Annotated in this window: 79 protein-coding genes and 1 pseudogene (1 of these 80 running past the window's edge); 26 read left to right on the top strand and 54 right to left on the bottom strand. The window is 71.9% G+C overall.

The window, feature by feature from the left end; genetic code table 11:
- Window positions 1–101 precede the first annotated feature (101 nt).
- The 3 genes from AC27IY_RS40835 to AC27IY_RS40825 all read left to right on the top strand — a co-directional run bounded on the left by AC27IY_RS40835 (window position 102) and on the right by AC27IY_RS40825 (window position 4,829).
- Window positions 102–1,202, top strand: coding sequence for a PP2C family protein-serine/threonine phosphatase (locus AC27IY_RS40835; protein ID WP_487181218.1), 1,101 nt, complete (start codon window positions 102–104; stop codon window positions 1,200–1,202).
- Between the two features lie 62 nt (window positions 1,203–1,264).
- Window positions 1,265–2,428: a pyridoxal phosphate-dependent aminotransferase gene (locus AC27IY_RS40830; RefSeq protein WP_423448900.1), complete on the top strand. Its 1,164-nt coding sequence runs from the start codon at window positions 1,265–1,267 to the stop codon at window positions 2,426–2,428.
- A gap of 118 nt (window positions 2,429–2,546) precedes the next feature.
- Entirely contained in the window at window positions 2,547–4,829 is a 2,283-nt protein-coding gene (locus AC27IY_RS40825; RefSeq protein ID WP_371246971.1) for an ATP-binding cassette domain-containing protein, read from the top strand.
- 4 nt (window positions 4,830–4,833) lie between these two features.
- Here AC27IY_RS40825 and AC27IY_RS40820 read toward each other — a convergent pair whose 3' ends face one another.
- Window positions 4,834–5,703 carry a hypothetical protein gene (locus AC27IY_RS40820; RefSeq protein WP_344215694.1) on the bottom strand — a complete coding sequence of 290 codons (870 nt, stop codon included), beginning with the start codon at window positions 5,701–5,703 and terminating at the stop codon, window positions 4,834–4,836.
- 33 nt (window positions 5,704–5,736) lie between these two features.
- The gene (locus AC27IY_RS40815; protein WP_487181217.1) at window positions 5,737–6,645 is read right to left on the bottom strand and encodes a S66 peptidase family protein; all 909 of its coding nucleotides are present in this window, start codon (window positions 6,643–6,645) and stop codon (window positions 5,737–5,739) included.
- 76 nt (window positions 6,646–6,721) lie between these two features.
- On the opposite strand from AC27IY_RS40815, the gene AC27IY_RS40810 reads away from it, so the two are divergent.
- On the top strand, window positions 6,722–7,603 hold the full coding sequence (locus AC27IY_RS40810; protein ID WP_487181216.1) for a sulfotransferase: 882 nt from the start codon (window positions 6,722–6,724) through the stop codon (window positions 7,601–7,603).
- On the opposite strand, the gene AC27IY_RS40805 is transcribed toward AC27IY_RS40810, so the two are convergent.
- The 12 genes from AC27IY_RS40805 to AC27IY_RS40750 all read right to left on the bottom strand — a co-directional run bounded on the left by AC27IY_RS40805 (window position 7,575) and on the right by AC27IY_RS40750 (window position 21,959).
- Entirely contained in the window at window positions 7,575–9,461 is a 1,887-nt protein-coding gene (locus AC27IY_RS40805; RefSeq protein ID WP_344215700.1) for an ABC transporter ATP-binding protein, read from the bottom strand. The genes AC27IY_RS40810 and AC27IY_RS40805 overlap by 29 nt on opposite strands.
- Window positions 9,462–9,589: 128 nt before the next feature.
- A complete protein-coding gene (locus tag AC27IY_RS40800; protein ID WP_487181215.1) occupies window positions 9,590–10,426 on the bottom strand; it encodes an enoyl-CoA hydratase/isomerase family protein in 837 nt (278 codons plus the stop codon).
- Between the two features lie 125 nt (window positions 10,427–10,551).
- Complete coding sequence (locus tag AC27IY_RS40795; protein ID WP_020547488.1) at window positions 10,552–10,767, bottom strand: helix-turn-helix domain-containing protein; 216 nt, start codon at window positions 10,765–10,767, stop codon at window positions 10,552–10,554.
- A 113-nt stretch (window positions 10,768–10,880) separates the two neighbouring features.
- The gene (locus AC27IY_RS40790; protein ID WP_344215703.1) at window positions 10,881–12,479 is read right to left on the bottom strand and encodes an ABC-F family ATP-binding cassette domain-containing protein; all 1,599 of its coding nucleotides are present in this window, start codon (window positions 12,477–12,479) and stop codon (window positions 10,881–10,883) included.
- Window positions 12,480–12,610: 131 nt separating this feature from the next.
- Window positions 12,611–15,223, bottom strand: a complete 2,613-nt coding sequence (locus AC27IY_RS40785) for an exo-rhamnogalacturonan lyase family protein (protein ID WP_487181214.1) — start codon at window positions 15,221–15,223, stop codon at window positions 12,611–12,613.
- Window positions 15,220–15,828: a rhamnogalacturonan acetylesterase gene (locus AC27IY_RS40780; RefSeq protein WP_487181213.1), complete on the bottom strand. Its 609-nt coding sequence runs from the start codon at window positions 15,826–15,828 to the stop codon at window positions 15,220–15,222. The genes AC27IY_RS40785 and AC27IY_RS40780 overlap by 4 nt, the downstream gene beginning before the upstream one ends.
- 8 nt (window positions 15,829–15,836) lie before the next feature.
- Complete coding sequence (locus AC27IY_RS40775) at window positions 15,837–16,748, bottom strand: carbohydrate ABC transporter permease (protein ID WP_423448913.1); 912 nt, start codon at window positions 16,746–16,748, stop codon at window positions 15,837–15,839.
- Window positions 16,749–16,758: 10 nt separating this feature from the next.
- Window positions 16,759–17,736: an ABC transporter permease gene (locus AC27IY_RS40770; protein WP_344215711.1), complete on the bottom strand. Its 978-nt coding sequence runs from the start codon at window positions 17,734–17,736 to the stop codon at window positions 16,759–16,761.
- 73 nt (window positions 17,737–17,809) lie between these two features.
- Complete coding sequence (locus AC27IY_RS40765) at window positions 17,810–19,243, bottom strand: extracellular solute-binding protein (protein WP_449951547.1); 1,434 nt, start codon at window positions 19,241–19,243, stop codon at window positions 17,810–17,812.
- Between the two features lie 119 nt (window positions 19,244–19,362).
- A complete protein-coding gene (locus tag AC27IY_RS40760) occupies window positions 19,363–19,977 on the bottom strand; it encodes a YesL family protein (RefSeq protein ID WP_364452992.1) in 615 nt (204 codons plus the stop codon).
- A gap of 251 nt (window positions 19,978–20,228) precedes the next feature.
- Window positions 20,229–21,248 carry a LacI family DNA-binding transcriptional regulator gene (locus AC27IY_RS40755; protein ID WP_423448918.1) on the bottom strand — a complete coding sequence of 340 codons (1,020 nt, stop codon included), beginning with the start codon at window positions 21,246–21,248 and terminating at the stop codon, window positions 20,229–20,231.
- A gap of 135 nt (window positions 21,249–21,383) precedes the next feature.
- Entirely contained in the window at window positions 21,384–21,959 is a 576-nt protein-coding gene (locus tag AC27IY_RS40750) for a TetR/AcrR family transcriptional regulator (RefSeq protein WP_371246963.1), read from the bottom strand.
- Window positions 21,960–22,049: 90 nt separating this feature from the next.
- Here AC27IY_RS40750 and AC27IY_RS40745 point away from each other — a divergent pair, with 90 nt between their 5' ends.
- The gene (locus tag AC27IY_RS40745; RefSeq protein WP_487181212.1) at window positions 22,050–22,871 is read left to right on the top strand and encodes an NAD(P)H-binding protein; all 822 of its coding nucleotides are present in this window, start codon (window positions 22,050–22,052) and stop codon (window positions 22,869–22,871) included.
- 119 nt (window positions 22,872–22,990) lie between these two features.
- Here the strand turns inward: AC27IY_RS40745 and AC27IY_RS40740 are convergent, their stop codons facing one another.
- Window positions 22,991–23,656 (bottom strand): acVLRF1 family peptidyl-tRNA hydrolase, encoded by a 666-nt coding sequence (locus AC27IY_RS40740; RefSeq protein WP_423470431.1) that lies wholly within the window; start codon window positions 23,654–23,656, stop codon window positions 22,991–22,993.
- Between the two features lie 127 nt (window positions 23,657–23,783).
- Between AC27IY_RS40740 and AC27IY_RS40735 the strand changes: the two genes are divergently transcribed.
- Window positions 23,784–24,812 (top strand): EAL domain-containing protein, encoded by a 1,029-nt coding sequence (locus AC27IY_RS40735; protein ID WP_487181211.1) that lies wholly within the window; start codon window positions 23,784–23,786, stop codon window positions 24,810–24,812.
- Here AC27IY_RS40735 and AC27IY_RS40730 read toward each other — a convergent pair.
- The 6 genes from AC27IY_RS40730 to AC27IY_RS40705 form a co-directional block, all read right to left on the bottom strand.
- Complete coding sequence (locus AC27IY_RS40730; RefSeq protein ID WP_344215732.1) at window positions 24,809–25,414, bottom strand: response regulator transcription factor; 606 nt, start codon at window positions 25,412–25,414, stop codon at window positions 24,809–24,811. The genes AC27IY_RS40735 and AC27IY_RS40730 overlap by 4 nt on opposite strands.
- Window positions 25,411–26,529, bottom strand: coding sequence for a sensor histidine kinase (locus AC27IY_RS40725; RefSeq protein WP_423448926.1), 1,119 nt, complete (start codon window positions 26,527–26,529; stop codon window positions 25,411–25,413). The genes AC27IY_RS40730 and AC27IY_RS40725 overlap by 4 nt, the downstream gene beginning before the upstream one ends.
- Window positions 26,526–27,260, bottom strand: a complete 735-nt coding sequence (locus tag AC27IY_RS40720; RefSeq protein WP_344215736.1) for an ABC transporter permease — start codon at window positions 27,258–27,260, stop codon at window positions 26,526–26,528. Before AC27IY_RS40720 ends, AC27IY_RS40725 begins: the two co-directional genes overlap by 4 nt.
- A complete protein-coding gene (locus AC27IY_RS40715) occupies window positions 27,260–28,144 on the bottom strand; it encodes an ABC transporter ATP-binding protein (RefSeq protein WP_423448930.1) in 885 nt (294 codons plus the stop codon). The genes AC27IY_RS40720 and AC27IY_RS40715 overlap by 1 nt, the downstream gene beginning before the upstream one ends.
- Window positions 28,145–28,267: 123 nt before the next feature.
- Complete coding sequence (gene hisG, locus AC27IY_RS40710) at window positions 28,268–29,113, bottom strand: ATP phosphoribosyltransferase (RefSeq protein ID WP_364453021.1); 846 nt, start codon at window positions 29,111–29,113, stop codon at window positions 28,268–28,270.
- Window positions 29,114–29,177: 64 nt separating this feature from the next.
- Window positions 29,178–29,441 carry a phosphoribosyl-ATP diphosphatase gene (locus tag AC27IY_RS40705; protein WP_020547470.1) on the bottom strand — a complete coding sequence of 88 codons (264 nt, stop codon included), beginning with the start codon at window positions 29,439–29,441 and terminating at the stop codon, window positions 29,178–29,180.
- Window positions 29,442–29,703: 262 nt separating this feature from the next.
- On the opposite strand from AC27IY_RS40705, the gene AC27IY_RS40700 reads away from it, so the two are divergent.
- The 4 genes from AC27IY_RS40700 to AC27IY_RS40685 all read left to right on the top strand — a co-directional run bounded on the left by AC27IY_RS40700 (window position 29,704) and on the right by AC27IY_RS40685 (window position 34,093).
- Entirely contained in the window at window positions 29,704–30,720 is a 1,017-nt protein-coding gene (locus tag AC27IY_RS40700) for a LacI family DNA-binding transcriptional regulator (RefSeq protein ID WP_487181210.1), read from the top strand.
- A 217-nt stretch (window positions 30,721–30,937) separates the two neighbouring features.
- On the top strand, window positions 30,938–32,197 hold the full coding sequence (locus AC27IY_RS40695) for an extracellular solute-binding protein (RefSeq protein WP_487181209.1): 1,260 nt from the start codon (window positions 30,938–30,940) through the stop codon (window positions 32,195–32,197).
- Between the two features lie 10 nt (window positions 32,198–32,207).
- Window positions 32,208–33,140, top strand: a complete 933-nt coding sequence (locus AC27IY_RS40690) for a carbohydrate ABC transporter permease (protein ID WP_364453031.1) — start codon at window positions 32,208–32,210, stop codon at window positions 33,138–33,140.
- The gene (locus tag AC27IY_RS40685; protein WP_344215750.1) at window positions 33,140–34,093 is read left to right on the top strand and encodes a carbohydrate ABC transporter permease; all 954 of its coding nucleotides are present in this window, start codon (window positions 33,140–33,142) and stop codon (window positions 34,091–34,093) included. The genes AC27IY_RS40690 and AC27IY_RS40685 overlap by 1 nt, the downstream gene beginning before the upstream one ends.
- A gap of 76 nt (window positions 34,094–34,169) precedes the next feature.
- Here AC27IY_RS40685 and AC27IY_RS40680 read toward each other — a convergent pair whose 3' ends face one another.
- The 10 genes from AC27IY_RS40680 to AC27IY_RS40635 form a co-directional block, all read right to left on the bottom strand.
- On the bottom strand, window positions 34,170–36,209 hold the full coding sequence (locus tag AC27IY_RS40680) for a DEAD/DEAH box helicase (protein WP_487181208.1): 2,040 nt from the start codon (window positions 36,207–36,209) through the stop codon (window positions 34,170–34,172).
- Window positions 36,210–36,492: 283 nt separating this feature from the next.
- Window positions 36,493–36,855, bottom strand: a complete 363-nt coding sequence (locus AC27IY_RS40675) for a metal-sulfur cluster assembly factor (protein ID WP_329575148.1) — start codon at window positions 36,853–36,855, stop codon at window positions 36,493–36,495.
- The gene (gene sufU / locus AC27IY_RS40670) at window positions 36,852–37,289 is read right to left on the bottom strand and encodes a Fe-S cluster assembly sulfur transfer protein SufU (RefSeq protein WP_329575147.1); all 438 of its coding nucleotides are present in this window, start codon (window positions 37,287–37,289) and stop codon (window positions 36,852–36,854) included. The genes AC27IY_RS40675 and sufU overlap by 4 nt, the downstream gene beginning before the upstream one ends.
- Window positions 37,290–37,291: 2 nt before the next feature.
- Window positions 37,292–38,545: a cysteine desulfurase gene (locus AC27IY_RS40665; protein WP_487181207.1), complete on the bottom strand. Its 1,254-nt coding sequence runs from the start codon at window positions 38,543–38,545 to the stop codon at window positions 37,292–37,294.
- The gene (gene sufC / locus AC27IY_RS40660) at window positions 38,542–39,288 is read right to left on the bottom strand and encodes a Fe-S cluster assembly ATPase SufC (protein ID WP_329575142.1); all 747 of its coding nucleotides are present in this window, start codon (window positions 39,286–39,288) and stop codon (window positions 38,542–38,544) included. The genes AC27IY_RS40665 and sufC overlap by 4 nt, the downstream gene beginning before the upstream one ends.
- Before the next feature lie 6 nt (window positions 39,289–39,294).
- Window positions 39,295–39,624 (bottom strand): non-heme iron oxygenase ferredoxin subunit, encoded by a 330-nt coding sequence (locus AC27IY_RS40655; RefSeq protein WP_344215758.1) that lies wholly within the window; start codon window positions 39,622–39,624, stop codon window positions 39,295–39,297.
- Window positions 39,621–40,742, bottom strand: a complete 1,122-nt coding sequence (gene sufD, locus AC27IY_RS40650) for a Fe-S cluster assembly protein SufD (RefSeq protein WP_487181206.1) — start codon at window positions 40,740–40,742, stop codon at window positions 39,621–39,623. The genes AC27IY_RS40655 and sufD overlap by 4 nt, the downstream gene beginning before the upstream one ends.
- Entirely contained in the window at window positions 40,742–42,154 is a 1,413-nt protein-coding gene (sufB, locus tag AC27IY_RS40645; protein WP_344215762.1) for a Fe-S cluster assembly protein SufB, read from the bottom strand. Before sufB ends, sufD begins: the two co-directional genes overlap by 1 nt.
- Window positions 42,151–42,864 carry a helix-turn-helix transcriptional regulator gene (locus AC27IY_RS40640; protein WP_364453052.1) on the bottom strand — a complete coding sequence of 238 codons (714 nt, stop codon included), beginning with the start codon at window positions 42,862–42,864 and terminating at the stop codon, window positions 42,151–42,153. Before AC27IY_RS40640 ends, sufB begins: the two co-directional genes overlap by 4 nt.
- Before the next feature lie 95 nt (window positions 42,865–42,959).
- Entirely contained in the window at window positions 42,960–44,207 is a 1,248-nt protein-coding gene (locus AC27IY_RS40635; RefSeq protein WP_487181205.1) for a multidrug effflux MFS transporter, read from the bottom strand.
- A 177-nt stretch (window positions 44,208–44,384) separates the two neighbouring features.
- On the opposite strand from AC27IY_RS40635, the gene AC27IY_RS40630 reads away from it, so the two are divergent.
- Window positions 44,385–45,293, top strand: coding sequence for an ABC transporter ATP-binding protein (locus AC27IY_RS40630; RefSeq protein ID WP_364453058.1), 909 nt, complete (start codon window positions 44,385–44,387; stop codon window positions 45,291–45,293).
- Window positions 45,290–46,078, top strand: coding sequence for an ABC transporter permease (locus AC27IY_RS40625; RefSeq protein WP_423470422.1), 789 nt, complete (start codon window positions 45,290–45,292; stop codon window positions 46,076–46,078). Before AC27IY_RS40630 ends, AC27IY_RS40625 begins: the two co-directional genes overlap by 4 nt.
- Window positions 46,079–46,082: 4 nt before the next feature.
- Here AC27IY_RS40625 and AC27IY_RS40620 read toward each other — a convergent pair whose 3' ends face one another.
- Complete coding sequence (locus tag AC27IY_RS40620) at window positions 46,083–47,264, bottom strand: MFS transporter (protein WP_364453061.1); 1,182 nt, start codon at window positions 47,262–47,264, stop codon at window positions 46,083–46,085.
- A 102-nt stretch (window positions 47,265–47,366) separates the two neighbouring features.
- Between AC27IY_RS40620 and AC27IY_RS40615 the strand changes: the two genes are divergently transcribed.
- Window positions 47,367–48,281, top strand: coding sequence for an EamA family transporter (locus tag AC27IY_RS40615; RefSeq protein ID WP_344215772.1), 915 nt, complete (start codon window positions 47,367–47,369; stop codon window positions 48,279–48,281).
- A gap of 302 nt (window positions 48,282–48,583) precedes the next feature.
- On the opposite strand, the gene AC27IY_RS40610 is transcribed toward AC27IY_RS40615, so the two are convergent.
- From AC27IY_RS40610 to AC27IY_RS40590, 5 genes are read right to left on the bottom strand one after another with little or no spacing between them, the layout of a single operon-like run.
- A complete protein-coding gene (locus AC27IY_RS40610; RefSeq protein ID WP_329575119.1) occupies window positions 48,584–49,261 on the bottom strand; it encodes a GntR family transcriptional regulator in 678 nt (225 codons plus the stop codon).
- Between the two features lie 13 nt (window positions 49,262–49,274).
- Window positions 49,275–50,234, bottom strand: coding sequence for an ornithine cyclodeaminase family protein (locus AC27IY_RS40605; RefSeq protein WP_423470421.1), 960 nt, complete (start codon window positions 50,232–50,234; stop codon window positions 49,275–49,277).
- Complete coding sequence (locus tag AC27IY_RS40600; RefSeq protein WP_487181204.1) at window positions 50,231–51,196, bottom strand: proline racemase family protein; 966 nt, start codon at window positions 51,194–51,196, stop codon at window positions 50,231–50,233. Before AC27IY_RS40600 ends, AC27IY_RS40605 begins: the two co-directional genes overlap by 4 nt.
- On the bottom strand, window positions 51,193–52,194 hold the full coding sequence (locus tag AC27IY_RS40595; protein WP_364453072.1) for a proline racemase family protein: 1,002 nt from the start codon (window positions 52,192–52,194) through the stop codon (window positions 51,193–51,195). Before AC27IY_RS40595 ends, AC27IY_RS40600 begins: the two co-directional genes overlap by 4 nt.
- A 10-nt stretch (window positions 52,195–52,204) precedes the next feature.
- Complete coding sequence (locus AC27IY_RS40590) at window positions 52,205–53,101, bottom strand: dihydrodipicolinate synthase family protein (protein WP_487181203.1); 897 nt, start codon at window positions 53,099–53,101, stop codon at window positions 52,205–52,207.
- A gap of 120 nt (window positions 53,102–53,221) precedes the next feature.
- Here AC27IY_RS40590 and AC27IY_RS40585 point away from each other — a divergent pair, with 120 nt between their 5' ends.
- A complete protein-coding gene (locus AC27IY_RS40585) occupies window positions 53,222–54,211 on the top strand; it encodes a COX15/CtaA family protein (RefSeq protein WP_449951493.1) in 990 nt (329 codons plus the stop codon).
- Window positions 54,212–54,273: 62 nt separating this feature from the next.
- On the top strand, window positions 54,274–54,972 hold the full coding sequence (locus tag AC27IY_RS40580) for a SanA/YdcF family protein (RefSeq protein ID WP_423470417.1): 699 nt from the start codon (window positions 54,274–54,276) through the stop codon (window positions 54,970–54,972).
- A gap of 6 nt (window positions 54,973–54,978) precedes the next feature.
- Here AC27IY_RS40580 and AC27IY_RS40575 read toward each other — a convergent pair whose 3' ends face one another.
- On the bottom strand, window positions 54,979–56,166 hold the full coding sequence (locus AC27IY_RS40575; protein ID WP_423470416.1) for a PrsW family intramembrane metalloprotease: 1,188 nt from the start codon (window positions 56,164–56,166) through the stop codon (window positions 54,979–54,981).
- 99 nt (window positions 56,167–56,265) lie between these two features.
- Window positions 56,266–57,210, bottom strand: coding sequence for a heme o synthase (locus tag AC27IY_RS40570; protein WP_371246947.1), 945 nt, complete (start codon window positions 57,208–57,210; stop codon window positions 56,266–56,268).
- A gap of 270 nt (window positions 57,211–57,480) precedes the next feature.
- Between AC27IY_RS40570 and tkt the strand changes: the two genes are divergently transcribed.
- Genes tkt through pgl form a run of 6 tightly spaced genes read left to right on the top strand, consistent with a single transcriptional unit; the run spans window position 57,481 to window position 65,594 of the window.
- Window positions 57,481–59,574 (top strand): transketolase, encoded by a 2,094-nt coding sequence (gene tkt, locus AC27IY_RS40565; RefSeq protein WP_423448961.1) that lies wholly within the window; start codon window positions 57,481–57,483, stop codon window positions 59,572–59,574.
- Window positions 59,575–59,583: 9 nt separating this feature from the next.
- Window positions 59,584–60,675, top strand: coding sequence for a transaldolase (gene tal / locus AC27IY_RS40560; RefSeq protein ID WP_344215793.1), 1,092 nt, complete (start codon window positions 59,584–59,586; stop codon window positions 60,673–60,675).
- Entirely contained in the window at window positions 60,675–62,270 is a 1,596-nt protein-coding gene (locus AC27IY_RS40555) for a glucose-6-phosphate isomerase (protein WP_487181230.1), read from the top strand. Before tal ends, AC27IY_RS40555 begins: the two co-directional genes overlap by 1 nt.
- Window positions 62,271–62,292: 22 nt before the next feature.
- The gene (gene zwf, locus AC27IY_RS40550; RefSeq protein ID WP_371247565.1) at window positions 62,293–63,873 is read left to right on the top strand and encodes a glucose-6-phosphate dehydrogenase; all 1,581 of its coding nucleotides are present in this window, start codon (window positions 62,293–62,295) and stop codon (window positions 63,871–63,873) included.
- Entirely contained in the window at window positions 63,874–64,788 is a 915-nt protein-coding gene (locus AC27IY_RS40545) for a glucose-6-phosphate dehydrogenase assembly protein OpcA (RefSeq protein ID WP_364453093.1), read from the top strand.
- Between the two features lie 32 nt (window positions 64,789–64,820).
- Window positions 64,821–65,594 carry a 6-phosphogluconolactonase gene (gene pgl, locus AC27IY_RS40540; RefSeq protein WP_423449027.1) on the top strand — a complete coding sequence of 258 codons (774 nt, stop codon included), beginning with the start codon at window positions 64,821–64,823 and terminating at the stop codon, window positions 65,592–65,594.
- Window positions 65,595–65,601: 7 nt separating this feature from the next.
- On the opposite strand, the gene add is transcribed toward pgl, so the two are convergent.
- A complete protein-coding gene (gene add / locus AC27IY_RS40535; RefSeq protein ID WP_487181200.1) occupies window positions 65,602–66,714 on the bottom strand; it encodes an adenosine deaminase in 1,113 nt (370 codons plus the stop codon).
- Between the two features lie 96 nt (window positions 66,715–66,810).
- Between add and AC27IY_RS40530 the strand changes: the two genes are divergently transcribed.
- Window positions 66,811–67,554 carry a class I SAM-dependent methyltransferase gene (locus tag AC27IY_RS40530; protein ID WP_487181199.1) on the top strand — a complete coding sequence of 248 codons (744 nt, stop codon included), beginning with the start codon at window positions 66,811–66,813 and terminating at the stop codon, window positions 67,552–67,554.
- Between the two features lie 80 nt (window positions 67,555–67,634).
- On the opposite strand, the gene AC27IY_RS40525 is transcribed toward AC27IY_RS40530, so the two are convergent.
- On the bottom strand, window positions 67,635–68,462 hold the full coding sequence (locus tag AC27IY_RS40525) for a hypothetical protein (protein ID WP_487181197.1): 828 nt from the start codon (window positions 68,460–68,462) through the stop codon (window positions 67,635–67,637).
- Between the two features lie 75 nt (window positions 68,463–68,537).
- Here AC27IY_RS40525 and AC27IY_RS40520 point away from each other — a divergent pair, with 75 nt between their 5' ends.
- Window positions 68,538–69,152 carry a Clp protease N-terminal domain-containing protein gene (locus tag AC27IY_RS40520; RefSeq protein ID WP_423448967.1) on the top strand — a complete coding sequence of 205 codons (615 nt, stop codon included), beginning with the start codon at window positions 68,538–68,540 and terminating at the stop codon, window positions 69,150–69,152.
- 19 nt (window positions 69,153–69,171) lie between these two features.
- Here the strand turns inward: AC27IY_RS40520 and AC27IY_RS40515 are convergent, their stop codons facing one another.
- Entirely contained in the window at window positions 69,172–70,194 is a 1,023-nt protein-coding gene (locus AC27IY_RS40515; protein ID WP_487181196.1) for a GNAT family N-acetyltransferase, read from the bottom strand.
- Window positions 70,195–70,532: 338 nt separating this feature from the next.
- Here AC27IY_RS40515 and AC27IY_RS40510 point away from each other — a divergent pair, with 338 nt between their 5' ends.
- Together AC27IY_RS40510 and AC27IY_RS40505 are read left to right on the top strand one after the other, a co-directional pair.
- Window positions 70,533–71,909 (top strand): NAD(P)/FAD-dependent oxidoreductase, encoded by a 1,377-nt coding sequence (locus tag AC27IY_RS40510; RefSeq protein ID WP_364453108.1) that lies wholly within the window; start codon window positions 70,533–70,535, stop codon window positions 71,907–71,909.
- 26 nt (window positions 71,910–71,935) lie between these two features.
- Complete coding sequence (locus tag AC27IY_RS40505) at window positions 71,936–73,537, top strand: amidohydrolase (RefSeq protein ID WP_487181195.1); 1,602 nt, start codon at window positions 71,936–71,938, stop codon at window positions 73,535–73,537.
- 60 nt (window positions 73,538–73,597) lie between these two features.
- Here the strand turns inward: AC27IY_RS40505 and AC27IY_RS40500 are convergent, their stop codons facing one another.
- The 5 genes from AC27IY_RS40500 to gap all read right to left on the bottom strand — a co-directional run bounded on the left by AC27IY_RS40500 (window position 73,598) and on the right by gap (window position 77,410).
- On the bottom strand, window positions 73,598–73,942 hold the full coding sequence (locus AC27IY_RS40500) for an RNA polymerase-binding protein RbpA (protein WP_084685755.1): 345 nt from the start codon (window positions 73,940–73,942) through the stop codon (window positions 73,598–73,600).
- A 74-nt stretch (window positions 73,943–74,016) separates the two neighbouring features.
- Entirely contained in the window at window positions 74,017–74,247 is a 231-nt protein-coding gene (gene secG, locus AC27IY_RS40495; protein ID WP_020544771.1) for a preprotein translocase subunit SecG, read from the bottom strand.
- 99 nt (window positions 74,248–74,346) lie between these two features.
- Complete coding sequence (gene tpiA / locus AC27IY_RS40490; RefSeq protein WP_091087234.1) at window positions 74,347–75,129, bottom strand: triose-phosphate isomerase; 783 nt, start codon at window positions 75,127–75,129, stop codon at window positions 74,347–74,349.
- Window positions 75,130–76,317, bottom strand: coding sequence for a phosphoglycerate kinase (locus tag AC27IY_RS40485; RefSeq protein WP_364453115.1), 1,188 nt, complete (start codon window positions 76,315–76,317; stop codon window positions 75,130–75,132).
- Window positions 76,318–76,405: 88 nt separating this feature from the next.
- The gene (gap, locus tag AC27IY_RS40480; RefSeq protein WP_344215818.1) at window positions 76,406–77,410 is read right to left on the bottom strand and encodes a type I glyceraldehyde-3-phosphate dehydrogenase; all 1,005 of its coding nucleotides are present in this window, start codon (window positions 77,408–77,410) and stop codon (window positions 76,406–76,408) included.
- 215 nt (window positions 77,411–77,625) lie between these two features.
- Between gap and AC27IY_RS40475 the strand changes: the two genes are divergently transcribed.
- Window positions 77,626–78,222, top strand: a complete 597-nt coding sequence (locus tag AC27IY_RS40475; RefSeq protein ID WP_487181193.1) for a hypothetical protein — start codon at window positions 77,626–77,628, stop codon at window positions 78,220–78,222.
- A gap of 452 nt (window positions 78,223–78,674) precedes the next feature.
- Here the strand turns inward: AC27IY_RS40475 and whiA are convergent, their stop codons facing one another.
- From whiA to AC27IY_RS40440, 7 genes and pseudogenes are all read right to left on the bottom strand, one after another.
- Window positions 78,675–79,655 carry a DNA-binding protein WhiA gene (whiA, locus tag AC27IY_RS40470; RefSeq protein WP_026214667.1) on the bottom strand — a complete coding sequence of 327 codons (981 nt, stop codon included), beginning with the start codon at window positions 79,653–79,655 and terminating at the stop codon, window positions 78,675–78,677.
- Between the two features lie 74 nt (window positions 79,656–79,729).
- Window positions 79,730–80,647 (bottom strand): gluconeogenesis factor YvcK family protein, encoded by a 918-nt coding sequence (locus AC27IY_RS40465; protein ID WP_487181228.1) that lies wholly within the window; start codon window positions 80,645–80,647, stop codon window positions 79,730–79,732.
- A gap of 74 nt (window positions 80,648–80,721) precedes the next feature.
- On the bottom strand, window positions 80,722–81,588 hold the full coding sequence (gene rapZ, locus AC27IY_RS40460; RefSeq protein WP_329575046.1) for an RNase adapter RapZ: 867 nt from the start codon (window positions 81,586–81,588) through the stop codon (window positions 80,722–80,724).
- Window positions 81,589–82,191: 603 nt separating this feature from the next.
- Window positions 82,192–84,105, bottom strand: a pseudogene (gene uvrC, locus AC27IY_RS40455) (excinuclease ABC subunit UvrC); the annotation flags it as partial.
- 233 nt (window positions 84,106–84,338) lie between these two features.
- A complete protein-coding gene (locus AC27IY_RS40450) occupies window positions 84,339–84,785 on the bottom strand; it encodes a Rieske (2Fe-2S) protein (RefSeq protein ID WP_344215824.1) in 447 nt (148 codons plus the stop codon).
- 97 nt (window positions 84,786–84,882) lie between these two features.
- Window positions 84,883–85,341, bottom strand: coding sequence for a Rieske (2Fe-2S) protein (locus AC27IY_RS40445; protein ID WP_344215826.1), 459 nt, complete (start codon window positions 85,339–85,341; stop codon window positions 84,883–84,885).
- Window positions 85,342–85,443: 102 nt separating this feature from the next.
- Window positions 85,444–85,907 carry the 3' portion of a Rieske (2Fe-2S) protein gene (locus AC27IY_RS40440; RefSeq protein ID WP_487181192.1) on the bottom strand. 37 nt of this gene lie beyond the right edge of the window, so 464 of the gene's 501 nt are visible here — the last part of the coding sequence; its start codon lies off the right edge, out of view — the gene reads right to left on this strand; its stop codon occupies window positions 85,444–85,446.

The raw sequence follows: 85,907 nt of genomic DNA, 5'->3' as shown, positions 1-85,907 counted from the left end.
GCGGTTGTTCCCTCCCGGCCCGCTCACGCTGTTTTCCGCACCCGCCGAGCTGGGCACGACCACCGGGACGGAGGAACGACGGCGCGGAATGAGGGACGGCCGTGGCGAATGGCGGTGAACGGCGGCGCGTGGGCCCCTCCCTGCCGATGCCGGTGTTCGTGGCGGTGCTCGTCTGCGTCACCGTGGCGCTGATCACCCTCGACTCGCTCACCAGCACGGCGGTGCGCCTGCTGCCCCTGCTGGTCTTCCTGCCCTCGATCGTGTCGGGGCTCGGCAACGTGCGCCAGACCGCGTTCGCGTCCGTGTGGGTGGTGCTGGTGATGGGCGGCACGCTCGCCTACCTCGGGGCCGACCTGGACGACAACCTGCTCGCCGCGGGGTTCGCGGCGCTGTTCGGCGTGGCGGCCGTGATCAGCTGCCGCTACCGGGTGCACCGCGAGGAGGAGGTCTACCGGCTGCGCTCGGCCGCGGCGGCGCTCCAGCGGCAGATCGTCCGCCCGCTCCCCCTGCGCAGCGGCGACGTCCTGGTGGACGGCCTCTACCAGCCGGTCGAGGAGGACGCGATGGTGGGCGGCGACATGTACGAGGTGGCCGCCTCCCCCCACGGCGCCCGCCTGCTCATCGCCGACGTGCAGGGCAAGGGCCTGCCCGCGATCGGCACCGCGCTCGCCGTGCTCGGCGCCTTCCGCGAGGCCGCCTACCGCGAGGCCACCCTGATCGGGGTGGTGGAGGCGATGGAGTCGGCGGTGACCCGGCACAACCTGGGCGCCGGCCGTGGTGGCGAGCCCGAGCGCCTGGTGACCGCCCTGGTGCTGGACATCCGCCGCGGCCCGGTGGTGGAGGCGGTCAACTGCGGGCACATCGCCCCGTACATCATCCACGACGGGCGGGCCTACCAGGCCGCACTCGGCGAGCCCGCGGTGCCGCTCGGCCTGGCCGGGCTGGCTCCCGGGCCGCGTGCCGTCGCCTGGTTCGCCTTCCCCACCGGGGCGACCATGCTGCTGTGCACCGACGGCGTCACCGAGGCCCGCGACAGCGCGGGCTCGTTCTACCCGCTGGCGGCGCGGCTGCGTACGTGGGCCAGGCATCCGCCCCGCCGCCTGGCCGAGACCGTCGGCGCGGACGTGCGCAGCTTCACCGGCGCGCCCCCGCGCGACGACGTCGCGATCCTGACCCTGACCAGGACCCGCGCGTTGTCATGAACCACTGCGGCAAGTAGCGCGTATCTCCACACATCGGACACGTGGTGTTCCATGGAGGTGTCGTGGAGCTCAGCCTGCTGCGTACACAGGCGCACAGCCCGTCATACTTCTCACTGCTGCGCGGCTCGGCCGGAGAGCGCGCACCGGTGGACTTCTGCATACCGTGCAACCCGTACTTCCCGACGCCCGAGATCTTCGAGCACCTCGGGAGGAATCTGGAGACGATACTCAAGTTCTATCCGAGCGACGCCGGCACGATCACCGCCGAGCTGTGCGCCACGCTGGGGCTGCACCCCCAGACGGTCGCCATGGGCAACGGCTCCACGGAGCTGATCACCTGGATCGACCACCTGCTGGTGCGAGAGAGCCTGGCGGTGCCGATCCCGACCTTCGGCCGGTGGACCGACCAGCCGCTGGAGACGGGCAAGCGGGTCGACATGTACCCGCTGCTGGAGAGCCGCAACTTCGCCCTCGACGTGGCCGACTACGTCTCGTTCGTCCGCACCCGCGGCTCGCGCGTGGCGGTCATCTGCAACCCGAACAACCCCGACGGCGGCTATCTGCCCAAGCACGAGGTCGTCCGGCTGATGGACGAGCTCATCGACCTCGACCTGGTGATCGTCGACGAGTCGTTCGGCGAGTTCGTGGACGCCGAGCCCTGTCCGGGCGTGGCGGCCGAGGCCGCGGTGCGGCCCAACGTGATCGTGCTGCGCAGCCTGGGCAAGAACTTCGGCCTGCACGGCGTCCGCTTCGGCTACATGGTCGCCAACCCGGCGCTGGCGGGGCGGGTGCGCGACGCGCTGCCCAAGTGGAACCTCAACTCCTTCGCCGAGGTCATGGTGTTCATGATGAAGCAGTTCGGCGCCGAGTACCAGGAGAGCCTGCGGCGGCTGTCGAGCGACCGGCGGGCCATGTTCCAGCAGCTCAGCACCATGCCGGGGCTGTCGGTGTACGCCTCGCAGGGCAACTTCCTGCTGGTCAAGCTGCCGCCGGGCCACGACGGGGTGCCGCTGCGCGACCACCTGCTGACCGAGCACGGCGTCTACGTCCGCGAGTGCGGCAACAAGCTCGGCACCACCAGCCAGTTCCTGCGCCTGGTGGTGCGCCCCCAGGAGGACGTGCGGCGGCTGCTCATCGGCATGACCCAGTTCCTGTACTCGGGCAGCCTGCACGAGATCCCGGTGATCGGCCTGCACCACCGGCACGCGAACCCCCTGTCCGCCTGAGCGCTTGGGGCGTACGGCGTACGGTACGCTGTACGCCGAACACGGAGCTCCCGGGACGATGTACGCTGTCCCGGCTAACTCCTTACGCCCTAAGCAATCTCGCCGACAAAGGGGTCCCGTGGTTCCCACGCACCGCCACGACCACACCGCCGCCGACGGCCACGACCTGATCCAGGTCCGTGGCGCCCGGGAGAACAACCTCAAGGACGTCTCCCTCGACATCCCCAAGCGCCGGCTCACCGTCTTCACCGGAGTGTCCGGCTCGGGCAAGTCCTCGCTCGTCTTCGACACCATCGCCGCCGAGTCGCGCCGGCTCATCGACGAGACCTACAGCGCGTTCGTGCAGGGCTTCATGCCGAGCCAGGCCCGCCCCGACGTGGACGCCCTGCACAACCTGAGCGCCGCCATCATCGTCGACCAGGAGCGCATGGGCGCCAACGCCCGCTCCACCGTGGGCACCGCCACCGACGCGCACACCATGCTGCGCATCATCTTCAGCCGCGTCGGCGTCCCCCACGTCGGCTCCGCCTCCGCCTTCAGCTTCAACCTGGCCGAGGGCATGTGCCCGGCCTGCGAGGGCCTCGGCAAGACCATGGAGATCGACGTGGACGCGCTGGTCGACAGGGAGCTGTCGCTGAACGAGGGCGCCGTCAAGGTCCCCGGCCACGCGGTGGACAGCTGGCTCTGGCAGGTCCTGGCCGGCTCCGGCCTCTACGACCCCGCCGTGAAGCTGAAGGACTTCACCCCGCAGCAGTGGGACGACCTGCTCCACAAGCCGCCCACCAAGATCAAGTACGGCTCCAACACCTTCACCTACGAAGGGCTCGCCGTCCGGGTCCGGCGCGGCTACCTGGGCAAGGACCGCGAGTCGATGCAGCCGGCCGCCCGCGCCTTCGCCGACCGGGCGCTCAAGCTGACCACCTGCCCCGACTGCGGCGGCTCCCGGCTCAACGAGGCGGCCCGCTCGGCCAGGATCGCCGGGCGCAACATCGCCGAGTGCTCGGCCATGCAGGTCGACGACCTCGCCGAGTTCGTCCGCGGCCTGTCCGCCGAGGCCGTCGGCCCGGTGCTCGACGGCCTGCTCGCCACGCTCGACTCGCTGACCGGCATCGGCCTCGGCTACCTCAGCCTGGACCGCGAGTCGGCCACCCTGTCGGGCGGCGAGGCGCAGCGGGTCAAGATGGTGCGCCACCTCAACTCCAGCCTCACCGACGTCACCTACGTCTTCGACGAGCCGACCGCCGGGCTGCACCCGCACGACGTCCAGCGGATGAACGAGCTGCTGCTGCGGCTGCGCGACAAGGGCAACACGGTGCTGGTCGTCGAGCACAAGCCGGAGACGATCGCCATCGCCGACCACGTGGTGGACCTCGGCCCGGCCGCGGGCAGCGGCGGCGGGCAGGTCTGCTACGCGGGCGACCTCGACGGGCTGCGCGCCTCCGGCACGCTCACCGGCCGCTACCTCGGCCACCGGGCCCGGCTGCGCGAGCGGCCCCGCACGCCCTCGGGACATCTGCGGATCGAGGGCGCGAATCTGCACAACCTGCGCGACGTCACGGTGGACGTGCCGCTCGGCGTGCTGACCGTGGTCACCGGCGTGGCCGGGTCGGGCAAGAGCTCGCTCATCCACGGCTACATCGCCGGCCGCGAGGGCGTGGTCGTGGCCGACCAGTCGCCGATCCGCGGCTCGCGCCGCAGCAACCCGGCCACCTACACCGGCCTGCTCGACCCGATCAGGGCCGCCTTCGCCAAGGCCAACGGGGTCAAGCCCGGCCTGTTCAGCGCCAACTCCGAGGGCGCCTGCCCGGCGTGCAAGGGCATCGGCCTCATCTACACCGACCTGCAGATGATGGCCGAGGTCGCGTCGGTGTGCGAGAAGTGCGAAGGGCGGCGCTTCACGCCGGAGGTGCTGACGTACACGCTGCGCGGCAAGAACATCAGCGACGTGCTCGGCATGTCCGTGGCCGAGGCCGCCGGGTTCTTCACCACCGGGCAGGCCAAGGGCATCCTGGAGCGGATGTCCGCCGTGGGCCTCGGCTACCTCGGGCTGGGGCAGCCGCTGACCACGCTGTCCGGCGGCGAGCGGCAGCGGCTCAAGCTGGCCATCCACATGGCGCGGGGCGGGACGACGTACGTGCTGGACGAGCCCACGACGGGCCTGCACCTGGCCGACGTGGACCAGCTGCTCGGGCTGCTGGACCGGCTGGTCGACGACGGCAACTCGGTGATCGTCATCGAGCACCACCAGGCCGTGATGGCGCACGCCGACCGGATCATCGACCTCGGTCCCGGCGCGGGTCACGACGGCGGCCGGGTGGTCTTCACCGGCACCCCGGCCGAGCTGGTCGCGCACGGCGACACGCTCACCGCCACCCACCTGCGGCAGTACGTGACCGGCTGAGCCTTCAGACCGCCAGCCGGGCGAGGACCCGCGCGAACTCCGGCGGCGGGGCCACCACCAGGCGGGTCTGGCCGCCCCTCATGACGATGTCGGCCTTGATGAGGGTCAGCCGCCCGCCGTGCCACCAGTGCACCTGCGGGCTCAGCCCGCCGGTGCGGGCGGCGTGCACGCGCAGCCGCTCGATGGCGCGCACCACGCCGATCCCGTCCACCGGGTGCACGAGCAGCGTGTACGGATCCGGCAGCACCACCAGCACGCCGTCCGCCGGCACCGGCAGGTAGTCGGCCAGCCACCGCAGGTGGGTGGCCGCCGACGGCGCCGTCCCGGTGAGCCGGAGCACCGGCGTGCCGGACAGCTCGATGGACTCCACCGGCAGCCGCTCCTCGCGGCGCACGTTCGCCACGGCCAGGTCGAGCGCCTGCGCCGTGGGCACGGGCCAGCACCCGGCCTCCTCGGGCCGCACCGGGCGGCCGTGGGCGGTCAGCAGCTCCACCAGGTCGGCGTTGAGGTGGCGGCCGACGATCCTGGCCGGGTCGGCCAGCTCGTCCACCGACTCCACGCGGGTGCGCAGCAGCGGGGCGGCCTGCTCCAGGTCGCACAGGTCCGCGGGCTCTCCCGCGGTGGCCACGGCGTGCGCCAGGTGCTCGCTGACCAGCACGGGCCAGTCCTCCCTGGCCCGCCGTCCCGCCTCACGGCGCAGCCCGGTGAGCCGGACGGTCAGGGTGGGCTCGCCGCGCAGCGTGAGCGAGCCGCCGTCGGCGGCGAACTCGCAGGTGAAGCCGCGGGACTCGGCGACCAGCGCGAGCAGCGAGTCGAGGTCGGCGTCCGCGTCGGGGCGGCGCGCGGGCTCTCGCTCTCGCTTGAAAAAGCTCACGCGCGCTGTCCCTTTCTTCCGGATTCGTCCCTCCTAGGTTGCCTGCTCCCCATCGCGCTCCGGACCAGACAGGGAGCACGATTCGGTATCGATAACTCCAAGTCTTCCCAGCCAGAGGCTCATTTGCGGTGACCCGTGACCCGCCGGAAGCCCGGCCAGGACGGGCACGCCGAGCGGCGCCAGCCGGTCCCGCAGCACCGGGTAGGGATCGCCGCACTCCACCCACGACCCGAGCGCGATCCCGCGCACCCCGTCGAACGCCCCGGCCTGCAGCAACTGGGTGAGCATCCGGTCGATCCGGTACGGCTCCTCCCCCACGTCCTCCAGGAAGGCGAGACGCCCCTCGAACGACGGCTGCCACCGGGTCCCGCACATGGACGCCAGCAGCGACACGTTGCCCCCTGACAGCTCGCCCTCGGCCCGGCCGGGCACCAGCACCCGATCGCCGTAGACGCTCTCCTGCGCGCCCGACAGGGCCGCCTGGAGGCTCGCCCAGGTGAGCGGCTCGGGACCGTTCTCCCCGCCCAGCAGCTCGCAGGCCGGCATCGGGCCGTGCAGGGTGGACACGCCCAGCTCGATCGCGAAGGCGTTGTGCAGCGCCGTGATGTCGCTGGAGCCGAGCAGCACCTTGGGCCCGGCGGCGCGCATGGCGTCCCAGTCGAGCAGGTCGAGCAGCCGCCCCGCGCCGTAGCCGCCCCGGCAGCAGAACACCGCCTTGACCGCCGGGTCGCACCAGGCGGACTGCAGGTCGGCGGCGCGATCGGCGTCCGCGCCCGCGAGGTAGTCGAGCTCCTGCCGGTCGAGCACGTGCGCGCCCACGACGACCTTCAGTCCGAGCCCTTCCAGCCGCGCCACGCCCTGCCTGAGCAGGGTCGCGTGGGGCGGGCCCGAGGGCGCGACGATCGCGACCGTGTCACCGGGCCGCAGGTCAGCTTGCTGCATCGATCAACTCCTGGACATGGGCCCGCGGCGCGGTTGGCTCGTTCACCAGGCAAACGGTGTCACACTTGTGTCGCGTATGCGACTTCCGCCCCACATCCTCGTCGTCAACGGCGTCAAGGTCCGCCGCCCGGTGTTCCTGCTGGGCGCACCGCACTCCGGCGCCGCACTGCTGGCCCGCGCCCTCAAGCGCTCCCCCGGCTTCCACATGACGATGGGCCGGGCGAGCGTGGCGCACGTGCTGTACGCCTTCGCCCGCAAGCCGTCCATCGCCCGCACCTCCGGGGCCGTGCGGGTGCTGCGGGACGCGCTCGCCGAGTCGTGGCAGGTGCTGCCCGGCTCGTGCGGGAAGTGCGCGGCGCCGTGCCGCGAGGCGGGCGGCGTCACCGGCACGGGGCCGTGCGTGGCCACCGGCGACATCGTGCGCTTCGGCGAGGGCGGCCCCGACCTCATCTACAGCGCGCCGGTGCTGCTGCAGGCCTTTCCCGACGCCCGGTTCGTGCAGCTCGTCCGCGACGGCCGCGACGTCGCCGCCGACATGCTCGCCGATCCCGACTGCCTGGCGTGGTTCCGTCCGGCGATGCTGAGCGGCGGCACCGAGTTCCCCAACGCCTTCCTCGGCGTCAGCAAGGACGAGCACCTCGAGCACTGGAAGGAGATGCCCGCGGCGGGCAAGTGCGCCCTGCGCTGGCGCAGCGCCGTGCGGCTGAGCGCCGAGCTGCGCCGCTCCCTACCCGCCGGTCAGCTCCTGACCCTGCGCTACGAGGACCTGGTGCGCGCCCCCGCGCAGGCGGCGGCCACGCTCGCCGAGCACCTGGAGACGCGGGTGCCGAAGGTCGCGTTGTACGGCCACGAGGCCGCGGCCGGCGCCTGGCGCTCCCGGCTCCGCCCCCAGGACGTGGAGCTGGTGGAGCGGGTGGCGCGCAAGGAGCTCACCCGGCTGGGCTACCTGACGAGCTGAACTGGGTGCGGTAGAGCTCGGCGTACAAGCCGCCGCGCGCCAGCAGCTCCTCGTGCCGGCCGCGCTCGGCGACCCGGCCCTCGTGCACGACGAGGATCTCGTCGGCCTCCCTGATGGTGGAGAGCCGGTGCGCGATCACCAGCGAGGTGCGGCCCTCCAGCGCGGTCTTCAGCGCCACCTGCACGGCCGCCTCGGACTCGGAGTCGAGGTGCGCGGTCGCCTCGTCGAGCACGACCACGCGGGGGGCCTTGAGCAGCAGCCGGGCCAGCGCGAGCCGCTGCTTCTCGCCGCCGGACAGCCGGTAGCCGCGGTCGCCCACCACGGTGTCGAGCCCCTCGGGCAGGGACTCGACGAGGTCGCCGATCTGCGCGGCCTTCAGCGCCGCCCAGATCTCCTCGTCGGTGGCCTCCGGCCTGGCGTAGCGCAGGTTGGCCCCGATCGTGTCGTGGTAGAGATGCGGGTCCTGCATGACCACGCCCACGGTGTCGCGGAGCGAGGCGAGGGTGGCCTCGCGCACGTCGAGGCCGTTGAGCCGGACGGCCCCCGCGTCCACGTCGTAGAGGCGCGAGACCAGCGAGGTGATCGTGGTCTTGCCCGCGCCCGAGTGGCCGACCAGGGCGATGAGCTGCCCGGGGCGGGCGGTGAACGACACGCCCTTGAGCACCGGGTGGGAGGGGCCGGTGTCCTGCCTGGCCACCGACTCCAGGCTGGCGAGCGAGACCTCCTCGGCGGCCGGGTAGCGGAAGCGCACGTCGTCGAACTCGATCGTCACCGGCCCCTCCGGCACCGGCACGGCGTCGCGGCGCTCGGCCACCATGGGCTTGAGGTCGAGGATCTCGAAGACGCGGTCGAAGCTGACCAGCGCGGTCATGACGTCCACGTGCACGTTGGACAGCGAGGTGAGCGGGCCGTAGAGGCGCATCAGGAGCGCGGCCAGGGCCACGAGCGTGCCCAGCTCGAAGTAGCCGGTGACCGACAGGACGCCGCCGATGCCGTAGACCAGGGCCGTGGCGAGCGCGGCGACCAGGCCGAGCGCGACGCGGAAGACGGTGCCGTACATGCCGACGCGGACGCCGACGTCACGCACCCGCGCGGCCCGCGCGCCGAACACCTCGGCGTCGTCCTCGGGGCGGCCGTACAGCTTGGCGACCATGGCGCCGGCGACGTTGAAGCGCTCGGTCGTGACCGAGCTCATCTCGGCGTCGAGCTGCATCTGCTCGCGGGTCAGCGCGGACATGCGGCGGCCCACGTATTTGGCGGGGATCACGAAGATCGGCAGCAGCACCAGGGCGACCAGCGTCACCTGCCACGACAGCGCCAGCATGGCGCCCAGCACCAGGACCAGGCTCACCACGTTGGACACGACCGACGACAGGGTGCTGGTGAGCGCGCGCTGCGCGCCGATCACGTCGGTGTTGAGCCTGCTGACCAGGGCGCCGGTCTGGGCACGCATGAAGAACGCGACCGGCATGCGCTGCACGTGGTCGAACACCTCGGTGCGCAGGTCGTAGATCAGCCCCTCGCCGATGCGCGCGGAGAACCAGCGCTGCACGAGCGTCAGCCCGGCGTCCACCAGCGCGAGCGCGCCGATGGCGACGGCCAGCCAGATCACCACGCCGGTGCGCTTGGGCAGGATGCCGTCGTCGATGATCGCCTTCATCAGCAGCGGGTTGGCGACCACGATCACCGCGCCCGCCACCACCAGCAGCAGGAACGCCGCGATCTGCCTGGTGTAGGGGCGCGCGTAACCGGCGATGCGCCGCGCGATCCCGGGGCGCAGGCGCTGCCTGACCACCGACTCGTCGCGGCGCAACGAGCTCCACACGTGAGGGCCGAAGCCCCCTCCCATCATCGCCATCCGGGGGATCCCCTCTCCTCCGCCGGACACAGCGCCCAGGTGGCGCCGCCGATTCCCGTCTCAGCTCAGCGCGAAATTGTGCCACGAGGGGACGAAGGGGACTTCGCGCCGAAGATCAGCCCCGAAGATCAGCCCCCGAAGAGCGTCTTGATGCGCATGGCCTGCTCCAGCCCTTCGGCGACGCCCTGCTCCTCCAGGGTGCGGGCCCGCGCCCCCTGGAGGAGTCGCTTGGTCGCGGCGGCCGCGTCCCGGTTGGTGGACAGCAGCTCCGCCGCCTTGTCGCGCACGGCCCGGTCGAGGTCGTCCCGCGCGACCACCTGCTCGGCGAGGCCGATGCGCATGGCCTCCTCCGCGTGCACCATCCTGGCGGTCAGGCAGATGTCGATCGCCTTGGCCAGGCCGACGAGCTCGACCAGGGGCTTGGTCCCCGTCAGGTCGGGCACCAGCCCGAGCGCCGGCTCCTTCATGCAGAACTTGACGTCGTCCGCGACGATCCGCAGGTCACAGGAGAGCGCGAGCTGGAACCCCGCGCCGATCGCGTGCCCGTGCACCGCGGCGATGGAAACGATCTCCGGCCTGCGCAGCCACAGGAACCCGGCTTGAGCCTTTCTGATGCTGTGCTCGAAATCCGTGTCACCGGACCTGGCCACCGAGCTGAACGAGCCCTGGCCCGGCACCCCCTCAGGAGTGAACATCCGCAGGTCGATGCCTGCCGAGAAGGACGGTCCCTCACCTTTCACGACGACGACGCGCACCTGCTCGGGCAGGTTGTCGCCGATGCCGGCCAGCGCGGACCAGGTGGCGAACGTCTGAGCGTTGCGCTTGTCCGGCCGGTCGAGCGTGATCGTCGCTATCTCACCGTCCACCTCGAAGCGGAGCCCGCTCTCCGCCAACCGCTCGGCAGAGACGTCCTCCGTGACGCTTTCCGTGTGCCCCCCGCGCTGTCGCGCCTCAGCTTCCGCCATCGCCCGCTCCTTCGGTCCGAAGTGCTGTCCGTCGCGCCCGAGCCTACAGAATATGATTCTGGCTCGGGCGCGACGGCTGGCTGACTAGGGACGGGCGGCTGCGGTCGCACGTTCCGAGGCGGCCGTCAGCGCTTGGACTTGCCTCGAGTCGCCCCGCCGCGCCCGCGCAGAGTCACACCGGACTCGCTCAGGATGCGGTGGATGAACCCGTAGGACCGACCGGTCGAAGCGGCCAGGGCGCGGATGCTCTCACCCGCGGCGTAGCGTTTCTTGAGATCGCCGGCCAGTTTCTCCCGGTCGGCCCCGGTGACCCGGGTGCCCTTCTTCAGTGTCTCGGCCACGAGTACCTCCTGTAGTGCCGGACTTCCGCAGCGTTACTCCGCCATGATCAGTCATTTCAGCGGGATCGGCTACCTACTCCACGGGAAAAGATCCGTACCCACTCAAATTAAGATCAGGCAAGTGCCACAAGATCGGAAAATTCGGCGCTCCACGCGTCTTCAGTTCCGTCCGGTAGCAAGATCACCCTATCCGGTGACAGGGCGTCAACGGCACCCTCGTCATGGGTCACAAGGACGATCGCTCCTGAATACGACCTCAGAGCGTTGAGAACCTGCTCGCGGGAGACGGGATCGAGGTTGTTCGTGGGCTCGTCGAGAAGGAGGACGTTGGCGCTGGAGAGCACCAGCATGGCCAGGGCCAGCCGGGTCTTCTCGCCTCCGGACAGGACGCCGGCCGGCTTGTCGACGTCGTCGCCGGTGAAGAGGAACGAGCCGAGCACCTTGCGCAGCTCGGTGTCGGTGAACTCGCCGCCGGCCGAGCGCATGTTCTCCAGCAGCGTGCGGTCGGCGTCGAGGGTCTCGTGCTCCTGGGCGTAGTAGCCGACCTTGAGGCCGTGGCCGGGCCGCAGCTCACCGGTGTCGGGCTTCTCCAGTCCGCCGAGCAGACGCAGCAGGGTGGTCTTGCCCGCGCCGTTGAGGCCGAGGATGACGACCCGGTGACCTCGGTCGATGGCCACGTCCACGTCGGTGAAGACCTCGAGCGAGCCGTAGGACTTCGACAGGCCCTGGGCCGTGAGCGGGGTGCGGCCGCACGGCTTGGGGTCGGGGAAGCGCAGCCGCGCCACCTTGTCGCTCTGGCGCTCCTCCTCGGTGCCGGCGAGCAGGCGGTGCGCCCGGCGCATCATGTCCTGGGCCGCCTTGGCCTTGGTGGCCTTGGCGCGCATCTTGTCGGCCTGCGCCAGCAGCGCGCCCGCCTGCTTCTCGGCGTTGGCGCGCTCGCGCTTCCTGCGCTTCTCGTCGGTCTCGCGCTGGGCGAGGTAGGCGGTCCAGCCGACGTTGTAGTGATCGATCACGGACCGGTTGGCGTCCAGGTGCAGGACCTTGTTGACCGTCGCTTCAAGAAGCCCGACGTCGTGGCTGATGATCACCAAGCCACCTTGATGGCTGCGCAAAAAATCGCGAAGCCAGCCGATTGAGTCCGCATCTAGGTGGTTTGTCGGCTCGTCCAGAAGGAGAGTTTCCGCTCCGCTGAAAAGAATTCGGGCCAATTCCACGCGCCTGCGCTGACCGCCAGAAAGCGTTTTCAGTGGCTGGGTGAGCACCCGGTCGGGCAGCCCGAGGCTGGAGGCGATCGAGGCGGCCTCCGACTCGGCGGCGTAGCCGCCGAGCACGTGCATCTGGTCCTCCAGGCGGCCGTAGCGGCGCACCGCGCGCTCACGGGTGCGCTCGTCGGCCGAGCTCATGCCGAGCTCGGCCTCGCGCAGCTCGCGCAGCACCTGGTCGAGGCCCCTGGCGGACAGGATGCGGTCGCGGGCGAGCACCTCCAGGTCGCCGGTGCGCGGGTCCTGCGGCAGGTAGCCGACCGAGCCGCTGGTGGTGACGGTGCCGGCGGCCGGCAGCGCCTCGCCGGCCAGCACCTTGGTCAGGGTCGTCTTGCCGGCGCCGTTGCGGCCGACCAGCCCGATCTTGTCGCCCGGGTTGACCCGGAAGGACGCTTTCTCGATGAGCAGGCGCGCGCCGGCGCGCAGCTCGATATCATTGGCGATGATCATGATGGCGGAACACTCCCGTGCTAGGAAACGAGGGTTTGGGCGTGCTACGCCTGATCAATCGGGAGTGTGCATACGATCAGTGTAGGGCTCCCCGCTGGAGCCCCACCTCTGGTTTGACGCTCCGCCGTTCCCTAACGCCCGGCGGGGCCCGCCTCTTCCCGCCCCTCCCCGCCGTCCAGGTGCTCCCCGATCAGGGCCAGGTTGTGGATGGCCGCCAGGGCGTACTGGGCCGCGCTGTTGGTGCTGACGAACGGGGCCTCCCGCACGGGGGCGAGCACCGACGGGCCGTCCACCGTCGTCAGCTCCCACTTCTCCTGCCGCTGCAACGGGTTGGTGTTGAGCTGGTCGCCCTCGTCGCGGCCGAACTTGCGCCACGCCCAGGCGGCCAGCCGGGCGTCCCCGGTGCGCGCCGCCGCGTACGCCGTCAGCCGGCTGTGCGCCTGGATCAGCGAGATCCCGCCGAGCCGCCGCCCGACCTCCGCCTCCTGCTCCTCCGGAGTGGCGAGGTAGAGCCGGCAGTACTCCAGCCAGGCGTCCTCGAAGCCGGGCACGTCCACCAGCGCGATGAGCTCGGCGCAGATCTCCGGCAGCCCGAACAGCGACGACAGGTGCGAGATCGAGATCTTGTCCACCGAGGTGTCGAAGCGGCCGGTGGCGAGGTCCATCCTGGCCTCGCCGGTCAGGAACCTGCGCGGCATCGCCGCGATGTCGGCCATCGTGCCGAGCAGCCGGTCCCTGGCCCGCTCGTCGCCGTGCCGCTCCCAGCGGGTCAGCCAGGCGGCGGCGAGCGAGCCCCAGTCGGTGCCGAGCCCGACCGACAGCGCCGACGGGTCGGGCGTGTAGACGTCCTCGCGGACCTTGCGCTGCGGATCGACGGCCGTGAACGTCTCCTCCGGCGCGCTCAGCTCGTCCATGAGGTCACCGGAGCGCTCGTCGGCGGTCAGGTAGTGGTGGAAGCGGCGGTAGGCGGCGTTGGAGATGCGCACCTGCTTGCAGCTGCACCCCCAGTGCTGCACGTTGTGCCGGCTGCCGAGGCCCTTCCAGCGGCCGAGGTGGTAGACGTCGACCTCGCCGGTGTGGCGGGTCATGGCCTCGGCGAAGCGGAAGACGTCGGCGCGGCCGGTGCGCAGGTACTGCAGCCACAGCCACAGGTCCGGCGACAGCTCGGAGTTGTCCCAGGCGTAGCCGCCCACGTCGTAGCGCCAGGTGTGGCGGTCGGGGTCGTAGGTGTGCATGACGTCGCCGTAGTCCCAGAAGCCGTACCAGCGGCGCTGCTCGCGTTCGCGGACGTACAGGTCGAACAGGAAGTCGAGGCGGTCCTCGATCTCGGCGCGGGCCGGCGTGGAGCGGTCGGGCAGCTCCCAGACGCCGAGGACGCCCGCCTCGCGCAGCCGCGCGGGCGTGGCGGTGAGCAGGGCGGGCTCGTTCATGGCGGCGGCGAAGGCGGCGAGGTCGGCGGCGGGCGGCGTGGCGGCGAGGGCGCGCAGGGTCAGCTCGTGCGTACGCGCGATGCCCCGCGGATCGCCGAAGCCCGGCTCGTAGTCCTCGTAGGTGATCTCCAGCCCTTCGAGCTGCTCCTCGAAGGTGTCCTGGCCCATGCCGTCGTGGTAGAAGCGCAGGTCCATGGCTGGGGCGGAGGGCGACCACAGCCAGACGGTCGCGGTGGCGAGGCCGGTGGCCGCGTTCCTGACGTCGAGCCGGGTGGGGTGCAGCCGCCAGAAGTCGCGCAGCCCGAAGCCGAGGCCGCCGCTCACGCCGCCGACGTAGCCGTAGCCCGCCGAGCGGGTGCCCGACGGGATCGTCACCCAGGAGTGTCCCTCGCCGGTGCGCTTGCGCAGCGTGAAGCCGTCGGCGGAGGACTGGTCGAGGGTGTAGTCGTTCCAGGCGGGGACGAGGTGCAGGCGGCTCGCGACCTCGGGGGCGATCTCGCCGCAGGGCAGCCCGGCGACCTGGTCGCGGCGGACCCGCTCGCCGGGGTCGAGGCGCAGGCCGGTCAGGCCGCGTACGGCCTCGGTGAGGAAGCCGTCGGGGCCGGCCAGGCGTACGTGCCGGTCGTGCGGCTCGTCGCGCATGACGACGTCGGCGCTCAGGCCGAGCCCGGCCAGGAAGTCCCGCTCCGGGTCGCCGTCCCAGACGAACGTGTGCGTGATCCGCACGTCCTCGGCCCCGGCGTGGAAGTACAGCCGGACCGTGAACGGCAGCCAGTCCCCGTGCCGCCCGTCCAGGCGGAGCACCGCCCGCACCGGGCCGTCCTGCTCGACCGTGACCCGTTCGACCAGGCCGGTGCGCCGCTCGCGGGGCGGCGCGGCGCCCTCGTCGGGGGTGGGGCCGGTCTGGCGCAGGCTGACCAGGCGGACGTCGCGGGCGATCTCGCGCCCGCCGCGGGCGATCGAGCGGGCGAGGGTGGCGCCGCTCTCCCCGAGCGTCCAGGTGACGACGCCGGTGGCGACGACCAGGGCGCCGGCCTCGCGGGTGACGGTGACGGGGGTGGGCGGCGCGGCGGGCTCGCGGCCGGGCTCCAGGCGGTACTCCCGGGCGGCGGGGCCGGCGCCCGCGGCGTGCGCGGACCACTTGACCGAGCCGTCCGGCCAGGTGGCGCTCACCCAGCTCTGCACGGGCACCTCGCGGCCGGCGTCGTCGCTCAGCGCGAACCGCGTCCCCGGCGCGACCGTTCCCCGCGGCCAGGGCACGCCCCAGGTCACCCCCTGGTCGCCCGGTCGGTCCAGCCAGCGCAGCGCGGTCATGCGATCTCCTTCAGTCGCTCGGCGACGATCGCGGCCACCTCGTCGGCGCCGCGGAAGCAGAAGTGGGTGTCGTCGGCGACGCCGCCCGGGTAGAGCGGGTGGACGCCGGGCGGGAAGTGCGTGAACAGGGCCTTCGAGCCCTCGGGGCCGTACCGCTCGTACAGGGCGGTGGTGGCCGTGGTCAGGTCGATGAGCGGCACGTCCTCGGCGGCGGCCAGCTCGCGGACCTGGTCCGGGTAGCCGCCGTGCGTGGGGACGAGCCGGCCGTCCGCCCAGCGGCGGCGCTGGACGGGCGTGCACAGCACGGGCCGCGCCCCGGCGGCGCGCGCCTCCGCGACGAAGCCGCGCAGGTTCTCCCGGTACGGCAGCTCCGGCTCCTTCTGGTCGTTGTGCCCGAACTGCAGGACGACCAGGTCACCGGGGACGACCTCGCGCAGCAGCGCCGCCCACAGCCCCTCGGCCCGGTGGCTCGCCGTGGTGGCGCCGCCCTTGGCGAAGTTGCGCACCGGCAGGCCGAGGCGGGCGCCGAGCTGGGCGCCCCACCCCGACATGGGCGCCTCGGCGGCCGGGCAGGAGGCGACCGTCGAGTCCCCTGCCAGCAGCACGGTGACGCTCACTCCTTGACGCCCCCCAGCAGCACGCCCTTGGCGAAGTGCTTCTGCAGGAACGGGTAGAACAGCAGGATCGGCAGCGTCGCGATCACCACGACGGCGAACTTCAGCCCCTGCTCGGGCGGCACCCACGTGCGGTCCATCTGGGCGAGCGCGTTGGCGGCGTCGGTGCTGGTGAGCTGGCGCACCAGGATCTGCAGCGTCCACTTGCTCGGGTCGTTGATGTAGAGCAGCGGCGACATGTAGTCGTTCCAGATCCCGACCGCGTAGAACAGCGAGAACGTGGCGATGATCGGCTTGGACAGCGGCAGGACGATCTTGAAGAAGACGCCCATCTCGTTGCAGCCGTCGATGCGCGCCGCCTCCTCCAGCGCCTGCGGCAGCTCCTGGAAGAAGCTCTTCACGATGATCAGGTAGAACGGGTTGATCGCCAGCGGCAGGATCAGCGCCCAGTAGCTGTCGAGCAGCCCGAGGTCGCGCACCACCAGGTAGGTGGGGATCATGCCGCCGGAGAAGACCATCGTGAAGATGACCAGGTTGAGCACCAGCGCCCGGCCCGGCAGATAGCGCTTGGCCAGCGGGTACGCCATCGTGAAGGTCAGCAGCAGCTGCACCACCGTGCCGACCGCCGTCACGACGACGGTGGTCAGCAGCGCCCGCAGGAAGGTGGGGGTGTCGAAGATGTACTCGTAGGACTCGGTGACGAACTTCTCCGGCCACAGGAAGAACGGCCGCGAGGAGATCTCCGCCTCGCCGGCGAACGAGCCGGCCAGCACGTACAACAACGGCAGCACCGTGATCGCCGCCAGGCCGACGAGCACGATCACGTTGAGCGTGTCGAACACCCGGCTGCCGAGCCCGGCCTCGTTCCCCGCGGGGAGGCCGGCTTTCTTGGTCTTGGTGATGGTGGCCATGCCGGGCTCCTCAGAACAGTCCACGCTGGCCGAGGCGCTTGGCCAGCCAGTTCGAGCCGAAGATCAGGATGACGCCGGCCACGCCCTTGAACAGGCCGACGGCGGTGGAGTAGCTGATCGCGCCCTGGGTGATGCCGGCGTAGTAGACGTAGGTGTCGAACACGTCGGCCACCGAGCGGTTCAGCGAGGTGGTCATCAGCCAGATCTGCTCGAAGCCCGAGTCGAGCAGGTTGCCGGAGGCGAGGATCGCCATGACCACGACCGTGGGGCGGATGGCGGGCAGCGTGACGTGCCAGAGCTGGCGGAAGCGGCCCGCGCCGTCCATGCGGGCGGCCTCGTACAGGTTGGGGTCCACGCCGGCCAGCGCGGCCAGGTAGATGATCGTGCCCCAGCCGGTCTGCTTCCACAGCTGCTGGAGGATGATCAGCGGCCGGAACCACTCCTCCTGCGCCATGTAGTCGATCTTGGAGGTGTCGCCCAGGATCTCGCGCATCCAGCCGGCGAGCACGCCGAAGTCCGCCGCGAACAGCACGTACGTCAGCGACGCGACGATCGTCCAGGACAGGAAGTGCGGGATGTAGATGAGCGACTGCACCGAGCGCTTGAGAAAGCCGACCCGCACCTCGTTGAGCAGCAGGGCGACGATGATCGGCGCGGGGAAGACGAACACGATGTGCAGCAGCGCCAGCAGGAGCGTGTTGAACATCAGCCGGCCGAAGTCGGGCCCGGCGAACAGCTCCTCGAAGTGCTTGAGCCCGACCCAGGGGCTGCCGGAGTAGCCGAGGAAGGGCAGGAAGTCCTGGAAGGCGATCGTCAGCCCGTACATCGGCAGGTACTTGAAGATCACGAAGTACGCGACGCCGGGGACGAGCATCAGGTAGAGCCAGCGGTAGCGGCCTACCGCCGTGCGGAGCGGCACCTTGGCGGCGCCTCTCCCGCTCTCCTTGGGCGCCGCCTTCTCGGGAGGCGCCGCCAGGTGGGTGGCCACGAGCGGCCTCCTTTCGTGGGAGAGCCCGGGGGGCGGCAGGTCCCCCGGGCTCTCGGGCGGGGTCGGGCGGCCGTTACTGGCCGAGCTTCTTGACGAGGTCGTTGATCTCGGCCGTCACCTGGGTGCCGCCGCTGTCGTACCAGCGCTTGATCTCGCCCTTGAGCTGGTCCTCGGTGATCGCGCCCGACAGGAACTTGATCCGCGCGTCGGGGACGATCGTGTCGATCTGCGGGCCGCGCGCGACGGCGGTGTCCGAGACCACGGGCAGCGCCACGTTGTGCACCGCCGTCTTGAGGTCCTCCTCCATGAGCTGCTTCTGCAGCGCGAGCATGTCCTGGTACGGCTTGCCCGACGGCACCCGCTGGTAGGCGATGCCGCCGATGTCGACCGTGCCCTTGGTGCCGAGCTGGATGAAGGCGTCGTCGGCGTTGTCCTGGATGACCTTGACGGCCGGGTCGTCCTCGTTGATGAGCGCGGCGGTGTCGCCGTTCTCGACCTTGTAGTTGCGGCCCTCGATGCCGTTGGTGACCAGGTTCTGGCCTTCCTTGGTGGCCAGCTTGTCCAGGGTCTTCAGCACGTTGTCGAGGTCCTGCTCGGTGCGCACGCTCTGCTTGGAGATCGCGAGCACGTCGGCGTAGCCGGTGAACGGGTAGGAGAACTTCTGGCCGTCGGAGCGCTTGAGGTTGCCGACCATGGCGACCTTGTCGCCGTAGTTCTCCTTGTCCTCCTGGTAGAACAGGTCGAGGACCTGGCGGGAGCGGATGTTGACGTCGATGATCATGCCGCCCTTGCCCTGGTGGAACGGCTCGTTCCACTTGGCGGTGTCGAGCGTGGCGAAGTCGGGGTTGATCATGCCCCCGTCCACCATCTTCTTCAGCCAGCGGTTGGCCTCGAGGAACTCGGGGGTGTCGAAGCCGGGCACGATCTTGCCGTCGCGCTCGCCCCAGCCGTTGGGGGCGCCGAACCAGGTCTCGATCACGTCGTACGGGCTGGCGCTGGCGTAGTTGCCGGGCCACTTCGGGATGATGAGGCCGTAGGTGTCGTTCTTGCCGTTGCCGTCGGGGTCCTTCTCGGTGAACGCCTTGGCGACGTCGTAGAGGTCGTCGACCGACTCGGGCAGCTTCAGTCCCAGCTTGTCCAGCCAGTCCTTGCGGATCACGATCGCCGAGCGCAGCAGGGGCCGCATCCGGTAGAGACCGAAGATCCGGCCGTTGATCGAGGAGTTGAGCGCGCTCCGCTCGTCGGCGGGCTTGAGGTTCGGGTACTTGTCGAGCTTGTCGGTCAGGTCCCAGAACGCCCCGGCCTGAGCGGACTTGACGAACGCCGGCAGGTGCGGGTCGACCACCATGACCTGCGGCAGGTTGTCCGAGGCCAGGGTGACGTTGAGCTTGTCGGTGTACTCGGCGTTGGGCACCCAGGTGATCTGCAGCTTCTTGCCGAGGAACTTCTCGACGGCCTGGTGCAGCTCGCCCTTCGGGTCGGGCGCGGTGCCGAACAGCTTCGACATGAACGTGATCGTGTTCGGGTCGGACTGGGGCGCCTCCCCGCCGCCTGAGCAGGCCGAAGCGGTGAGAGCAGCCGTTATCGCTAACACGCCGGCAAGGAGCCGCCGGCGGCGGGATGCGCTCATGAGTTCCCTTTCGAATGCAGGCGCGCCTCGTTCTCCTCGAAGAAGCGCAGGCAGAGCCACGTGTTGAGATGGATCCACGCGCCGAAGCTGATCACCGGGGCGAGGACGGGCGCCGCCGAGGTCGCGAAGGCGATGGCGGAGAGCACGAGCAGCAGCAGCACGGACGAGGCCGGGCGCATGAGCGCCAGGTGGACCGCCTTGGGCACGTACGCCCACAGCGGCAGGTCGTGATGCGCGTAGAGCGGGCCCACGTAGGCCCCCGCACCGGCCAGTGCGACGAGCGCCACGAGGGTCGCGATCCGCATCGTCCCCATGCCGGGGCCGAGCGCGGACAGGTACAGGTAGTTGCCGACGAGCAGGACGCCGGTCAGCACCAGGGGCAGGACCAGCAGCGAGGCCCGGACGAATTCCCGCCGGTAGACGGTCCAGAATTCGCGCCAAGCCTGAAACGTTTCATAACGGACGTGCCTCCGGGCCAGGGTGTAGGCGGCCACGGTGGCGGGCCCCAGCCCGAGAACCACGCCTCCGGCGAGGGTGAACACGAGCCACATCAGGTTGAGCTGAGCCGCCCAGATGGCCTCTGAGCAGGCAGCTTGGATCCTGAATGACATGGCGGGACGAGACATCCGGCACCACCTTCTCGTGGCATCCGCCCCGGACGGGGGTGGGCTGTTGCGCCGCCGTTCCTGCCCGGTTACACGGGAGTGAACGGCGGTTGGTGCGAAATTAGTGTTGAATCGACTCAAAGTCAATGACGAGATGCGCGGGAATTCGCGGACCCGCCGCGGGCGCCGGAGGCCGTCCGGGCATGCCTGAGCACGGCCCGCCGCCTCGTGCGGAGGGCCGTGCTCGGGGGCGGGCGTCAGGGGTCGCGGCGCAGCGCGCTCGACTCCCTGACCACCAGGTCCGGCTGGAAGATGACCTGCCTGTGCCGGTGCTGCTCGGGCTCGGCGACCTCTTCGAGCAGCAGGTCGACGGCGGTGCGGCCGAGCAGTTCGCGCGGCTGCCTGACCGACGACAGCGGCACGGCGGCCGCCGCGGCGAAGTCGATGTCGTCGTAGCCGATGATGGCGAGGTCCTCGGGCACGCGCAGCCCGTGCGCGGCCATCGCCTGCAGGAAGCCGAGTGCCATGATGTCGTTGGCGCAGAAGGCGGCGGTGGGCCGCTCGTCCGGCGGCAGCGCCGCCACCTGTTCGCCGATGGCCCGGCCGCCGGCCACGGTCAGCGCGGGCGCGGTGCAGGTCAGCAGCTCGACGGCGCCGCCGGTCGCCGCGATCGCCGCCTCGGCGCCCGCGTGCCGGTCGGCCACCTGTTTGACCGACATCGGGCCGCCGGCGAACAGCACGCGCCGGTGCCCGCGCTCGACGAGATGGGCGCCGGCGATCTGCCCGCCGAGCCGGTCGTCGACCGCCACCGAGCACTGCAGCCCGGTGGCCGGGCTGTCGACCAGCACGACCGGCGTGCCGCGCGCGGCCAGCTCCTCCAGCCAGGGGTTCTCCGCCTCGACCGGGGTGATGAGTATGCCCATCACCCGCTGCTGTTCGAGCTGGTCGAGGTGGCGGCGCTCGCGGCCGGGGTCGCCTGCGCTGTTGCACAGCACCACCATCGTGTCGTGGTCCTCGGCGACCGACTCGGCGCCCTGGGCCACGTCCACGAAGAAGGGGTTGGCCACGTCGAGCACGACGAGGCCGACCGTCCTGCTACGGCCCACCCGCAGGTGGCGGGCCACCTCGTTGCGGACGAACCCGAGTTTCTTGATCGCGTCGAAGACGCGTTCGCGGGTGGCCGGTGACACGATCTCCGGGCGGTTGAGCACGTTGCTCACCGTCCCCACGGAGACGCGCGCCAGCTGCGCGACCTCCTTGATGTTCCTGGTCGCCATCGATCCTCACGAGGCCGTGCTGCGGGTGCATGATTCGCCGCTCTGACGTGGTCCGCGTACGGAGCTCCACGATGAACTCGGCCCATCATAGCGGTGATCAAGATTCTTTTGAATCGTCTCAATACGTCGAAACGGTCACAGGGGCACGGTCGTCCCCTCCGCCCTCATGCCGTCGAGCATGAGCCGCAGGTAACGGCCGGGGTCGGCGGCGACGGGGGCGGGAAGCCGGTCGGGGTGACAGGTGAAGACGTTCAGCAGGTGGACCAGGTCCTCGACGCCGACGTCGCGGCGCATCGCGCCGTCCTCCTGCGCGCGGCCCACCAGCTCGCCGAACCGCTCCAGCCAGCCGTCCCGCGTCCGCGCGAACCCGTCCCTGCCGGTGTACGCCTCGTCGGGCAGCGCGGCCAGGGCGGTCGCGAGCGCGGCGCGGCCGGGGTCGGCCGCCCAGGAGACGAAGGCGCGGATCGCGCTCCAGGCGTCGGCCGCCTCATCCGCGGCCCGGTCGAGAGCCTCCGCCATGCTGTGCACGTAGTGGTCGCCGACGGCGGCGAGCAGGGCCTGGCGGTCGGGGAAGCGGCGGTAGAGCGTGCCGACGCCGACCCCCGCGCGCCGGGCGATGACCTCCATGGGCGCGTTGACGCCGCGCTCGGCCAGGACCTCGGCCGCCGCCTCAACGATCCTGCCGAGGTTCCGTCTCGCGTCCGCGCGCACCGGCGTCTCCTCCCCATCAAGTGGACGATCGGATTCCGGTTAGTGTACCGTGCGGCGAACCGGAATCCGATCGTCCGCTTAGGAGACCTCATGATCGTCATCACCGGGGCCACAGGCACCGTCGGGCGGGCGCTGGCCGGGCGGCTGCGCGGGCACGACGTGCTCGCCGCCGTCCGCCGGCCCGCCGACCTGCCGTGCCCGTACGCGCTCGCCGACCTCGAGCGGCCCGAGACGATCGGCGCGCTGCTGTCGCCCGGCGACCGGCTGTTCCTCAACAGCTCGCTCTGGCCCGGCTTCGCCGCGGCGCACCGGGCCGTGATCGACCTCGCGGCGCGGGCGGGGGTCGCCCAGGTGGTCACGGTCTCCGTCCGGGGCGCCCGTCCCGGCGGGCGGCTCGGCGGCGGCATGCACGGCGAGGTGGACGAGCGGCTGCGGGCGTCCGGCGTGCCGTACGCGATCCTGCAGCCGACCGGGTTCATGCAGAACCTGCCGGGCGAGGTGCGGGACGGGCGCATGTACGGCTCGTACGGGCCGGGACCGGTCAACTACATCGACGCCAGGGACATCGCCGACGTGGCCGCCGCGCTGCTCACCCGCCCGGCCGGGCCGGGGAGCGACCACGTGCTCACCGGGCCCGAGTCGCTGCCGCACGAGCGGATCGCCGAGCGCGTCGGCGCCGCCCTTGGCCGTCCCGTCCGGTACGTGGACCTCCCGGTGCCCGAGATGGCCGCCCACCTGGAGCGGCAGGGCATGCCGGCGCCGTTCGCCGCGGACCTGGCCGCGCTGATGGCCGAGACGGGCGACGGCCGCTGGGCGACGACCACGACCGAGGTCGAGGACATCACCGGCCGGCCACCGCGCACCCTGGACGACTTCCTCACCGACCACCTGACGACCTTCGCGACGGCCTGACGCACGCAGGCGGGCTGGGGGCGAGTGAACCGAACGGCCTGCCCAGGCTGAGCGGCTGACGAACGCGGGCGGGCTGGGGGCGAGTGAACCAAGCGGCCTGGCCAGGCCGGGCGACCGACTCAGGCGGGCGGGGAGTCGTGGTCCAGCACGCGGACGCGGACGGCGCGGAAGGTGGACGGGGTGTCGCGGAGCACGGTCAGGCGTGGGTCGGGCACCACGAGGAACGGCTCGGCCTCCAGCGCCAGCAGGGGCGCGAGCCGCCGGTCCCGGCGCAGCGCGTCCATGGCCCGCCGGTCGCCGCCGAGCACGACGGCCTCCAGCTCCCCCAGGTGCGGCGACAGCACCCGCACCGCCGTCTCCACGGCGTCGTCGTAGGCCCGGCTCGCCTGGTCGCGCCGCCGCCGGGCGAAGCGCTGCTGCGACCAGCCCCCGGCCGCCGTCCGCCCCTGCACCAGCCGCGAGCCGACCTTCGACGCCAGCAGCGCGTCGCCGTGGAAGACACCGGCCGCGTACCCGCCGAGCCGGACGAGGAACACCCCCACCCGGCGCTCGGCGCGTACGTGCGCGACCAGCCCGCTGACGTGCGGCGGCCCGGCGGCCATGGGCGGGAACGGCACGTGCAGCTCGGCCAGGGCGCCGTCGCGGGCCGACAGCCGGACCACCCGCCCGTCGCCGCTCGCCGTGAAGGGCCCGTGCCGCTCGGCGAACCCGTCGATCCACGGATGCACCCGCCCCGGCGGCACCACGACCCACCGGCCGCCACCCTTGGCCGGACGCCCGCTCATGCCTCGAAGGCTAGCCGAGTCGGGGGCGGGGCCGGCGAAGCGGCCCGGGACAACTCAAGGGGAAATGCCGGTTAAATCTGTTTCGTGGGCCTTATGTGGCACGCGGGTTCCGCCGGATCCTTTCCTCGTGGCGACCTCCCTGCTCACCAGCCCCCTCGTGGACCTCGACACCGGGGCGGTCATCGCCCACCCCGCGACCGTCGACCCCTCGGGCGAGCTCCGGGCGACCCCGCTGCCGATGATGCTGGACCTGCCGGTCCACGTCGTGCTGTCGGGCGCGGGCGCCCTGACCCCGCTGCACGAGGCGCTGCGCCGGGCGGGGCGGCATCCGCGCGAGGCGATCCTGCTGCTCACCGGGACCTGCCACGAGCATGACCTGCCGCTGCTCAAGGTCGCGCTCAACGGGCTGCTCACGATCGGCTATTTGCTCGGCCTCGCCGACGTGGGCTCGAACGGCTCCTCGCCGGAGCTGGCCGCGGACGTCTCGCCGTACCTGGTGGCGCTGGCCCCGGAGCTGGTCGCGCGCGTCCCCGGCGACCACCGCGCGACCGCCGTCACCCGGTCGGTGGTGACGCTCGCCCGCGGGATCGGCGCCCACGTCATGGCGCCGGGCGTGGAACGCGAGAGCCAGGCGGCCACCGTCCGCGGCCTCGGCGTACGCCTCGCGCACGGCCCCCTGCTGGCCCCAGGCCCCGACGGCAAGGTACGCGTCCCGCTCCCGGTCGCCGACCCCGCCCCCGGCGCCGCCCTGCTCGGCCCCCGCGTGCAGGAGCTGCTGATCCCCGCGGTGACGCTGCCCGCCGAGGCCAGGGCGGAGGAGGCCGTCGCGGCCTTCGGCCACGAGCCGACGATCACCAGCGTCATCCTGGTGGACGAGTACCAGCGTCCCCAGGGCAGCCTGGACCGCGGCCGCTTCCTGCTGTCGTTCGCCGCCCGCTTCGGCCACGCCCTGCACAGCCAGAAGCCTGCGCGGCGGCTGGCCGACCCGCCGCGCACGGTGCCGCGCACCACGCCGGCGATCGCCGCGGTCCAGGCGGCCAGCAGGGACGCCGGCCGCGTCTACGACGACCTGGTGGTGACCGACGAGATGAACCGCTGCCTCGGCATCGTCCGCGTCTCGGACCTCATCAGGGAGGTCACCAGCCAGGCCCGCTAGAGCCAGCCCTGCGTACGGGCCCGCTGCACGGCCTCGATCCGGTTGCGGGCATGGGTCTTCTGGATGGCCGAGGACAGGTAGTTGCGCACGGTGCCCTCCGACAGGTGCAGCCGCTCGGCGATGTCGCCGATGGTGGAGCCGTCCACCGAGGCGGACAGCACGTCGCGCTCGCGCGCCGACAGCGGGTTGGGCCCCGCGCTGAGCGCGGCCGCGGCCAGGCCGGGATCGATGACCCGCTCCCCCGCGTGCACCCGCCGGATCGCCGCCGCCAGCTCCCTGGCCGGGCTGTCCTTGACGAGGAAGGCGACCGCGCCCGCCTCCATCGCGGTGCGCAGATAGCCCGGACGCCCGAACGTGGTCAGGATCATCACCCGGCAGCCGGGCGTGCGCCGCCTGATCGCCGCGGCGGCGGCCAGGCCGTCGGTGCCGGGCATCTCGATGTCGAGCAGGACGATGTCGGGCAGGGCGCGGGCGACGACCTCGGCCGCCTCCGCGCCGTCGGCGGCCTCGCCCACCACCTCGATGTCGGGCTCCAGGTTGAGCAGGGACGCCAGCGCGCCCCGTACCATGCCCTGGTCCTCGGCCAGGACCACGCGGATCACGCCGGCACCTCCACCCGCAGCCGGAACCCGCGCGGGCCCGGGCCCGCCGCCATCGCGCCGCCCGCCGCGACGGCCCGCTCGCTCAGCCCCGACAGCCCGCTGCCCATCAGGATCGGCTCCCGGCCGCGCCCGTCGTCGGCGACCTCCAGGACGGCCAGCCCGTCCTCGTACGTCACCCTGATCTCGCAGCGGCCGGCCCGCGCGTGGCGCACGACGTTCGTGGTGCCCTCGCGCACCGCCCAGGCCAGCAGGCCCTCGACCGGCTCCGGCAGGGGCGTGCCCGACACCTGCACGCGGGCCCGCACGCCGGCCGCCGCCAGCACGGACCTGGCGTTGTCGAGCTCCTCGGCCAGGCCGCGCCGCCGGTAGCCGGTGACGGCCTCGCGCACCTCCGACAGGGCCTTCCTGGCGACCGACTCGATGTCCCTGACCTCCCGCTGCACCTCGGGCGTGCCCTCGGCGAGCCGCCCGGCCAGCTCGCTCTTGAGCGCGATCAGCGACAGGCTGTGGCCGAGCAGGTCGTGCAGGTCGCGGGCGATGCGCAGCCGCTCCTCGGTGGCCGCCAGCCGGGCCACCTCGCCCTGCGCCCGGTGCAGCTTGACGGTCAGCGCCCGGGTGTTGCGCACGCTGATGAACAGCACGCCGAGCGTCACCACCTGCAGCCCGAGGATGATGATGGTCTCGGGCGAGCTGTGGTGGATCAGGCCGCCGCCCACCAGCAGGCCCAGGTTGGCGAGCATGGCGACCAGCGCCGCCGCGGCCGGCAGCGTGAACCCGCACAGCACGACGCTGTAGACCGGCATGCTGAGGAAGGAGCCGCCGAAGACCAGCGCGCCGGTGACCCCCACCGAGGTGGTGAGCGCGAGCAGCGGGTACGTCCACCGCCCCCGTTCCAGGAAGCTCCTGGCGCTCACCACCGTCGCCAGGAACAGCACGATGAACGCGGCCAGCAACGCCCCCGCCCAGACCGCGCGCACACCGGTGATCGCTCCGGTCACGATCTCCGCGACGGGGAAGACCAGGTAGACCAGCCCGACGGACAGACCGAGCAGCCGCCGCCGGAGCGAGGGCCGGTCGTCCTCCCCGCCGAAGCTGATCCGCTCGGCGAAGCTCATGCCCGAACTGTAGCCCGGCGGTAGAGGAAGGCCGCGCCGAGGCCGAGCACCACTCCCCAGGCGGCGACGACCAGGACGTCGGCGAGCCCGAGCCCGTGGCCGCCCGCCACGCTCCAGCCGAGTGCCGCGTAGTGGTAGGACGGCGTGACCTCGGCGACGGCCTTCATCGTGGTGCCGAAGATCTCCGGAGGGAACCACAGCCCGCCCGCGATGGCCAGGGCGAACATGCAGATCATGGCGGCCGGCTGGGCGGCGTCGGGCGACAGCGCGGAGCCGATGGCCAGCCCGAGCGCGATGAACGGGATCGTGCCCAGCCACATCGCCAGCAGCAGCCCCGCCCACCGCGCGGGCGGCATCGACACGCCCTGCTGCACGATGGCGACGACGCTGACCAGCAGCAGCGACGGCAGCACGAGCAGCAGCGCGGTCGCCAGCTTGGTGACGATGATCGCCCAGCTGGGCAGCGGGGTGATCTGGAGCTGACGCAGCCAGCCCGACTGCCGCTCGGTGGCCCAGGGCACGGCCGAGCTCATCATGGACGATGCCAGGCCCCCGTAGGCCGCCATCGACACCATGAGGATCACCGCGTAGCTGACGCCGCCTGCGTCGGTCTGCTCGCCGTAGATGTTGGCGTTGATCAGGTAGAGGAGGACGGGGAAGATCACCACGAAGATGAGGTAGCGCCGGTTGCGCAGCATGCGCAGCGTCTCTGTCCTGGCGTAGTAGAGCATCAGGGCTCCCGGGTGAGGGCGAGGAAGGCGGCTTCGAGGTCGGCGCCGGACAGCCGGACCTGCCGTACGTCGAGCGTGGTGCCTCGGTACAGCCCGTCCAGGGTGGCGTCGGGATCGCCGGTGTGCAGGATGACCTCGCCGTCGGCGATCTCGACGGAGGTCACGCCGGGCAGCCGGTCGAGGCCGGCCGCGGGCTGCGAGCCGAGGGCGAAGCGGACGATCTGGCCGCCCGCCCCGGCCTTGATCTCGGCGGCGGTGCCGTCGGCGGCCAGCCGGCCGCGGGCGATGACGACCACCCGGTCGGCGTGGGCGTCGGCCTCCTCCAGGTAGTGGGTGGCGAACAGCACCGTGCGCCCGCCTGCGGCGTAGTCGTGCATGGCGGCCCAGAAGCGCAGCCGGGACTCCACGTCCATCGCCGCGGTCGGCTCGTCCAGCAAAAGGATCTTCGGCGCGCCGGCCACGGCCAGGGCGAAGCGCACGCGCTGGGACTGGCCGCCGGACAGCTTGTTCGCCCGGCGGCCGGCCAGCTCGGTCAGGTCGGCCAGGCGCAGGATCTCGTCGAGGGGCAGCGGGCGCGGGTAGAGCCGGCGGACGAGGTCCACCAGCTCCTTCACGGTCAGCTCGGGGATGAGCGTGCCGTGCTGGAGCATCGCGCCCATCTCGCCGTCCTTCACGGCCGCGTCCGGCGGGCGGCCGTGCACGGCGACCTGGCCGGAGCTCGGGCGCAGCAGGCCGAGCAGCAGGTTGATGGAGGTGGACTTGCCGGCGCCGTTGGGGCCGAGGAGGGCCACGGTCGAGCCGGGTTCGATGGCGAGGGAGAGGTCGTCGACAGCGAGCACGTCCCCGTAGCGCTTGCTGACGTGATCGAACGTGATGGCGTTCATGCGTCGAACGTAAGGTCACGGCCGGGACCCGGGCAGTGTGATCCTTCCGGGTTCGGCCGTGACATTTGTCAGACGCGGCCTCCGGGTGTCAGAGGCGGCCGCTTGTCGGAAACGCCGAGGACGTCAGAGGCGGCAGGCGTAGATGTCGGTGACCAGGATCGCCCGCGCGCCGATGTCCCAGAGCTGGTCCATCACCTGCTGGTGGCCCTTGCGGCGGACCATCGCGCGCACCGCCACCCAGCCCTCGCGGTGCAGCGGCGAGACGGTGGGGCCCTCCATGCCGGGCGTGAGGGCGATGGCCTCCTCGATGCGCTCGGCGCGGATGTCGTAGTCCATCATCACGAAGTCGCGGGCGTGCACGACGCCCTGGAAGCGGCGGACGAACTGGCCCACGCCGGGCGTCTCCGCCGCGCCCTGCCGCTTGATGAGCACCGCCTCGGAGCGCATGATCGGCTCGCCGAAGACCTCCAGGCCGACGTTGCGCAGCGTGGTGCCGGTCTCGACGACGTCGGCGATGGCGTCGGCCACGCCGAGCCTGATCGCGGTCTCCACCGCGCCGTCCAGCTTGATCACCCGGGCGTCCACGCCCTGGTCGGAGAGGTATTTCTCCAGCAGCCCCGCGTAGGAGGTGGCGATGCGCCTGCCCTGCAGGTCGTGCACCGAGGTCATCGCGCCGGCCGTGCCGGCCAGGCGGAAGGTGGAGCCGCCGAAGCCGAGCGGCATGATCTCCTCGACCGGTGCGCCGGAGTCGACGAGCATGTCGCGGCCGGTGATGCCGACGTCGAGGGTGCCCTCGCCGACGTAGACGGCGATGTCGCGGGGACGCAGGAAGAACAGCTCGCAGCCGTTGTCCTCGTCGACCACGACCAGCTCCTTGCTGTCCCTGCGGGAGCGGTAGCCGGCTTCCTTGAGCATGGCCTGGGCGGCCTCGCTGAGCGCGCCCTTGTTGGGTACTGCCAGACGCAGCATGTCAGGTCCTCGTTCGGTCTCTCGAATTCTCCAGGTCGGGTGCGGCGGCGGGCGCGGGCGCGCCCTAGAGATGCTTGTAGACCTGGTCGAGCCCGATGCCCTTGGCGATCATGAGCACCTGCACGTGGTAGAGGAGCTGGGAGATCTCCTCGGCCGCCCGGTCGTCCGACTCGTGCTCGGCCGCCATCCAGCTCTCGGCGGCCTCCTCGACGACCTTCTTGCCGATGGCATGGACGCCGGCGTCGAGCGCGGCCACGGTGCCGGACCCCGCGGGCCGGGTGCGGGCCTTCTCGGACAGCTCGGCGAACAGCTCTTCGAAGGTCTTCATGGTCTCTCTCGTCGTCGATGGCGTGCCTGACAAGCCTAGTCTGCGGGACGAGGTGACACCGCCCTCCGTCCGCCACGCGAGACGCCCTGATCGGCGCACGGCAGATCCGATGACTGCCCGGGAACCCGAAGGGCTGTACATGGACCCGTTTCCGGTTTATGAACCGGAAAAGCATTGTGCCCGGATCGGAGCGGAGATTATCAATCTCGCTGATACGGTTCAGCGGTTTATCGGGACCGCAGGGGCGCGGGAGGGAGCAGGCGTGAAGAGGCCGACGATCGCCGACATCGCGCGGCGGGCCGGCGTGTCCAAGGGGGCGGTGTCGTACGCGCTGAACGGCCGCGCCGGCGTCTCGGAGGAGACGCGGGCGCGCATCAGGGCCATCGCCCAGGAGGTCGGGTGGCGCCCCAACGTGGCCGCGCGCTCGCTGAGCGGCGCCCGCGCCGACGCGATCGGCCTGGTGCTCTCCCGGCCGGCCCGCTTCCTCGGGGTGGAGCCGTTCTTCATGGAGCTGGTCAGCGGCGTCGAGGACGAGCTGGCGGCCGGCTCGTGCGCGCTGATGCTGCAGGTGGTGCCGGACCATCAGGCCGAGATCGCGGTGTACCGGCGCTGGTGGGGCGAGGGCCGGGTGGACGGCGCGATCCTGGTGGACCTGTGCGCCGCCGACCCCCGCGTGGCGGAGGTGGAGCGGCTCGGGATGCCCGCCGTGGTGGCCGGGCATCCGTCGGGCGCGGGCCCGCTGCCCGCCGTGTGGTCGGACGAGGCCGCCGTGATGGGCGAGGTGATCGGCTACCTCGCGGCCCTCGGCCACCGTCGGCTGGCCAGGGTGGCGGGGCTGCCTGCGCTGCTGCACACCAGGATCAGGGACGAGGCGTTCGCGCGGGGCTGCGCGGCGGCCGGCCTCGGCGGGCATCCGGTCGCGCACACCGACTACACCGGCGAGGAGGGCGCGCGGGCGACGAGGCTGCTGCTCAGCGCGCGTCCCCGGCCCACGGCGATCGTCTACGACAACGACATCATGGCGGTGGCGGGCCTGTCGGTCGCCCAGGAGATGGGCCTGGCCGTCCCCGCCGGGCTGTCGATCGTGGCCTGGGACGACTCCCCGCTCGCGCAGGTGGTCCGGCCGCCGCTGACGGCCGTGACCCGGGACGTCCCCGCCTACGGCGCGCACGCCGCGCGCACCCTGCTCCGGGTGATCGCCGGCGAGCGGCCGGACGGCGCCCCGGAGCCGCCCGCGCGCCTGCTGCCGAGAGGGAGCACCGCTCCGTTTTCATCGTGACGGAAAATTTCCGCTGGAGCCGTAATCGAAGGTCATCGCCGTCACGAGAGCCGGGGAACGCGCTCTCTCGAAAAACTGCCTATTGTGGCTTACCCGCTTAAGTGGTGAAATCCGCTCCGCACCAGTAAGTGGGCGCCGGCCAAGGGACCCGCAGGCACATCCGCACGTCCGCCGGCGCAAGTCCGGCGCCCATCCGACGGAGAGATCGGATGGCCCCATGCGACGAACCATGGCAGCGTGCAGCACGATCCTCGTGGCCGCCCTGAGCACGGCCTGCGCCACGAGCGGTCAGACCCGGACGGAGCAGGCCGACCAGAACGCCCCCATGACCCTGTCCTTCTGGTCCACCGGAGGCGACGACGAGACGGCGACCTTCCAGAAGGCCGCCGACCTCTACCACCAGAAGCACCCGAACGTGACGGTCAAGGTGCAGACCCTGTCCTGGGACGACGCCTACGCCAAGCTCCTCGCCGCCGCGACCAGCCGCACCGGCCCCGACATCCTCTCGGGCGGCATGACCTGGACCATCCAGTTCGGCGCTCGCGGCGCCATGGTGGACCTGCGTAAGCACGGCATCGACGCGCTCAAGGGACAGGCGCAGCCCGCCCAGTGGGAGTCGGCCGTCTCCCCCGACGGCTCGGTGTACGGGGTGCCGCTCGACATGTCCACCCTGGCCCTCTACTACCGCACCGACCTGCTGGAGAAGGCCGGGATCGACGCCCCGCCCAAGACGTGGGAGGAGCTCGTCGAGGACATCGCCACGCTCAAGGCGTCGGGGGTGAAGAAGCCCTACAGCCAGGACTGGGGCAACCTCGACTGGATCGGCTACTTCAACTACCTCTACCAGGCCGGCGGCGCCTTCTACACCCCCGACTGCAAGCCCTCGCTCGACACCCCGCAGGCCGAGCGGGCGCTGACGTACTGGGTGGACCTCTACCGGAAGCACGGCGCGCCCACCGCCACCGTCGAGGGCTCCGACGCCCTCGACACCGGCACCGCGATGGTGGTGGCCGGCAACTGGATCGCCAAGGGCCTCGACACCAACAAGCCCAAGCTGAAGGGCAAGTGGGCGATGGCGCCGCTGCCCGCCGGGCCCGCCGGGCCGACCACGTTCATCGGCGGCCGGGCGATCGGCGTCACCTCCTTCAGCAAGTACGCCCAGACCGGCGCGGACTTCGTGAAGTTCATGTACACCGACGAGGCCATCGCCGCCGTCGCCGGCGAGGCCAGGAAGCGCAACATCTCCTACATCCCGCCGCGCCCCGACCAGATCGTGGGCGGCTCGACGTTCACGCCCGAGCAGGCGCAGGTCTTCGCGCAGGCGATCGGCACGGGCAAGGCGGCCCCCGGCTGTCCCGGCTGGGACGAGAGCGCCTCCGACGTGGCCAAGCAGCTCCAGTCGGCCATCCTCGGCAAGTCGGACGCGAAGACCGCGCTCGCCGAGGCGGCCAAGGTCATGGAGCGCAACGCCGGTTAGGAGGCCGACAATGGCGGGTCCCGTCCCCATCGGCGGCCGGCTGCGCCGCGTCCCCGTCGACCGGCTGCGCCGCTACGGCACCTCGTACGCGATGCTGCTGCCGTTCCTCGCGCTGTTCGCGGCGTTCCTGCTCTGGCCGCTGGCCAACTCGCTCTACCTCAGCTTCACCTCGTTCGACGGGGTCAACCCGGCCGTCTTCACCGGCCTGGACAACTTCGCCGAGCTCGCCGGCGACGCCCGCTTCCGGCACGCGCTCGGCAACACCGCGCTCTACGTGGTGGCCTCGGTCGTGCTCGGCACCCTGCTGTCGCTGGGGCTGGCGCTGGCCTTCAACGGCCCGAGCTGGCCGCACCGCGTCATGCGCACGCTGTTCTTCCTGCCGTCGGTGACCTCCTCCATCGCGCTCATGATCATGTGGAAGTGGGTGCTGTTCCCGAGCGAGGTCGGCCTGGCCAACACGGTCGTCCACTGGCTCGGCGGCTCGACCGTGCCCTGGCTGGCCACGCCGGGGCTCACCATCCCGATCCTGGTGCTGATGTCGGTGTGGGGCGGCATGGGCTACGGCATGGTGCTGTACGTCGCCGGCCTCGGCTCCATCCCCGAGGAGTACTACGAGGCGGCCAGGATCGACGGCGCCTCGACCTGGCAGCGCTTCCGCCACATCACGCTGCCGCTGCTGCGGCCGGTCACCACGTACGTGGTGGTGACCGGGCTGATCGGGGCGTTCCAGGTGTTCGAGGCGGTCTACATCGTCTTCCGCGGCACCAACAACATCGGCGGCGTGCTCGACTCGGCGCTGATGATCGTGCCCTACCTCTACGACCAGGGGTTCACCCACTTCAAGCTGGGCTACGCCTCGGCCGTCGCCTGGGTGCTGTTCCTGATCATCTTCGTGCTGAGCCTCGTCAACCTGCGCGTCGGGCGCGCGATGAAGGAGCTGTGATGGCCGTCGCCCCGATGGACCGGCTCGCCCCGGCGCGGCGGGCCCGGCACGAGCAGCCGCGCGCGGGCGGCCGGGCCCGGCTGAACGGGCACCTGCTGCGCCTGCCGTTCTACCTGCTGTCGCTGACGATGGTCGTGCCGTTCTACTGGCTGATCATCACGGTGCTGAAGCCGCCGACGGAGCTGTCCAGGATCCCGCCGTCGTTCGTGCCGCGCTCGCCGTCGACCGTGAACTTCTACGATCCCGAGTGGTCGGCGGAACGGGTCAATCCGGGGCATCTGCAGGGGGTGTTCCAGCGGTTCCAGGTGGAGTTCGGGTTCTGGCGGTTCCTGTTCAACAGCGTCGTCATCACCACGGCGATCACGGTGGGGGCGCTGCTGGTCTGCTCGCTGGCGGCGTACGTGATCGCCAAGCACCAGATCAGGGGCCGCAGGGTCATCTTCCTGATGATCATCGCGTCGATGATGGTGCCCTGGCAGACGACGCTCATCCCGAACTACGTCATCATGCGCAACCTGGGCTGGCTGGACACCTACACGGCGTACATCGTGCCGGGGCTGGCCAAGGCGTTCGTGCTGTTCTTCCTCGTGCAGTTCCTGCAGTCGGTGCCGAACGAGCTCATCCAGGCGGCCCGCGTGGACGGCGCCGGGGAGTGGCGGATCTGGTGGCAGATCGTGCTGCCGCTGCTGCGGCCGGCGCTCGCCGCGATGTCGATCTTCATCGTGCTGGCCGAATGGAACAACTTCCTGTGGCCGCTGGTGATCGTGCAGAGCGACGAGATGGCGAACCTGCCGGTCGCGCTGGCCCGGCTCAACTCGTACTTCGGGGCGCCGGACCACCAGGGCGCCATCATGGCGGGCGGGTTCATCGCCTCGGTCCCGACCATCGTGTTCTTCCTGATCTTCCAGAAGTACTTCACCCGGGGCATCGCCCTGAGCGGCCTGAAAGGCTGACCCGCCCCCGGAAACGCCGCCGCCCGCCACACCTCGGGGGTGTGGCGGGCGGTGGGGTTCGCTTCAGCGGAGCCGGTCAGCGCGCGTGACGGCGGTCCGAGGAGAACGGGCGGGGGCGCTGGCCGCGGTCGTCGGAGCCGCGCCAGTCGCCGCGCGATCCGCGGTCCTGGCCGGCGCGGCCGCCACGGTCGTCGCCGCGGTAGCCACGCTCGCCGCGGAAACCACCGCGCCGGTCGCCGCCCGAGAAACCGCGGTCGCCGCCCGAGAAGCCCCGGTCGTTCGAGAAGCCGCGGTCACCGGAGGAGCCCCGGTCGCCGTTGTAGCCACGGTCGTTCGAGAAGCCGCGGTCGTTCGAGAAGCCACGGTCGTTCGAGAAGCCACGGTCGTTCGAGAAGCCACGGTCGTCGCGGGATCCACGGTCGTTGGAGTAGCCGCGGTCACCGGAAGACCCACGGCCGCCGGAGAAGCCGCGCTCCCCCGAGGGGCCGCGGTCGCCGTTGTAGCCACGGTCACCGTTGTAGCCGCGGGCGCCGTTGGAGCCACGATCGTCGCGGGAGCCGCCGCGGTAGCCGTCACGGCCGCCCTCGCGGGCCGGACGCTCGCCCTCGCGGACGGGCCGGTCGCCCTCGCGGAAGCCGCGCCTCGGCTGGTAGCCGCGGTCGCGGCCCTCGCCCACGGTGCGCGACTCGTCGCCGTGCCGGCGCGGACGCCGGTCGCCCCCGAAGGGACGCTCGCCGTCCTCGTGGCGGCGCGGGCGGCGCTCGCCGTCGAAGTCGCGGCGCGGACGGCGGTTGCGGCGCTCGGAACCGCCGGCACCGCCGCCGTCGCGGCGCGGCCGCAGCGGCTTGCGCACGTCGGGCTCCCACACGGGGATGGCCTCGCCGCTCGGGATGCGGGCGCCGGTCACCTCGGCGACCCTCGGGTGCCCCGGGGTGGCCTTGAGTCGGAACGGGTGGATGCCGGCCCGGCGGGTGAGCGCGTCGGTGGAGCGCCGCTCGTTCGGCAGCACCAGCGTGACGACGGTGCCCTTCTCGCCGGCCCGCGCGGTACGCCCGCCGCGGTGCAGGTAGCTCTTGTGGTCCTGGGGCGGGTCGACGTGCAGCACCAGCGAGATGTTGTCCACGTGGATGCCGCGCGCCGCGACGTCGGTGCAGACCAGCACGTTGACCGAGCCCTCGCGGAACTCGGCGAGGATGCGGGTGCGCTGGTTCTGGCGCTTGCCGCCGTGCAGGCCGCCGGCCTTCACGCCGACGCGGGCGAGCTGCTTGCACAGCCGGTCCACGCCGTGCTGGGTGCGCACGAAGATGATGGTGCGGCCCTCGCGGTTGGCGATCTCGGCCGCCACGTCGAACTTGTCGTCGCGGGTGACCTGCATCACGTGGTGCTCCATGGTGTCGACCGGCGAGGTCGCGGGAGCCACGGAGTGCGTGATCGGGTTCTTGAGGAAGCGCTGCACCAGCTTGTCGACGTCGCCGTCGAGGGTGGCGGAGAACAGCAGCCGCTGCCCGTCGGCCGGGGTCTGCGCGAGCAGCTCGGTGACGACGGGGAAGAAGCCGAGGTCGCACATGTGGTCGGCCTCGTCGAGGACGCTCACCTCGACGTCGGCGAGCGAGCACTCGCCCTGCCGGATGAGGTCGCCGAGGCGGCCGGGGGTGGCGATGACGAGGTCGACGCCGCGCCGCAGCGCCTCGATCTGCTTGCCCATGGACATGCCGCCGACGACGACCTTCATGCGCAGCCCGAGGCCGCGGCCGAGAGGTTCGAGGGCGTCGTGGACCTGGAGGGCGAGCTCACGGGTCGGGACGAGGATCATCGCGCGGGGCCGCCCGGGAACGGGCCTGACCCCGGCGAGACGGGCCATGGTCGGCAGGCCGAAGGCGAGGGTCTTGCCGGAGCCGGTCTGGCCACGGCCGAGCACGTCGTTGCCGGCGAGCACGTCGGGGATGGTCGCGCTCTGGATCGGGAAGGGGCTCTCGATGCCCTGTCTGGCCAGTGCGGTGACGAGCGGCCTGGGCAGCCCCAGGAGCTCGAACTCGGACGGGCCCGCTTCCGGGGCGGCCGCGGAGGTCGCGCCGGAGATGCTCTCGTCGAGCGCGGGCATGACAGCGTCAAGCATGGTCACGAAAGTCGTGCCTTTCCGTCGAAGTGGCACGTCACTTCTGCGAAAGGACGAGCCAAGATGTACGGCGCAGGCCGTACCAGTCAGAAAAAGAGGGGGAGGATGCACCGGCGCACCGGCCGCAGGCGATGCTGAGACGCGCGATGAGGCGTCGGGGTGTGCATCTGATCCAACGCCGGGATGTTATCGGATATTTCCCGGCCGGGTTCGGACCTTCCGAAAACCCTGATGACACGCTGAAACGGCTGACGTCGGACGCCAGCCGTACAGCGAACAGAGGTCAGACGTTGAAGCCTAGCATACGAAGCTGCTCTCGGCCCTCGTCGGTGATCTTGTCCGGGCCCCACGGCGGCAGCCAGACCCAGTTGATCTTCACGTCGGAGACCATGCCGTCGAGCGCCGAGTGCGCCTGGTCCTCGATGACGTCGGTCAGCGGGCAGGCCGCGCTGGTCAGCGTCATGTCGATGGTGGCCACGGGCTTGCCGCCGCCGGCCGCGTCGAGGTTGAGGCCGTAGATCAGGCCCAGGTCGACGACGTTGATGCCCAGCTCGGGGTCCACGACGTCCTTGAGCGCCTCCATGACCTCGTCGACGGTGATCTCACCGTCGAACTCGGTCGTCGGGGTCTCGGTTGGCTTGCTCATTGCGCGGCACTCCTCACCACTGCGTCCTTGTAGGCCATCCAGGACAGCAACGCGCACTTCACACGAGCGGGGAACTTCGCCACGCCCGCGAAGGCGACCGCGTCGCCGAGCACGTCCTCGTCGGCCTCCACCTGGCCCCTGCCCTGCATGAGCCGGGTGAACTCGTCGACGACCGACAGCGACTCCGCGACCGACGAGCCGGTGGTCAGCTCGTGCAGCACCGAGGCGGCGGCCTGGCTGATCGAGCAGCCCTGCCCGTCGTAGGAGACGTCGAGCACCTGGTCGCCGTCCACCTTGACCCTGAGCGTGATCTCGTCGCCGCAGGTCGGGTTGACGTGGTGGACCTCGGCGTCGTACGGCTCGCGCAGCCCGCGCCCCTGCGGGTGCTTGTAGTGCTCCAGGATCAGCTCCTGGTACATCGACTCGCCGATCATGGCTATGCGAACACCTTCTGAACGTGATGCAGGCCGCGAACCAGGGCGTCGATCTCGCCCGTGGTGTTGTACAGGTAGAACGACGCCCGCGTGGTCGCGGGTATTCCGAACCGCAGGTGCAGCGGGCGGGCACAGTGGTGCCCGACGCGCACCGCGACGCCGAACTGGTCGTCGAGGATCTGCCCGACGTCGTGCGGGTGGATGCCCTCCAGCGTGAACGACACCGTGCCGCCCCGCGCCTCCAGCGTCCCGGGCCCGATGACGCGCAGCCTCGGCACCTCGCGCAGCGCCTCCAGCGCGTAGCGGGTCAGCTCGCGCTCGTGCGCCTCGATCGCCTCCAGGCCGACCCCGGTGAGGTAGTCGACGGCGGCGCCGAGACCGATGGCCTCGACGATCGGCGGTGTGCCGGCCTCGAACTTGTGCGGGGCCGGGGCGTAGGTCGAGCGGTCCATCCAGACCGCCTCGATCATCTCGCCGCCGCCGAGGAACGGGGGCATGGCGTCGAGCAGCTCGGCCCGCGCCCACAGCACGCCGATGCCGGAGGGGCCGACCATCTTGTGGCCGGTGAAGGCCACGAAGTCGGCGTCCAGCGCGGCGACGTCCACCGGGTGGTGCGGCACGGACTGGGAGGCGTCCAGCAGGATGAGCGCTCCCGCCTCGTGGGCCCGCCTGGCCAGCTCGACCACCGGGTTGACGGTGCCGAGCACGTTGGACTGGTGGGCCACCGAGACGATCTTCGTCCGCTCGGTGATGACGCCGTCGGCCAGGTCGAGCCGGCCCTCGTCGGTGACCCCGAACCACTTCAGCGTGGCGCCGGTGCGCTGCGCGAGCATCTGCCACGGCACGATGTTGGAATGGTGCTCCATCTCGGTGACGACGATCTCGTCGCCGGGCCCGAGGGTGAAGCGGGGGTCGGTGTTGGCGGGGTTGCCGAAGGAGTAGGCGACGAGGTTGAGCGCCTCGGAGGCGTTCTTGGTGAAGACCACCTCGTCGCGCGCCGCGCCGACGAACGCCGCGACCTTGTCGCGGGCGCCCTCGTACGCCTCCGTGGACTCCGCGCCGAGCACGTGCATGGCCCGCCCCACATTGCTGTAGTGCAGGGCCAGGTGCTCGCGCATGGTCTCGATGACCAGGTTGGGCTTCTGCGAGGAGTTGCCCGAGTCGAGGTAGACGAGCGGTCGCCCGTCGGGCAGCTCGCGGGAGAAGACCGGGAAGTCCTTCCTGATCCGCTCCACGTCCAAGCTGGTGGAAGTCATGCAGACGCCTTCGTGTACTGCTCGTAGCCCTCGGCCTCGAGCTTGTCGGCCAGCTCCGGCCCGCCCGCCTCGACGATGCGCCCGCCGGCGAAGACGTGCACGAAGTCGGGCTTCACGTAGCGCAGGATCCGGGTGTAGTGCGTGATCAGCAGCACGCCGGTGTCGCCGCTCGCGCGGAAGCGGTTGATGCCCTCGGACACCACGCGCAGCGCGTCGACGTCGAGGCCGGAGTCGGTCTCGTCGAGGACCGCGATCTTCGGCTTGAGCAGCTCCATCTGGAGGATCTCGTGGCGCTTCTTCTCGCCGCCGGAGAAGCCCTCGTTGAGGTTGCGCTGGGCGAAGGCGGGGTCGATGGACAGCGCGTCCATGCCGCCCTTCAGGTCCTTGGCGAACTCGCGCAGCTTGGGCGCCTCGCCGCGGACGGCGGTGACGGCCGAGCGCAGGAAGTTCGAGACCGACACGCCGGGGACCTCGACCGGGTACTGCATGGCCAGGAACAGGCCCGCGCGGGCGCGTTCGTCGACCGACAGCTCCAGCAGGTCGACGCCGTCGAGCAGGACCTGCCCGCCGGTGACGGTGTACTTGGGGTGGCCGGCGATCGCGTAGGCCAGCGTCGACTTGCCCGAGCCGTTGGGGCCCATGATGGCGTGCGTCTGGCCGGAGTTCACCGTGAGGTTGACGCCGCGCAGGATTTCCTTGTCCTCGACGGCGACGTGCAGGTCGCGGATCTCAAGGGTGGACATGGTTGCTTATGACTCCTTCGAGAGCGAGACGAGGACGTCGTCGCCGTCGATCTTGACTGTGTAGACGTTCACGGGCTTGATGGCGGGCGGGCCGGTCGGCTTGCCGGTGTGCACGTCGAAGCACGAGCCGTGCAGCCAGCACTCCAGCGTGTCGTCGTAGACCTCGCCCTCGCTGAGCTTGACCTCGGCGTGCGAGCAGACGTCGTGCAGGGCGTACACCTGCTCGCCCTTGCGCACCAGCGCCACCGGGGTCTCCCCCACCTCGACGCCGATGACTCCCCCGTCGGGGATGTCGGCGAGCGCGCACACCTTCTCGAAGCTGCCGGCGTCGCTCATCGCGCGAGCTCCGCCTCGACGGCGCTCATGACGCGCTCGCGCAGCTCCTCGATCTGGATCTTCTCGATGAGCTGGCCGAGGAAGCCCCGCACCACCAGGCGGCGTGCCTCGTCGTGGGGGATGCCGCGGGCCTGGAGGTAGAAGATGTGCTCGTCGTCGAGACGGCCGGACGCGGAGGCGTGCCCCGCGCCGGCGACCTCGCCGGTGAGGATCTCCAGGTTGGGCACCGAGTCGGCGCGGGCGCCGTCGGTGAGGATGAGGTTGCGGTTGAGCTCGTAGGTGTCGGTGCCCTCGGCCTCGACCTTGATGATCACGTCGCCGATCCAGACGGCGTGCGCCCGGTCGCCCTGCAGCGCGCCGCGGTAGTCGACGTTGCTCTTGCAGTTGGGCTGCGAGTGGTCGACCAGCAGGCGGTGCTCCAGGTGCTGCCCGGCGTCCACGAAGTAGACGCCCGACAGGTCGGCGTCGCCGCCCGGCGCGGTGTAGGCCACGCTGGGCGACAGGCGCACCAGGTCGCCGCCGAGCGTCACCACGAAGCTGCGGAAGGTCGCGTCCTTGGCGAGCTGGGCGTGGTGGTGCGAGACGTGGACGGCGTCGTCGTCCCAGTCCTGGAGGCTGACGACCTTGAGGTTGGCGCCCTCGCCGACGACGAACTCGATGTTGTCCGCGTAGACGGCGCTGCCCTTGTGGTCGAGCACGACCACGGCCTCGGCCAGCGGCTCCACCTTGACCACGAGGTGGCCGTAGGCGGCGCCGTCGCCCTCACCGGTGAGGGTGAGCACGGTCGGCTTGGAGGCGACGGCCTCGCGCGGCACCGTGAGGACGGTGGCCTTCTCGAAGCTGTTCCACGCCTGGGCGCTCACCCGGTCGGTGGGCGTGAACGCCTTGCCGACGCGGGCGTCGTCGCGGCCGACCGTCTCGACGGTGACCTCGGGGGCGGCGTCCACGTCGAGGCGGACGTGACCGGCCGCCTCGGCCTTGCCGTTGTGCAGGCCCTTCAGCCGCGTGAGCGGCGTGAACCGCCAGGCCTCCTCGCGGCCGGTCGGGACCTCGAAGTCGCCCAGGTCGTAGGACGCCTTCTCGTGCAGGGTCGACAGGGGCTTCTCGTTCAGGCCCATCAGCCGACGGCTCCTTCCATCTGCAGCTCGATCAGCCGGTTGAGCTCGAGCGCGTACTCCATGGGCAGCTCACGCGCGATCGGCTCCACGAAGCCGCGCACGATCATCGCCATCGCCTCGTCCTCGTCGAGCCCGCGGCTCATGAGGTAGAACAGCTGGTCCTCGCTGACCTTGGAGACCGTGGCCTCGTGGCCCATCGAGACGTCGTCCTCGCGGACGTCGACGTAGGGGTAGGTGTCGGAGCGGCTGATCTGGTCGACCAGCAGCGCGTCGCACTTGACGGTGCTGGCGCTGCCGTGGGCGCCCTCCTCGATCTGCACGAGACCGCGGTAGGAGGTGCGGCCGCCGCCGCGCGCCACCGACTTGGAGATGACGCTGGAGCTGGTGTTGGGCGCCAGGTGCACCATCTTGGAGCCGGCGTCCTGGTGCTGGCCCTCGCCGGCGAAGGCGACGCTCAGGGTCTCGCCCTTGGCGTGCTCGCCCATGAGGTAGACGGCCGGGTACTTCATCGTGACCTTGGAGCCGATGTTGCCGTCGATCCACTCCATGGTCGCGCCCTCGTAGGCGACGGCGCGCTTGGTGACCAGGTTGTAGACGTTGTTCGACCAGTTCTGGATGGTCGTGTAACGGCAGCGGGCGTTCTTCTTCACGATGATCTCGACGACGGCGCTGTGCAGCGAGTCGCTGGAGTAGATCGGCGCGGTGCAGCCCTCGACGTAGTGCACGTAGCTGTTCTCGTCGACGATGATGAGGGTCCGCTCGAACTGGCCCATGTTCTCGGTGTTGATCCGGAAGTAGGCCTGCAGCGGGATCTCGACCTCGACGTTCGGCGGCACGTAGATGAACGAGCCACCGGACCACACGGAGGTGTTGAGCGCGGCGAACTTGTTGTCGCCGACCGGGATCACCGAGCCGAAGTACTCCTTGAAGAGCTCCTCGTGCTCCTTCAGGCCCGTGTCGGTGTCGACGAAGATGACGCCCTTCTCCTCAAGGTCCTCACGGATCTTGTGGTAGACGACCTCCGACTCGTACTGGGCGGCGACGCCGGCGATGAGGCGCTGCTTCTCCGCCTCGGGGATGCCGAGCTTGTCGTAGGTGTTCTTGATGTCGGCGGGCAGCTCGTCCCAGGAGGCGGCCTGCTTCTCCGTCGAGCGCACGAAGTACTTGATGTTGTCGAAGTCGATGTCGGTGAGGTCGGCGCCCCAGGTCGGCAACGGCTTCTTGTCGAACAGCCGGAGACCCTTGAGGCGCAGGTCGAGCATCCACTCCGGCTCGTTCTTCAGCGCGGAGATCTCGCGGACGACCTCTTCGGACAGGCCGCGCCTGGCCGTCGCCCCGGCGATGTCCGGGTCGGCCCAGCCGAACTTGTAATTCCCGAGGCCTTCCAGCTCCGGGCGGTCGGTGACAGTCACCTTCCGGTCTCCTTGCTCGTATCGTGAGGACTCTTGTCCTTGTGTGCGGATTCGCCCAGCGTCTGCGGGCTCACGTGCGTCGTGCAGACCCCGTCGCCGTGCGCGATCGTGGCCAGGCGCTGCACCGGTGTGCCGAGCAGCTGCGCGAACGCCTCCGTCTCGGCCTCGCAGAGCTGAGGGAACTCGGCTGCCGCGTGGGCCACCGGGCAGTGATGCTGGCAGAGCTGGTCGCCGCCGGACTTGGCCTTGCTGGCCGAGGCGGCGTAACCCTCCGCCGACAGCGCCTGCGCCAGCACGTGTACGCGCTGCTCGGCCGGCACCGCCCGCATGGCCGGCTCCAGCCGCTTGAGCAGGCCGGAGACCTGCGAGCGGGCGAAGTCGGCCACAGCGTCCTGCCCCATGCGATCGGCCAGGTAGCGCAGCGCGCTCCCGGCCAGGTCGTCATAGGCGTGCTCGAAAGCACTGCGCCCCGCGTCGGTGATGGCGAACAGCTTGGCCGGCCGCCCCCGCCCGCGCTGACCGCGCGGGCGCACCGTGCGGGGCTCGATCATCCCGTCGGCCAGCAGGGCGTCGAGGTGACGCCGGACGGCCGCGGGTGTGAGCCCGAGCCGCTCGCCGAGGGCGGCGGCCGCGACGGGACCATGCTCAAGGATCAGCCGGGCGACGCGGGCACGCGTGCCGCGCTCACTACCGGGCTCGATCGTAGGCATGTTTTTCACAACATCAGTGTGCCGTAAATCCTTCCCGTCTCACAAACGGATCGGGGCAGCTCGGCAATGGAATTTGTCACGCAGGGCAGCCTTACCTAACTCCTGCTCGACGCCCGGGTACGGCCCAGCACGGCGTAGGCGAGGACGGCGCAGACGATGAGCCCGAGCATCACGGAGGCCATCGGGACGGCGGTGCCCGCGCCGACGACGCCGACCAGCGGCGCCGACACCGCGCCCAGCGCGAACTGCAGCACGCCCATCAGCGCCGCCGCGCTGCCGGCCACCTGGGCGGGCTGCGAGCCCAGCGCCAGCGCGCTGGTGCCGGGCAGCGTCAGGCCCTGGCCGAGCATGATGACGACCAGGCCCGACACGATGCCCCACAGGCCGAGGCCGGTGAGCGCGGCCGCCATGAGCAGGGCCGCGCCCGCCAGGCTGGTGGCCAGGCCCGCCACCACGATGGCCGCCGGGGACACCCGCCCCGACAGCCGGCCGCCGACCTGGGCCATGACGGTGAGGGCGAGGGCGTTGAGCCCGAAGATGAGGGAGTACTGCGTCGGGGTGGCGCCGTAGACCTCCTGCAGCACGAACGGCGAGCCGGAGATGTAGCCGAACATCGCGGCGAAGGCGAGGCCGCCGGTGAGCGCGTACCCCATGAACGAGCGGTCGCGCAGCAACTGCCAGAAGGTGCGGACGGTGTGCTTGAGCCCGCCGCTCTCGCGGCTCCCGGCCGGCAGCGTCTCGCGCACCCCGGCGAGCACCGCGATCAGCAGCACGACGCCGGCCAGGCTGAGCGCCACGAAGACGCCCCGCCACGAGGTGAACGCCAGCAGCTGCGCCCCCGCGATCGGGGCGAGGATCGGCGCCAGGCCGCTGACCAGCATGAGCGTGGCGAAGATGCGGGCGATGGCGGCGCCCTCGTACAGGTCGCGCACCACGGCGCGCACGATGACCAGGGCCGCGCCGCCGAGCATGCCCTGCAGCAGGCGGAAGGCGATGAGCATCGGCACCGACTGCGCGAACGCGCACAGCAGCGAGGCGGCCATGAACCCGGCGACGCCCACGATCAGCGGCATCCGCCGCCCGCGCATGTCGCTGAACGGACCGGCGATGACCTGCCCGACCGACACGCCGATGAGGCAGGCGGTGAGCGTGAGCTGGACCTGGGCGGGGCCGCTCAGCATCTCGGAGGTGATGGCGGGCAGCGCCGGGAGGTACATGTCGATGGAGAGCGGCCCGATGGCCGAGAGCGCGCCGAGGAGCACCAGGAGCAGCGCCCTGCGCTCCTTCTTCTCGGACTTCCGTTCAGCTCGTACGGCGGTGGACGTGGCTGCGGCCACGGACATGCAAAACCCCTCTCCTCGCGAACCCGGGTGGCCCACGAGGGCCGAGGTACGGCAACGGCTGTCCGGTCCTCCTAATTCCCAGTTATCAGATATTTCCGTGATTTTCCATGGAGAGCCCGCGCCCCACGCGCTCACCTGAGGCCCGGACCGCCCCGCGCAGTCCCTAGACTCGTCGTCATGGAATCCCCAGCCGTCGAGATCCTCGACCTGGTCAAACGTTACGGCGCGGGCACCGCGCTCGACGGCCTCGCCCTGCGCGCGGAGCGCGGCGCGGTCACGGCCGTCCTCGGGCCCAACGGGGCGGGCAAGACGACCACGGTCGAGATCTGCGAGGGGTTCCGCACCGCCGACGCGGGCACCGTGCGGGTGCTGGGGCTGACTCCCGAGCGGCCCGAGCTGCGCGCCCGGGTCGGGGTCATGCTGCAGTCCGGCGGGGTGCCGCCGGCGGTGCGCTGCGGCGAGTGGCTGCGCCTGGTCGCGCGTTTCCACGCCCGACCGCTCGACCCGGCCGCGCTGCTGGCGCGGCTCGGGCTCGCCGGGCACGCCCGCACCCCCTACCGGCGCATGTCGGGCGGGCAGCAGCAGCGGCTGTCGCTGGCCGCCGCCGTCATCGGCCGCCCCGAGCTGGTCTTCCTCGACGAGCCGACCGCCGGGCTCGACCCGCAGGCCAGGCACGCCTGCTGGGAGCTGGTGGGCGAGCTGCGCTCGGCCGGGGTGTCGGTGGTGCTCACCACGCACCACATGGACGAGGCCGAACGCCTGGCCGACCACGTGGTGATCATCGACCGGGGACGGGTGGTGGCCGAGGGCACGCCCGCCTCGCTGACCGGCGCCGAGCGGCAGCTCAGGTTCCGTGCGCGGCCGGGGCTGACGCTGGAGGAGCTGCTCAACGCGCTCCCCGCGGGCAGCGCGGCCAAGGAGTCGCCGGCCGGCCACTACATCATCGAGGGCCAGGTCGGCCCCGAGCTGCTGGCCACCGTGACCGCCTGGTGCGCCGCCGAGGGCGTCACGGCCGACGACCTGCGCATCGAGCGGCGCACCCTCGAGGACGTCTTCCTGGAGCTGACCGGCAGGGAGCTGCGTTGAGCACGTACGAGCGAGCCACGGGCACGCTGGACCTCACCCCCGCGCCGGGCGCGGCGCCGTTCCCGCGCATGGTGCTGGCGCAGGCCGGCGCGGAGCTGCGCGCCACCCTGCGCAACGGCGAGCAGCTCCTGCTCACCCTGATCATCCCGGTGCTGCTGCTGGTGGGCTTCTCGCTGGCCCCGCTGATCGAGCTGGGCGGCGTGCGGCGCGTCGACTTCCTGGTCCCCGGCGTGCTGGCGCTCGCGGTGATGTCCACGGCCTTCACCGGGCAGGCCATCGCGACCGGCTTCGAACGCCGCTACGGCGTGCTCAAGCGGCTCGGCGCGACCCCGCTGTCGCGGTCCGGGCTCATGCTGGCCAAGACCGTGGCGGTGCTGGCCGTGGAGGTCATCCAGGCGGCGGTGATCGTCGCCGTCGGGCTGGCGCTGGGCTGGCGGCCGCAGGGGTCGTTCCTGGCCGCGGCGCTGCTGATCGTCGCGGGCACGGCGGCCTTCAGCGGGCTCGGCCTGCTCATGGCGGGCACGCTGCGCGCCGAGGCGACGCTGGCCGCGGCCAACCTCGTCTACCTGGTGCTGCTCGGGGCCGGCGGGGTGATCTTCCCGCTGGCGAAGTTCCCCGAGAACGTACGGCCGGCGCTGGAGGTGCTGCCGATCTCGGCGCTGACCGGCGGGCTGCGCGCGGTGCTCGCCGAGGGGGCGGCGCTGCCGCTGGTCCCCCTGGGCGTGCTGGCGGCCTGGGCGGTGCTGTCGCTGGGGCTGGTGTCGCGGACGTTCCGCTGGGAGTGAGCCGTCAGCCCGCCCGTACGCCGCCGTAGCGGCGGCGGGTGAGCGCGGCCACGGCGGTCAGCGGCGCCGCCGCGACGGCGGCCAGCCCGAACAGCAGCGGATAGCGGCCCGCCTCGGCCAGCGGCCCGGCCGCCCACGAGGAGACGGCGCTGCCGACGAAGAGCGCGGCGGCGAAGAACGCGATCGTGGTGCCCCGTGCCTGCGGCACGACCGACGTCGCCCAGGTCTGCAGCGACGAGTGCAGGAACGACCAGCCGCCGCCGAGCAGCAGCGCGGTGACGGCCACGGTGACGAGGTTCACCGTCGCCGCCGCCAGCGCGAAGCCCGCCACGAGCTGCGCCCCGCCCACCGTCATCAGCAGCGGCGCGGGCCAGCGTCCCGACAGCCGCTTGACCAGCTTCGCCTGCGCCCAGAGCCCGATCCCGTACGCGGTGATGCCGAGCCCCGCGAGGGCGGCCGCGACGCCGGAGTGCTCCAGCGCCGGGGCGAGGAACGGCATCACGCCCAGCATGATCGCGCCCTCGGTGAAGGCGAGCGCGAAGACCAGCAGCGCCCAGCGCTGCCCGAGCACCATGCCGAGGAAACGCCGCACGCCCGCAGGAGCGCCGTCGCGGGCCGGCTCGGGCAGCGAGCGCAGGGCCAGCGCGCAGGCCAGGGCGCAGGCGGCGGGCACGGTGAAGGCGGCCCGCCAGCTCACCAGCCCGGCGAGCGCGCCGCCGAGCCCGGTGGCGAGGGCCGTGCCGAGCGCGGTCGCGCTCATGAGGTCGGTGAGCGCCCGCTGGCGCAGCGCGGGCCGTACGGTGTCGCCCACGTACGTGAGCCCGGTCGGGATCACCGCGCCGAAGCAGGCGCCGGTCACCACCCGGGCGGCCACCAGCGCCCAGAGCGCGGGCATGAGCGCCGAGACCAGCCCCGCCACGGCCGCGCCCACCAGCGCGCCGCGCATGACCCGCACCCGCCCGAACCGGTCGGACAGCACGCCCCACAGCGGCTGGGTGAGGCCGTAGGCCAGGTAGTAGCCGCTGGCCGCGGTGACCGACGCCGACAGCGGCACGCCGAGGTCGGTGGCGATGACGACGAGCATGGGGCTGACGGCGAAGCGGTCGAAGCTGCTGACGAACGACGCGGCGGACACGCCCAGCGGAGGAGCGGAGAGGCTGACGGCGGGGGCGGGGGCGGCGTCCATGACGTACCACCTTAAACGTGCCCCTAAATGCGGAAATGCCGGGCATCCCGAGTAAGCTCTACCGGTCCGCTCCCCTTCCCTTTCCCATGAGGAGTCACGTCCGTGACCGCCTTCGCCCTGGACGATCCGTTCGAGCGCGGCTCCGGCCTGCCGCGGCCGGGCAACCTGCTGCGCGCGGCGGCCGACTCGATCCCGCCGTCCTCGCTGGTGCTGCTCGCGATCTTCTCGGTGCAGCTGGGCGCGGGCCTGGCCAAGGAGCTGTTCGCGGTGCTGCCGCCGAGCGCGGTGGTGTTCCTGCGCATCGCGGCCGGCGCGCTCATCATGGGGGCCTTCGTCCGGCCGCGGCTGAAGGGGCTGACCTGGCGTGACTGGGCGGTCGGCGTCGGGTTCGGCCTGACGCTGGCGCTGATGAACCTGTCGTTCTACGAGGCGCTGGCCCGGCTGCCGATGGGCATCGCCGTGGCGATCGAGTTCCTGGGGCCGCTGGGGGTGGCCGTCGCGGCCTCGCGGAGGCGGATCGACCTGCTGTGGGTGACGCTGGCGGGCACCGGGGTGGCGCTGCTCGCGCCCTGGGGCGATTCGGCCTCGGCGAGCTGGGCCGGCATCGGCTTCGCGCTGGTGGCGGGGGCCTGCTGGGCGGGGTACATCCTGCTGTCGGCGGCGGCCGGGCGGCGGTTCCCCGGCACGAGCGGGCTGGCGTTCGCGATGATGGTGTCGGCCGTGGTGATCGCCCCGGTCGGGGTCACCACCGGCGGGGCCGATCTGCTGCAGCCGCACCTGCTGCTCATCGGGGTGGGCGTGGGGCTGCTGTCGTCGGTGATCCCGTACTCGCTGGAGCTGCAGGCGCTGCGGCGCATGCCGCCGCAGGTGTTCGGCATCCTGATGAGCCTGGAGCCGGCCGTGGCGGCGCTGATCGGCGTGCTGCTGCTGGGCGAGATCCTGAACGCGCAGCACTGGGTGGCGATCGTCTGCGTGGTCGCCGCCAGCCTGGGCTCGACCAGGCGCGGCAAGGCGTAGACGGGAGGAGGGGTCCGCCGCGCGCCCCGGGACGGGAAACTCGTGGGCGCGCGGCGGAGGGCTCGGCGTCTATGGGCGGGGTGGTGCCGAGCCCGAGGAAGGCCAGCGGAGGGCGGGTTCCGCGTGACCGAGTTCGTGGAGTGCCGCCCTGCTCCTCGCGACGGGGAGCGCGGCCGGGCCGCGGGGGCGGTGGGGGTGGGCCCTGTCGAATCTTCCGGCGGGCTCGCATCGAGATTACCTCGCGCGGTGAAAGCTCGATCCCCGAATGTGCAAACTCGTCCCCGGGAGCCGGCGGTCCGGGCTCAGGGCTCGGCGTGGGCGGCCCAGATGCCGCGGACGTGGCCGATGTGCTCGTCCATGAGCCGGGCCACGGCCTCGCCGTCGCCGCCGGCGAGCGCGTCGAGCAGCGCCAGGTGCTCGCGGGCCGAGTCGCCGAGCGCGTCGCGTTCGGAGAGCTGGGACAGGCCGTAGAGCCGGGCCCGGTTACGCAGGTCGCGCACCACGGACACCAGGCGCGCGTTGCCGGACAGCGCCAGCAGCTCGACGTGGAAGCGCAGGTCGGCGTCGACGTAGGCGAGCAGGTCGCCGGCCTCGCCGGCGACGACGATCTCCTCGGCGATGGGCCGCAGCCGCTCGAACGCGGCGGCCTCCAGGGTGCCGGCGAGCCTCGCCACCGTCGGCACCTCGATGAGACGGCGCAGCTCGGTCAGCTCGTCGAGATCGCGGTCGGACAGCTCGGTCACCCGGAAGCCCTTGTTGCGGACCGCCTCGACCAGGCCCTCCTTGGCCAGGTCGAGCATGGCCTCGCGGACGGGGGTGGCGGAGACGCCGAACTGGGCGGCCAGCACCGGGGCGGAGTAGACCACGCCGGGCCGCATCTCGCCGGCGATCAGCGCGGCGCGCAACGCCTGCGCCACCTGCTCGCGCAGGCTCTGGCGCTCCCCCACCGCCGGCAGGTCGAGCCGGTCTGCGGCAGCCATCCGCCCTCCCTGTCTACGCTCCCTCGCCGGTTTCGCCGCCCGCCCACGCCTCGTAGGCGGCGGCGGCCACCACGAGGTCCTCCCACGCCATGCCGGTGCTCTTGAACACCCGCGGCCCGGCGCCCACCGGCACCGCTCCCGCGACCAGCTCGGCGAGGTTGCCCGCGAGATGACCAGAGGTGATCGTACCGTGGCGGATCGGAACGATCACATCGCCGGCCTCCTCCAGCGCCGCCGAGCGCGCCTCGACGACCACGGTGGCGCGGGCGACGAGGTCGCCGTCGAGCTCGCGGGCGTCGGGCTCGTGGGAGCCGACCGCGACGACGGTGACGCCGTCGCGGGCGAGCTTACCGGGGAACAGCGGTTCCCTGGCGGTCGTGCAGCAGGCGATCAGATCCGCCTCCGCCACGGCGGCGGCGGCCTCCTCGGGGCCGTGGGCGCGGGCGGGCAGGCCGGCGGCCCGGCAGCGCTCGGCCAGGGCGGCGGCGCGGGCGGGGTCGCGGCCGACGACCGTGACCCCGGTGATCGGGCGGACCTCGCGCAGGGCGAGGACGTGCCCCCATGCTTGCGGCCCGCTGCCGAAGACGACGAGCCGGCCGCCCTCGGGCCGGGCCAGGTGGCGGACGGCCAGCGCGGAGACCGCCGGGGTGCGCAGCGAGGTGAGCGCGATGCCGTCCAGCGCGGCCAGCGGGGCGAGGGTGGCGCCGTCGAGCAGCAGGTACGTCCCCTGGATCCGGGGCAGCCCCCGCTCCGGGTTGGCGGGCGCGATGGAGACGGCCTTGACGCCGACGTAGCGAGGGGTGGCCGCGGGCATGAGCAGGAGCTGCCCGGCGGGCACGGCCACGATCGGCCGCTGCGGGGTGGCCTCCGGGTCGAGCCCGTCGCGCAGCGCGTCCTCCAGGACCCGCACGGCCCGGCCCATCGGCACCAGCCGCTCGACCGTGGCGGCGTCCAGGTACGGCAGATCGCTCATCGCAGCACGAACCCCGTTCCGATCGGGTCCTCGGGATCCAGCTCGAAGACGTGCCGCCCGGTCCGGTACGCCATGCCCTCGATCTCCGGCACGATCCCCTCCTTGACGACCTCGGCCACCCGAGCGACGAACGAGCTGCCGACGACACTGTGGTGCACCAGCGTGCTGCGCAGCCCGGCGTCGTGCAGCAGGGCCAGCCGGGCGGCGGTGCCGGAGCCGCACGGCGAGCGGTCCACCTCGCCGTCGGCGAAGACGGTGACGTTGCGCTGGTGCGCCGCCCCGTCCACGTCCGGCAGCTCGTCGTGGAAGATCACGCCGTAGACGCCGGACAGCCGGTCGTCGCCGGGGTGCTCGGTGGCCGGATGCCCGGCCAGCGCGGCTTTGATGCGCCGGGCGTGCTCGACGAGCGCCGTCAGGTGCCGGGGCTCCACGGACAGGCCCACGGCGGCGGCCGGCAGCGAGGCGTAGATCGCGCCCCCGTAGGCCAGGTCCACCCGGACGCCGCCCGCCTGGACGTCCCGCGCGAGCACGTACGACGGCACGTTCACGAACGTGACCGCCCGCACCCGCCCGCCGGAGGTGCGCACCCGGGCGGTGACCCGCCCGGACGGCACGTCGATCACCACGTCGGTCACGCCGTCCCGCGGGGCCGCCACCAAGCCCTCGTGCACCGCGTACGCGCCGAGCGCGATCGTGCCGTGGCCGCAGGCGGTGGAGAACCCGTCCTTGTGCCAGAACAGCGCCCCGAGGTGCGCGCCCGGGTCGTTCGGCGGGACCAGGAAGCAGCCGTACATGTCGGCGTGGCCGCGCGGCTCGTGGCAGAGCAGCCGGCGCAGGTCGTCGGCCTGCTCCATGGCGGCGATCCGGCGGGCGGGCACGTCCTCGCCGGGGAGGTCGGGCCCGCCGCCGGTGACGATGCGGAACGGCTCGCCACCGGTGTGGTAGTCGACGGTGGTGATCACAGTTCGAAGCCCTCCGGGAAGGGGTCGCGCGGGTCGAGGAAGTATTGGGCGGTGCCGGTGACCCAGGCCCGGCCGGTGATCGACGGCAGGACGGCGGGCGCGCCGCCCACGGTGCTCTCCCCCAGCAGCCGCCCGACGAAGCGGGTGCCGATGAAGGACTCGTTGACGAAGTCCCGCTCCAGGGGCAGCTCGCCGCGCGCGTGCAGCTGGGCCATCCGGGCGCTGGTGCCGGTGCCGCACGGGGAGCGGTCGAACCAGCCGGGGTGGATGGCCATGGCGTGCCGGGAGTGGTGGGCGTCGGAGCCGGGGGCGGCGAAGTAGACGTGGTGGCAGCCCTGGATGCGCGGGTCCTCGCGGTGCACGGGCCGGTCGGCGGCGTTGATGGCCTCCATGGTGGCCAGGCCGGCGGCGATGATCTCGTTCTTGGCCTTGCGGTCGAAGGGCAGGCCGTAGGCGCCGAGGTCGACGATGGCGTAGAAGTTGCCGCCGTAGGCGAGGTCGTACGGGATCTCGCCGAAGCCCGGCACGGTGACGACGGCGTCGAGCCGGTCGCAGTAGGAGGGCACGTTGCGCAGGGTCACGGACTTGGCCATGCCGTCCTCGACGGCCACGTCCACCTCGACGAGCCCGGCGGGGACCTCCAGGCGGACGGTGGTGACCGGCTCGGTCACCTCGACCATGCCGGTCTCGACGAGCACGGTGGCCACGCCGATGGTGCCGTGGCCGCACATCGGCAGCAGCCCCGACACCTCGATGAACAGCACGCCGAAATCGGCGTCCGGCCGGGTGGGCGGCTGGAGGATGGCGCCGCTCATCGCGGCGTGGCCGCGGGGCTCGTTCATGAGCAGCTTGCGGATGTGGTCGAGGTGGTCGCGGAAGTAGATGCGCCGCTCGGCCATGGTGGCGCCGGGGACGACGCCGACGCCGCCGGTGATGACGCGGGTCGGCATGCCCTCGGTGTGCGAGTCGACGGCGTGGAGCACGCGCGTGGTTCTCATGCCGGAATCCTCACCTCAGCCCTTCCGCGAGCACCTTCTCCGTGGCGGCCCGGACAGCCGCCTCCTGCTCGCCGGTCAGCGGCTGCCTGGGCTGGCGGCAGGGGCCGCCGCGCCGGCCGGCCAGGTCCATGGACAGCTTGATCGCCTGGACGAACTCGGTCTTGGAGTCCCAGCGCAGCAGCGGGTGCAGCGTCCGGTACAGGGGCAGCGCGGTGGCGAGGTCGCCCGCGACGGCGGCCCGGTAGAGGGCGGAGGTGGAGGCGGGCAGGGCGTTGGGGTAGCCGGCCACCCAGCCGGTCGCGCCGGCCACGGCCAGCTCCAGCAGCACGTCGTCGGCGCCGATCAGCAGGTCCAGGCCGGGGGCCAGCTCGGCCAGCTCGTACGCCCGCCGCACGTCCCCGCTGAACTCCTTGACCGCCACGATCAGGCCCTCCTCGTGCAGCCTGGCCAGCAGCCCGGGGGTGAGGTCGACCTTGGTGTCGTAGGGGTTGTTGTAGGCCACGACCGGCAGTCCGGCCGCGGCCACCTCGCGGTAGTGGGCGAGTACGGCCCGCTCGTCGGCGCGGTAGGCGTTGGGGGGCAGCAGGAGCACCGAGCCGCAGCCGGCCTCGCGGGCCTGCTCGGCCCAGCGGCGGGACTCGGCGGCGCCGTACGCGCCGGCTCCGGCCATGACGTTGGCGCCGCCGACGGCGGCGACCGCGGTCTCGACGACCGCGGCCCGCTCCTCGGCGGTGAGCGTCTGGTACTCGCCGAGCGAGCCGTTGACCACGACGCCGTCGCAGCCGTTGTCGACGAGCCAGCGGCAGTGGTAGGCGTAGCCGTCGAGGTCGACGGACAGGTCGTCGCGCAGGGGCAGCGCGGTGGCGACCATGACGCCGCGCCAGGGCTTGCGTTCCGCCAGGGCCATCAGGGATTCCTCCAGGGGTGGGGGCACCGCTTACGGCTGTAATATGTCACATACTCTTAAGGCTGAGAAGCCCCCTTGCCGGTTCCGGGACCGCCCGCCACGGCCCGTACCATCGATGACGTGAAGCTCTCCACTGACCACCCCAACCTTTTCGTGCGCGGATTGGCCTCGTTCTGGGCCCCGACCCCACGGTCGATGCGCGCCTGGGCGCTGGCCTCGGTGGTGGCCAACGTCGGCATCACGGTGACCGGCGCCGGCGTGCGCGTCACCGCCTCGGGGCTCGGCTGCCCCACCTGGCCCCGGTGCACACCCGACAGCTTCGTCCCGGTGGCGCACCCCGAGGTGTCGATGCTCAACATGCTCGTCGAGTTCGGCAACCGGCTGCTGGCCTTCCTGGTGCTGGCCGTGGCCGCGGCCTGCGTGCTCGCGGCCTGGCGGCTCCTGCCGCGCCGCACGGCGCTGATGCGGCTGGCCCTGCTGCAGCCGGTCGGCGTGCTGGCCCAGGCGCTGTGGGGCGGTCTGGTGGTGCGCAGCGCGCTCAACCCGTTCACCGTGGGCATGCACTACCTGCTGTCCACCGGCCTCATCGCGGCCTGCTGGCTGCTGTACGCCCGCGCGGGCGAGGGCGACGGCCCGGTCAGGTCCGTCGTCCACCGGGACCTGCGCGTCCTCGCTCACGTGCTGCTGGGAGCGGCGTTCGTGCTGCTGGTGGTCGGCGTGGTGGTGAGCGGCACCGGCCCGCACTCGGGCGACGAGATCGCCTCCCGGTTCGACCTCGACATCGAGGCCGTGGCGCGGTTCCACGCCGACGTGGCCTACGTCGTGGTGGGGCTGACGTTCGCGCTGCTGTTCGGGCTGCGTGTGTCGGGGGCGCCCCTGGCGGCCCGGCGGGCGGCGCTCGCGCTGCTCGTGGTGGAGCTGGCGCAGGGCGTGATCGGCTACACCCAGTACTTCCTGGCGGTGCCCGCCGCGCTGGTGCTGCTGCACGTGCTCGGCTCGACCCTGGTCTGGATCGCCGCGCTGCGGGTGGTCACCTCGCTGCGTTCCCGCGACCCGCTGCCCGCCGCTCCCGCCGGCCCCTCCCCCGCCGAAGTGGCCGCCACTGTGTGATCGGTTATGCCAGGGTGTGTGGTGAGATGTCCGCCACTCCCCCGGCCTGGAAGGGGTGCGATATGTGGGGAAAGGTGCACCCCTCCCGGAAGGCGCTGCGGCGCGCGTACCAAGGGGCGGTGCTGCTGAGCGTGCTCGCGCTCGCGCCCATGACCTGGGCCTGGCTGAGCAGCTCGGGCCACCGCGTGACGGCCGAGGGCGCCGGCTGGACGGCCCCGGTGCCGCCGGCGGAGGCGGCGCTGGTGCTCGGCGCCGGCCTGTACGCCGGGCGGCCCTCGCCGATGCTGGCCCGCCGGCTCGACATCGCCGCCGAGCTCTACCACTCCGGCAAGGTGCGGGCGCTGCTGCTGTCCGGCGACAACAGCCGCGAGGAGTACGACGAGCCGACCGCGATGCGCGACTACCTGCGCGCCGAGGGCGTGCCGGACGCGGCGATGGTGCTCGACTACGCCGGCTTCGACACCTGGGACTCGTGCGTACGGGCCAGGCAGGTCTTCGGGGCCCGCAGCGTCACCGTCGTCACCCAGGAGTTCCACGTGCCGCGCGCGGTGACGCTGTGCCGCACGGCCGGGCTGGAGGCGTTCGGGGCGGGCGACGACTCCTCCCGCCGCTGGGCCGGGATCACCTACGTCTACGCCGCCCGCGAGCTGTTCGCCACGGCCAAGGCGTTCGCCGACGCGAAGGTCCTCGACGCCGACCCGGTCTTCCCGGGGCCACGGGAGACCACGCTCGCCCGCGCGCTCGCAGAACCGCGCCCCTGACGCCGGTCAGCCGGGCGCGCCCGGCGCGTAGCCGGGCGGGGGCGTGCCGCCCGCCACCGAGCGGGCGTGCCCGGGCGGCACGGGGAACTGCGCGCGCGCGGTGCTCATGCACTCCAGCAGCGCCCGCTGCTCCTCGTGGAAGGTCTGCTCGTCCACCATGTGACGGGCCGCCCGCTCGTGCAGCAGCCCCAGCTCGGTGGCCGCGAGCTGGTAGTCGGCCATCGCGCGCAGCCCGCGCTTGCCGCCGTACGCCTTGGCCCACTGCCGGGCCTGGCGGCGGCGGGAGAAGGCCGACAGCATGAAGATGTCGGCCTCGTTGACGAGCTTGGTCGGCTCGTACGCCGGCAGATAGCGCTGGATCAGCGCCACGATCCGCCGCCGGTCGCGGAACACCACGCCGATGAGCACGACCAGCACCACCAGCAGCGTGAGATAGGCCACCACGAGACCGGGGAAGCCGCCGTAGGAGGCCAGGCCGTTCCACAGGCCGTGCAGGATCATCGCCCCCGACCAGCCGGCCAGGATGAGGAACACCCGCTCGGAGCCGCGCTGGGCGGCGTACGCCACGGCCACGCCGATCATCGAGCTGAACAGCGGATGGGCCAGCGGGGACAGGATGCCGCGCAGCACCACGGTGACCGCGAGGCCCTTGACGCCCGAGGTGGACAGGGCCGCCAGGTAGTAGCTGACGTTCTCGCTCATGGCGAAGCCGAGGCCGACCATGCTGGCGTAGATGACGCCGTCGGTGGGCCCGTCGAGCTCGGCCCGGCGGAACCTGAGCAGGCCCAGCAGCACCAGGCCCTTCATCGTCTCCTCGACCACGGGAGCGCCGAAGGTGGCCGCGATGTTGCGCGCGCTGTCCTGCGACAGCTTGACGGTGTCCATGAAGTAGTGGAGGTTGAGCGAGTTGATCACGCCGGCGACCAGCACCGCGACGCCCGCGCCCCAGGCGAAGGCGAAGATGAGGTTGCTGCGCGGCTCGGGCTCCATGCGGTCGAGCGCGAGCACGGCGGCGAGCAGCAGCGGGACCGGCGCGAGGGCGAGCGCGAGGGCGATGAAGAACTGCACGGGCTCGCCGTTGAGTACGTCGAAGGAGAACGAGATCAGCGCGCAGATGCCGGTCAGGACCAGCCCGATGATCAACGTCGTCGACGGGCGGTCCTTCAACACCCAGCGTGGATCACGGCTCGCCATAGGGTGACCTTAACGGATCAGCGTGTCGGGGCCGGTGCCGGTCAGCCGCCCCGGACACCCACTCCTCACCGTACGGACACGCGGATCCCGGCGCCCGGCTCAGGCCAGCAGCGGGTCGATGGCGACGGCGAGGAACAGCAGCGCCAGGTAGGCGTTGGACCAGTGGAAGAAACGCATGGGCCGAAGGTCGACGCCCGTCTTGCCGGCGTTGAGCCTGGCCAGCAGGCGGTGCACCTCCCACAGGCACATGACGCCCAGCACGGCGGCCACGGCCGGGTAGAACAGCGTGGTGCCCGCGACCGGCCAGAGCGCCAGCGAGCACAGCACGGTCGCCCACGTGTAGGCGATGGACTCCAGGACGACCCGACGCTCGGTGGCGACCACCGGCAGCATCGGCACCTTGGCCGCCGCGTAGTCCTCCTTGTAGCGCATGGCGAGGGTCCAGGTGTGCGGCGGCGTCCAGAAGAACACGACGCCGAAGAGCACCAGCGGGGCCCAGTCGAGCCGCTCGGTGATGCCCGCCCAGCCGATCATCACCGGCATGCAGCCCGCGATGCCGCCCCAGACGATGTTCTGGGCCGTGCGCCGCTTGAGGATCATCGAGTAGACCAGGACGTAGAACAGGATCGCGGCGAGCGAGAGCACCGCCGCCAGCCAGTTGGTGGTGACCCACAGGCCGGCGGTGGACACGATCCCGAGCACGATCCCGAAGATCAGCGCGCCGCGCGGCGACACCTGGTGCCGGGCGAGCGGGCGCCGGCGGGTGCGGCGCATCTTCTGGTCGATGTCACGGTCGACGTAGCAGTTGAGCGCGTTGGCGCTGCCCGCCGACAGGGTGCCGAACACCATGACGGCGACCGACGTCCACAGGGGCGGCAGGCCGCCGGCCGCGAGGAACATCACCGGCAGCGTCGTGATCAGCAGCAGCTCGATGATCCGCGGTTTGGTGAGCGCGATGTAGGCCTTTACGATCATGCCGATCGAGCGCGGCGCCTCCACCTGCGGAGATCGGGCCGTCGCCTGCCTGTTGGTGAGCACCGTCAAGGCGCTTCCAGCCTGTGCGGGGTCAACGCGTAACCTCTGATTAGAGCGGATCCATGGTGGGCGCCGGTGACGCCTCTGCGAACAAACAAACTGTAGTCGCAGGGACGGCCGGTCCGGCCAATGGGGGGCTTTGCGCCATGCATGGACACGCACGCGCCGATTGGAATTGATCGCCTGCTCCACTCGGTTAGGGTCCCTGTGGGCGGGATAGCCAACCGGCACAGCCAAAACATCGAGAATCCGGAGATCGAGCACTTGAGCAGCGAACTCGTGCCAGCCCTTGAATGGACCGACCTGGACGACCAGGCGGTCGACGTCGTTCGAGCCCTGGCGATGGACGCCGTGGAGAAGGCGGGCTCGGGTCATCCCGGCACCGCCATGAGCCTGGCCCCCGCCGCATACCTGATGTTCCAGCGTGTGATGCGTCACGACCCGACCGACCCCAACTGGCTGGGTCGCGACCGGTTCGTCCTGTCGTGCGGCCACAGCAGCCTGACGCTCTACATCCAGCTCTACCTTTCCGGCTACGGCCTCACGCTGGACGACCTGCGCCGGCTGCGCCAGTGGGACAGCCTCACGCCCGGCCACCCCGAGCACGGCCACACGGCCGGCGTCGAGACCACGACGGGCCCGCTGGGCCAGGGCCTCGGCAACGCGGTCGGCATGGCGATGGCGGCCCGGCGCGAGCGCGGCCTGTTCGACCCCGACGCCGAGGCCGGCGCCTCGCCGTTCGACCACCACATCTGGTGCTTCGTCAGCGACGGCGACATCGAGGAGGGCATCAGCCACGAGGCCAGCGCCATCGCCGGCCACCAGAAGCTGGGCAACCTCATCGTGGTGTGGGACGACAACCACATCTCCATCGAGGACGACACGCTGATCGCGAAGTCCGAGGACGTCGTCAAGCGCTACGAGGCCTACGGCTGGCACACCGAGAGCGTCGACTGGACCTCGGGCGACGACTACCACGAGGACGTCCAGGCGCTCTACGACGCGCTGGAGGCGGCGAAGGCGGAGACCGGCCGGCCGTCGTTCATCCGGCTGCGCACGATCATCGGCTGGCCCGCGCCCAACAAGCGCAACACCGGCAAGATCCACGGCTCGGCGCTGGGCGAGGCCGAGGTGGCCGCCACCAAGCAGGTGCTGGGCATGGACCCGGCCAAGACCTTCGACGTGCCGGACGCGGTGCTCGCGCACGCCCGCGAGGTGGTCCAGCGCGGCCGGGCCACCCGGTCCGAGTGGGACAAGCGTTACGCCGAATGGCGGCTGGCCAACGCCGAGCGCGCCGCCGAGCTCGACCGGATCTCGCACCGCGAGCTGCCGGCCGGCTGGGCCGCGGCGCTGCCGTCGTTCGAGCAGGGCGGCTCGATGGCCACCCGCAAGGCCAGCGGCGAGGTGCTCAGCGCGCTCGCGCCGGTGCTGCCGGAGCTGTGGGGCGGCTCGGCCGACCTCGCCGAGTCCAACAACACCACGATGAAGGGCGAGCCGTCCTTCATCCCGGAGGAATACCAGACCAAGGAGTTCCCCGGGAACCGCTACGGCCGCACGCTGCACTTCGGCATCCGCGAGCACGCGATGGGCGCCATTCTCAACGGCATCGCGCTGCACGGCGGCACCCGCCCCTACGGCGGCACGTTCCTGGTCTTCTCCGACTACATGCGCCCGTCGGTGCGCCTGGCCGCGCTGATGAAGCTGCCGGTCATCTACATCTGGACGCACGACTCCATCGGCCTCGGCGAGGACGGCCCCACCCACCAGCCGATCGAGCACCTGTGGTCGCTGCGCGCGATCCCCGGCCTCGACGTGGTGCGCCCGGCCGACGCCAACGAGACGGCCTACGCCTGGAAGACCGTGCTGGAGCACAAGGACCGGCCCGCCGCCCTCGCGCTGACCCGCCAGAACCTGCCGGTCTTCGACGGCACCAGCGCCGACGGCGTGGCCCGCGGCGGCTACGTCCTGCGCGAGGCCTCCGACGGCCAGCCCCGGGTGATCCTCATCGCCACCGGCAGCGAGGTCGAGCTGGCCGTACGCGGCCGCGAGCTGCTGGAGGAGCAGGGCATTCCCACGCGAGTGGTGTCCATGCCGTGTGTCGAGTGGTTCAACGGGCAGGATTCCGCCTACAGGCAGACCGTCCTGCCGTCGTCGATCAAGGCTCGGGTCGCGGTCGAGGCCGGCATCGCCCTCGGCTGGCACGAGTACGTCGGCGAGTGCGGCGAGGTGGTCAGCCTCGAACACTTCGGCGCGTCGGCCCCGTACAAGACTCTGTACGAGCAGTTCGGGCTGACGGCGGAGCGCGTCGCGGCGGCGGCCAGGGCGAGCCTGGCGAAGCTGGGTCAGGACAAGGGCGAGACGACGGGAAACTGAGACAAGACGATGAGCGAGATCCTCAACAAGCTGTCCGGCCAGGGCGTGGCCATCTGGCTCGACGACATCAGCCGTGAGCGCCTGCGCAGCGGCAACCTGGAGCAGCTGATCCGCGAGAAGAACGTCGTCGGGGTCACGTCCAACCCGACGATCTTCGCGGGCGCGCTCAGCAAGGGCGACGCCTACGACGCGCAGCTGCACGACCTGGCCGTGCGCGGCGTCACCGTCGAGGAGGCGGTGCGCGCGATCACGACCTACGACATCCGCTGGGCGGCCGACGTCCTGCGCCCGGTCTTCGACGCCACCGGCGGCGTGGACGGCCGGGTGTCGCTGGAGGTCGACCCGCGCCTGGCGCACGAGAGCGACAAGACCGTGGCCGAGGCCCGCGCCCTGTGGTGGATGGTCGACCGGCCCAACCTCATGATCAAGATCCCGGCGACCATGGCGGGCCTGCCGGCGATCACCCAGGCGATCTCCGAGGGCATCAGCGTCAACGTCACGCTGATCTTCTCGCTGGAGCGCTACCGCAAGGTCATGGACGCCTGGCTGGCCGGCCTGGAGGCCGCGCAGGCCAAGGGTCTCGACCTGGCCTCCATCGAGTCGGTGGCCTCGTTCTTCGTCAGCCGCGTCGACAGCGAGATCGACAAGCGCCTCGACCAGCTCGGCAAGCCGGAGCTGAAGGGCAAGGCGGGCGTGGCCAACGCGCGGCTGGCGTACGCGGCGTATGAAGAGGTCATGAACTCCGAGCGCTGGCAGCGCCTGCGCTCGGCCGGCGCCCGCCCGCAGCGGCCGCTGTGGGCCTCGACCGGCGTCAAGAACCCCGACTACAGCGACACGCTCTACGTCGACCAGCTGGTCGCCCCCGGCACCGTCAACACGATGCCGGAGAAGACGCTCGACGCGAGCGCCGACCACGCCGACATCACCGGTGACACCGTCCGCCCCTTCTACGAGCAGGCCTGGAACACCATGGCCGCGCTCAAGGACGCCGGCGTCGACTACGACGACGTGGTGCGCCTGCTAGAGGAGGAGGGCGTGCAGAAGTTCGAGGCGTCCTGGAACGAGCTTCTGGAGAGCGTCAGCAAGAACCTGGTTCCGTGATGGAGGTGCACTACCGCGAGGAGGGGGTGGCCGAGGCCGCCTCCTCCGTCGCGGGGCGCCTCGTCGCCGACGGCGTGCCGGCCCGGCTCGCCGCCGGCGATCCCACGCTGTGGGACGAGGACGCCGAGGGGGAGACGGAGGGCGGGCGGCCCTTCCGCGTCCCCCGCGAGCTGCTCGCCGAGCTGGACGCGGTGGCGGCGCGGCTGCGCGCCGCCGTCGAGCCCGGCGGGGAGGGGCCGCATGTCGTGCTGATCGCCACGGGCTGCGCCGCGCTGGCCGCCGAGGCGATCTGCGACACGGCCGACGTGCCGCTCACCGTGCTCGACACCGCCGACCCCGGCCAAGTGCGCCGGGCGCTGGCCGACCGCCCGGAGTCCACGGTGGTGGTCGCCGCCGCTGATACCGCCGAGGGCGACGCCTGCCTGCGCCTGTACGAGGAGCTGTTCCAACGGGCGGGCCTCGCGCCCGCCGGCCGCGTGGTGGCGGTGGCGGACCCCGGCACGCCGCTGGCGGAGCACGCCCGCGAGCGCGGCTACGCCGTCGTGCCGGCCGGCGAGGGCGGCGCGCTGTCGGCCGCCGCGCTGCTGCCCGCCGCGCTGGCGGGCGCCGACGTGGCCCGGCTGCTCGACGACGCCGAGGAGGTGGCCCCCCTGCTGTCGCGCGACGTCGGCAACCCCGGCCTCGACCTCGGCGCGGCGCTCGGCGGCGCGGCGCTCGCCGGGCGCGACAAGCTGCTGCTGGAGGACCGGCTCTCGCCGATCGCCGGACTGCCCGACTGGGTCGAGGCGCTCGTCACCGCGGCGACCGGCAAGCAGGGCCGCGGCATCCTGCCGGTCGTCGGCGCCGACCCGCTGCCCGCCGCGGACGAGCTGGTCGTCGGCCTCGACACCGACCTCGGCGACGTCCGCGTGGACGGGCGGCTCGGCGCGCAGTTCCTGGTCTGGGAGTACGCCACCGCCGTGGCCGCGCTGCTGCTGGGCGTGGACCCCGACGACCGGCCCGAGACGGCCGAGCAGGAACGCCAGGCCGCCGCCCTGCTCACCCTGCCCGACCTGCCCACCGGTGCGCTCGCGCTGACGGACGGCCCGGTCGAGGTGTACGGCGCGACCGGCGCCAAGGACCTGCGGGGCCTGTTCGCCGAGCTGCTGCACGCCGTCCCCCCAGACGGCTACCTGGCGGTGACGGCCTACCTCGACCGCCTGGCGGCCTTCGACGCTCCGGTGCTGGAAGGCGCCGACTTCGAGCAGATGACCGACGCCTGGATGATGGCCGACCCGGCCACGCTGCGGGCGCTGCTGGCGCTGCGTACCGACCGTCCGGTGACGTTCGGGTGGGGGCCGCGCTACCTGCACGGCGCGGGGCAGTATCACAAGGGCGGGCCCAGGAACGGGGTGTTCCTGCAGATCACCGGGGCAGTGGCCGACGACGTCGCGGTTCCCGGCCGGTCCCGCACCACGCTGGGCCGCCTTCAGCTCGCCCAGGCACTCGGCGACCTGGAGGCGCTGGAGACGCGGGGGCGGCCCGCCGTACGCCTGCATTTGACCGACCGCGCGGCGGGTGTCGCGCACCTGCTCGCAGCCGCACAGGAGGTTTGAGATGACAGAGCCTGCAGCACCCATGGAGGAGTCCGTGACCGTGGCGGCGGCCGTCGCGGGCACCGCCACCACGATCGAGGCCGCCGCCGCCAACCCGCTGCGCGACCCCCGCGACAAGCGGCTGCCGCGGGTGGCGGGGCCCTGCGTGATGGTGTTGTTCGGCGTGACGGGCGACCTGGCCAAGCGCAAGCTGTTGCCGGCGATCTACGACCTGGGCAACCGGGGGCTGCTGCCGCCCGGTTTCTCGCTGGTCGGCTTCGCCCGGCGCGATTGGAAGGACCAGGATTTCGCCCAGCTGACGCACGACGCCGTCAAGGCGCACGCCCGGACGCCGTTCCGGGAGGAGGTCTGGAAGCAGCTGCTCGAAGGCATCCACTTCGTCCCGGGTGAGTTCTCCGACGACGGCGCCTTCGACGCCCTCGCGATGGCGCTGAACGAGATCGACCAGACCCGCGGCACCGGCGGCAACTACGCCTTCTACCTGTCGGTTCCGCCCAAGTTCTTCCCCGTCGTGGTCGAGCAGCTCAAGCGGACCGGTCTCTCCGACGCGCCCGAGGGGTCGTGGCGGCGGGTGGTCATCGAGAAGCCGTTCGGGCACGACCTGCAGTCGGCGCACGAGCTGAACGAGATCACCACCTCGGCCTTCCCGGAGAGCTCGATCTTCAGGATCGACCACTACCTGGGCAAGGAGACCGTCCAGAACATCATGGCGCTGAGGTTCGCCAACAACCTCTACGAGCCGATCTGGAACCGCGGCTTCGTCGACCACGTGCAGATCACGATGGCCGAGGACATCGGCATCGGCGGGCGCGCCGGCTACTACGACGGCATCGGCGCGGCCCGCGACGTGATCCAGAACCACCTGCTCCAGCTCCTCGCGCTGGTGGCGATGGAGGACCCGACCTCGTTCGACGCCTCCGCCCTGCGCAGGGAGAAGGAGAAGGTGCTGCGGGCGGTGCGGCTGCCCGCCGACCTCAAGGCCTACACCGCGCGCGGCCAGTACTCCGCGGGCTGGCAGGGCGGCCAGAAGGTCGTCGGCTACCTGCAGGAGGAGGGCATCTCCGCCGAATCGACCACCGAGACCTACGCCGCGATCAAGCTGGAGATCGCCAACAGGCGCTGGGCGGGGGTGCCGTTCTACCTGCGCACCGGCAAGCGGCTGGGCCGCCGGGTGACCGAGGTCGCCGTGGTGTTCCAGCGCGCGCCGCACCTGCCGTTCAGCAAGACCGACACCGAGATCCTCGGCCAGAATGCCCTCGTCGTACGGGTCCAGCCGGACGAGGGCATCACGGTCCGCTTCGGCTCCAAGGTGCCGGGGACGGCCATGGAGGTGCGCGACGTGTCCATGGACTTCGCCTACGGCGAGTCGTTCCTGGAGTCGTCGCCGGAGGCGTACGAACGGCTGCTGCTCGACGTGATGATCGGCGACCCGCCGCTGTTCCCGCACCAGCGGGAGGTGGAGCTGTCCTGGACGATCCTCGACCCGATCGAGGAGTTCTGGGCCACGCAGGGCCAGCCCGAGCCCTACGAGTCGGGCTCGTGGGGCCCTCAGTCGGCCGACGCGATGATGGCCCGTGACGGCCGGGTGTGGAGGAGACTCTAGATGACGACGTTCATGCTGTCGGACACGACGGCGGGCAAGATCTCCGCGCAGTTCACGCATCTGCGCCACCAGATGGGCGCCCCCGCCATCGGCATGGTGCTGACGCTGGTGGTGGTCTGCGAGGAGCGGCACCAGTACGACGCGCTGCGCGCCGCCACCGAGGCGGCCCGCGAGCACCCCTCGCGCATCATCGTGCTCATCACCCGCGAGCCGGACGAGCCGATCAGGCTCGACGCCGAGCTGCGCATCGGCGAGAACACCCCGGGCGAGGTGGTCGTGCTGCGCCTGTACGGCGAGCTGACCCACCACGCCGACTCGGTGGTCAGCCCGCTGCTGCTGCCGGACACGCCGGTGGTGGTGTGGTGGCCGGGCAGGGCGCCCGAGTCGCCCTCCAAGGACCCGATCGGCGCGCTGGCGCAGCGCCGCATCACCGACGCCAAGGGCTTCGACGGCGGCGGCGTGCAGTCGCTGGTGACCCGGGCCAGGGGGTACGCCCCCGGCGACACCGACCTGTCGTGGGCCCGGCTCACGCCGTGGCGGAGCCTGCTGGCGGCGGCGTTCGACCAGCCGGTGGCCAAGGTGCGCAAGGGCGTGGTGGAGGCCGCGGCCGGGCACCCGAGCGCGCCGCTGCTGGCCGCGTGGCTGTCGGAGCGGCTGGGCGCGACGATCAAGGTGACCGACTCCGACGGGCCGGGGCTGACCGCGGTGCGGCTGCAGACCGGCGACGGTGAGCTGGCCGTGGTGCGCGCCGACGCCCGCCTGGCCACGCTCTCCCGTCCCGGCCAGCCCGACAGGAACGTCGCCCTGGCCCGGCGCACCACCTCGGAGCTGATGTCCGAGGAGCTGCGCAGGCTGGACAGCGACGAGATCTACGAGGCCGCGGTGAAGCGGTTCGCGCGGACGTACAAGGGATGACACGAGAGACCGTGACCACGAAACAGGCGTCTGTGAGCGCCCCCGGCATCGTCGTCCACCGCAACGCCGACGTCCTGGCCAAAGCGGTGGCGGCGCGGATCATCACCCGCCTGGTCGACGCGCAGTCGGCCAAGGGCTCGGCCTCGCTGGTGCTCACCGGCGGGACGGTGGGCATCGCCACACTGGCCGCGATCGCCGCCACGCCGGCCCGCGACGCGGTCGACTGGCGGCGGCTCGACATCTGGTGGGGCGACGAGCGCTTCCTGCCGTCGGGCGACAAGGAGCGCAACGAGACCGGCGCCCGCGAGGCCCTGCTCGACCACGTGGACGTGGACCCCGCGCGGGTGCACGTGATGCGCGGCCCCGACTCGGGCATGACGGCGGAGGAGTCGGCCGAGTCCTACGCCGCCGAGCTGCGCGCCGCCGCCCGGCCGGAGGACCACGGGCCGGTGCCCGGGTTCGACGTGATGCTGCTCGGCATGGGTCCCGACGCGCACGTGGCGTCGCTGTTCCCCGGCCTGCCCGCCCTGTACGACACCCGCCCCGTGGTGGCCGTGCACGGCTCGCCCAAGCCCCCGCCCACCCGGATCTCGCTGACGCTGCCGGCCATCAAGGCGGCCCGCGAGGTGTGGGTGGTCGCGGCCGGCGAGGAGAAGGCCGGGGCGGTCCACCTGGCCCTGTCGGAGTCCGGGCCCGTCCAGGTGCCGGCGGCCGGGGCGCGCGGGCGGCAGCGGACGCTGTTCCTGCTCGACCGGGCGGCGGCCGGGAAGATCCCGCCGGGGCTGGGCCGCCTGGCCTCCCCCTGACGCGCGCTCAGCCGGCCCTGCCATCCATTGGGCCATCCATTGGGCCATCCATTGGGCCATCCATTGGGCCCTCCGTGGGGCCGGTCAGCGCGTCGATCTCGGCGAGGAGCGCCCGCTTGCGCTCCTCCGCCAGGTACGACGCCCGCACCCCGTTCGCCGCCAGCTCCGCCAGCTCGGCGCGGCCGAGGCCGAACACCCGGGCGGCGACCTGATACTCCTCGGCCAGCGTCGTCGCGAACATCGGCGGGTCGTCGCTGTTCAGCGTCACGTACAGCCCCTCCTCCAGCATCCGGGGCAGCGGATGGTCCTCGATGCGGGCGATCTGCCCCGTGCGGAGGTTGGAGGTGGGGCAGACGTCCAGCGGCAGCCGGGTCTCGCGCAGGTGCGCCACCAGGCGGGGGTCGGCGAGGCAGTTGATGCCGTGGCCGATCCGCTCGGCGCCGTAGCCCTCGATGACCTCCCAGATCGTCTCGGGCCCGCTCATCTCTCCGCCGTGCGGGACGCTGTGCAGGCCGGCGGCGCGGGCGGCGGCGAAGGCGTTCCGGTAGGCGTCGCGGTACTTCGGGCGTTCCTGCTCGATCCCGCCGATGCCGAAACCTACCAAGGCGGCGGGAGGTTCCTGGAGGGCGTGGTCGAGGGTGACCCTGGCGGCCTCCTCGCCGTACTCGCCGGGGATGTCGAAGATGTAGGCGATCTCCACGCCGTGCTCGGCGGCGGCGCGGCGGGCGGCGAGGTCCAGTGCCTCGGTGACCGCGCGCATCGGGAGGCCGACGACGTGGTGGGCGTACGGGGTGACCTGCAGCTCCGCGTACCGGCCGCCCTGGGGGGCGAGGTCGCGGGCCAGCCCGAGCACGAGCGTGGCGATGTCCTCCGGCTCGCGGACGAGCTGGTTGACCGCCCCGTAGACGCGGGCGAAGTGCGGGAAGTCGCGGAAGGTGTAGAAGCGGCGCAGCTCCTCCTCCTCGCGCGGGACCTCGGTGGCGCCGGGGTGGCGGCGGGCCAGCTCCAGGACGGTGGGGACCGAGGCGGAGCCGACCAGGTGGACGTGCAGCTCGACCTTGGGGAGCGCGGCGATGAACGCGTCGAGCGCGGGGCCGGGAGTGGTCTCTGTCGTGGTCATGGCGATGACCTTAAGCGCGGCGATTCGCGTCCCGGTAGGGAAATCAGGCGAATTTGACGTAGATATGTGAGCTTTCTGCTGGGCTAGGGTGAGGGCGTGGTGAACGCCGACGCCTACGACCGCGGGTTCGCCCGGCTGAGCCGGCACGCCGTCGCGCCCCTTCTCGCCCGCTCCCGGAGCGCGCGGCGGCTGCTCGACGTGGGCTGCGGCAGCGGGGTGGTCACGGAGGCGGCGCTCGCCCTGGGGGCCGTGGTGACCGCCGTCGACGCCGACCCGGCCATGGTGGAGCTGACCACGCGGCGCTTCCCCGGCGCGGCGGTCCGGCGGGCCACGCTGCCCGACCTGCCGTTCGGCGACGGGGAGTTCGACGCCGTCGCGGGAAATTTCATCATCAACCACGTGCCCGACACCGGCGCGGCGCTGCGCGAGCTGCGCCGCGTGCTGCGGCCCGGCGGGACGCTCGCCCTGAGCTGGTGGGCGGCCGGGGAGATGACCGCCACCGCCGTCCTCGCCGACGCCATGGAGGCGGCGGGCCTTTCGTCCGAGGCGCCGCCCCGGCCCTTCGCCGCCGACGCCGGCCCAGAATGGTTCGCGGCGCTGCTGACGGAGACGGGGTTCGCGGGCGCGGAGGTGGAGAGCGTGCGCTGGCGGCACCGGGTGGACCTCGACGCCTGGTGGACGGACGTCGTGGGGGCGGGCGGGGCCAGGTTCGGGGCGATCGGGCGGCAGCCGCCGGCGGTGGCCGGCCGGGTCCGGGCGCACTACGAGCGGCTGGCGGCGCCGTACGCGCGTGACGGCTTCCCGGTCCGCGCCCACATCGCCCACGCCCGCCGTCCCTGAGCCGCGAGCTCACCGACGCAGCCGCCACGCACGGGCGAGACGGCTTCCCGGTCCGCGCCCGCCGACCTTGAGCCGCGGGCTCACTGATCCAGCCGGCGACGGGCGTGGCGCTCCTCCCGTCGCGCGACCTCCAGCCGGTGCTCGCTGTCGTCCAGTCTGCGGCGGGCCTTGGCGAGCTTGCGCTCCAGCCGTTCGACCTTGGCCGCGCGGTCGTCGAAGTCCCGCTGGGCGCTCTCCAGAGCCTCCTGCCACTCCCGGTGCGCGGCCTCCGCCTCGGCCCGCTCCCTGGCCTTCCTGGCCTCTTCCTCCTCGCGGGCACGGGCCGCGGCGGCCTCTTCCTCCTCACGGGCGCGGGCCGCGGCGGCCTCGTCCTCGGGCTTCTTCTTCCTGCCTGCCCGCTGGCCCTGCCCTGGCTTCGGCTTCCTGGCCGGTCGTTCGGGGGGCGTGGGGGCGGGTGCGAAGCCGCTGTAGGCGAGGGGCCTGGCGAGCCGGCCTCGGCGTACCTGCTCGGCGGCGTCCGCGTCCACGACGGCGGCGTCCAGGGTCTGCTCCACCTCGGCGGCCCCGGCGGCCGACAGCTCGCTGTCCTGCCTGACGAGCCGGCCGAGGCGGCCGGTGACCTCGCCGCGCCGCCGGGTCAGCTCGGCGAGCGCGTCGGGGTCCTGCTCCTGCCAGGCGGCGCGCAGCCGCTCCCCCACCTCCAGGAGCTCGGCCACCTCGCCGGGGTGCTCGCGGGCGACCCGGTTGACGGCCGCCGCCGACACCGTGGGCTTGCGCAGCTTCGCTATCTCACGGGCGAGCCTGGCGTCGCCCGCGTCCTTGGCCGCGCGGGCCTCGGCCGTACGCGCGGCGGTGAACTCCGGCGGCGGGAGCGCGTACAGGCGGTCCGCCACCTCGTCAAGATCCACACAGGACAAATACCCCACACGGCGGGTTTTCTAGCGCATAGTGGAGGCAGCCCCCCAGCCGAACGGAGGCCCCCGGTGTTCGAACGCTTCACCGACCGAGCGCGCAGGGTCGTCGTCCTCGCTCAGGAGGAGGCACGGACGATGAACCACGGCTACATCGGCACGGAACACATCCTGCTGGGCCTCATCGCCGAGGGCGAGGGACTGGCCGCGCTGGTCCTGGAGAGCAGCGGGGTGGAGCAGGACCGCGTACGCGCGTTCGTCGAGCGCGAGACGGAGCACGACGGCAGGCCGCCGAGCGGGCACATCCCGTTCACGCCCGGCGCCAAGAAGGTGCTGGAGCTGTCGCTGCGCGAGGCGCTGCAGCTGCGCCACAACTACATCGGGACCGAGCACATCCTGCTCGGACTGATCAGGGAGGGCGAGGGGCTGGCCGCCCAGGCGCTCGTGGACGCCGGCGCGGACCTGGCCGGGCTGCGACAGCGCCTGCTCGACCGCGTCGGGCGGGGCTCCAGGGAGCGCGCTTCGGAGATGTTCTTCGCCGGCACCGGCTCGCTGAACGAACGGCTCACCCAGATCCAGGAGAGCCTGGAGCGCATCGAACGCCATCTCGGCATCCACCCGCGCGCCGGCACCCCGGACGAGCGCGCGGGCGAGGGCGAGGGCGAGCGCGAGGAGGGCGTCGGCTGACCCGCCGTCAGGCCGGCTGTCAGACCGCCGCCATCGCGCCGACCGGCAGCCGCGCCTCCACCACGCCGGGGTCCTCGGTGTAGCCGAGCGTGGCGCCCAGCGACACCAGCAGCCGGCGCATCCGCGTGTTGTCGGACAGCATGGTCGCCCTGACCTCGGCGTACCCCAGGTCGCGGGCCGCGCGCACCAGCATCCGCGCCATGGCCACGCCCAGACCGCGCCCCTGCCAGCGGTCCTCGACGAGGAAGGCCATCTCGGCGATGCCGGGGTCCGGCGTGAACATGAGGTTGGCCATCGCCACGACCTGCCCGTCGTGCCCCGCGACCAGCGAGTGTCCCCGGTTCTTGTCGCACAGCCGGTCGAACATCTGGGGCGGCAGCGTGGGCATGGCGGTGAAGTAGCGGAACCTGCGCGACTCCGGCGAGCACCTGTCGTGCAGGTCGCGTACGGCCTCGCGGTAGATGGAGGTGAGCGGGCGCACCGTGACCTCGACGCCGTCGGACAGCTTGACCCCGCGCTCGGCCCCCATCTGGTCGGCGGCGGGCTGGGCGAGCCGGGCGAAGGAGGCGGCCCTGGCGGCCTCGGTCAGCGTGAACGGGAGCTCGGCGCGGCGCAGCCGGACCGCGCGCTTGGCGGCGACGGGCACGACGAGCCTGGTCGGGTCTGGAAGATCACTCACGGCATCACCATAGATCCACCGGGCGTCGTCGGCGCGCAGCAGCTCCGCGAGCAGCTCGGGGAGCCGCCACGGCATCGTACGCAGCCGGGAGGCCAGCAGGAGCGCGCGGGTGGGCTCGTCGGTCAGCTCGTGGGCCGTGGCCGGGACCACCTGCACCTCACGGCCGCCGGCTGCCTCAAGAGCCTCGCGCACGGCCTCGGGGCCTGCGGGGATGTCGGCGACGAACTCGTCAACGGTGCCGCCGGTGTCCGACTGGACGCTGAGTCCGAGAATGTTGCCGCCCCTCTCGGCCAGGGCCGAGGCGAGGGAGGCCAGCCGCCCGGGCCGCTCGTCCACCGTGGTGCGGATGCGCAAGAATCCCATGCGTTGAGCATGCCTTGACGGTGTTACACGTCCGCTAACGACGTGTTTCATCGTGAAATGAACCTATTTATCCCGATAAGGCCCCCAGCGCGGGGCTTCCGCCAAACCCCTCGCGCCGAGCACCTCGCGGTGGGACCCTCTCGGTGGGACGGCCCGCGTCGGAGGGGCGACCCCGACCCGGCCCCGCCCGACCCAGCCTCAGCCGACCCGGCCCAGCCACCCCACCAGACCCCGGCTACCTGGAGTGCCTTCTCGGGCACCTCCGGCTCGTTGAGGATCCATCACGAATTTCGTTGCGAGATGCGGCACAGTGTCCGGATATAGCAGGATAAGGGGGCATGAGCGTGCGTGTTCCCTTGTCGTCCGAGTTCGTGAACGGCGACGTGTCCTTCTGGTACCGGTCCATGGGCGTCCCCGCCCCCGGCCCCCGTCTCGACGGCGATCTCGATGCCGACGTGGCGATCGTCGGCGCCGGCTACACGGGCCTGTGGACCGCGTACTATCTCAAACGCGCCCGCCCGTCCCTCCGCGTGGTCGTGCTGGAGCAGGAGTTCGCCGGCTTCGGCGCCTCCGGCCGCAACGGCGGCTGGCTGACCGGCGACCTGGCCGGCTCGCACGAGCGCTACGGCGAGGGCGCCCGCCGCCTGCAGCGCGAGATGTACACCTCCATCGACGAGGTCATCGCCGTCTGCGAGAAGGAGGGCATCGACTGCGACCTGGTCAAGGGCGGCGTGCTGAACGTGGCCCGCACGCCCGCCCAGGCCGCCCGCCTGCGCGAGAGCGTCGAGTCGGCCCGTCCCTGGGGCATCGGCGAGGACGACCTGCGCCTGGTGAACCCCGACGACCACCTGCGGGTCGCCGGCGCCGTCGAGGGCTCGTGGAGCCCGCACTGTGCCCGCATCCAGCCCGCCAAGCTCGCTCAGGGCCTGGCCAGGGTGGTCAGGGACCTCGGCGTGCCCATCTACGAGCGCACGCCGGTCACCGAGATCGTCCCGCACCGCGCGGTCACCCCGTACGGCACCGTGACCGCCGGCCACGTCATCCGCGCCACGGAGGGCTTCACCTCCCGTCTGCGCGGCCTGCGCCGCCAGTGGCTGCCGATGAACAGCTCCATGATCGTCACCGAGCCCCTGCCGCAGTCGTTCTGGGACGAGGTCGGCTGGCGCGGCGCGGAGCTGCTCGGCGACATGGCGCACTACTACATGTACGCCCAGCGCACCGCCGACGACCGCATCGCCTTCGGCGGCCGGGGCCGCCCCTACCTGTACGGCTCCCGCATCGACGCCCGCGGCCACACCCACGAGTGGACGGTCGAGGCGCTGTGGAGCCTGCTGACCGAGTTCTTCCCGGCCGCCCGCTCCTCCTCGGTCGCCCACGCCTGGTCGGGCGTGCTCGGCGTGCCGCGCGACTGGTGCTCGACCGTCCACGTGGACCCCTCCACCGGCCTCGGCTGGGCGGGCGGCTACACCGGCCACGGCGTCACCACCACGAACCTGGCCGGCCGGACGCTGCGCGACCTCGTGCTCGGCGAGGAGACCGAGCTCACGTCCCTGCCGTGGGTGGGCCGCAGGGTCCGCGCGTGGGAGCCCGAGCCGCTGCGCTGGATCGGCGTGCACGCGATGTACCGGCTGTACCGGGTGGCCGACGAGCGCGAGCGCACGATGCCCCGCACCTCGGTCCTGGCCCGCTTCGCCGACCTCATCACAGGGCACTGAACCGTAAAGATCACGAAGGAGACTAGATGGACATCCTCTTCCGCGGCGGCCGCGTCTTCACGCCGGACGGCGTACGGGAGACGGCCGTGCTGGTGTCCGGCGGCCTGATCGCCGCCGTGGGCGCGGAGGGGGAGCTGGCCCGCCGCGCGCCGTCGCACGAGACGGTCGACCTGGCCGGCGGCCTGCTGACGCCGGGCTTCACCGACGCCCACATCCACCCGGTCCAGGCGGGCCTGGAGCGCGCGAAGTGCGACCTGTCGGAGGTCTACGGCCTGGACGCCTACCTCGCCGCGATCGACGCCTACGCCCGCCGCCACCCGGACAAGGAGTGGATCGACGGCGGCGGCTGGGACATGTCCGCCTTCCCCGGCGGCCTCCCCCACCGTTCCCAGCTCGACCACCTGGACCGGCCGGTCTACCTGATCCAGCGCGACCACCACGCCGCCTGGGTCAACGGCCGGGCCCTGGAGCGCGCCGGCATCACCAGGGACACCCCCGACCCGGCCGACGGCCGCATCGAGCGCGACCCCGACGGGACCCCGTCGGGCGTCCTGCACGAGGGCGCGATGGACCTCGTCGGCCTGCTCACCCCGCGGCCCACCCCGCGCGACCTGGACGCGGCGCTGGACGACGCCCAGCGGCACCTGTTCTCGCTGGGCGTCACGGGCTGGCAGGACGCCATCGTGGGCTCGTACGCGGGCTCCGACGACCAGTTGCCCACCTACCTGTCCGCGGCCCGCCAGGGACGGCTCAGGGCCCGCGTGGCGGGTGCCCTGTGGTGGGACAGGACCCGCGGCGCGGAGCAGATCGACGAGCTGGTGGCGCGCCGGGCCGAGGCGGAGGGCCTTGACCGGTTCAGGGCCGGCTCGGTCAAGATCATGCAGGACGGCATCACGGAGAACTTCACGGCCGCGACGCTGGAGCCGTACTGCCTGTGCGGCGGCACCGGCCTGTCGTACGTGGACCCCGCCAAGCTCCGCGAGTACGTCGCCGAGCTGGACCGCCTCGGCTTCCAGGTGCACTTCCACGCAATCGGCGAGCGCGCGGTCCGCGAGGCGCTGGACAGCTTCGAGGGCACCGACCCGGCCAACCGCCACCACATCGCGCACCTGCAGATCATCGAGCCGTCGGACGTGCCGCGCTTCGCGGCGCTCGGCGTCACGGCCAACCTCCAGCCGCTGTGGGCCACCCATCACGCCCAGATGGACGAGCTGACGCTGCCGTACCTGGGCGAGCCGCGCTCGTCGTGGCAGTACCCCTTCAAGGACCTGCTGGAGCACGGCACCCGCCTGTGCGCGGGCAGCGACTGGCCGGTGTCGGACGCCGACCCGATCCAGGGCATGCACGTGGCGGTCAACCGCACCGAGCCCGGCGGCTCGGTGCACGCGGGCTATCCGACGGCGCGCACGCCGTTCCTGCCGGGCCAGCGGCTCGACCTGGCCACGGCGATGGCCGCCTACACCTCGGGCTCGGCCTGGATCAACCGCTCCCCCGCCGGCCTGGTCGAGCCCGGCCGCCCGGCGGACCTGGTGGTGCTGGACCGCGACCCGTTCGCGCTGCCGCCCGAGGAGATCTGGACCACCCGCGTGCGGATGACGTTCGTCGACGGCGAGCCGGTCCACCAGTAGGGGCCCCGGACACGCGCGAACCCCCGCCCTCACGGGCGGGGGTTCGTCGTGACGCCGGTCTTACCAGGGGGACTTGTTGGCGCGCAGGCGCTCCAGTGCTTCCTCCAGGATCGCCTTGCCGTCCTTGTCGCTCCTACGCTCCTTCACGTAAGCGAGGTGCGTCTTGTACGGCTCGTTCCTCGGCGGGGCAGGGGGGTTCGACTCGTCCTGTCCGGCAGGGAGGCCGCAACGAGGGCAGTCCCACAGCTCGGGGACGGCCGCGTCACTGGCGAAACTGGGGCGCGTCTCGTGCATGTTGGCGCACCAGAACGAGACCCGCACTCTCGGAGCTGCCTCGCCGCGCTCGGCCTCCCCCATAGGGCCGGCGCCGACTCGGCTGCCACGGATCGCGTTGCCACTACCCACGGATGAACTCCTCGCTCGATCGCCCCGCGCGCGAACACGGGGGGAGAATCACTGTCACGCGTTGAACTTGTTGCTCAGGGCTTCACAAGCAGCCCGAGAGCGATGATGCAGACGAACCAGATGGTGCCCGTGATCACGGTCAGCCGGTCGAGGTTGCGCTCCACCACGGAGGAACCGCCGAAGTTCGACGAGAAACCGCCGCCGAACATGTCAGACAGGCCACCACCCTTGCCCTTGTGAAGCAGGACGAGCAGGATCATGAGAAGGCTCGCCAGGATGAGGGCGATGGAGATTCCGAGTTCCACGGTATGCCTGTTCCTTCAATGCTCTGTTACGCGTGACGATTCAAACTTGCCTTCTGAGGGTACGACGTACTGTCAAGTCGCACCCCCCGAACGGCTCAGTCAGCCGGGCATGTCGGAGAATCGGCAGATCTTGGCGAACTCCCCGGCGTCGATGCTGGCACCGCCCACGAGCGCGCCATCGACATCCGGTTGTGCCATGATTCCTGCGACATTTCCTGACTTGACCGATCCTCCGTAAAGGATACGGACCGCCGAGGCCACTTCGGCGTCGTAGAGCTCAGCGAGTCTGATTCGCAATGCTCCACACACCTCCTGGGCGTCGTCGGGGGTGGCCACCTCGCCGGTGCCGATCGCCCACACCGGTTCGTAGGCCACCACTATCGATTTTGCCTGCTCGGCCGAGATCTTGCGCAGAGCGCCGTCGAGTTGGCCGAGACTGTGCGCGATGTGACCGCCCTCTTGGCGCACCGCCAGGCCCTCCCCCACGCACAGGATGGGCGTGAGCGAGTGCCGGTAGGCCGCCTGCACCTTGGCGTTGACGACGTCGTCGTCCTCGCCGTGGTACTGGCGCCGCTCGGAGTGGCCGATGACGACGTAGGTGCAGCCCAGCTTGGCCAGCATGGGGCCGGACACCTCGCCGGTGTAGGCGCCGCCGTCGTGCGCGGAGAGGTCCTGGGCGCCGTAGACGATCCTGAGCTTGTCGCCGTCGACCAGGGTCTGGACGCTGCGCAGGTCGGTGAACGGCGGCAGGACGGCGACCTCGGTGCGGTCGAAGTCCTTGTCGTTGAGAGCGAAGGCCAGCTTCTGGACCAGCGCGATGGCCTCAAGGTGGTTGAGGTTCATCTTCCAGTTGCCCGCCATGAGCGGCTTGCGCTGCGACACCTACTCCTCCAGAGCGGCGAGTCCGGGAAGGGTCTTCCCCTCAAGATATTCGAGACTGGCGCCGCCACCTGTGGAGATGTGCGAGAAGCCGTCCTCGGGGAGGCCGAGCCTGCGCACGGCGGCCGCGGAGTCGCCGCCGCCCACCACGGTGAAGGCGCCGGAGGCGATGAGCGCCTCGGCCACGGCCCTGGTGCCGCCGGAGAACGCGTCGAACTCGAACACGCCCATCGGGCCGTTCCAGAAGACGGTCTTGGCGTCGGCCAGCTTGGCGGCGAACAGCTCGCGGGTCTTCGGCCCGATGTCGAGCCCCTCGCGGTCGGCCGGGATCGCGGTCGCCTCGACCGCCTCGTGCTCGGCGTCGGCGGCGAACTCGGTGGCGGCCAGCACGTCGACCGGCAGCACGAGCTCCACGCCGCGCTCGGCGGCCTCGGCGAGGAAGCCGCGCACCTGGTCGAGCTGGTCCTCCTGGAGCAGCGACTTCCCGACCTCGTGGCCCTGGGCCTTGAGGAAGGTGTAGGCCATGCCGCCGCCGATGAGCAGCCGGTCGACCTTGGTGAGCAGGTTGGCGATGACGCCGAGCTTGTCGGAGACCTTGGCGCCGCCCAGCACCACGACGTACGGGCGCTCGGGCTGCTCGGTGAGCTTGCGCAGCACCTCGACCTCGGCCGTGATCAGCCCGCCCGCCGCGTGCGGCAGGATCCGCGGCACGTCGTAGACGCTGGCGTGCTTGCGGTGCACCGCGCCGAAGCCGTCGCCCACGTAGAGCTCGGCGAGGCCGGCCAGCTTCTCGGCGAACGCGCCGCGCGCGGCGTCGTCCTTGGAGTCCTCGCCCGGCTCGAAGCGCAGGTTCTCCAGCAGCGCCACCTGGCCGTCCTGGAGCGCCTCGACCGTCGCGCGGGCGCTGTCGCCCACCACGTCGGTGGCGAAGGCGACGTCCTGGCCCAGCAGCTCGCCCAGGCGGGCGGCGACGGGACGCAGCGAGTACTTCGGGTTGACCTGGCCCTTGGGCCTGCCCAGATGGGCGCAGACCACGACCCTGGCGCCGCGGCCGGCCAGCGCCTTGATCGTCGGCACCGACGCGCGGATGCGGCCGTCGTCGGTGATCGTCTCCCCGTCGAGGGGGACGTTGAGGTCGGCGCGCACCAGCACGCGCCGCCCCTTCACGTCGAGATCGTCGAGCGTGCGCATGCTCTCATGCTCCTGTTCCCGCGGGGCGCGCGCGGCGCGCGCCCCGGCACATGGTCGTGGCCGGCCGGGGCCGGCGGGGTCAGCCGGGTCAGAGACCGCGGCCGACCAGCTCGATCAGGTCGACGAGGCGGTTGGAGTAGCCCCACTCGTTGTCGTACCAGCCGACGACCTTGACCTGGTTGCCGATGACCTTGGTGAGGCCGGCGTCGAAGATGCAGGAGGCCGGGTCGGTGACGATGTCGGAGGAGACGATCTGGTCCTCGGTGTAGGTGAGGATGCCCTTGAGCGGGCCGTCGGCGGCGGCCTTGACCGCGGCGTTGACCTCGTCGACCGTGACGTCGCGGCCGACCTCGACGGTGAGGTCGGTGGCCGAGCCGGTGGGGATCGGCACGCGCATCGCGAAACCGTCGAGCTTGCCCTTGAGCTCCGGCAGCACCAGGCCGATGGCCTTGGCGGCGCCGGTGGAGGTGGGCACCACGTTGAGGGCGGCGGCGCGGGCGCGGCGCAGGTCCTTGTGCGGGCCGTCCTGCAGGTTCTGGTCCTGCGTGTAGGCGTGGATGGTGGTCATCAGACCCTTCTCGATGGTGAAGGTGTCGTGGATGACCTTGGCCATCGGCGCCAGGCAGTTGGTGGTGCAGGACGCGTTGGAGACGATCGTGTGCTTGGCCGGGTCGTAGGAGGAGTCGTTGACGCCCATGACGATGGTGACGTCCTCGTTCTTCGCCGGAGCGGAGATGATAACCTTCTTCGCGCCGTTGTCGGCGTGCGCCCTGGCCTTGTTGGCGTCGGTGAACAGGCCGGTGGACTCGAGGACGACGTCCACGCCGAGGTCGCCCCAGGGCAGCTTGGCCGGGTCGCGCTCCTCGAAGACCTTGATCGCCTTGCCGTCGACGGTGATCTCGTCGCTGGTGGCCTTCACCTCGTAGGGCAGGCGGCCCAGGATGCTGTCGTACTTCAGAAGGTGGGCGAGCGTCGCATTGTCGGTCAGGTCGTTGACCGCGACGATCTCGATGTCCTTGCCGCTGGCGGCGACAGCGCGCCAGAAGTTGCGGCCGATGCGGCCGAAGCCGTTGACGCCTACGCGGATGCTCACGCGATCTCCTCGAACAGATGGCGGGCTGAAACCTCAGCCACGAAGCCTATCGGACCCAAATTGGTTTAGACCACTGCGACCCCCGCCCTGCGCATGCGGGTGCTACACACACTTTTTGCGACCTTCGAGTAAAGTGCCCGACTCATTAGAGTAAATTCGTGCATTCTCTGGGGGCTGAGATGTCACATAACCGGTCGGGTCTACTTCCCGGACTAGTGCTGGGCCTGGTGGCGGCGCTCGTCGCCGCCGCCGCGCTGGGGGCGGCCGTGCTGTTCCAGAACCGCCTGCCCGTCGGCGTCACGTCGTTCGGCAACGGGCACCCCCTTTCGCTGGTCTCGTCCCTGCTGGTCGCGCTCCTGGTCGCGCTGGGGGCCGGCGCGGCACGCCCGCGCGCCCTGACGCTGATCCCCGTGTCCGCGCTGTACGCCGGGGCCGCCATGGCCGCCGGGCAGGTGCTCGGATCCTCGATCATGACCGGCGCCGCCCTCCGCACCCCGCCCGCTGAACACGTCACGGTGTCGGACATCACATGGGACAACTTCACCGCCGGCCTCCCGTACGCGCCCAACCTCTACCGTGACCCGATCGCGGAGACCTGGGCCGCCTGGCTCTACCTCGCCGTCGCCGCGCTGGCCGCCCTCCTGCTGGTCACCCTGCGCGTGCTGGGCGTCCGCCGCGCCCAGCGCCGGACGGAGTCCGAGGCGGAGAGCCAGGAGGAGTCGGAGTACCGCGCCCCCTTCGAACCCGCCCAGCCCCCGACCCACCAGCCCACCACGGACCTGTTCGCCCCACGCAAACCGGCCCGCGACTGACCCCGCCGCTACTGCCCCGCCCCTGACGTCGCCGCTCCGGCATCGCCCCCGGTGACGAGGGGAGACTTCCTGGGTGGCCAGGGGCGCCCCGTTCCCGACAGCGAGAGACGGCTCGCTTCCGGTGGTCTCCGGCGGCACCCGAGTGGGCGCCACCGCGCAGGTCGCGGACAGCACTCGGTCAGCGCCGCCCCGTGCAGGTCACGGACCGGCATCCGGTCGGAGCCGGCCGCACGCAGGTCGCGGACGGCATCCGGTCGGAACCGGTCGCGCACCGGTCGCGGACGGCATCCGGTCGGAACCGGTCGCGCACCGGTCGCCATGAACCACGGAATCCGGCCAGGCATGCGCTCGTCACGGCGAGCAGCCCGTGAGCCTTCACGACCGGCCATGACGGACGGCCACCCGCGTCGGCGCGTGCGGCCCAGCTGGCCTTGCCGTGAAGGATGGATCTGTCAGGGAGCGAGCATGTCAACGGTGAGGTTGGCCTCGGTGTTGGGGATGCCGAGATCGGACGCCCGCTTGTCCGCCATCGCCAGCAGCCGCCTGATCCGTCCGGCGATCGCGTCCTTGGTCAGCGGCGGGTCGGCGATCTGCCCCAGCTCCTCCAGGGACGCCTGCTTGTGCTCCACCCGCAGCCGCCCGGCCACCACGAGGTGCTCGGGCGCCTCGTCGCCGAGGATCTCCAGCGCCCGCTGCACCCGCGCTCCGGCGGCGACCGCGGCCCTGGCCGAACGCCGCAGGTTGGCGTCGTCGAAGTTGGCCAGCCGGTTCGCGGTGGCCCGCACCTCGCGCCGCATCCGCCGCTCTTCCCAGGCCAGCACGCTGTCGTGCGCCCCCAGCCGGGTGAGCAGCGCGCTGATGGCGTCGCCGTCGCGTACGACGACCCGGTCCACGCCGCGCACCTCGCGCGCCTTCGCGTGGATCTTCAGCCGCCGCGCCGAGCCCACGAGCGCGAGGGCCGCCTCGGGCCCCGGGCAGGTGACCTCCAGCGACATCGACCGCCCCGGCTCGGTGAGCGAGCCGTGCGCCAGGAACGCCCCACGCCAGGCCGCCTCGGCGTCGCACGCGGCGCCGGCCACCACCTGGCGCGGCAGTCCGCGCACGGGACGCCCGTGGTTGTCGATCAGCCCCGTCTGGCGGGCGAGCGCCTCGCCGTCGCGGTAGACGCGCACCACGTAGCGGGAGCCCTTGCGCAGGCCGGCGGGGGCCAGCACGAGCACCTCCGCCTTGTGGCCGAACACCTCACCGATGTCCTTGATCAGGCGCCGCGCGGTGGCGTTGGTGTCGAGCTCCGCCTCGATCACGATCCGCCCGCCCACCAGGTGCAGGCCGCTGGCGAACCGCAGCAGCGTGGAAACCTCGGCCTTGCGGCAGCAGGGCTTCAGCACCGGCAGGCGGCTCAGTTCGTCTTTCACCACACCTGTCATCGCCATAAGCGTTTAGTCCTCTCCCCCATTCAGACCGGCTCACGCCAGTCTCTCGCACCTTCGCGCCACGCCGACCAGGATCAACGCTTCCGGAGGAAAATCTCGTCCAGGACGGAGGCAAGACGTCGTGGGTCGTGCCGGGGCGAGCCGTCGCCGGCCGCCACGTCCGCCATGACGAGCCGGGCGCCGAGCGCGGCGGCGGCCTTCTCCAGGGCGTCGGGGTCGTCGACCACGCCGGTGTCGGCGAGGACGACGTCGATCGACAGGTCCGGCGCGTGCTGCCTGAGCACCTCCAGATGCTGCTGGGGGGAGAAGTCGTCGGTCTCGCCGGCCTGCGGGGCCAGGTTGAGCGTGACGAGCCGGCGGGCCCGGGTGGCGTGCAGGGCGCGCGCCAGCTCGGGCACCTTGAGGTGCGGCAGCACACTGGTGAACCACGATCCGGGCCCGAACACCACCCAGTCGGCCTCGCACACCGCCGCGACGGCCTCGGGCCGCGCGGGCGGGTCCTCGGGCACCAGGGAGATGGCCTGGACGCGACCGGGGGTGAGGGCGCACGCCACCTGACCGCGTACGGTCGAGATGACGCCGTCGAGCTCCACCTCGGCGACGATGTCGAGCGGCACGGACGCCATCGGCAGCACCCGGCCGTGCGCGCCCAGCAGCCGCCCGACCCAGTCGAGCCCGGCCACCGGATCGCCCAGCAGCTCCCACAGGGCCACGATCAGCAGGTTGCCGACGGCGTGCCCGTGCAGGTCGCCCTCGCTGCGGAAGCGGTGCTGCACCACCTCGCTCCAGGTGCTGCCCCACTCGTCGTCGCCGCACAGCGCCGCCAGCGCCATGCGCAGGTCGCCGGGCGGGAGCACGCCCAGCTCACGACGCAACCGGCCGCTGGAGCCGCCGTCGTCGGCGACGGTCACGACCGCGGTCAGCTCGTCGGTGACCATCCGTAATGCCGACAGGGACGCGAACAGCCCGTGCCCGCCCCCGAGCGCCACCACCCGCGGCCCTCTGCCGACGGCGGGCGGGTCGTCGTCAGGGCGCGTGTCCGCCGATGCCGCGACGCCGTCATCGGTCACTCCCGCCCCACATCCCGATGGCTCACCTGGACCTCCATGCCGCGGTCACGCAGCCGGGCGGCGACCTGCTCGGCCATGGCCACGCTGCGGTGCTTGCCGCCCGTGCAGCCCACCGCGAGCGTCGCGTAGCTCTTGCCCTCGCGCGCGTAGCCGGCCGCGACCACCTTCAGGACCTCCTCGTACGCGTCGAGGAACTCCTTGGCGCCCGGCTGCCCGAGTACGTACTCGCTGACGGAGGCGTCGAGCCCGTTCATGGGCCGCAGCTCCGGCACCCAGTGCGGGTTGGGCAGGAACCGGCAGTCCACGACGAGGTCGGCGTCGACCGGCAGGCCGTACTTGAAGCCGAAGGACACCACGTTGAGCCGCAGCCCCGGCCGGTCCTCCCCGCCGAAGTACGCGACGATCTTGTTGCGCAGGTCGTGGACGTTGTGCGAGGAGGTGTCGATCACCAGGTCGGCGTTGGCCCGCACCTCGCGCAGGATGCCCCGCTCGCGGGTGATGCCGTCGACCAGCCGCCCCTCGCCCTGCAACGGGTGGGGCCTGCGGACGTTCTCGAACCGGCGCACCAGCTCCTCGTCGCTGGCCTCCAGGAACACCACCCGCACCCGGACCCCGCGGGCCTCCAGCTCTTCGATGGCCGCGTTGAGGTCGGTGGTGAAGGCCAGGCTGCGCACGTCGACCACGGCGGCGACCTTGTCGGCGGCCAGCTTGACCTTGCCCGCCTCCTCGGCCATGGCGAACAGCAGGCCCGGCGGCAGGTTGTCGATGACGAACCAGCCCAGATCCTCCAGGGCCTTGGCCGCCGTGCTGCGGCCCGCCCCGGACATGCCGGTCACGATGACGAACGCCGGGTCGGCGCTCATCTGCTCTTTCCGCCTGTCAGCCCGGTCACCGGCACTGCCCTCACGGCTGTCCATGTCAAAGCCCTTCCCGGCCGACATCGCCTGCCGGCCCAGCGACCCGGGCGCATTCCGCACGGCGGCCGTCCGGCACGCCCGGCCCGGTCATCGCGGCACGCCATCCACCATAGCGGACGGCGGCGATCGCAGAGCGCGACGCAACCCCTGCACGCGGTCGCCCTGTCACCGCCCTCCCTCTTCCCGAGGCGCGACCTCCCCGGCTCCACCCCCGCCCACAGAGCCCGCCGCCCCAGCCCCGTCCCCGGAACTGACCGTCTCAGCCCCGTCTCGGGAACGCACGACCTCAGCCCCGTCCTCAGGACCCGCCGCCTCAGCCCTGTCTCGGGAACGCACGTCCTCAGACCCCGCCGCCTCAGCCCCGCCTCGGAAACCCACCGCCTCAGCCCCATCGCGGGGACGCACCACCGCAGCCACGTCCCCGGAACGCACCGCCTCAGCCCCGCCTTCAGAACCCGCCGCCATCACAGCCGTGTCCTTGGCGCCTGTCGCAGCGTTCCCCGTCATGCTGGCTTCCGCCGCGGACGCGGGTCGAGGCGACCCGCCCGCCAGGGTGGCGACGATGACCTCGGCGGTGGCCCGCCCGATCCCCGGCACTTCGCAGATCTCCGCCGCGCTCGCCTCGCGCAGCTTCTTCACCGACCCGAAGTGCTTGAGCAGCGCCTGCCGCCGCGCCGGCCCGAGCCCCGGGACGCCGTCGAGCGCGCTCTCCTTGACGCTGCGCGACCGCTTCGACCGGTGGTAGGTGATGGCGAAGCGGTGCGCCTCATCACGCACCCGCTGCAACAGGTAGAGCCCTTCGCTGGACCGGGGCATGATCACCGGCTGGTCGTCCCCCGGCACCCAGACCTCCTCCAGCCGCTTGGCCAGCCCGCACACCGCCACGTCGTCGATGCCGAGCTCGTCGAGCGCGCGCTGGGCGGCGGCCGCCTGAGGGCCGGCGCCGTCGACCACGACCAGATTGGGCGGATAGGCGAACTTGCGCGGCCGGCCCGTCTCGGGGTCGATCGGGCCGTGCGCGCCCTCCTCGCCGCGCCCGCCGTCCTCGTCGTACTCGTCGGGGACCAGCTCGCCGGTGTCGGACCGCTCCTGCAGGTAACGGCGGAACCGGCGGAGGATCACCTCGTGGATCGAGGCGACGTCGCCCTCCTTGGTCTTGACCGAGAAGCGCCGGTATTCGCTCTTGCGCGCGAGACCGTCCTCGAAGACCACCATGGACGCGACGACGTTCTCGCCCTGCAGGTGGGAGACGTCGTAGCACTCGATGCGCAGCGGCGCCTGGTCGAGGTCGAGCGCGTCGGCGATCTCCTGCAGCGCCTTGCTGCGGGTGGTGAGGTCGCTGGCGCGCCGGATCTTGTGCTGGGCGAGCGACTCCTTGGCGTTGCGCGCGACGGTCTCCATGAGCGTGCGCTTGTCGCCGCGCTGCGGCACGCGGACTTCCACCCGGGCCCGGCGCTGCTCGCTCAGCAGCTCGGCGACCGCCTCGCTGTCGGGCGGCAGAGCGGGTACGAGCACCTCACGCGGCATCGACTCGGCGCCGGCCTCGGCGTACATCTGCAGCAGGAACTGCTCGACCAGCTCGCCCGGCGTGGTCTCCTCGACCTTGTCGACCACCCAACCGCGCTGTCCGCGGATGCGCCCGCCGCGCACGTAGAAGACCATGACGGCGGCTTCGAGCGGGTCCTCGGCCAGGGCGATGACGTCGGCGTCGGTGCCCTCGCCGAGCACGACCGCCTGCTTCTCCAGCGCCCGCTGCAGCGCCTGGACGTCGTCCCTGAGCCGGGCGGCGCGCTCGTACTCCTGCTCGGCGGCGGCGGCGCGCATCTCCTTCTCCAGCCGCTTGATGAAGCGGCTGGTGTTGCCCGCCATGAAGTCGCAGAAATCCTCCGCCAGCTCGCGGTGCTCGTCGGGAGTGACCCGGCCGACGCACGGCGCGGAGCACTTGTCGATGTAGCCGAGCAGGCAGGGTCGGCCGATCTGCCCGGCGCGTTTGAACACCCCGGCGCTGCACGTGCGTACGGGGAAGACGCGCAGCAGCAGGTCGACGGTCTCGCGGATGGCCCAGGCGTGCGAGTAGGGGCCGAAGTAGCGGGTGCCCTTGCGCTTGGCGCCGCGCATGACCTGCACGCGCGGGAAGTCCTCCCCCATCGTGACCGCGAGGTAGGGGTAGGACTTGTCGTCGCGGTACTTCACGTTGAAGCGCGGGTCGTACTCCTTGATCCAGGAGTATTCGAGCTGCAGCGCCTCGACCTCGGTGCCGACGACGGTCCAGTCCACGTCGGCGGCGGTGGTCAGCATCGACTGCGTGCGCGGGTGCAGCGCGGAGAAGTCGGCGAAGTACGAGTTGAGCCGCTGGCGCAGGCTCTTGGCCTTGCCGACGTAGATCACCCGGCCGTGGGCGTCCCTGAACCGGTAGACCCCCGGGGACTCGGGGATCGAACCCGGCTTCGGCCGGAAACTCACAGGACTGCGCGCAGATCTCGCCACATTTGAAGCCTAGTAGCCCCCACCGACAGACTCATCCGCCCACCATCGGCACCGGCACCGGCACGGGATGCGGACGGCGCCGGACACGAGGACGCGGGCCCGCCTCGCGCCGTGGCGGACCCGCGTCCCCGCGCCCTCCTCACCGTCAATCAGGTGACCGTCAATCAGGTGACCGTCAATCAGGTCACCGTCGATCAGGTCACCGTCGATCAGGCCAGGGTGATCTGGTCACCCTCGACCTTGATCGCCTGCTCCGGCAACGGCCCCTGGGCGGGCCCGCCCGTCACAGCCCCGTCGGCGATGTTGAACGTGCTGTTGTGGCACGGGCAGACGATGTTGCCACCGTCGACGCTGCCCACCACGCACCCCTTGTGCGTGCAGACCGCGCTGAACGCCTTGAACTGCCCCTCGGTGGGCTGCACGACGACGATCTTCTGGTCCTTGAGGATCGTGCCGCCCCCCACGGGGATGTCGGCCGTCTTGGCCAGTGCGGCGCCGCCGGCCTGCGGCGCGCTGGACTCAGTGGCGGCCGCGGTAGGTGCGGCGGAGCCGGTGGCGTCGCCGCTGGTCGCCGCATCGGTGCCGGTCGCCGTGTCGGTGCCGCCACAGGCCGCGAGGGCCAGCGTGAGGCCACCCGCGCCGACGCCCGCTATCACTGCCCGTCGGCTTCGAAGGTCATCTCCCATGCGGATCACCCAACCGCAGCCAGGTGAGAAATTCATGAGACCTGCATGAGAGACGCCCACCGGTCCGCTAAGCCAGGCGGATCTTGCCGCCGTCCACCGTGATCTTCTTCTCCTTGAGCGGCTCGGGCGCGGGCCCGTCGGTCACGGAGCCGTCCTCGATGCTGAACTTGCTGCCGTGGCAGGGGCAGTTGATCGTCTTGTTCTGTACGGTGGCGACCGTGCAGCCCGCGTGCGTGCAGACCGCCGAGAACGCCTTAAAGTCGCCCTCCACCGGCTGCGTGACCACGATCTTCTGCGCCTCGAAGACCTTGCCGCCGCCCACCTCGATGTCGGAGGCGTCGGCCAGCGCCTTCTTGGCCGGCTTCTTCTTCGGCGCCGCGGACGACGCCTCGTCGGCCGGCTCCTCCTCGGGCGCCGCGCTGGCGTCGGTCGTCGGCGTGCCGTAGCTCGCGCACGCCGTCAGGAACGCCGCGAGCCCGGCGCCTCCCGCGCCCAGCATCATCGTCCGGCGCGTCGTATCCGTCATGGTGCGTCCTCCCAGGTTGCTTCTCCTTCAGGTACGGGCAGCGCCCGTGCGCCGGTTCAGCGTGCCCGAACCCAATCCGGGGGACCACGTAGAAATACCTGCTCAGGCCACCACGATGCCGTCGCCCTCCACCTTGACGGCGATGGCGGTCAGCGGCGCGGTGGCCGGCCCCTTGTTGGGGGCGCCGCTGTCGGCGGCGAACTCACTGCCGTGGCAGGCGCACCTGATGATGTTGTCCTTCGGCGTGCTGACGGTGCAGCCCTTGTGCGTGCAGGCCGCGCTGAACGCCTTGTAGACCCCCTGCTGCGGCTGCGTCACGACGAGCTTCAGGTCGCCGATGAGCTTGCCGCCGCCCACGGGCACGTCGGCCGTCTTGGCGATGACCTGCCCCTTCAGGCTCGGCCGCGCCTGGGCGCCGCCCGTGCCGCAGGCGGCGAGCGCCACGCCGCACGCCGCCACCCCGGCCACCCCGAGCACCTCACGCCGTCCGGGCACGCCCCCGGACCCCCGTCCGGACTCCCGTACGGTGACGTCGCCCCGCGCCGTCGTGCCCTCCGGCCGCCCGT

Source organism: Nonomuraea sp. B208, assembly GCF_057536035.1.
The sequence above is the reverse complement of the archived record's forward strand: the minus strand, read 5'-3'. Positions and strand labels throughout refer to the sequence as shown.

Coding starts and splice junctions, on each gene's coding strand:
- AC27IY_RS40815 (WP_487181217.1), bottom strand. CDS start 6,645: ATGCAGCAAGCTGACCTGCGGCCCGGTGACACGGTCGCGATCGTCGCG.
- AC27IY_RS40810 (WP_487181216.1), top strand. CDS start 6,722: ATGCGACTTCCGCCCCACATCCTCGTCGTCAACGGCGTCAAGGTCCGC.
- AC27IY_RS40805 (WP_344215700.1), bottom strand. CDS start 9,461: ATGGCGATGATGGGAGGGGGCTTCGGCCCTCACGTGTGGAGCTCGTTG.
- AC27IY_RS40800 (WP_487181215.1), bottom strand. CDS start 10,426: ATGGCGGAAGCTGAGGCGCGACAGCGCGGGGGGCACACGGAAAGCGTC.
- AC27IY_RS40790 (WP_344215703.1), bottom strand. CDS start 12,479: ATGATCATCGCCAATGATATCGAGCTGCGCGCCGGCGCGCGCCTGCTC.
- AC27IY_RS40785 (WP_487181214.1), bottom strand. CDS start 15,223: ATGACCGCGCTGCGCTGGCTGGACCGACCGGGCGACCAGGGGGTGACC.
- AC27IY_RS40775 (WP_423448913.1), bottom strand. CDS start 16,748: ATGGCCACCATCACCAAGACCAAGAAAGCCGGCCTCCCCGCGGGGAAC.
- AC27IY_RS40765 (WP_449951547.1), bottom strand. CDS start 19,243: ATGTCGAAGCTGTTCGGCACCGCGCCCGACCCGAAGGGCGAGCTGCAC.
- AC27IY_RS40760 (WP_364452992.1), bottom strand. CDS start 19,977: ATGTCATTCAGGATCCAAGCTGCCTGCTCAGAGGCCATCTGGGCGGCT.
- AC27IY_RS40755 (WP_423448918.1), bottom strand. CDS start 21,248: ATGGCGACCAGGAACATCAAGGAGGTCGCGCAGCTGGCGCGCGTCTCC.
- AC27IY_RS40745 (WP_487181212.1), top strand. CDS start 22,050: ATGATCGTCATCACCGGGGCCACAGGCACCGTCGGGCGGGCGCTGGCC.
- AC27IY_RS40740 (WP_423470431.1), bottom strand. CDS start 23,656: ATGAGCGGGCGTCCGGCCAAGGGTGGCGGCCGGTGGGTCGTGGTGCCG.
- AC27IY_RS40725 (WP_423448926.1), bottom strand. CDS start 26,529: ATGAGCTTCGCCGAGCGGATCAGCTTCGGCGGGGAGGACGACCGGCCC.
- AC27IY_RS40720 (WP_344215736.1), bottom strand. CDS start 27,260: ATGCTCTACTACGCCAGGACAGAGACGCTGCGCATGCTGCGCAACCGG.
- AC27IY_RS40715 (WP_423448930.1), bottom strand. CDS start 28,144: ATGAACGCCATCACGTTCGATCACGTCAGCAAGCGCTACGGGGACGTG.
- hisG (WP_364453021.1), bottom strand. CDS start 29,113: ATGCTGCGTCTGGCAGTACCCAACAAGGGCGCGCTCAGCGAGGCCGCC.
- AC27IY_RS40705 (WP_020547470.1), bottom strand. CDS start 29,441: ATGAAGACCTTCGAAGAGCTGTTCGCCGAGCTGTCCGAGAAGGCCCGC.
- AC27IY_RS40695 (WP_487181209.1), top strand. CDS start 30,938: ATGCGACGAACCATGGCAGCGTGCAGCACGATCCTCGTGGCCGCCCTG.
- AC27IY_RS40690 (WP_364453031.1), top strand. CDS start 32,208: ATGGCGGGTCCCGTCCCCATCGGCGGCCGGCTGCGCCGCGTCCCCGTC.
- AC27IY_RS40685 (WP_344215750.1), top strand. CDS start 33,140: ATGGCCGTCGCCCCGATGGACCGGCTCGCCCCGGCGCGGCGGGCCCGG.
- AC27IY_RS40680 (WP_487181208.1), bottom strand. CDS start 36,209: ATGCTTGACGCTGTCATGCCCGCGCTCGACGAGAGCATCTCCGGCGCG.
- AC27IY_RS40675 (WP_329575148.1), bottom strand. CDS start 36,855: ATGAGCAAGCCAACCGAGACCCCGACGACCGAGTTCGACGGTGAGATC.
- sufU (WP_329575147.1), bottom strand. CDS start 37,289: ATGATCGGCGAGTCGATGTACCAGGAGCTGATCCTGGAGCACTACAAG.
- AC27IY_RS40665 (WP_487181207.1), bottom strand. CDS start 38,545: ATGACTTCCACCAGCTTGGACGTGGAGCGGATCAGGAAGGACTTCCCG.
- sufC (WP_329575142.1), bottom strand. CDS start 39,288: ATGTCCACCCTTGAGATCCGCGACCTGCACGTCGCCGTCGAGGACAAG.
- AC27IY_RS40655 (WP_344215758.1), bottom strand. CDS start 39,624: ATGAGCGACGCCGGCAGCTTCGAGAAGGTGTGCGCGCTCGCCGACATC.
- sufD (WP_487181206.1), bottom strand. CDS start 40,742: ATGGGCCTGAACGAGAAGCCCCTGTCGACCCTGCACGAGAAGGCGTCC.
- AC27IY_RS40640 (WP_364453052.1), bottom strand. CDS start 42,864: ATGCCTACGATCGAGCCCGGTAGTGAGCGCGGCACGCGTGCCCGCGTC.
- AC27IY_RS40635 (WP_487181205.1), bottom strand. CDS start 44,207: ATGTCCGTGGCCGCAGCCACGTCCACCGCCGTACGAGCTGAACGGAAG.
- AC27IY_RS40630 (WP_364453058.1), top strand. CDS start 44,385: ATGGAATCCCCAGCCGTCGAGATCCTCGACCTGGTCAAACGTTACGGC.
- AC27IY_RS40620 (WP_364453061.1), bottom strand. CDS start 47,264: ATGGACGCCGCCCCCGCCCCCGCCGTCAGCCTCTCCGCTCCTCCGCTG.
- AC27IY_RS40610 (WP_329575119.1), bottom strand. CDS start 49,261: ATGGCTGCCGCAGACCGGCTCGACCTGCCGGCGGTGGGGGAGCGCCAG.
- AC27IY_RS40605 (WP_423470421.1), bottom strand. CDS start 50,234: ATGAGCGATCTGCCGTACCTGGACGCCGCCACGGTCGAGCGGCTGGTG.
- AC27IY_RS40595 (WP_364453072.1), bottom strand. CDS start 52,194: ATGAGAACCACGCGCGTGCTCCACGCCGTCGACTCGCACACCGAGGGC.
- AC27IY_RS40590 (WP_487181203.1), bottom strand. CDS start 53,101: ATGGCCCTGGCGGAACGCAAGCCCTGGCGCGGCGTCATGGTCGCCACC.
- AC27IY_RS40580 (WP_423470417.1), top strand. CDS start 54,274: ATGTGGGGAAAGGTGCACCCCTCCCGGAAGGCGCTGCGGCGCGCGTAC.
- AC27IY_RS40575 (WP_423470416.1), bottom strand. CDS start 56,166: ATGGCGAGCCGTGATCCACGCTGGGTGTTGAAGGACCGCCCGTCGACG.
- tal (WP_344215793.1), top strand. CDS start 59,584: ATGAGCGAGATCCTCAACAAGCTGTCCGGCCAGGGCGTGGCCATCTGG.
- AC27IY_RS40555 (WP_487181230.1), top strand. CDS start 60,675: ATGGAGGTGCACTACCGCGAGGAGGGGGTGGCCGAGGCCGCCTCCTCC.
- zwf (WP_371247565.1), top strand. CDS start 62,293: ATGGAGGAGTCCGTGACCGTGGCGGCGGCCGTCGCGGGCACCGCCACC.
- AC27IY_RS40545 (WP_364453093.1), top strand. CDS start 63,874: ATGACGACGTTCATGCTGTCGGACACGACGGCGGGCAAGATCTCCGCG.
- add (WP_487181200.1), bottom strand. CDS start 66,714: ATGACCACGACAGAGACCACTCCCGGCCCCGCGCTCGACGCGTTCATC.
- AC27IY_RS40515 (WP_487181196.1), bottom strand. CDS start 70,194: ATGGGATTCTTGCGCATCCGCACCACGGTGGACGAGCGGCCCGGGCGG.
- AC27IY_RS40510 (WP_364453108.1), top strand. CDS start 70,533: ATGAGCGTGCGTGTTCCCTTGTCGTCCGAGTTCGTGAACGGCGACGTG.
- AC27IY_RS40505 (WP_487181195.1), top strand. CDS start 71,936: ATGGACATCCTCTTCCGCGGCGGCCGCGTCTTCACGCCGGACGGCGTA.
- AC27IY_RS40485 (WP_364453115.1), bottom strand. CDS start 76,317: ATGCGCACGCTCGACGATCTCGACGTGAAGGGGCGGCGCGTGCTGGTG.
- whiA (WP_026214667.1), bottom strand. CDS start 79,655: ATGGCGATGACAGGTGTGGTGAAAGACGAACTGAGCCGCCTGCCGGTG.
- rapZ (WP_329575046.1), bottom strand. CDS start 81,588: ATGAGCGCCGACCCGGCGTTCGTCATCGTGACCGGCATGTCCGGGGCG.
- AC27IY_RS40445 (WP_344215826.1), bottom strand. CDS start 85,341: ATGACGGATACGACGCGCCGGACGATGATGCTGGGCGCGGGAGGCGCC.